The following is a 102569-nucleotide window of genomic DNA, read 5'->3' as shown; positions in this document are numbered from 1 at the left end:
TTCCTCATTGGCGAGCGCGGCGGCCTCCTTGACGGCGGCGAGGGCGTCAAGGAGGTGGGGGTAGGCGGAGATGGGAGTGCCGGTGATGGCGAAGTTCTCCGTGGCGCGGAGGGTGTGCACACCCCAGTAGGCATCAGCGGGAACATCACGATCACCGAGCAGATCGTGCTCGCGGCGAGTGACGGCGACGGCGGTCATGAGGTTCGGTTCCTCTTTCTGAGGGGGGTGCGGTGAGTTCTTTCAGGGCGCGGGGAACGGCGCGACCAGCCACAACCGGCCCGCAGCCGCAGAACGACAAATCCAGGCACATCCTTAGGCGCAAGCCGAAACCACAACCGGCTCGAGCGAACGAACCGGCCGAACCCGCCCGACCTCCCGACCGCCTCCCAGAAGAGCCTCACCCTGGAACTCGGCCAGCACAGACGGATCGACCCCGGCCCACGCCAACGCCGCCGCAGCAACAGGCACCCGCGCCCGATTCGCCCCGTCAGCGATCTTCACAGCAACAGAACGCCCGTCCGGAAGCGCAGCAACCTGCACGCCCTCGAACCCGTCCTTGGCCAACAGCCCCGGCACGGCCCGCATCAACGCGGCGACATCCCGCCCCGCCCCGGACGCCATCTCCGCATGCGCCCGCATCGCGTCGGCGACCCGAGCCTCGGGCGTACCCGGCGCCGCGGAGGTGATCCGCGCGGCAGCCCGGGCAAGCCCGTTCAAGGACAGGGAAAAGAGGGGCGCTCCACACCCGTCCACCGTCACCTGGGCGATCCGCTGTCCCGTGAGGTCCTCCACGATCTCGGCGATCGCCTGCTGAAGCGGATGACCTGGGTCCAGATAACCCTCGAGCGGCCAGTCGTTCAGCACGCACGTGTAGAGCATCGCCGCATGCTTCCCGGAACAGTTCTGGGCGAGCCGCGACGGCGGTCGGGACTCCCGCACCCACACATCCCGTACGACCGGGTCGTACGGCATGTCCGGTACGTTGCGCAGGGCGTCCTCGCCCACGCCCGCCAGCTCCAGGATCCGCCGGGTACCGGCGAGATGACGTTCCTCGCCGGAGTGGCTCGCCGCGGTCAGCGACAGCAGCTCACCGTCGAGCGGGAGCCCGGCCCGGACCATGGCGACGGCCTGCACCGGCTTCAGCGCCGAGCGCGGATAGAACGCCGCCTCGATGTCGCCGAGCTGGAACCGGACCTGCCCGTCCGCGCCGAGGACGACGACGGAACCGTAGTGGATGCCCTCCACGACCCCGCCGCGTATGAGGTGGGCGACGGGGGCGTGGAGGGGCTCGCGGATCAGGGGTGGGTCCGCGACGAGACTGCTGTACATCACTTCCTGCTTCTAAGGGTGCGCCACGCGGGTCACGCGTCGGCGGCGGTGGATTCGGTCTCGGTGGAGGTGCGGGCGACCCGGCCGCGGACGGCGTACCACCCGGCGACCAGGGCGCCGGCGATCAGCGGCAGGCACAGCACGGTGGTGCGTCCGACGCCGCCGTCGGCGTACATGAGGACCAGGACGGAGGCGAGGAACGCCATCGTCACGAGTTCGGTCCAGGGGGAGCCCGGCAGCCGGTAGCCGGGGCGGGTCAGTTCGCCCTTCTCCGTCTTCTGCCAGAAGAGCAGGTGACAGAGCATGATCATGCCCCAGGTCGACAGGATCCCGATCGCGGCGAAGTTGAGCACGATCTCGAAAGCGTCGGCGGGGACCACGAAGTTGAGGCCGACGCCGAGGACGCAGATGCCGCTGGTGAGCAGGATGCCGCCGTAGGGGATCTGGCTGCGGCTCATGACGCCGGTGAACTTGGGCGCGGAGCCGGACATCGCCATGGAGCGCAGGATGCGGCCGGTGGAGTAGAGGCCGGAGTTGAGCGAGGACATGGCCGCGGTGAGGACGACGAGGTTCATCACTCCGCCGGCGGCCGGGACGCCGATGTTGGAGAGCACGGTGACGAAGGGGCTCTGGCCGCCGGTGTACTTGTTCCACGGCAGCAGCATCGAGAGCAGGACGACCGAGCCGACGTAGAAGAGGCCGACGCGCCACATGATCGAGTTGATCGCCTTCGGCATGATCTTCTCGGGGTTCTCGGTCTCACCGGCCGCGACGCCCACCAGCTCCACCGAGGCGTAGGCGAAGACGACGCCCTGGAGGATCAGCAGCATGGGCAGCAGGCCGTTGGGGAAGACGCCGCCGTTGTCGGTGATCAGGGCCGGGCCGGGGGTGGTGTCGCCGACCTCGTGCTGGGTGACCAGCAGGAAGATGCCGATCAGCATGAACGCCACGAGCGCGCCCACCTTGATGATGGCGAACCAGAACTCCAGCTCGCCGAACATCTTCACCGAGATGAGGTTCACGGTGAGGACGACGGCGAGCGCGATGAGCGCGATCACCCACTGCGGTATGTCGGAGAACATGCCCCAGTAGTGGGTGTAGACGGCCACGGCGGTGATGTCGGCGATGCCGGTGGTGGCCCAGTTCAGGAAGTACATCCAGCCCGCGATGTAGGCGCCCTTCTCGCCCAGGAATTCCCGGGCGTAGGACACGAAGGCGCCGGAGGACGGGCGGTACAGGACGAGTTCGCCGAGGGCGCGGACCACGAGGAAGGCGAAGATTCCGCAGACCGCGTAGGCGATGAACAACGAAGGCCCGGCGTCGGCGAGGCGGCCGCCGGCTCCGAGGAAGAGGCCGGTGCCGATGGCGATCATGTTGACGTGCCGGGACTTCAGCGACTTGCTGTAGCCCTCGTCTCCGGCATCGACATGGCCGGAACGTTTCTGCACGCCGTCGTGCAGGCTTTGCTCGCTCACGCCTGGGGGTTGCCTTCCGTGGGGGTGTCCGTGCCCTTGCCAGGGGAACGCACGATGTCGGTGAGGGTGGTCTCGACGCGGTCGAGGTGGTGGGACATGGCCTCCACCGCGTCGAGCTCGGAACCGTCGATCAGCGCCTCGACGATCGCCCGGTGCTCCCGGTTGGACTGCTCCCGGCGGCCGCCCAGTTCGTTGAGGAAGGCCGACTGACGCGCCAGTGCGTCACGGATCTCCTCGATGACCCGGCGGAAGACCGGGTTCTGGGCGGCCTCGGCCACGGCGAGATGGAAGAGGGTGTCCATCGCGACCCACGCCGTGGTGTCCGTCTCCCGCTCCATGCGGTCCAGGAGATGGGCCAGGTGGTCGAGGTTCTCCGGGGTGCGGCGCACGGCCGCGTATCCGGCGACGGGGATCTCGACGTGGCGGCGCACTTCCAGCAGGTCGCTGGCCGCGTAGTCGCCGAAGGTGGGGTCCTCCACCGCGTTGGCGACGACGAAGGTGCCCTTGCCGGTCTTGGAGACGGTCAGGCCCATGGTCTGCAGGGCCCTGAGGGCCTCGCGCAGGACGGGCCGGCTGACCTCCAGGGTGCGGCAGAGCTCGGCCTCGGAGGGGAGCTTGTCGCCGATGGCGTACTCCCCGCGCTCGATGGCGCCACGCAGATACCCCAGCACCGCTTCCATGGCACTGACGCGTCGCGGGGGCTGTCCGGCTGTCCGGCTGTCTGACAGGTTCACGGGAGTGATACTCCGGGCCCGAGGAGGGTGCTGTCAAGGCGTGTGAATGGAGAATTTCATGGGGTGTGAGACGTGAAAGCCGTCTCACACCCGTCGGCGTCCGGTCAGCTGCTCAGCGCACCCGTCGCCAGCAGGCCGAACAGCAGCACGCCCACGACGATCCGGTAGACGACGAAGGCGTTGAAGGAGTGCTTGGCCACAAACTTCAGCAGCCAGGCGATGGAGGCGTAGGCGACGACGAAGGAGACGGCCGTGCCGACGGCCAGCGGGGCCGCCCCCGCGCCGGTGCCGAGCGCGTCCTTGAGCTCGTAGATCCCGGCTCCGGTCAGGGCGGGGATGCCCAGGAAGAACGACAGGCGGGTGGCGGCGACGCGGTCCAGGTCCAGCATGAGCGCGGTCGACATGGTGGCGCCCGAGCGGGAGAAGCCGGGGAAGAGCAGGGCGAGGATCTGGGAGCTGCCGACGAGCATCGCGTCCTTGAACGAGGTGTCGTCCTCCCCGCGCTTGTGCCGGCCCATCTGGTCCGCCGCCCACATCACCCCACTGCCGACGATCAGGGAGCCCGCGACGACCCACAGCGAGGCGAGCGGGCCCTGGATGAGCGGCTTGGCGGCGAGGCCCACGACGACGATCGGGACCGTGGCGTAGATGACCCACCAGGCGAACTTGTAGTCGTGGTGGTAGCGCTCCTCCTTGTTCCGCAGCCCACGGCCCCACGCGGAGACGATCCGCACGATGTCCTTGAAGAAGTACACGAGCACGGCTGCGATCGCGCCGACCTGGATGACGGCCGAGAACCCGACCACGGCGTCGTCGTCGACGGGGATGCTCATGAGCCCCTCGGCGATCTTCAGATGGCCGGTGGAGGAGACGGGCAGGAACTCGGTCACCCCCTCGACGGCTCCGAGGACGACAGCCTGACCGACGCTGATGGCGCTCATGGGTTCCAGTTCTTCCAGCGGGGAGGGGGTTCGGCGGGGACAGTCTTACTACACGCGGATGTGTCCCGAAGCCTTACGCCCAGACGGCGCGGGCGAGTTCCACGCCCACGAAAGCCGCCCCCAGACCGGCGACCAGGCTCCCACCCACGTTGGCGAGGGCGTACAGCCCCGCGCCCGTCTCGGTCAGCCGCAGGGTCTCGTACGAGAAGGTCGAGTACGTGGTCAGGGCGCCGCACAGGCCGGTGCCGAGCAGGAGTTGGAGGTGGTGGGACCCGGCGGCGCCGGTCAGCAGGCCGAGGATCAGGCAGCCCGTGACGTTGACGACGAAGGTGCCCCACGGGAAGACCGAGTCGTGGCGGGACTGGATCGCGCGGTCGGTGAGATAGCGGAGCGGGGCACCGACTGTGGCGCCCGCGACGACCAGCAGCCAGTTCACAACGACCTCTTACCGTTCGTGTCCGGTTCGCCGGATTCCTCACCCCGTCCGACGTACCTGATGACCTCGCAGTCGTCGAGGACGACCAGGCCTTCGGTGACGAGTTCGTCGAGCTGTGGCAGGAAGGCCCGTACGCGCTCCTCGGTGTCGACGATGACGATCGCGACCGGCAGGTCCTCGCTCAGGGACAGCAGCCGTGAGGTGTGGATCCGCGAGGAGGCGCCGAAGCCCTCGATGCCCCGGAAGACGCTGGCCCCCGCGAGACCCGCCGCGTGGGCGCGGTGCACGATCTCGCTGTAGAGGGGCTTGTGGTGCCAGGTGTCGTGCTCGCCGATGAGCACGGTCACCCGCAGGGCGTTACCGGTCAGCCTCGTCATGGCTGCCTCCGCTTCAGGACGCGACGGGTCGCCGTCGCGGCGAGCCACACCGCCGCGAGGGCCGCGAGCAGGGTCGCGGCGAGGTAGGCCAGGCCGGTGCCGGGGTGGCCTGAGTCGAGGAGTTTCTGCACGTCGACGGCGTACGTGGAGAAGGTGGTGAAGCCGCCGAGGACGCCGGTGCCGAAGAAGGGCCGGACCAGGCGGTGCGCGGCCCACACCTCGGTGATGACCACCATGAACACCCCGATCACGGCACAGCCGACGACGTTGGTCCAGAAGGTCGCCCAGGGGAATCCGCCCGGCTGCGGGGGCCACCACAGGGAGAGTGCGTACCGGGCCGTGGCCCCGAGGGCACCGCCGAGCGCGACCACGGCGACAACGGGGCCCTGGCCGCGCAGGACCGGCTGCCGGGGGGTGGGGACACGGAGAGTCTCGGTCTCCGGGGCTGTCATGGTCGTACGTCTCCTGCCTGGACGGCCTGATCACGGCCGCCAACAGGGTAACGCCGGGCTCACTTGGGCGCGGGCGGCTCGCACAGGGCCACGCCCCGCTCCCGGAGGCTGCCCAGGACCAGGTGGCCGGCCGCCTGGCAGACGCTGGTGACCATGCGGAAACCGGAGTGGCGGCGAGTGAGGTGGTGGACGGTCTCGCCGTGGTCGTCGACCGCGAGGACGCCGATCGTGCCCGTGGGGCGGAAGGGGGCGTGCACGGCCAGCCGGGCGGCGGTACGGCGGGCGGCCGGGCCGGCGCGGTGCAGCAGGTCCAGCGGGGGGACGCGAGGGCCGGCCAGGGACACCCAGATGGGTCCGTCGGGCCGGGCGCGCCAGATGTTGTCGGGCATGCCGGGGAGGTGCTCGACGAAGGGTTCGGAGCGGCCCGCGTTCGGGCCGGTGAGCCAGTGGCGGGTCAGACGGTACGCACCGGTCTCCGCGACCACCAGGAAGGACTCGTCGCCGCTCGGGGCGAGGCCGTTGGCGAACTGAAGCCCGTCCAGGAGGACTTCGGGTGTCTCGCTGCCGGGTGCGAGGCGCAGGAGCCGGCCCGTGCCGGTGTGTTCGACGAGGTCGCCGATCCACTGGTCGAGGGGGTAGCGGCGGCTGGAGACCGTGAAGTACACGGTGCCGTCGGAGAGGGCGACGGTGTTGCTGCAGAACCTCAGCCGCTCCCCCGCCACCGAGTCGGCGAGGATGCGCACGACGCCCGTGTTCAGGTCGACGCGCAGCAGCCCGAGTTCGGCGTCGCAGACCAACAGGGTGTCGTCCGCGAGGAGTTCGAGACCGAGGGGTCTGCCGCCGGTCTCGGCGAGTACCTCGACGCGGGTCGTGGCCGGGTCGGCGAGACCGTCGAGGCGGAGGATACGGCCGTCCTCCACACCGGTCAGCACACGGCCCCGGCTGTCGGCGACGACGTCCTCGGGGCCCCGTCCGCCGATCGCGACGTACCTGCGCGGGACCAGCACCTGTGCACGCTCCACGGACATCCGCCCTTCGTCGCCTCTGAGCCTTTGGGGGCCCGAGAGCCCTTCTTACCAGCCCTTCTCGAACATGCGCGCCACCTCGGCTATCCGCACCTCGTCCCGTCGGTAGTAGGTGCGCCGCCGGATCCGCCTGGCGCGCAACAGGCCGATGTCCGTGAGCAGTTCGAGGTGGGTGTCGGCGACCTGGCGACGCACCCCGAGCTTGGCGGCCACGGCATCCGCGGTGACGCCGTCCTCGGTCGGATCGCGGCGACGCTGCGACGGGAAGTGTGCGGCCGGATCCTTCAGCCATTCCAGAATGTCCAGCCGTCGCTCAGTGACGGGAGTCCTCAGCATGTCGTCCCCCTCCGGACCGGCCTCCTCGTACCGCGTGTTCCCACTGTCCCGCAGTCCAGGCCGCCGTGTACGGACTTCACACGGCTTGTCCGATACCGAATGGACTTGCGAGGAACGTCTGTGTACCTATGGGCGATCCGGTCGGTCGTTCGCCGGTCATCGACCGATTAACACGAAGGGGCCCGGCCGCACTGCTGTGGCCGGGCCCCCGTCAGGAAGGAACTACCGGTGGCTGAACCACGCCATCGCCGGCTGCGCCTTGTTGTCGTAGTCGAACAGCGCCTGGTTCTCCCAGCCGTTGCCGGATGTGGCGTCGGTCGGGTCCCAGCCGTTGCCGGTGACCGCGGTCCAGGTCGACTCCCAGTAGAAGACGCCGAGGCCGCGGCCGTTCGGAACGGCCTCCACGAGACTGGCGACGTCGTTCATCCACCGGGTCTGGCCGGCCGTCGTGGCCGGGTAGCCGGAGACCAGTTCGCTGGAGAGGTCGATGATGTTCTCGAAGGAGTCGTCGCTGTCCAGACGGAAGGGGTAGGCCGTCTCGGCGACGAAGACCGGCTTGCTGTAGCGGGCGGCCGCGTCGTCCAGGGTCGTCTGGAAGTCGGCGAGCGAACCGTGCCAGTAGCCGTAGTAGGACAGGCCGATGACGTCGAACTTCACACCGTTGGAGACCGCGTTGTCGAACCACCAGCGGGTGCCGGTCAGGTCACCGCCCTTGGCGAGGTGCAGCGCCACCTGGGTGGCGGAGCTGACGGCCTTGACCGCGTCGTAGCCGGAGTTGAGCAGACCCGCGAGCTGCGACCAGTTGGAGGTGGAGCCGACGTTCCACAGCATGCCGCCGTTGATCTCGTTGCCCACCTGGACCATGTCGGCCGTGGTGCCCTGCGCCTTCAGCGCGTTGAGGACGTCGTACGTGTGGTTGTAGACGTCCGTCTTCAGCTGGCTGTAGCTGTGTCCCGACCACGCGGACGGCACGGTCTGCGCACCCGGGTCGGCCCAGGTGTCCGAGTAGTGGAAGTCGACCAGCAGCTTCATGCCCTGCGCCTTGATGCGCTTGGCCAGCGCCAGCACCTGCGTCTTGGTGTTGTAGCCGTCCTTCGGGCTCACCCAGACCTTGACGCGGGCGTAGTTCTGCCCGGCGGACTTCAGGATCGCGAGCGCGTCACCGGTCGTGCCGGAACTGGTCCTGTACGTACCGCCGAGGGCCTCGCTCTTGGCGAGTGAGGAGACGTCCGAGCCCTTGATGGACGTGCCGGTCGAGCCCGACGTGAAGGTCAGGTCGTCGACGTTGATCCAGTTGCCCGCGTTGGCATCGGAGTTGATGCTGATCGTGCACTGGTTGTTCGTCACCGCGACGGAGGTGACGACACGTATCCAGCCGCCGGCGGAGACCGGCAGGTTGGTGCGCTGCTCGGAACTGCCGCAGTTCTTCAGCGAGATGTACGCGGAGTTCTGCCCGCCGCCGGAGCGGACCCAGGCGGTGAGGGTGTAGTTCCCGTTGGTCAGCCCGGACAGGTACTGGTACGTCTCCACCTTGTAGGCGGAGGACGAGTAGTGGCTGAGGCGGTAACTGCCGCCGTGGCCACCGGACTCGGAGTACGAGGCGGCGGTCGAGCCGTACTCGGACCAGCCGGTCGGGGCCGCCGAGCCCGCGCCGTCGGATTCGAAACCGCCGTTGGTGAGCGTACTGGCCGCCTGCGCGGTCTGCGCGGGCAGGGCGGTGAGGGCGAGCCCCGCGGTGAGCGGGAGGAGCAGGGCCCGGAGGGTGCGTCTGGGATGGAACATCTTCGTCCGTCGTCCCTTCGACAAATGGGGTTGGGGATGTCCCTCGCCGGGGGCCGGCGAAGGGCCCCTCCGCCCGCGGCACGAGCGGCTCGCACGGGCGGAGGGGAGTCGGTTCGGCCGGTGGGGCCGGCTCAGCCGTCGAGCCGTACGACCCGGACGGCACCCGCGGGGACCTCGAGGCGGCCCGCGGCACGTTCACCGGTCAGCAGCTCGGTGCCGGAGGCCTCCAGCGGCACCTTGGCGTCCGACGCGGTGTGGTTGACCGCGAAGAGATACGTCCCCGACTCGCCGGTGCGGCGCACGAGTTCGACGTCGCGGGGCAGGTCGACACGCGTCGCGACCTGCGCGTCCTCGATCGCCCAGCCGAGCAGCGCGTCGAGGCCCTCCGCGCCGAGGCGCGTGGAGACGTACCAGGCGGTGCCCTGGCCGAGGCGGTGGCGGGTGACCGCCGGCTGTCCCTCGGTGAGGCCTTCGGCGTACGTCCACACCGTCTCCGCGCCGCGCGGCACCACGAACTCGGTCCACACGTCGCCGCTGAGCTCGGAGCCGTCGGGTCCGGTGATGCGCACGTTCTCGCCCTGGAGCAGCGGTGAGAACTCCTCGACCGTCAGGCCGAGGACGTCCCGCAGCGCGCCGGGGTAGGCGCCCTCGTGCACGGCGTCGTGCTCGTCGACGATCCCGGAGAAGAAGGAGACGACGAGGGTGCCGCCGTTCTCCACGTACTCCTTGAGGTTGTTCCCGGCCGCCTCCGTCATCAGGTAGAGGGCGGGTACGACGACAAGGGGATACCTCGACAGGTCGGCTTCCGGGTGGGCGAAGTCGACGGTGAGGTGCCGGTCGTAGAGCGCCTCGTAGAAGGCGTCGGCGCGCTCGCGAGGGTCGTGGTCCTCGCTGGGGCGCCAGGCGAGGTTCTGCGCCCACCAGGAGTGCCAGTCCCACAGGACGGCCACGTCGGCCTGGGTGCGGGTGCCTTGCAGGGTGCTCAACGAGTCGAGGGACGCGCCGAGTTCGACGACCTCCCGCCACACGCGCGTGTCGGTGCCGCCGTGCGGGAGCATCGCCGAGTGGAACTTCTCGGCGCCGCGCCGGGACTGGCGCCACTGGAAGAACATGGCGCCCTCGGAACCGCGTGCCACGTGGGCGAGGGAGTTACGGGCCATCTGGCCGGGGGCCTTGGCGGGGTTGCGGGCCTGCCAGTTGATGCCCGAGGTGGAGTGCTCCAGGAGGATCCAGGGCGCTCCCCCGGCCACCGAGCGGGTGAGGTCGGCGGCCATCGCGAGGTTGACGTGGGTGCGGCGGCCGTCGGTGATCAGGTAGTGGTCGTTGGTGACGATGTCGACCTCACGGCCCCAGGCCCAGTAGTCGACGGAGTCGCACTGGCTGAGGGCGGTCATGAAGTTGGTCGTCACCGGGACGCCGGGCGCGAGGCGGTGCAGGATGTCCCGCTCCATGACGAAGTTCTCGCGCATGGTGGCGTCGGCGAAGCGCTTGTAGTCCAGCGCCTGGGCCGGGTTGCCGACGGTCGGGGCGAGGCGCGGCGGGTTGATGTCCCCGAAGTCCGCGTACCGCTGGCCCCAGAACGCGGTGCCCCAGGCCTCGTTGACGGCCTCCACCGTCTCGTACGTCGTCTCCAGCCAGCGGCGGAAGTGGGCCGCGCAGGAGTCGCAGTAACAGGCGGAGACGGGGACGCCGTACTCGTTGTGCACGTGCCACATCGCCAGTGCCGGGTGGTCGCCGTAGCGCTCGGCGAGCCGGGTGGTGATGTTCGCGGCGGCCGCGCGGTAGTCGGCGTTGCTGTGACAGATGGCGCCGCGCGAGCCGAACTCGTAGCGCACGCCCTCCTGCGACACCGGCAGGGCGTCGGGGTGGGCCCGGTAGAACCAGACCGGCGGCACCACGGTGGGTGTGGCGAGGTCTACGCGGATGCCGTTCTCGTGCAGCAGGTCGATCAGGCGGTCGAGCCAGCCGAAGTCGTACACCCCTCGTGAGGGCTCCAGGAGCGCCCAGGAGAAGATTCCGACACTCACCATGGTGACGCCGGCCTCGCGCATCAGACGGACGTCTTCCTGCCAGACGCTTTCCGGCCACTGCTCGGGGTTGTAGTCCCCACCGAAGGCGAGCCTGGTGAGGCCCCTGGGGGTGGCTTCCGGCATGGGCTTCTCCCGTTGTGGTCGATCTTTTGGGAACGTGCACACAGCTGATCAGCGGTGTGAGGCCAAGATAACCGCATGGAAACAACCATTGACAAGTGTCCGGGATGTTTCTCTACTGTGAACGCTCACAGACGCATGGCAGGCCTACCGCAGCAGGCGGGGGCCCTGGTCAGGGGAGAGATCCATGCCCATCACGAAGCGCAGCCGGCTCAGCAGAGTGGCAGCATCCGCCGTCGCCGTTGCCCTCGGCGCCACCGCACTCGCCGCCTGCGGCTCGTCCGACGGGGACAGCGAGGCCGACTCCGGTCCGGTCTCGCTCACGTACTGGACCTGGACGCCGGGCATGGACAAGGTCGTCGACCTCTGGAACAAGGGCCAGGGCAAGAAGGACCAGATCACCGTCACGGTGAAGAAGCAGGCATCCGGCGACACACTGATCACCAAGATCCTCACCGCGCACAAGGCCGGCAAGGCCCCCGACCTGGTCCAGGCCGAGTACCAGGCGCTGCCGACCCTGGTCAGCAATGACGCGCTCGCGGACATCTCGAAGAACGTCGGCGACGCGAAGAGCAAGTTCGCCGACGGTGTCTGGCAGCAGACCACGCTGGGCACGGACGCCGTCTACGCGGTCCCGCAGGACATCGGCCCGATGATGTTCTACTACCGCCAGGACCTCTTCAAGAAGTACGGCCTGACCGTCCCCACCACCTGGGACGAGTTCGCCGAGACCGCCCGCGCGCTGAAGAAGAAGTCCCCCGACACGGATCTCACCACCTTCTCCGCCAACGACTCCGGCCTCTTCGCGGGCCTGGCCCAGCAGGCCGGCGCCCAGTGGTGGACCACCGAGGGCGACAAGTGGAAGGTCGGCATCAACGACACGGCCACCAAGAAGGTCGCCGACTTCTGGGGCGGCCTCGTCAAGGAGGGCGCCATCGACAACCAGCCGATGTACACCCCGGCCTGGAACAAGGCGCTCAACACCGGCAAGCAGATCGCCTGGGTCTCCGCCGTGTGGGCGCCGGGCACCCTGACCACCGCCGCGCCCGACACCAAGGGCAAGTGGGCCATGGCCCCGCTCCCCCAGTGGGCCGCGGGTGAGAACAGGACCGGCAGCTGGGGCGGCTCCTCCACCGGCGTCACCACGGACTCCAAGCACCAGGAGGCCGCCGCCAAGTTCGCCGCCTGGCTGAACACCGACGACGACGCCCTGCAGGCCCTGGCCAAGGAGAGCGGCATCTACCCGGCCGCCACGAACGCCCAGACCAGCGGCGCCTTCACCACCCCGCCGGACTACTTCTCCCAGCAGGCGGACTTCTACGCCAAGGCCTCCGAGATCGCGAAGACCACGGCGCCCTCGGCCTGGGGTCCGAACGTGAACGTCGCGTACACGACCTTCAAGGACGCGTTCGGCGCCGCCGCCAAGAACAAGTCGGACTTCGGCGCCGCCCTGGACAAGATGCAGGACACCACCGTCGCCGACCTGAAGAAGCAGGGCTTCGGAGTCTCCGAGTGACGAGCGCACGCCGGAAGTCGTACGGGGTCAAGGGGGCCCCGTACGCCCACCCGTCTCCCACCACCACCCTCAAACGAGCGCGAAGCGCCCCCTATTTTTTCCTCATCCCCGCAACGATCCTCTTCGCGCTGTTCTTCGCGCTGCCCATCGGGTACGCGGTGTGGCTCAGCTTCCGCAAGGTGCACGTCTCCGGGCTCGGCCTGGGCAAGGGCGCCCGCACGGAGGTCTGGGCCGGCCTGGAGAACTACACGGACGCCCTCACCGACAGCGAGCTGCTGAACGGCGCGCTGCGCGTCCTCGGCTACGGCTGCATCGTCGTCCCGGTGATGCTCGGCCTCGCCCTGCTGTTCGCGCTGATGCTCGACTCCGACAAGGTGCGGTTCACCCCCTTCACCCGGCTCGCGATCTTCCTGCCGTACGCCATCCCCGGCGTCGTGGCGGCGCTGCTGTGGGGCTTCCTGTACCTGCCGGACGTCAGCCCCTTCTATTACGTGCTGGAGAAGCTGGGCCTGCCGCAGCCGGACCTGCTGGACGGCGGTCCGCTGTATCTCGCCCTGTCGAACATCGCGGTCTGGGGCGGCACCGGCTTCAACATGATCGTCATCTACACCTCCCTGCGGTCCATCCCGGCCGAGGTGTACGAGGCGGCGAGGCTGGACGGCGCCACCCCGACGCAGATCGCGCTGCGGATCAAGATCCCGATGGTGGCGCCCTCGCTGGTGCTGACCTTCTTCTTCTCGATCATCGCCACGCTCCAGGTGTTCAACGAACCGACCACGCTGAAGCCGCTCACCAACTCCGTGTCCACGACCTGGAGTCCGCTGATGAAGGTGTACCGGGACGCGTTCGGCACCGGTGACATCTACGCGGCGGCCGCCCAGGCCGTGATCATCGCGCTCGCCACGCTGCTGCTGTCCTTCGGGTTCCTGCGGGCCGCGAACCGTCGTCAGAAGCAGGAGGCAGCACGATGAGTTCTCTTGCCGTCCGCAAGACCGAACCGGCCGCAGGCACCACGCCGGGCGCGGCCCAGGGTCCGCCGCTGCGCCGCCGGATCTCGCTCGTCCCGACGGTGACGCTGCTGATCGGCGCCCTCTACACGCTGCTGCCGGTGGCGTGGGTGGTGATCGCGTCCACCAAGTCGGGCACGGAGCTGTTCTCCACGTTCACGTTCCTGCCGGGCTCGGGATTCGTCGACAACATCAAGGACCTGAGCGCCTACCGTGACGGCGTCTACTGGGAGTGGATGGCCAACTCCGCCTTCTACGCCGTTCTGGGCGCCCTCCTGTCGACGGTCGTGTCCGCGTTCAGCGGCTACGCGCTCGCGACCTACCGCTTCCGCGGCCGCGAGACAATGTTCAACGTCCTGCTCGCGGGCGTGCTGATGCCGCCGATCATCCTCGCCGTCCCGCAGTACCTGCTGATGGCCCAGGCGGACCTCACCGACTCGTACCTCTCGGTGCTGCTCCCGCAGGTCCTGTCGCCGTACGGCGTCTACCTCGCGCGCATCTACGCCGCCGCCGCGGTCCCCGCCGACGTGGTCGAGGCCGGGCGGATGGACGGCGCGAGCGAGTGGCGGATCTTCACCCGCGTCGCGCTGCCGATGATGATCCCCGGCATGGTGACCGTGTTCCTCTTCCAGTTCGTGGCGATCTGGAACAACTTCCTGCTGCCGTACATCATGCTGAGCGACGACGAGAAGTTCCCGATCACCCTCGGTCTGTACACGCTCCTTGAGCAGGGCGCCAACACCCCCGCCCTGTACACACTGGTGATCACCGGCGCGTTCCTCGCGATCATCCCGCTCGTCGCGCTCTTCCTGGTCATCCAGCGATTCTGGAGCCTCGATCTGCTCTCCGGAGCCGTAAAGTCATGACCATGAGCAACACGGGGGGCCGGCGCAGACCGCCGACGATCCACGACGTGGCCCGCGAGGCCGGAGTCTCACGAGGTACCGTCTCGCGCGTCCTCAACGGCGGGCACTACGTCAGCCCGGCCGCCCAGGAGGCGGTCAACGCCGCGATCCGCAAGACGGGTTACGTCGTCAACCGGCACGCCCGTTCACTGATCACCGGACGCTCGGACTCGGTCGGGTTCCTGCTGACCGAGCCCCAGGAGCGGTTCTTCGAGGACCCCAACTTCAATGTGCTGCTGCGGGCCTGCACCCAGGCGCTGGCCGCGCACGACATCCCGCTGCTGCTGATGCTGGCCGGCACCGAGGACGAACGGCGGCGCATAACGCGGTACATCACGGCGGGGCATGTCGACGGTGTGCTGCTGGTGTCCAGCCACTCCGCCGACCCGGTCGCCAAGGAACTGCACGAGGCGGGGGTACCCCTGGTCCAGTGCGGCAAGCCCATGGTTCCCGGCTCGAAGGTGAGTTACGTGGCCGCGGACGACCGGGACGGCGCCCGTGACATGGTGCGCCATCTGCTGTCGCTGGGCCGTCGCCGCATCGGTGTCGTGACCGGTCCACTGGACTCCCCGGGCGGCGTCGACCGCCTCGCCGGCTACAAGGAGGTGCTCGCCGAAGCGGGCATCGAGATCGACGAGCGGCTCGTGGCCTCCGGGGACTACAGCCGGGCCAGCGGCGAGGCGGGCGCCGAACAGCTGCTCGCCCAAGCCCCGGACATGGACGCGGTGTTCGTCGCGTCCGACCTGATGGCGCAGGGAGTGCTGGCAGCGCTGGAGCGGGCGGGACGGCGGGTGCCGGAGGACGTCTCGGTCGGCGGCTTCGACGACTCGGCGGCCGCCCTCGCCGCCCGTCCCCAGCTCACCACCATCCGCCAGCCCTATGACCGCATCAGCGCCGAGATGGTCCGGGTGCTGCTGGCCCAGATCGGCGGCGAGGACTCGGCCGCGGTCATACTGCCGACCGAGTTGGTCAAGCGCGACTCGACCTGACCGGTGCCGTCGCCGCCGCCACGAACATCGGTACGGCGACGAACAGGCGGTCCTTCTCCGCGCGGGCGCGCTGCTCGGCCATCCAGCCGGCGGCGCGCCCTTCGTCCGTGACACCTGCGAGGTCCGTGAGCACCGGGAGTGCCTGCGGCCCGGTGAGGACGAGGGCGCGGATCTCGATGTGCACGTCCTCGAACCCCGCGTCGAGCAGCAGATTGCGGTGGGCACGCGCGGCGCGTGGCGCGGTGACCCGGTCGGCGCGGGTGTGCACGAGCGCGCGGGTCAGCGCGGGGTCGTCGGAGTCGATGACCATCGTGTCCCAGTCCTGGCCGAGGAGGACGATCCGTCCGCCGGGCGCGAGGACCCTGCGGGCCTGGGCCAACGCCCGCTGCGGTTCGGCGAGTACGTGGAACACCTTGTCGGCCCGGTAACCGTGCACAGCATGGTCGGGCAGCGGCAGTCGGTACGCGTCCCCGGTGCGAAAGTCGGCCTGCGGCCATCGAGTTCGCGCGACGGCGAGCATCCGCTCGTCCGGATCCACGCCGACGGCTTCGATGCCACGCTCGGTGAGCTCGGCGACGGCCCTGCCCCCGCCGCAGCCGACATCCACGGCGGAATCGGCAGCGCCCAGCAAGTCGTAGGAGAGCAGGCGCAGTTCGTGTGCGCCCGGCATCCGCTCCACGCCGTCGAGCAGGGCGATCAGCCGGTCGGTTTCCTCCGGTGTCCTGGTCATGGGCACCAGGCTGCGACTTAATGTCGGCATGAGGTCAAGCGAGGAGACTCTGAGCATCGGCGCGCTCGCCCGGCGCTTCGGTCTGGAGCCGCATGTGCTGCGGCACTGGGAGTCGGTGGGACTGCTGGCCCCGGACCGGGACACGGCGGGCCGGCGCCGCTACGGTGCCGATGACCTGGTGCGGGTCGCCTTCGTGCTGTGCGGCAAGGAGGCGGGGCTGTCGTTGGAGGCGATCCGCCTGATGGTCACGGGCGACGCCGAGCGACGGCGTGCGATGCTGCGACGCGAGGCGGCGGATCTGCGGGCCCGGATCGCCGCGGCGCAGGCCGCCCTGGAGATGCTCGAGGGCGGGGCGAACTGTCCGCACGAGGATCTGCTCCAGTGCCCGACCTTCCGGCGTGGCCTCTCGCGGCAAGCGGTCAGGATCGGAGAAGCCGCGTCGCACTCCCCCGTCCTACGGTGAAACCACCGACGAAGGAACCCACGGAGGAGCATCCCGATGACCGCAGGACTGAACACCATCATCTACCCCGTCAAGGACATCGCCCGGGCGAAGGCCCTGTTCAGCGCGCTGCTGGAGACCGAGCCCTACGCCGACGAGCCCTACTACGTCGGTTTCAAGGACGCCGGCCAGGACGTGGGCCTCGACCCGAACGGTCACTCCCGGGGCATGACAGGGCCGGTCCCCTACTGGCACGTCACCGACATCCGGGCCCGTCTCGCCGCGCTGCTCGGCGCGGGCGCCGAACTGCTCCAGGACGTCACGGACGTCGGCGGCGGCAAGCTGATCGCCTCCGTGAAGGACTCGGACGGCAACCTGGTCGGGATCACCCAGGACAGCTGAGCGCGCACGCCCCGACCGGGTGTCGATGCACGCGCATTAACATTCGGTGTATGGCAGTGAACGCGGCCGGCTCCCGGCTCGAGGAACAGTGGCGGGACATCCTGGGGATGCACGCGCGCACGATGTGCGAGATCGACCGGGTGCTGCACCCGCACGGACTGGGTGCGAGCGACTTCGAGGTGCTCGACATCCTCGCGGCCGAGGCGCCCGCGGAGGGCGACCTGTGCCGGGTGCAGAACCTGGTCGGGCGGGTCCATCTCAGCCAGAGCGCGCTGTCCCGGCTCATCGGCCGGCTGGAGAAGGACGGCCTGGTGGAGCGTTCCGTGTGCCTGGAGGACCGGCGCGGCGTGTTCGTGACGCTGACCCGCAGGGGCCGCGATCTGCACGCCGAGGTGCTGCCGCTGCAGCGGGACGTGCTGGAGCGGATGCTGGGCGGCTGACGGCCCTCAGTCGCGGGCCCGGATACGGAACACGGGATGGTCGGCGGGGTCGGGGAGCGCGGTGAGCACGTCGGAGACCGTCGGCATCCCGCCGTACTTCTTGCGATAGGCCGCCATCAGCGCCGGACGCTCGGACTCGGGCACCTCCTGCGCCGTGATCTCCTCGGCACGGCCGCGCACCGCCAGCCGGCAGTCGGGCGCCGCCCGCAGATTGAGGGCCCAGTCGCTGAGGCCGCGATAGGAGACGAGGTACCGCTCCCCCTCGTGCTCCAGTACCGCCACGGGCACCGTGCGCCACTGCCCGCTGCGGCGCCCGCGCACGGACAGCCGGGACACGACGGACCTGCCGAAGATCGGCGCCAGGCGGTTGCCGATGTTCCGTTGCATCCAGGGTGGCTTGAGGTAGGTGCGGGACGTCATCGGCTCCTCACCTCTCCCGCCGTCCGGTCGTGGATCAGGTCGAGGACTGCTGTCTGTGCCGCCATGGATGACCCCCTGGTCATGGCCTGTCGGACGATCGCAGAATGCTAGGGTAGCTCTAATGTTAGGGTCACCCCAAACGGGAGGGGTCATTGAGTCTGCGGGAGCAGAAGAAGCGGCAGATGCGGGACCGGATCGCCGAGACCGCGTGGCGGCTGTTCACGGAGCGGGGCTTCGACCGGGTCACCGTCGTCGAGGTCGCCCGTGCCGCGCAGGTCTCCGAGGCCACGGTCTTCAACTACTTCCCGGCCAAGGAGGACCTCTTCTCCTCCCGCTTCGAGGCCTTCGGGGAGCGGCTCGTCGAGGCCGTCCGCACCCGCCCGTCCGGCGACTCCGCCCTCGCCGCCTTCCGGAAGCGGCTGCTGGACTCCGGGGGACTGCTGGCACGGGTCGCGGCGGGGGACGCCGACGCACTCGACCAACTCCGCACGGTCAACGGACTGATCGCGGACAGTCCGGCGCTTCGCTCCCGCGAGCAGCGCGCCCTCGCCGGCTGCGCCGACGCACTGGCCGAGACGCTGGGCGGCGACATCTCGGCCCGGGTGGTGGCGGATGCCCTGTTCGGCGTCCACCGCGCCCTGATCGAGCATGTGCGGGAGCGGGTCCTGGCGGACGACGACCCCGCCTCGCTCGCCGCCGACGTACGCCGGCTCGCCGCCCAGGCGTTCTCGCTGCTGGAGGGCGGGATGCGGGACTACGGCATCACGGGCGCAGCAGATCCCGTACGGCGTTGAAGGCGGCCTCCGCCGTCGCCGGGTCCGCGCCCGGGCGGGCCAGGGCGCTCATGGGGATCGGAGGGACGGGCGGTAGGCCGTTGTACGGGGTCAGGCCGTCGGGGGCGGGGCCGACCGCGGCGAGGAGGGCGACGCCCTGGCCGGTGCGGGCGATGTCGAGGACGCCCGCGAGATAGCCTGCGTCGCCGACGACCGAGGCGGGCACCCCGTGCGCGGCGAGGGTCGCGATGGCCCGGCGGCGGATCGCGCACGGGTCCTCGATCGCGACCAGCGGCACCGGTGAGGGCGCCGTCGGGCGCTCCCAGCCGGGGACCGCGTGCCAGGTGAGCGGGAGTCCGCCGACGGAGACGCCCTCGGTGGCGGCCGCCTCGGTGACGTACACCGCCACGTCGACGCTCCCCCGCTCCACGGCCTCGACGAGCCGGGCGGAGCGGTCGATGCGGAAACGGACCCGGCAGCCGGGGCGCACCGCCTGGACGGCGGCGGTCAGCCGGGGCAGGAACTGGTCGGCGGCGTGTTCGGTGGAGCCCACGGTGACGGTGTCGCCGTCCGAGCCGAGCAGGGTGCGTACGGCCTCGTCGTGGACGGCGAGGACGCGGCGCGCCTGTTCCAGCAGCAGCCGGCCCTCGGTCGTGAACCGGGTGCCACGCCCTTCCCGCTCGACGACCGGGCGGCCCAGTGTCTTCTCCAGCTTGCGGACATGCTGGCTGACCGCGGACTGGCTGAGCGAGAGCGCCTGCGCGGCACGGTGGAACCCACCGCAGTCGGCGACCGCGGTCAGACTGCGCAGGGCCACGATGTCGAGCACGGGTCGGGACATGCCGTGACAGTATCCGCTCACCGCGATCGATCGCGATCCCTGATCGGTTTCGATGCGGAATCATCGTTGGACGTGTTCGCTCGTCGGCGGTCATGATGGGCGCATGTTGCACGCGACCGCTACGGCTGCCCTTCTGACGCAGCGCCGAGTCATCGACTTCGGCGTGGCGTGCAGCGCGCGTTGTCGCTGACCCCTGCCGCTCATCGCCCCGGGGCGCCCGCGCCTGCACTCTGACGCTGCGCGCCTCTTCTCCGTCTGACACGTGACAGCCGCTCCGGCCTGCCCTTTCCCCTGACTTTTCCCCTGGCCTTTCCGCTGCCCTGAAACGGGAGTTATCACCTCATGTCCTCTTCCTTCTCCTGGGACGAACCCGAAGGTCTCGCCGCGCGCGGCACGCTGATCGTGCTGTCCGGACGGGGCGAGCACGGTGGTGTGTACGAGCGGTTCGGCCGCCGGCTCGCCTTCGACGCCTACCGGGTCCGCGCACTCGGCGACCCGGCCGCCGATCCGTCCGTGCTCGACGAGGCGGCCAAGTTGCTCGCCGACGAGTCGCTGCCGGGTCCGAAGGTGGTGGTCGGTTCGGACACCGGCGCCCACTACGCCGCCCAGCTGGCCGCGGACGCCGACGCGCTGATCCTCGTGGGCCTGCCCACCTCCCCCTGGACGTCCGGGAGTTGGGAGGCGGAGGTCGAGGCCCGCACGGCCTGCCCCACCCACCAGGGCCGCCTCGCCGCCGACCCGGACTTCCGGCGCGGGGCGCTCGCCGAGAACCCGCGGCTGCCCGCCCTGCGTCTCGACCGGGTGACCGTCCCGGTACTGGCCCTGCACGGTACCGACGACACGCTGAGCCCTCTGGAGACGGCACGGGAGGCCTACGCCGGCTCGGGCGTACGGCTGGTGACCTTCCACGGCGGCCGCCACGACGTCCTCAACGACGCGCTGCACCGCACGGCCGCCGCCACCGTCGTGCTCTTCCTGGAGCGGCTGCGCCTGTCCCCCGAGCTGCCCCCGATCGTGGAGGGACCGGCATGAGCGTCACGACCACAGTCAGCGAGCTGCGTGACCTGCTGGACTCCGATCACCCTCCGGTCGTCCTCGACGTCCGCTGGGCCCTGGGCGATCCGCACGGCCGCGACCACTACGCCGAGGGGCACATCCCCGGTGCGGTCTACGTCGACCTGGACGGCGAGTTGGCCGCGCCGCCCAGCCCGGAGGGCGGACGGCATCCGCTGCCGCCGATCGACGCTCTGCAGGCCGCCGCACGCAGGTGGGGCATCCGATCGGGCCGACCGGTCATCGTCCACGACGACTTGGGCAACACCGCCGCGGCTCGGGCCTGGTGGCTGCTGCGGCACGCGGGAGTCCCCCGGGTGACGCTGCTCGACGGGGCACTGGGCGCGTGGCGGGCGGCCGGGCTGCCGCTGGAGTCCGGGATCCCCGCCGAGCCGGAGCCCGGGGACGTCCTCCTGGAGCCGGGCGGACTGCCGGTCGCCGACGCGGACGGAGCCGCCGAACTCGCCGCCACCGGCCTGCTGTTGGACGCCCGCGCCGCCGAGCGCTATCGGGGCGAGGTGGAGCCCGTCGATCCCCGGGCGGGGCACATCCCGGGCGCGGTGTCCGCGCCGACCGGAGAGAACCTCGCGGCGGACGGCACGTTCCTTCCCGCCGACGAGCTGCGCAAGCGGTTCGAGGAGAAGGGCGTGGGGTCGGCCGCGCGGATCGGCGTGTACTGCGGCTCCGGTGTCACGGCCGCCCATCAGATCGCCGCGTTGGAGATCGCCGGTTTCGAGGCCGCTCTCTTCCCCGGCTCCTGGTCCGCGTGGTCCACGGATCCGTCCCGCCCGGCCGTGAAGGGGGACCAGCCGTGACGGCTTCACTGGACACGGTGGCCCCGGCCGCACAAGCACCCACCCGTGTCACCATCCGCGGCACCACCAAGACGCGCCGCGGCTTCTCCGTCCCGCGTTCCGTGCGCCGGGCCGCCGGCCCCGTGGGACTCGTGCTCCTGTGGTTCCTGACCTCGGCCACCGGTCTGCTCCCGGAATCCGTGCTGGCCTCCCCCGTCGACGTGATCAAACAGGCGGTCGAACTCACCCGGAACGGTGAACTCCCCAGCGCGATCGCCGCGTCGGGCCGCCGCGCCGCCATCGGCTTCCTGATCGGTGCGAGCGTGGCGCTCACCCTGTCCCTGCTGGCCGGCCTGTTCCGGCTCGGCGAGGACGTCATCGACTCCTCGATGGGCATGTTCCGGGCGATCCCCTGGGTGGGCCTGATCCCCCTGTTCATCGTCTGGTTCGGCATCGAGGAGACCCCGAAGATCGCGCTGGTCACCCTCGGTGTGACGTACCCGCTGTACTTCAACATCTACGGCGGCATCCGCTCCACGGACTCCCAACTCGTCGAGGCCGCACGGATGATGGGCCTTGGCCGGCTCGGGCTGATCAAGTACGTGATCCTGCCCAGCGCACTGCCCGGGGCACTCGTGGGGCTCCGGTACGCGCTGTCCACCGCATGGCTCGCGCTGGTCTTCGCCGAGCAGATCAACGCGGACGCGGGGCTCGGCTATCTGATGAGCAACGCCCAGCAGTACTTCCGCACGGACGTCATCGTGCTCTGCCTCGTCGTGTACGCGCTGCTCGGCCTGGCCTGCGACTTCGCCGTACGGATCCTGTCGCGCCGGCTGCTGACCTGGCGGGCTAACTTCGAGGGCGAGGCCTAGAGATGCCCAACAGCGTGGAGATACGGGGCCTTTCGCGGGCCTTCGACGGCAAGACCGTTCTGCACGAACTCGATCTCGACATCCGCGAGGGCGAGTTCGTGGCCCTCCTCGGTCACAGTGGCTGCGGCAAGTCGACGCTGCTGCGGATCCTCGCCGGGCTCGACGACGCGATCGGCGGCGAGGTGACCGTGCCCGCCCGGCGCAGTGCCGCGTTCCAGTCGCCGCGGCTGCTGCCGTGGCTGAAGGTGTGGCGCAACGTGGTCCTCGGACTGCCCGGCCGTCCCGACAGGGCCCTGGCGCTCAAGGCGCTCGACGAGGTCGGCATCTCGGACCGGGCCACCGTCTGGCCCAAGACGCTCTCCGGTGGCCAGGCCCAGCGCGTCTCGCTCGCCCGCGCCCTGGTGCGTGAGCCCGAACTCCTGCTCCTGGACGAGCCGTTCGGCGCCCTCGACGCCCTGACCCGGGGCAGGGTCCAGCAACTCGTCGCCGAACTCTGGCGTCGGCACGGCTGCGCGATCCTCCTGGTCACCCATGACGTGGAGGAGGCGCTGCTGCTCGCCGACCGGGTCCTGGTGATGGATGAGGGCCGTATCGCCCACGAGCTCACCGTCGACCTGCCCCGCCCCCGTGATCTGACCGCCCCCGAGTTCGTGAACCTGCGCGCCCGCCTCCTGAACTGGCTCGGCGTGACCCACACCCTGGAAGGAATCCCCTCGTGATCCGCAGAATCGCAGCCGCCGCACTCAGCATGACCTCCCTGCTGGCGCTGACCGCCTGCGGCGCGGACTCCTCGGCCGAGGCCTCGTCCTCGGGGCAGGTCACGCTCACCGTCGGCGACCAGGCCAAGACCCTCCAGACGATCGTCGCCGCGTCGGACGCCCTGAAGGGCGCCAAGTACCGGGTGAAGTGGGCCGAGTTCGAGGGCGCCGCCCCGCTGTACCAGGCCGTCCAGGCGGGCGCCGCCGACACCGGCTACTCGGCCGACCTGCCCGCGCTCCAGGCGCTCAGTGGCGGGGTGAAGGTCAAGAACGTCGCCGCGCTCAAGAACGACGGAACCCATGTCGGCATCGTCGTCCGCAAGGACTCCGGCATCAGCAGTGTGAAGGACCTGAAGGGCCAGAAGGTCGTGGTGTCCTCGGCCAAGGGCAGTGTCTCGGAGTATCTGCTGGCCAATGTGCTGAAGCAGAACGGGCTCAGCTACCAGGACGTCAAGGTCCAGTACCTGCTGCCGACGGACGCACAGGCCGCGTTCGCCTCCGGCAGGATCAAGGCCTGGGCGATCTTCGGCGTCTATCAGGCCGTCGCCCTGGAACAGGGCGGAAAGCTCCTCGTGGACGGCGGGGATGGCCGGGTGAGCGGTATCGGCTTCGTCAACGCCTCCGAGGAGACCCTCGCCGACGCGAGGAAGAAGGCCGCGCTCGCCGACTTCCTCAAGCGTCTCGGCAAGGGCCTGAAGTGGACCAGCACCCACCAGGACGCCTACGCCAAGGCCATCGAGGAGCGCAACGGCGCCGACACGTCGGTGGCGAAGACGCTCGCCTCGGCCGCGTACAACCAGGTGCTGCCGATCACCCCGGACATCGACACGACCGTCCAGGGCGTGGCCGACCTCATGAACGGCATCGGTGTGCTGGACCCGAACGTCGACGTCGCGAAGTCGTCCGACACGTCCCTTCTCAAGTAATCACGGGAGTCATTCATGCCTGTCGAGTTCATCAGCGCCGTCCACACCGACGCCGGGGCGTCCGGTCCCGCCGCCTCCAGCCGGACCGGCCTCGACACCGACCATCTGCGCAGGTACGCCCGCGCGTTGGACGACGGCGGCTTCGACCACACCCTGGTCGCCTACCACTCGGCCTCGCCGGACGCCTTCCAGATCGCCCAGTTCGTCGCCACGCACACCGAGCGCATCCGCCCGATCCTGGCGCACCGGCCGGGTGTCGTTTCCCCCACCCATGCGTCCCGTGCTCTCGCGACCCTCGACCAGATCAGCAACGGCCGGCTCACGCTGCACATCATCTCCGGCGGCAGCGACGAGGAGCAGCGCCGTGAGGGCGACTACCTCGGCAAGGCCGAGCGGTACGAGCGTTCGGACGAGTACATCCAGATCCTGCGCAAGGTGTGGCAGGCCGACGGGCCGGTCTCGCACGAGGGCAAGTACTTCCGGTTCGAGGGCTACTACTCGGACGTGAAGCCGGTGAACGGGCTCGTCCCGATCTCCGTCGGCGGCTCGTCGCAGGACGCGTACCGGGTCGGCGGTCAGCAGGGCGACATCTTCGGTCTGTGGGGCGAGCCGTTGAAGGAGACCGCCGAGCAGATCGCCGCCGTGAACGCGGTCGCCGACGCCGCCGGGCGCCCCCGCCCCCGTATCTGGGTGTCGTTCCGCCCGATCATCGCGCCGACCGAGGAACTGGCCTGGGAGAAGGCGCACCGCACCCTGGGCGTCCTCAAGGACCAGGTGCGCAACACCGAGTTGCTCCGCCACTACCGCACCGCCGGCCGTCCGGCCAACGTCGGCTCCCAGCGGCTGCTCGACATCGCCGAGCGCGGCGAGGTCCACGACCGCTGCCTGTGGACCGCGCCCGCCGTCGCCACCAACGCCGCCGGTGCCTCGACCGCGCTGGTGGGCACGCCCGAGACGGTCGCGAAGGCGCTGCTCGACTATGTCGACATCGGCTGCGACCTGCTGTCGATCCGCGGCTACGACCCGCTGAACGACGCCGTCGACTACGCCCGCCATGTCCTGCCGCTGGTCCGGCAGGAGCTCGCCCACCGCGCCACGACCACCACCCACGCCGCCTGATGGAGAGCCCGTGTTGTTCCGCCGTACCCTGCGCTCGTCCGCCGCCCTGCTCGCCCTGCTGCTCCCGTTCGCCGCGGCCTGCGGAGGCGACGCCCAGGCCGACTCACCCGCCGACGTCACCCTCAGAGTCGGTTCCACCGGCTGGAAGACCGAGGAGGCCGTGCTCAAGTACGCCGGCCTCGACGACACCCCCTACAACGTGAAGTGGAGCCTCTTCCAGGGCGGTGACCAGCAGCTCCAGGCCATCCGCGCCGGAGCCCTCGACCTCGCCTCCTCCAGCGAGATCCCCCCGGTCTTCGCCGCCGCCGACGGCACCCCGAACTTCAAGGTGGTCGCCGTGCAGCGCGGCGCCACCCTCAACCAGGAGGTCGTCGTCCCCAAGGGTTCGAAGGTGACCGGCATCGCCGGCCTCAAGGGCAGGAAGGTCGGCTACGTCCAGAACACCACCGCCCACTACTTCCTGTACGAGCTGCTGAAGCAGGCGGGCCTGAAGTGGTCAGACATCGATGCCAAGCCCTTGCTGCCCAACGACGGCCTGGCCGCCCTCAACGGCGGCAGCATCGACGCCTTCGCCTCCTACGGCACCTCGATCATCACCGCCCACCAGCAGGGCGCCACGACCGTCGGCTCGGGCAAGGACATCCTGTCGGGCAACTTCCTCTGGTCGGCCCGCGACAGCGTCCTGAAGAACCCGCAGGAGAAGGCGGCGGCCGCCGATCTGATCGCCCGGATCACCAAGGCGTACGCCTACGTCCGTGACGGGCACCTCGACGGTTTCGCCAAGGTCACCGCCGACGCCACCCACCAGCCGCTCGCCCAGGCGAGGAAGGACCTCGTCGCCGCACAGGCCCAGCGCCCGACCGAGGCCCGGACCGTCGGCGACGACACCATCGCCTCGCAGCAGAAGGTGGCCGACGTGTTCACCGAACTCGGAGCACTGAAGCCGAAGTTGGACGTGAGGTCGTTCTGGAGCACCGCTCTGAACGCCGAACTGAGGAAGGCCCTGTGACCGACCGCATCGCCGAACTCGCCGCCGAACACGACCGGTCGGGTACCTTTCCCGCCGAGTCCCTGCGCCTCGCGCACGAGGCCGGGCTGCTCACCGCCACCATCGGGGAGCGCTACGGCGGCCGGGGCGCGGGCGTGGAGGAGACCGCGCGGATCCTGCACCGGCTCGGGCAGGGCGATCCCTCCGTCGCCCTGATCGCGGCGATGACGCTCACCAACCACGCCCGGCAGGCCACGCAGCCGCACTGGCCCAAAGAGCTGTACGCGCGCGTGGTCAAGGAGTCGTTCGCACGTCCCGTTCTCGTCAACCACGCGCGCGTGGAGCCCGACCTGGGCTCCCCCGCGCGGGGCGGACTGCCCGTCACCCGGGCCCGGCGCACCGCCGACGGCTGGGCGGTCAGCGGCACCAAGCGGTTCGTGACCGGCGCGGAGGGGCTGGACTGGTTCCTGGTGTGGGCGACCACCGACGAACCCGAGCCGCGCGTGGGCACCTTCCTGGTGCCCGGCGGCTCACCCGGCATCGAGATCGCCGGGAACTGGGACCAGTTGGGGCTGCGGGCCAGCGGCAGCCACGACGTGACGTTCGACGAGGTGGAGATCCCGTACGAGCACGTCATCGGGCTCGGTCCGCACGGCCGGGCCGCCGAGCAGGACAACCGCGCGGGAGCGGCGCTCCATCTCCCGCTGGCCGCGCTCTACTTGGGTGTCGCCCGGGCCGCGCAGACGTTCTTCCACACGTTCGCCCACACGCGTGTGCCCGCCAACCTCGGTCATCCGGTGGCCCGTACGGAACGCTTCCGGCGGGCTGCCGGGGAGATCGAGGTGCTGTTGGCCGCCGCCGAGCAGCTGGTGTTCGACGGTGCCGCCAAGCTCGACGCCGGCGACACGTCGTACACCCCGGAGCAGGCCCTCGGCGCGCGTGTGCTGGCCGACCGGCACGGGGTGCGGGCGGTCGAGCTGGCGGTGCGGCTGCTGGGGAACCCGGGGCTGGCCCGGGGCAACCCCCTGGAGCGGCACTTCCGCGACATCCAGTGCGCCCCGGTGCACGCACCCCAGGCGGACATCTCCCTGCTCGCCGTCGGAACGAAAGCACTCGACCTGTGACCGCAGCCCCGCAAACCACCGTCTCCGCCCGGCTCCTCGGCCTGCTCGCCCGCGATCTGCCGCCCGACCGGCTCACCACCGACCCGGCCGTGCTCGCCGCGCACGCCACCGACCGCTCCGGTGCGAGGCCCGACGGTGAGCCGCTCGCCGTCGTGCACGCCCGGCGGACGCAGGACGTGACCGTCACCCTCCGGCACGCTCATGCCCTGCGGGTGCCGGTGGTGCCGCGCGGTGCGGGCACCGGTCTGTCGGGCGGGGCGACGGCGGGCGAGGGCTCCCTGGTCCTGGACCTGTCCGGGATGAACCGCATCCTGGAGCTCTCGGCGGACGACCAGCTCGCCGTCGTCGAACCCGGCGTGATCACCGCCGAGTTGGACCGGGCGGCCGGTGCGCACGGACTGCGGTACGCGCCCGATCCGGCGAGTGCGGCCCTCTCCACCATCGGCGGCAACATCGCGACCAACGCGGGCGGACTGCGGTGCGCCAAGTACGGGGTGACCCGGGACAGCGTGCTGGGCCTCGAGGCGGTGCTGGCCGACGGGACGGTGGTGCGCACGGGCCGCCGCACGGTCAAGGGCGTCACCGGCTACGACCTCACCGCGCTGCTCACCGGCTCGGAGGGCACCCTCGCGGTCATCACCTCGGCCACCCTTCGGCTGCGGCCCGTTCCGGTGGCCACCGCCACGCTCGCCGCCTACTTCGCCACCTTCGAGGCGGCGGCCGAGGCGTCGTACGCCATCGGCCGGTCCGGCGTCGAGCCCGCGCTCGCCGAGTTGGTCGACGGGCCCGTGCTGGAGGCCGTCGATCCGGTGCTGCGGGAGCGCGGGGCGGCGCTGCTGGTGGTGCAGTGCGACGGCGCGGGCGCCGCGGTCGAGGCGGCGACGGTCGCGCGGCTGCTCGCACCCCTGGCCATCACCGTCGAGACCACCGAGGACCCCGCCGAGGCCGAGGTGCTGCTGGCGGCCCGGCGCGGGGCTCTGCCCGCGCTGGAGCGGCTGGGCAGACCGCTGATCGAGGACATCGCGGTGCCGCGCTCCCGGCTGGCCGAGGCCGTGCGGGAGATCCGGGCGATCTCCGCGCGCCATGACGTGCCGGTGTTCACCATCGCACACGCGGCGGACGGCAATCTGCACCCGATCATCGTCGTGGACCCGTCCCTGGACCGGCTTCCGGAGGCGGCCTGGGAGGCGGCGGGTGAGATCTTCGCGCTGGCGCTGCGGCTCGGCGGGACGCTGACCGGCGAGCACGGGGTGGGGACACTGAAGCGGCAGTGGGTGGCCGACGAGTTGGGACCCGCCGTGCACGGACTGCAGCGGCGGCTGAAGGAGGTGTTCGATCCTCGCGGAATTCTCAATCCTGGGAAGAGCCTGTGAGGAACCGGAAGAGACCGAGGCATGACCCCTTCCGCGCATGGCCATGTTGAAGGTGAACACCCCGTGCAGGAGGGAGAGACCTCGCCGTGGCCGTTCAGCGGGACCGGACCGCAGAATTCAACAGCTACGCGACGCGTTCCCTGGAGGCGACGCACGACGCGCTCGCGGCGCACTACTACGACATGCGCCTGAGCCTCGTGGGACCCGCCGAGGACTTGTCGACCCGCCTGAGCGTGCTCGACCTCGGATCGCTGACCGTGGGCGAGGTCAGTTTCGGCACCGAGATCCGCACCGGCTTCGCCGCGCCGGGCGCCTACCACGTGACCGTGCCGGTGAGCGGCTGTTTCAGCGTCCAGCAGGGGCGCGAGGACGTCGTGTTCGCGACGACGGGCAACGCGGTGTTCTTCGATCCCGCCCAGTACATCCGTATCGACGCCTGGTCGCCCCAGTGCCGGGCCCTCACCGTGAAGATCGACAAGGGGGCCCTGCACCAGGCTCTGGAGGCCCTGCTCGACCGGCGGCTGTCCCGGCCGCCGGTCTTCGGGCCGTCCATCGACGTGCTGAGCGGGCCCGGCCGCAGCTGGGCGCAGCTCGCCCTGTGGGGTCTGCTGGAGAACGACACCTCACTCGGGCTGCTGCGCCGTCCGCTCATCCGCGGCCGCTTCGAGCAGATCCTGCTCGAGGGGTTGCTGCTGGCGGCCGAGCACACCTTCCGCCAGGAACTGGAGACCCCGGCGCCACCCATGCGGCCCGCCGCGGTCAAGCGGGTCATGGACGCCATACAGGAGCAGCCCGCCGAGACGTACGACGCCGCCCGGCTGGCCGGGATCGCGCAGGTGAGCCTGCGGACCCTGCAGGAGGCGTTCCGCAGTCATGTCGGCATGTCGCCGATGGCGTACGTGTACGACGTCCGCCTGCAGCGGGCGCACGACCAGCTGCGGGTCTCGGCGCCGGGGTCGACGACCGTGTCCGCCGTGGCGCACCGGTGGGGGTTCGTCCATCTGGGCCGGTTCGCGCGGCGCTACCGTGAGCGGTTCGGCGAGGCTCCCTCGCACACGCTGCGCGGCGCGTGACGCCATCCGCCCCGATCCGCCGCGTTTTGCGGACAGTTGCCGCGTATCACGGAGTGACGGGACCGCCGGTGCGGTCCTATCGTCGGGGCACGTCGATCGTGGGCGTCCGGGGAGGAACGGAGTCGGCGCCGCTCCTCCCCCCACCGCCCGTGCGTACCCGGCCGGAGTGCGGGAGCGGGAGACGGTCCGCACTCCTCCACCGGCCCGGCCGCTCCTCCTCCGGCACCGGTGGCCGGGCCCCTCCCGTGTCAGCCGTGCGACCGGCCCAGCAGCGTCCGCACCCCCTCCGAGGTGAGGGTGAGCGGGTGCTCGGAGGCGGCGTCGATGGTGAGCGCCAGATCGTCCGTCGGCCACTCCGAGGCGAGCGCGCCCAGCGGTACCAGCCGGTAGCGCGAGACGTAGGGCAGCAGCCCGGCCAGCTCGGACTCCGACGTGAACACGGGCACCACCGGCGCTCCGCCGGGCTGCTCGATCACGGGAAGCGCCACCGCCGTGGGATCGGCGGCGTCCTCGTCGCTGGCGTCGTCGGGTACGGGGACGAGGACGTCGCTGCTCGCGAGCCTGTCCAGCGCCACCGTGTCCTCGGTGTTCTCGGCGAGCGCGTCCAGCGCCCGCCGGGCCGGTGTGGTGGAGTTGTCGTTCGCGGGTGTCTGCATGGCGAATCCCCTGGTAGCGGCGGTCTTGCGGTCGGCCCGGGGCGTACTCGGCCCCGGAGCGGCCCTGCTCGCGTACCCGATCCGGACGCGAGCATTCCTTCGGGGATCCAGAGGATGCGGGGGACGCAGGGGATGAGCGCGATGTGTTTGCGAGGGAGCGGCGATCACGGTGCCTCCTGACGTGCGAGGACGTCCGTACGTGTCGCGACAGGGGTGCACCCGGAGGTTGCCCTTGCCCGGTGCCGACACGTGCCCTTGGTGCCACCGGTCCGCGTGACCTGGTACTTGGCGACGCCTTCGTTGTCGGTGGCGGCGTCCCAGCTCACCACGACCGAGGTGTTGGTGGCGCTCGCGGTGACCTTGGTGGGCGCGGTCGGGGCCTCGGCCGGCAAGTTCCTGAAAGTTCTTGCGGCTTCGCGGAAGCTACAGGGACATGACAGCCCCGTAAAGGGTTCTGTACAGAGAGGTCCCGGCGGAGGGCGAGGATCAGGAGGGCTGGAGTCGCCGTCCCTCGGGAGTGAAGGTGAAGCTCTCGCGGAACGGTCCGTCGCCGAAGCGCACAGCCCACAGAACCGGTTCCGGATACGCCCGGTTCCCCACGGGCGCGTCCTCGTCCAGGCTGCCGTTCCAGAGGTGGAAGAAGACGATCGGCCGGTCGGGGTCCTCGCTGACGTAGCCGAGCGTCTTACCGAAGCGCTGGTCGTCATCGCCGAGCAGCACCGAGGGCGCACCGAACTCGGCGAGGACATCCGCCCACACCCGGTCGTCCCCCGCCCACTGGCGGGCCCTGTCCAGAAGGGCCTGGTGCGCGCGGGCGTCGAGGACTCGGTCCGTCGCAAGCCAGCCACGCCGATGGGCGAACTCCGCGTGCACCGAGGCCATGCCTGACGAGTCGTCACCCCGGATCAGCTCGCGGTACGCACCCCTGGCCCCGACAGCGGTCCACGCACCGCTCTCCCGCAGCCGTTCCGAAGCCTCGCCCCAGGCGTCGGCCTGCCCTTCCGCGAACAGCAGGTGCTGGTGCAGCAGCACAAGCGCCAACTCGCCCCCGTACCCCTCGGGGTGTCGCAGGGCGCGGTTCAACTGCCCGACCAGATACGCGTGGATCTCATCGGCGGTCACGACCGGCCCGGAAGCGGTCACCCGTGTCTCACTCCAACCCTGCGAGAAGCTCCGCGACCGTGGTCACCTGGATCAGGGGCCGGTACAGGTCCATCACGTACAGAGCCTTGGCGTGGGATTCGTCGTCGGCGCCCGCGCACGCGTCGGCGACGACCACGACCTCCACTCCGGCGTCGGCGGCAGCGAGTGCCGTGGACAGCACACAGCAGTCGGTGCTGACGCCGGCGAGGACCAGACGGCCCTGCGGGCCCACGAGGGAGGCGAGTTCGGGGGTCCATTTGCCGAAGGTCGGGGCGTCCAGCACGTGGTGCGCCCGGTCGGCGAACTCGTCCGTCAGCCGCCACAGCGGCGCATCCGGGGGTCGCAGGGCGAAGGGCCACTGCTCGTAGTAGGCGCGCCAGGAGCCGGTGGGTTGGTCCGGGGCCAGGAAGCGGGTGAAGGTGACCCGGTCCTCGAAGGCCGGCAGCAGACGTCGTACACCTTGCGCGGCCTGCGCGAATCGCGGCGTGGCCCAGGGGCTGTCCGGGTCGGCGAAGACGTGCTGCATGTCGATGACGGTCAGACGACCAGTCGTCATACGGCGGGTACCTCCGCCGGGCTCGGGTCCCGCGCCTCCTGCTCCCGGACGTGGCCGCGGCGCAGGGCGAGGGTGCCGAGGAAGCCGAGTGCGAGGGCCACGAGGACGCCCAGGTTGGCGTACGCCCAGGAGCCGGACTTGCCGCCGAGGCCCAGCGGGTCCAGGAGGTAGCCCTGCCACTCCAGCCAGCTCGCGGCCGAGTTGGTGACCAGGCCCCAGCCGAGCGCGGTGGCGGCGAGGGTGAGGAGCAGCGGGGTGAGGGCGAGGTCGCCGTAGCGGCCGTGCGGACGGTAGAGGTCGCCCTCGTCGTAGTCGCGGCGGCGCAGCAGCAGGTCGGCCAGCATGATGCCGCACCAGGCGGCGATGGGGACGCCGAGGGTGGTCAGGAAGCCCATGAACTGGCCGAGGAAGTCGTCGGCGAAGAAGACGATGTAGATGGCTCCGGCGATCATCAGGACGCCGTCGAGGAGTGCGGCCAGGTAGCGGGGGATCCTGATGCCCGCCGACAGCAGGGCGAGTCCGGAGGAGTAGATGTCGAGGACCGCGCCGCCGACCAGGCCGAGTACGGCGACGACGGCGAACGGGACGAGGAACCAGGTGGGCAGGATCGTGGTCAGCGCGCCGATGGGGTCGGCGGCGACGGCCTCGTTGCGGGTGCTGGAGGACCCGGCGAGCAGCAGCCCGAAGACCAGCAGCAGGAGCGGGGCCACGGAGGCGCCGAAGGTGGTCCATCCGATCACGCCGCGGCTCGACGAGGTGCGGGGCAGATAGCGGGAGTAGTCCGCGGCGGCGTTGACCCAGCCGAGGCCGAAGCCGGTCATCATGAAGACCAGCGCGCCGATGAACTCCTGTGCGGAGCCCGCCGGGACGGCGCTGACGGTGCTCCAGTGGATGTGGTCCGCGACAAGGGCGATGTAGACGATCGTGAGCACTCCCGTGACCACGGTGATCACGGTCTGGAGCCGCATGATCAGGTCGAAGCCCATCACACCGCCGACGACGGTGAGCCCGGCGACCACGATCAGGGCGACCACTTGTGTCCCGGTGCCGCCGCCCCAGCCGAGCCGGCCGAAGACGGTCGCGGTGGCCATGGTGGCGAGGGCGCACAGCACGGTCTCCCAGCCGACGGTGAGCACCCAGGAGATCACCGAGGGGAGACGGTTGCCGCGCACCCCGTAGGCGGCGCGGCTGAGGACCATCGTCGGGGCCGAGCCGCGTTTGCCGGCGACGGCGACGAAGCCGCACAGCAGGAAGGAGAAGACGATGCCGATGACGCCGGCGACCAGCGCCTGCCAGAAGGAGATGCCGAAGCCGAGCACGAAGGCCCCGTAACTCAGCCCCAGCACGGAGACGTTGGCGCCGAACCAGGGCCAGAACAGCGTCCGCGGTGTGCCCTTGCGCTCGGCGTCGCCGATCACGTCGAGGCCGTGCGTCTCCACCTGGAGCTGTCTGGCTCTGTTGTCGAGGGAGTCCTGGGCGTCCGTCATCGTCGTCCTCCCTGTCCGTACATGTGTCGAGGTGACGCTAAGTGGGTGGCACCGGGGCGTCAAGCACCCCGGTGCCCCGCGTCACCTCGCCCAGAAGGGCAGCGGCGGGCAGCTGTTGGCGCAGGTGTAGCCGCCGGGCATCAGCAGGCCCGCGTCGTCCTCGTTGTTCTCGCCGCCCGCGAAGTAGACCTCGGGCACCCAGCCCCAGCGGCCGTTGTCCGCCAGGGTGCTGCCCCACCAGTGGTTCTCGGCGGATCCGTCACGGAAGGTCCCGCCCCGCATCTCGGTGACGAACCAGTTGGCGGCGCCGCCCTGTTCGAGGTGGCCGACGACGGTGGCGCCGGGCGAGCGGCTCGCGTACACCGGCACATGGCCGCGGGTGAGGTTGCAGAACCTGACCTGCGTGCGTGGCCAGAGGCGGCCGCTCAGGGGGTCGGTCAGGTCCCTGGTGGTGGGGCTGTGACAGGGGACGTTGTCGGTGGCGTGGGCGGCGGGGGCGAGAAGCCCCGCGAGTCCGGCGAACACCAGGGCGGCCGTGGTGAGTCCGCGCTTCATGTGGATCATGCAACCGGAACGACCGCCTCCTGGGGTTGGTCACGAGGTCAGACACCCCATGTCGTTTGACGTCAAGCGGCAGGGGTGTGGGCGTGGTGCGACCAGGCGGTCGCTTCGTCGTGGAGGGTTCGGGTCTTGAGGCATCCGTGGAGGATGCCGACGAGGCGGTTGCCGACCTGCCGCAGGGTTGGGTGGTAACCGGCCTCGCGTGCACGTTGCTTGTCGTAGTAGCGGCGGCTACGGCATCGAGTCTCGCCGACCCGACAGCTCCCATTGGGCGTCGGCCGCCTTCTTGATCGCCTCGCGGATGCGGGAGTACGTGCCGCAGCGGCAGACGTTCTCGATGCGGTCGATGTCGGCGTCGGTGGGCTGGGACGTCTTCTTCAACAGAGCGGCGGCGGCCATGATCTGGCCGGGCTGGCAGAAGCCGCACTGGGAGACGTCGCACTCCAGCCAGGCCTTCTGGACGGGGTGCAGGGTGTCGCCGTCGGCGAGGCCCTCGATGGTGGTGACGTTCCGCTCCGCGCAGTCGGCGACGGGCACGACACAGGGCTGTATCTCCTCACCGTCGAGGTGGCTGGTGCAGGCGCGGCAGACACCGACACCGCAGCCGTACTTGGGGCCGGTGACGTGCAGCAGATCGCGCAGTACCCACAGCAGGGGCATGTCGGCGGGGGCCTCGACGGTGACGGGCCTGCCGTTGAGGACGAAGGAGTGGGACGGCATCTGCACCTTCTCAGAAGTCGATCGGGAAGCGGCGGGGCTTGGTACCGGTCGCGCGGGCGTACGCGTTCGCGACGGCGCCGGCCGCCGCCGGGACACCGAGTTCGCCCGCCCCGCCCGGCTCCCCGCCCGTGGGCAGGATGTGCGCCTCGAAGTGGAGCGGGGCGTGCCGCTGACGGGCGTAGCGGAAGTCGGCGTAGCTGTCCTCGCGGACGGCGCCCTGGTCGATGTGGAGGCCGGCCCGCAGGACCGTGGAGATGCCGTCGATGGCCGTGCCCATGAGCTGTGCCTCCAGGCCGCGCGGGTTGACGGCCGTGCCGACGTCGGCGGCCATCACCACCTTGGTCACCCGGGGGTTCTTCGGATCGGCGGCGTCGATCTCGACCAGGCAGGCCACACAGGACCCGTACTCCTCGTGGACGGCCACCCCCTGGGCCTGCCCCGCGGGCATGGTGCGGCCCCAGTGTCCGGCCTTCGCGACCTTGTCGAGCACGGCCTTGACGGCCTTGCTCCTGAGTGTCGTACGACGGAAGGCGACCGGGTCCTCGGCCAGGCCCCGGGCGATTTCGTCGACGACGATCTCCTCGGCCGTCCGCACCGTCCCGGAGTCCACGGAACGCCAGGCGCCGAGGGGTATCGCGGCCAGCTCGACCGAGCCCGAATCCCCGGACAGCTTCCCGAAGTTGTAGAGGCCGCTGTCGCTGGGCAGTGGGGCGGCGGCGCGGAAGGAGGCGGTGGTGATCCCGCTGTACGACTCGCTCACCGAGGCTGTCGCGTGGGCGAAGGCCACGACTCTGCCCTGGGCGTGGCTGGCCCGGATACGGTGCTGGGAGGCCGGGCGCATCCGGCCGTGCCGGATGTCGTCGGCGCGGCTCCACATCAGCTTCACCGGGCGGCCCGCCGCCTTGGAGACGAGGGCCGCCTCGATCGCCGCGTCGTAGTTCAGCCGGCGTCCGAACGAGCCCCCTCCCCGGATCACATGGACCTTGACCGCGGACCCGGGCAACCCGACCGCCTCGGCGATGCTCTCGCGTGCCTCCATGGGCGTCTGGGAGGAGAACCAGATCTCGGCGCGGTGGGCCCGTACGTCGGCGACGGCGGTCAGCACCTCCATCGGGGCGTGGCTGACGAACGCGAACTCGAACCGGGCCTCGATCTGCGTCGATCCGCGCGGCGGACTGCCGAGCGCGGGGACGGCGGCCTTGAGCCGGGAGCGGATCTGGGTGTCGGACACCCCGGCGAGCGGCCCCGCCTTCCAGGTGATCTTCAGGGCGTCCCGGGCCTTGAAGGCGTGGTGGAAGGAGTCCGCGACGACGGCGACTCCCCCGGGAACTCCGACGACTTCGAGGACCCCGGGCAGGGCACGGGCCGCGCGGTCGTCGACCGAGACGATCTTCCCGCCGAGCGTGGGCGGCCGGGCCACCACGGTCGGCTTCGCCCCGGCGGCCGTCAGATCCCCGGTGTACCGGGCCCGGCCGGTGACGATGTCCCGCGCGTCGATCCGCGTCGTCGGCTTCCCGATCACCCGGTGCCGGGACGCCGGCTTGGGCTTGCTGGACACGCGCGGCCGGCGTATCCGTGCGGCGGTCTCGGTCAGCGATCCGAAGGTGGCCCTGCGTCCGTCCGGGGCGACGACCATGGTGTCCCGGGTACGCAGCACCCGCGGGGGCAGGCGCCAGCGCTGGGCCGCCGCGGTGATCAGGCGGGCGCGTGCCGTGGCGGCGAGGTTGCGGGCGGGGTCGTAGAGCGAACTCACCGAGCTGGAGCCGCCGGTGAACTGGTTGCCCCGGCTGCGGGCATCGGCGAGGGGGATGTCGACGTCGACGAGTCGGGCGTCGAGCTCCTCGGCGATCATCATGGCGACCGCGGTGGTGACGCCCTGGCCGACCTCGACGCGCGGCAGCCTTACGACGACCTTGTTCTCCCGCGTGACCTCCAGGACGAGCATCTCGTCGTCGGTGCCGGTCACGACGGTGTCGGAGCGCGGGCGCGTGGCTCCTTCCGCCTCCGAGGCGTCGCAGCCGAGAGGTGCGGCGACGGTGAGGGTGGACGCGGCGAGTGTGTAGACCATGAATCTGCGGCGGGACAGCTCTGCCAACGCGCACTCCTTGTGGACGGCCTGTGTGTGCCTGATAGGAGGGCGTGGAGGGGTGTGAGGTTGCGTGTGCCCGGCGGTCGGTCCTGGCCAAGTGGGCGGGGCGGTCCGCGGCTTGAGCGCCTACCGGCGACGCCAGGGCAGCACCGTCGGGTCCGTCTCCGCGGCCTCCGCCCGGTGCAAGGCGTCACTCACCGCTTCGCCGATCTCCGTGAGCTGACGCACCTGCTCAGGGGTGAGCGCGTCGAAGACGGCCCGGCGCACGGCCTCCACATGGCCGGGCGCGATCTCCTGAAGCAAGGCCTGTCCCCTGTCCGTCAGCACCGCGAGCTGTCCGCGCCCGTCGGCCGGATCCTCGCGCCGGTCCACGAGACCGGCCTCGCGCAGCCGGTTCACGGCATGGGTGAGCCGGCTGCGGGTGATCTTGAGACGCTGGGCGAGCTCGGACATGCCGAGGGCGTGGTCGGGTGCCAAGGAGAGCTGGGCCAGCAGGCTGTAGTCGGCGTGCGTCATGCCTGCGTCACGCCGCAGCTGGCGGTTCAGATGGTCGTTGAGCAGCGTGGAGAAGTCGATGTAGGCCAGCCAGGCCCGTCGTTCCTCGGCGTTGAGCCAGCGTGGCGTCGTGGACATGGTCACAGCCTAACGGGCTGCCGTTTGACCTTTCAAACACCACAGCGGGCACGCGGACTCGGCCGGGATGCGGCGGGCCGGTGAGCGGCCCGCGGCCTCCCTTCGCGAGCACCGCGCGCCAGGTCACGCCCGCCGCGCGACCGGGCGCCCGAGCCTCACCGTCACTCCGACGTCTCCGGCCTGCCCGCCGCCGCCCAGTGGGTGTGGAAGGTGCCGGGCCGGTCCGTGCGCCGGTAGGTGTGGGCGCCGAAGTAGTCCCGCTGACCCTGGAGCAGCGCGGCGGGGAGGCGGTCGGCGCGCAGGGTGTCGTAGTGGGCGAGGGCGGCGGAGATCGCGGGCACGGGAATGCCGCGGCGGGCCGCGGAGGCCACCGTCTCGCGCCAGGGCACCTGCGCGTCGGTGATCTCCATGGCGAACTCCATCTCGCCGAGCAGGCTCACCAGATCCTGGTCGGCGGCGTAGGCGGCACGGATGCGGTCGAGGAAGGAGGCGCGGATGATGCAGCCGCCGCGCCAGATCCGGGCGACCGAGCCCAGGTCGATCTTCCAGCCGTACTCGGCGGCCGCGTCCTGGATCATCGTCCAGCCCTGGTCGTAGGCGACGACCTTCGAGGCGTACAGCGCCTGCTCCACCTGTGAGGTGAAGCGCTCGGCCTCGGTGCGGCTGAGCGGGGGCGTGGTGCCGCCGGGCAGCCCCCGGTAGGCGGCGCGCAGTTCGCTCTGGCCGGAGGCGGCGCGGGCGAAGGTGGCCTGGGCGACGGCGGTGACCGGGGAGGCCAGGTCGAGGGCGGTCTGTACGGTCCAGCGGCCGGTGCCCTTCTGTCCGGCGGCGTCGGCGACGATGTCGACGAAGGGCGCGCCGGTGGCCGGGTCGGTGTGGGCGAGGACCTCGGCGGTGATCTCGATGAGGTAGGAGCCGAGCCGGCCCTCGTTCCACCGGCGGAAGACGCCCGCGATCTCGGCCGGGGTGTATCCGGCGACCTGGCGCAGCAGGTCGTAGGCCTCGGCGATGAGCTGCATGTCGGCGTACTCGATGCCGTTGTGGACCATCTTCACGAAGTGCCCGGCGCCGTCGGTGCCGATGTGGGCGGCGCACGGCTCGCCCTCGACCTTGGCACTGATGGTCTCGAACAGCGGGCCGAGCAGGCGGTACGACTCCTCCGAGCCGCCCACCATGATCGACGGGCCGTGCAGCGCGCCCTCCTCGCCCCCGGAGATGCCGGTACCGACGAAGTGGATGCCGCGTGCGCGCAGGGCGGCCTCGCGGCGCCGGGTGTCGGCGAAGTGGGCGTTGCCGCCGTCGACGATCATGTCGCCGGGCTCCAGGAGCGGGGCGAACTCCTCGACGACCGCGTCGGTGGCGGCCCCCGCCTGCACCATGATGATCAGCCGGCGCGGGCGTTCGAGCGCCGCGACGAACTCCTCGGGTGACTCGGCCGCGACGAACCTGCCCTCGTCGACGAACTCCTCGACGAGCGCGCGGGTGCGGCCTTCGGACCGGTTGTGGACGGCGACGGCGACCCCGTGGCGGGCAAAGTTCCGCGCCAGGTTGCGGCCCATCACGCCCAGTCCGGTGACGCCGATGGCTGCGCTTGCGTTCATGAGGTCCGTCCCTTGCATCGATGGCGTGGTCCCGGAGCGAGCGGCCCCTTGCCCGCAGATACGTGCGGGAGGCCGGGTCGTCTCGATAGCGGCTCGCGAGGCCCCGTGCCCCACCCCGTTCGAGGGACCAAACACCCATAGGGTTAGCATATGAGCGCCGCCTAGCTCGACTGAGAGATAGATCTGTGACTGTCAATGAGGACTCGTTCACCAATTGGAAGACTCGCGAGGAGATCGCGGAGTCGATGATCCCGATCATCGGGAAGCTGCACCGCGAGCGGGACGTCACCGTTCTGCTGCACAGCCGCTCCCTGGTGAACAAGTCGGTGGTCAGCATCCTCAAGACCCACCGCTTCGCCCGGCAGATCGCCGGCGAAGAGCTGTCGGTCACCGAGACGCTGCCCTTCCTGCAGGCACTCACCACCCTCGACCTGGGCCCGTCCCAGATCGACATCGGCATGCTCGCCGCGACCTACCGCGCCGACGACCGCGGTCTGTCGGTCGAGGCGTTCACCGCCGAGGCCGTCGCCGGCGCCACCGGCGCCAACAAGATCGAGCGCGGCGAGGGCCGTGACGTCGTCCTGTACGGCTTCGGCCGCATCGGCCGGCTCGTCGCCCGCCTGCTGATCGAGAAGTCGGGCTCCGGCAACGGACTGCGGCTGCGCGCCATCGTCGTCCGCGGGGGCGGCGGGCGGGCCTCCGAGGATCTCGTGAAGCGGGCCTCGCTGCTGCGCCGCGACTCGATCCACGGCCAGTTCCAGGGCACGATCACCGTCGACGAGGCCACCGACACGATCACCGCCAACGGCAACGCGATCAAGGTCATCTACGCGAACGACCCGTCCGAGGTCGACTACACGGCGCACGGCATCAAGAACGCCATCCTCATCGACAACACCGGCAAGTGGCGTGACCGCGAGGGCCTGTCCAAGCACCTGCGCCCCGGCATCGACAAGGTCGTCCTGACCGCGCCGGGCAAGGGCGACGTCCCGAACATCGTGCACGGCGTCAACCACGACAGCGTGAAGCCGGACGAGCAGATCCTGTCCTGCGCGTCCTGCACCACCAACGCGATCGTGCCACCGCTCAAGGCCATGGCCGACGAGTACGGTGTGCTGCGCGGCCACGTGGAGACGGTGCACTCGTTCACCAACGACCAGAACCTGCTGGACAATTACCACAAGGCCGACCGTCGCGGCCGCTCGGCGCCGCTCAACATGGTGATCACCGAGACGGGTGCCGCCTCGGCCGTCGCCAAGGCGCTGCCCGACCTGAAGGCGCCGATCACCGGCAGCTCGATCCGGGTGCCCGTGCCGGACGTGTCGATCGCGATCCTCAGCCTGCGCCTGGGCCGTGAGACCAGCCGCGAGGAGGTCCTCGACTACCTCCGGGACGTCTCCCTGAACTCGCCGCTGAAGCGCCAGATCGACTTCACCACGGCCCCCGACGCCGTCTCCATGGACTTCGTCGGCTCCCGCCACGCCTCGATCGTCGATGCCGGCGCCACCAAGGTCGACGGCGACAACGCGATCCTCTACCTCTGGTACGACAACGAGTTCGGCTACTCCTGCCAGGTCATCCGGGTCGTCCAGCACGTCTCCGGGGTGGAGTACCCGACCTTCCCGGCGACGGCGGTCTGATCCCGGCATCCCCGTCGGCGGCGCCCTCGCGGCGCTCCTGGCGGGTGCGGGCGGCCCCGTCGGGCCACACCACGTCGACGGGGACGCCCGCCGCCCGGGCCTCGAGCACCGTGTCGGCGGTGCCGCCGCCTCTGCCGGTGGGCGCAGTGCCGTCCCATACGGCGACGAGCCGGTCGGCGCGTTCGACGAGAACGCTGTTCGCCGCCTCGTAGGCCTGTCGGCCGGCGGTCTCGATCGGCAGGACGACGACGTCCTCGGCAGCCTCGACCAGGTGGTCGAACACGGGGGCGTGGTCGGGCCGCACCCGCGTGCGGCGGTAGTCCTGGGAGGGGATGACGACGGCGAGCCGTCCGCCGGCGGCGAGCACGGCCTCCGCGAACACGCAGTCGGCACCCCTGGCGAGACAGGAGACCCCGACCAGCTCTCCGTCGCCGGCGTGGCGCCGCAGGAGTTGGTCCAGGGCCGCGCGCACCAGGACGGAGGTCTCCGCCGTGAGGTCGATGTGCCCGGTCACCGCGATCGTCGCCATGGAGCACCCCTTTCAGCGGCCGGCGGGCTCCTGGAGCGTGTAGCCGTGTCGGAGGATCACCTTCACCGAGCCCATGGCGACCACCCGGTCCGCCTCCTGCTGCTCATGGGTCAGTTCGCGGTACGGGACCAGCAACGGGTGGGTCTTCCCGCGACGGCTCAGACGGCGGCCGTACCGCCAGCCCTCGGACAGACGCTGGCGGGCCCAGTTGTCGTGGGCCTCCTCCGCGAGGATCTCGATCAGGGCGTGCAGGCTGTCGGGAACCTTCACGTCCGCGGTGCCGGTGGGTGGGGGCGTCCAGGGCTGCCGCCCGGCCCGTCGCATCATCCTGCTCTCCTGGGCGGGCTGGGCCAGGCCAACCGGATCGCTTCCACGATCAGGGTGGCGGCGACGTCGGCCGCGTACTGCTTCCAGGGCTTCTCCTGTTCCGGGCGGGCCGAGTTGACGGAGATGCCGTCGGTCGCGGTTGCGGCCACCGCGCACACCATGGAGAACGACACCTGGGTCCGGCCCGCCCTGCGGGCCTGGGTGACGGCACGTGCCGCGTTCGCACCGCCGAGCTCGACGGCCGCGAGCCCGGGCCAGGCCACCAGCACCGGACGCAGGGCCGGGTCCCCGCTGCCGTCGACGGGGGCGTCGCCCGAGGCGACGGGGCCGACCACGACACGCGGGCTGTCGCTGCGGGGGCCGCCGGGCGGCCGCTCGAAGATCCTCTCGGTCCAGTACGTGTAGTTGAGGCGCATGCTGTCGCCGAGCGCGGCCACCCCCTCGTGCGCCAGGTGACTGCGGTCGGTCCGCGGCAGACAGGCCTGTTCCAGCTCGTCGTACGCGTAGCCGTGCAACCGGTTGGAGATCACCACGTCGCCCGGCACGAGGTCGGGCGCGATGCCGCAGCAGGCTCCGAGGAAGACGACCGTCTCGGGCTGGTGCTCCTCGATCGTGGCGGCGAGGGCGTTGGCGACCCCGTCCGGGCCGCCGCAGGGCTGTGCCACGACCACCTCGTAAGCGCTGCTGCGGCCCACCGCTTCGATGCTGGTACGGATCCACTCGCATCCGGTGCCGTGCCGCTCGGTCCCGGTGAGCGAGCCGGAGGTCTCCAGATGCCGGCGCAGTGCGTCGTGGGCCTCGGGCAGCAGCGTGACGATCGCGATGTCGCACCGGCGTCCGGGCGCGGCAGCCGACTCCCCCGGCGTGACGCCGCGTTCCTCCAGTCTGCGGCGCTCGACGAACTCGTTGTCCACGTCATCGCTGATGACCGCGACCTGTTCGTCCTGGGAGAGGTGACCGATGGCACGCCCCTGGAAGGTGACCTGCCGTGCCACGCCCGGCCCCAGGAAGTAGGGCAGAATGACCAACCGGCCGTCGGCGCGCAGCCGTTCGGCGATGTTGTACTCCTCCCGGCAGTATTCGCTTGCCCAGTAGTGCTGGCTGATGAGCGGCAGGAACAGCCGGCACGCGGCGACGTTCGCGTACAGCTGGCTGCGCCAGTCCGCGCCGAGTTCGATGGTGTTGCGGCGCAGGTAGTGGAAGTACGAGAGGTTGTGCAGTTCGAGGCTGCGGCCGACTCGTTGGGCGAGCGAGTCGTCGCCGCGGGCGTTGCTCAGGAAGACGCTGCCCTGTGCCCGCCCGAGGCTGTGGAAGTATCCGACACCTTCGTCGTAGGTCTCGAACTCCAGCCGTGGCTGGTAGAACCGGGCCACCAAGTCCCTTAACCGGTCCGCGAGTTCCTCCGGGTCACTCCAGTGGACGGCGATGCGGTCCGCCGGTTCGGCCGCCCTCAGGGCCTCTCCGCTCAGCAGTTTCGACGGCTGCGGTCGGTAGCGGCCGTCGGGAGGTTCGTGGATGAGCTTGAGCGTAGGCCTGAAGCGTCCACTGAGCTGGGGGAAGACCCAGGGCTCCGCGAACGGGGAGGCGACGTCGACCACGATGAAGTCGCATTCGTCGACGGCGAGCAGGAACTCGAACGAGTCCCGGAACTCCAGGCTGATCAGGCGAGCTCGGTATCCGACGTCCTCGACCGCCCGCCGTATGTGCGGTTCGGCGGCGCGGTAGGCGGAGTCGTCGGGCAGGATCAGTCCGACCGTGCCGAGGAGGCCTCGGGTGGCGTCATCGGCCGGCCCGCTCCGCCCGGCCAGGCGTCCGATGGCGGACTTCACCCTGTCCGCGTCCGGCAGTTGACGGCGGTTGAACGCCACGCGCTCCTCGTCGGCGGCCGGGAAGAAGCCCGCCGACACCCCTGACTCCATGAACACGAGCCTTGGCTTCCTGGCCTGTAGGGCCAAGTCGTGTTCGTACACCATGAAGGGCGAGGCGCGGTACCAGCGCTCTTCCTGACGATGCGTCACCACACCCACGAAGCAGGCACTCTGATCCATCATCAGTTCGAGATGGGTGGGAGACAGGGGGTTCGTCTTGGGGTCGACCGCGAAGGTGAAGCCCTCGTCCCAGAAGAGTTTCCAGAAGTGCTCGTTCAGCTCGCGGTCCTCGGCCCAGTAGCTGTGACTGAAGTAGGCCGGTATTCGGCTGACGCCCGCCATCACTTCTCCCCACCGTCGGCTCACCTATCCCCCCGCACGCCCCCGGCTACACCCCGAACGCCAAGAAATCCGGTGAAACCGAGCAGAACCGGTCGAGGAGAACAGCGGCCAACTGCCTAGACTGGTACATGACTTCGCCGCACTCCGCGCGTCCGCTCATAGCCGTCGTCGGCAGCACCGACCCCCACCGCTCCTTCACCCATCCCCTCAGGTCCGCCGATCTCGCTCCCGAGGCCTGCCGGCAGCTGGGCAGGGAACTCGCACGGGCCTGCTGCGATCTGGCCGTCTTCTCCAGCAGCCCCGAGTACATCGAGACGGACGTCGTGGCCGGATACGCGGACGCCTGCACCGAGGCGGAGCCAGGCCGGGTGGCGGCCTTCCCGCCACGCCACAGCGATGTCGACTTCGCTCTGCCGCCGGATGCCCACGTCCGTATGGAGATCCTCCGCGACAGCAGCGGCGAGTGGGAGGTGGCCTTCTACCACACCCTTCTGACCTGCGACGGTGTGCTGCTCATGGGCGGGGGCCAGTCCACCCGAGTGGCCGGGATCATCGCCCTGGCGCAGCGTCTGCCGCTGGTGTCGGTGGCGGCGTTCGGCGGCGGCGCCGGCCAGGTGTGGATCAACTTCGACAAGGTCCGCAACGACGCGGACGACTCGGACATCCGCCTTATGGGCGACAACTGGTCCTCGGTGTCCGCCGCGCGGCTGATCGCCTGTCTCCTGCGCCAGCGTGAGCGCAGGCTGCGGAACATCGCGGAGCGCGCGCAGGGCGAGCGTACGGCCGCTCGGCGTTCGGCCCGGGGGCTCACGGTGGCAGCCGTGTGCATGCTGGCCTCTCTCGCGGCGCTGGTGACGGCCGAGCAGTCACGGCAGGCGGGCGCCCTGGATCTGCTGGTCCTGGTGGGCGCACCGCTGGTGGCCTCCGCCGCGGGGGCCATCCTCCGCAACTCCTTCGAGAGCGATATGCGTTGGGGGCGGGCCGCGGTGCGGGGTCTGGGTGCCGGGCTGGTCTCCGTCCTTCTCTACTTCGCCTCCCAGCTGCTGACCGTCCCCGCTCTCCTCGACGACCTGGACGTACGCCGTCTGCTGTTCTTCACCATCCCGCTCGGTTTCACCGCGGGCTTCACCTTCGACCTCGTCTTCGAGCGGCTCCGCTCCGGTGCGGCCGGCCCGCCGGCCGTCCAACCCCCCGATCCCCTGGCGCCGGGAGCTTCCCGTCCCCCGAACAGCGACGGCCCCCGGAGCTGACGTCCCAACTGCTCCAACCCTCCCAGCCGTTGACCGGGACCTGAGGCGACAGCAGAATGAGCGCGCACTCCTGAGAGCGCTCTCAAACGCGTCCGCCCCTTCGATTCGAGGAGACCCATGACCGGCAGCCAAGGCCGCCCCGCGTTCAATCGCCGCGCACTCATCGGAACCGGACTCGGTGCCGCGGTCCTCCTCGCCGCCGGTTCGGGCACCGCGCGCGCGGCGGACAGGGCCACCGCCTCCGCCCGGAGCCGCGCCCAGGCCTTCCTCGCCGCCGCCATGGACGCCTACCCGGACCACGGCACGATCCGCCTCGCCCAGAGCTACACCGATCAGGCAGGCCTGTTCAGCACGGCGTTCACCTACGACAACGCGCTCGCGATCCTGGCGAACCTGGCCTGCGACACCGAGGGCGGCAGATCCCGCGCGACAGCGCTCGGCGACGCGCTTCTCTACGCACAGGCCAACGATCCCGACCACGACGACGGCCGACTCCGTCAGGCCTACAACGTGGGGCCGTACACCTTCTACGACGGCACCCTCCAGCCCGACGGGTTCGTGCGGACGGACGGGAAGGCCAACATGGGTTGGCAGTTCGGCTTCACGGGCACCGCCGTGGGCGACATGGCCTGGGCCGGCATCGCCCTCGCCGCGCTGGCCCGGCGGACCGGGGAGCGCCGCTTCCTCGCCGGTGCCGTGCGGATCGGCGAGTGGATCGAGCGCGTCGGGCGCACCGACGAACCGCTCGGCGGTTTCAAGTTCGGGGTCGACGGGGCGAACAAGAAGCTGCCGTTCACCTCGACCGAGCACAACACCGACCTCATCGGCCTGTTCGGCCAGCTCGCCCGGCTCACCGGGGACCGGGTGTGGCGGGAACGGCGTGCGGTCGCCGGGGCGTTCGTCAAGAAGATGTGGGAGCCGGGCGGGGGCTTCTTCTACACCGGCACCAACGACGGCGTGACGATCAACAGGTCGCCGATCCCCGAGGACACCCAGACCTGGACACACCTCGCCCTCAACTCCCGTGTGTACGGCCGCTCGTTGGACTGGGGCGCCACCGAACTGGCCGTTCTGGACACGCCCGAGCGCCCCAACAGCACGGTCCCCGCGGGCCAGTCGTACGAAGGCGTCACCTTCAGCTCCGCGAGCCTGCTGGCGAACGAGGGCGCCCCGATCGCCGACGGCCAGCCCAGGCCGGACCGCAACGGAGTGTGGTTCGAGGGCACGGCCCATCTGGCGCTCGCCCTGCGCCATCGCCAGGACTCCGGGGACGAGAAGCGCGCCCGGCGCCTGATCGCCTCCATCGAGCGGGCCCAGGATCTGCTGGGCGCCGACCAGACCTTCGGCGGCAGGGCAGTGGCCGCCAGGTCCGGGGTCGTGTCGGCGAGCAGCCCGCTCGACACCGGTTTCGGGTTCGGCTACTACCCGTACCGGCACACCGGCGCCACCGCCTGGTACCTGCTGGCCGCCGCGAGGTCCAACCCGCTCAAGGCCTAAGCGCTCCGCGGGAACCGTCGGCCGTCCGCGGCGCCGTCGTGGCTGGTCGCGCCCCGCGGCGGAGCCGCATAGTGATACGGCCCCGCGCCCCTTCAGGGCGCTGCCGAACCGTAGCGGACCTCACCCGACCCGCTTAGCCGTCAGCCGTCACCAGTCCCGCGATATGGGCGGTGACGGTGCCGAGGATGTCGGTCCAGGCCCCCTCGTCGCCGAGTACCAGGTAGTTGAGGGTGAGCCCGTCGGTCATGGCGGCCAGATAGCGGGCCAACGCGGGGACGGGCACCCGGAGTCGGAAGTCGATGGTCTGGCTCAGCTGCTCGATGAGCTCGGTGTAGAGCTCCCCGTACAGTTCGTACTGCCGCCGCGCCAGCTGCTCGAACCCCGGCTCGCGCAGGGCGTACTGGGTGAGTTCGTAGGTCAGCATGTGCTCGTCGGGGTGTGCGCGCACATGGTCCCAGTACGCCTGGAAGCCGGCCCGGACGGTCTCCTCGAGGGTGTCCCGGGGCTTGAGTGCCTCCTTCACGATGGTCACGTAGTGGTCGGTGATGGTGGTGATGACGGACTCGATCAGTTCCTGCTTGGAATCGAAGCAGTAGTGGAAGACGCTCAGGGAGACGCCCGCCTCGGCGGCGATGGACCGGGTCGTGGTCTTGGCCACGCCGTCCCGGGCCATCGCCCTGATCGCCGCTTCCGTCAGTTGCCGACGCCGTTCGGTCGACGGCATGCGTGCCATGTGCGGCTCCCCCGTGCTCGTCAGGCGCTGTTCACGCCGACCTCGTGGAGCGAGTATCCCCAGTCGGTGCCGCGGTCGAGGCCGTGGACACGGACGTAACGGGCCGGTGTGCCGGTGAACTTGGCCGTGTCCAGGCCGCCGTCGCCGGAGGTGGTGGACCAGGCGGTCTGCCAGTTGGTGCCGTCCGTGGAGAGTTCGATGCGATACGACTTCCCGTACGCGCGCTCCCAGTCGAGCGTGACGCGCGAGACCAGGTTGGTGGCGCCGAGGTCGACCTGCCACCACTGGTCGTCGCTCCAGTCACTGGCCCAGCGGCTGTCGCCGTCGCCGTCCACGGCCCGCCCCGGCTGGTAGCTGGTGAACGGGTTGGATTCGGACGAACTCGCCGTCGCGGTACGGCCCTTGGCCAGGTTGACGCCGGCCTGGTGCTGCTCGGAGGCGCCCCAGGTGTCGAGGTAGGACTCCGCACCGCGGAACAGGTCGTCGACGACGCCCTGGCCGCCGACGCGCCGGATGTCCTCGATCCAGTCCGGGATCAGACCGACGTTGGCGCCGCCGTCCGTGTTGAAGTCGAAGGTGCGCGAGCCGACGGTCTGCTTGTCGATGACGGAGCCGCCGTCGACACTCTTGAAGGGGTACGTCACCTTGTTCGTGGCGTCGGCGCCGCGCGGGGCGGGATGGTCGCCGATGCCGTTGAAGTCGGTGCCGTAGCCGTAGCCCACGTCGTACTTGGCACGCAGCGCGTCGGTCCGCTTCGCCTCCGTGCTGAAGCCCTCGGAGCCGTGCATGTACTGGGCGACGAAACCGCCGACGGAGTAGACCCGCTCGGTCCAGTTGAGGTCCATCCAGCTGTGCGAGGAGAGCACGCCGGGGTAGGAGGCGGCCTCGAACATGTCGAGGACCTGGCCGGTCGCCTTGACGCTCATGTGGTCGATCTCGAGCATCATCTTGCGTTTCATCATGCCCTGGACGGCGTACTCACCGAGGTCGGTGAGCCCGCGGACGTTGCACTGGGCGTTTTCGTCGTACTCCGGGACCTCGGTGCCCGCCGGCAGATCCGCCTCCGCCTCGGACGCGGCCGTTCCGATGGGGTTGTCGTGCTGGGGGCCCGTGCACTTCTCGGTCTTCCAGAAGGTGCCGGTCGACAGGAACTGGCCCACGTTGATGGCCGTTCCGAGGCCGCCCTCGTCGAAGCGGACGCCGCACAGGGCGTTGTCGAACTTGTGGCACAGGAACATGCTGCGCACACCGAGGTCGTAGAGCTCGTCGAGCCCCTTGTCGATGTCCGCCTTGCTGCATTGCGCGATGTCGAGGATCTGTTTGCAGCCGAACGGCTCGGAGGTCTCGACGCCCAGGACCACGGCGAGTTTGCCCTGCTGGATGACCTGGCGGGCCTGCGCGGTGTCGGTGACGATCCGGAACCAGCCCTTGCCCGGGCCTCCGTGCATCGCGTCGACGTAGTCCTGGAGCTGGTAGGTCAGCTTGGCCTGCAGCCTGATCGAGGTCATCTCGTCACAACTGCGGTCCTTGAACGGGTAGACGGAGCAGATCACGCCGTTGGTGACGAGGTCGTTGACGAGCACCCGCTGCCCGCCGCGCCAGGCGCGCTCGATCCAGGCGTAGTAGTTGGCCTGATGGGTCATCGAGTCATACGCCGGCCAGTCCTTGAACGTCGGCCAGCCGACCGGGTCGTGCTTGCCGTCGCCGCCGTGGGTGATGTAGTCGAAGATCGCGAGCGTGCCGTCCGGGTAGTGCTCGGGGCAGTCCTTGAGCGCGTCGGCGACGCCCGCGGTGGAGAAGACCTTGCCGCAGATCAGCCGGCCGCCGAAGGCCTCGTTGGAGAACAGGTGGTTGTGCGCGTCGACGAACCCGCGTACCTCGCCTGCGGAGTTGGTGCCGGTGAACGGCTCACCGGTGACGTTGATCTGGGAGTCCGGCGTGGGACGCGCGCTCGGGTTCCACCAGTCGCTCGCGGCCGCCGAACTCGGCGTGGGGCCGAGGGCGATGGCCAGGACGAAGAGGAGCAGCGACACGATGGTCACGTCTTTGCGTCTGCGATACGAACATCGAGTCATGGTCGATACCACGCCCCTCGGTCGGCGCCCCATGGTTTTGTCATGACCGGCGCAATCTGTTCGACGAGGATCGCTACTGGCGAGTTACGAGTCAATAGTCCGGGACGCTTGACCTGATGAGTGTTCGGCGTGCGCAGTGTCTTGACGTGTTCATTTTCGTCGATGAGCATGCCTTGAGCCTGATCGCTTCTGGTTGATTCTGTGCTTCTCCGTGCTTGTGCCTCTCCGTGCTCCGGAAGGGAGCTCCGTGTCCAGCCGACGCCGCATCGTCCGGGTCTTGACGCCGGCCATCCCCCTCACACTCGCCGCGGGACTCGTCACCGCCGTCCCCGCCACCGCCGCGGACACAGCTCCCCTCAGCTCGGTGACGGTACGGGTCGATCCGTCGTACCAGCAGCAGGAGTTCGAGGGCTGGGGGACGAGTCTCGTCTGGTTCGCCAACGCCACGGGCGGCTATCCGGAGCCGATCCGAAGACAGCTCGTCGACATGCTGTTCGGCGAGGACGGGCTGGCCCTCAACATCGCGCGCTACAACATCGGTGGCGGCAACGCCCCTGACGTCCGCAAGGACTACATGAAAGCGGGCGCGACCATGGAGGGCTTCTGGAAGGCGCCCGAGGGCACCACCCAGAAGGACATGGACTGGTGGGACCCGGACAACGCGGACCACTGGGACTGGAACGCCGACGCGAACCAGCGGTGGTGGGTGGACCAGGTCAAGGACAAGGTCACCAAGTGGGAGGCCTTCAGCAACTCGCCGCCCTGGTTCCAGACGGTCAGCGGGTACGTGTCCGGCGGCTTCGACTCCGGCGCCGACCAGATCCGCGCCGACCGCGTCGACGACTTCGCCGCCTACCTCGTCCGTGTGTCCGAGGAGATGGAGAAGGAACACGGCATCACCTTCGACACCATCGACCCGCTCAACGAACCCAACACCTCCTACTGGGGCACCCAGTTGGGCGCCGACGGCCGGCCCACAGGCGGCCGGCAGGAAGGCGCGCACGCCGGGCCCGCCCTCCAGCAGAAGGTGATCCTCGCCCTGGACAAGGCCCTCGATGGCGCCACGACCAAGGCCGAGGTCTCCGCCATGGACGAGACCAACCCCGGCATCTTCACGACGAACTGGAACGCCTACACCGCCGAGGCCCGGGCCGCCGTCGACCAGCTCAACGTGCACACCTACGGCACCGGCCAGCGCACCAGCGCCCGCGACATCGCCAAGGGCGCGGACAAGAAGCTGTGGATGAGCGAGGTCGAGGGCACCTGGGGCACCGGCACCGACTTCACCAGCATGGAGCCGGGCCTCGGCATCGCCACCCGCATGGTCGACGACATGCGTGAACTGGAGCCCTCCGCCTGGGTGTTCTGGCAGCCCATCGAGGACTCCCTCCCGCAGGCCGCCGCCGGCAAGAACTGGGGCAGCATCCATGTCCCGTTCAACTGCACGGCCGAGGACACCCTGGAGAGCTGCCCGATCCAGGCCAACTCGAAGTTCCACACCATCCGGAACTTCACCCACTACATCCGCCCCGGCGACCGCTTCGTGAAGGTCGACGACACCTCCAGCGTCGCCGCCGTCGCCAGGTCCGGTCGCTCCGCGACCGTGGTGCACGTCAACGGCGGCACGACCGCCCGTTCCGTGACCCTCGACCTGTCCCGCTTCGGCAAGGTCACCCGAGGCGCCACCGTCACCCCCGTGGTGACCAGCACGGACGGCGCCCTCGTCCAGGGCGCCCCGGTCCGCGTCACCGACCGGTCGGCCACCCTCACCGTCCCCGCGAAGTCGGTCACCAGCTTCCTCGTCAAGGGCGTCAGCGGCGTCGCGAAGGACGCCGCGCTCGTCCAGCCCGGCCATGTCTACCGGCTCAAGGGCACACAGAGCGGCAAGTCGCTCGCCCCCTCGGACGACGGCACCGGCGTCGTCATCCGCACGGACGACGCGAGCAACGCCCGACAGCTCTGGTCCGTACGCCGGTTGACGCCCGGGACCGACCATCGCGAGCGCTACGCCCTCACCAGTGCCACCAGCGGCAAGCAGCTCGCCGTACGCGAGAACCAGGCCGTCCTGGAGGATCCGTCGGACAGCGACGCCGCGCAGTGGATCCTGTCGACGACCGGCGACGACACGTGGACGTTCGTCAACGCCGCCACCGGCCGGCTGCTCGACGTCGGCGGACAGTCGTCGGCGGACGGCGCCAAGGTGTCGACGTACACCCCGACCTCGGCGGCGAACCAGCGCTGGACGGTGAGCGACGAGACCGTACTGCGCACCGAGAAGGCCGAGGTGTTCACCGTGCCCGGCCGGACACCGGCGCTCCCGGAGACGGTGACGCCGGTCTACCGAAACGGCGCCCGTGGCGCGCTGCCGGTCGTCTGGGACCCGCCGTCGCACGACGCGTGGGCCGGTCCGGGCACGGTACGGGTCAAGGGCACGGCGACCGATCCGCTCGGTCGGGAGATCCGCGCCAAGGCGGTCGTCACCGTCGACACCATCGCCTCGACGGTGCCCGGCCGCGCCAAGACCTACGTCGGCGGCAGTCCCGGCCTGCCGGACACGGTCGTCGGCGTCGGCGCGCACGGCGGCCGCACCGACCTTTCAGTGACCTGGGACGCGGCCCCCGAGGGCGCGTTCGCCGAGGCCGGCGTGGTGACACTGCGCGGCAGCGCACGAGTGGTGGACGGCAGCACGGTCGGCGCGTCGGTACGCGTGCAGGTCACCGAGGCGACGCAGAGCGACATCGCCTCCGACGCCGGCGTCTCGGTCGCGGCCACGTACACCGAGAGCGGCTACTCCGCCGAGCGCCTGCGCAACGGCGACACCTCCGACAAGGGCTGGTCCAACTGGCGGTCCGGCACCAAGAACCCGTCCGACACGATCACCTTCGCCCTCCCGACGACGCGCGACCTGGACCGGGTCGTGGCGCACTTCTACCGGGACGGGAGCAGCGTCTCCTTCCCGGCGAGCCTCAAGGCACAGGTGCGCCGCGCGACGGACGACACCTGGATCGACGCGAGCGAGGAGATCACGGTCGGGACCGAGGGCACGCCGGTGGTCGACGTGCCCATCGAGGCGGGCCCGGCGACCGGGGTGCGGCTGGTCATGACCGCCCGGTCCGGCGGCTACATCACGATGAGCGAGGTCGAGGTGTACGCCAAGGCCTCCGGCGTCTCCAAGGACGCGGCCGCCGCGTCGATCGAGGTGGCCGGCGTCCCGGTCGCGGACTTCGCCCCCGGCACGACCGACTACCGGGTCCGGACCGCCGATCCGCACCACGCCCTGGTCACGGCGACGGCCCGCGACCCCTACGCGACGGTCGACGTCGAGCGGAGCGGTGGGCGCGCGGTGGTCACCGTCACCAGCGAGGACCGGTCACGGACGACGACGTACCGCCTCACGCTCCTACGACGCTGAGTCCACGGTCGGCAACCACACTCGCATCGTCGAGGGTCCCCGGTTCGCCCAGGAGTGATAGGGGACCAGGACGATGCCCGTGCGGTCGCCGGCCGTCGGCGGGGCCTCGAACGGCGGGTACGGCCACGGTCGGTCCCCCGGAGCGCTGATCTCGCCCGCGACCACGACGGATCCGTCCGCCCTCCCCTCCGGCGGGGCGGACGGATCCACGCGCAGCGCGTCGACCTCGTGGCCGTGCGGCAGGTCCACGGACTCGGCGCAGTACACCAGCGGTCCGCGCTGGACGGCCGCGGTGCCGCGTATCGCGTCGACGCGCGGGTCGGCCCCGAGCCAGCGAGGTCGCAGGGGCAGTTCGAGGACTGTCTCGTCGCCGGGCCGGAAGACACGCGTCACCTCGGCCGTGCCCGGGGCGACCGCACGGCGGCCCCCGTCCGGGTCGACGAGCCATGCGGTGGCGCCCTGAGCCCATGCCGGGACGCGCAGCGACAGGGTCCACGGGTGGTCGGGCGACCGGGCGACGCGTACGGTCACGCGTCCGTCCGAGGGGTAGTCGGTACGGATCCGCAGCGCGATGCCGCCCGTGGTGATCTCGGCGTCGGCGTACTGGTGGAGCTGGAGGCCGAGGTCGTCGGTCGTCGCCAGGTATCCGGGCAGCAGGGCCAGGGTCCGTGCCACGTTGGGCGGGCAGCAGGACACCGCGAACCAGGGTGCGCGCAGGCTCGACTCGGCGCGCGGGATCTGGACGTCGGCCGCGGGCGCGGTGCCGCGGCGGCGCCGGTGCAGGGTGTTGGAGTAGAAGAAGGACCGGCCGTCCTCGGCCGGGCAGGTCGCGACCACGTTGAACAGGGTCCGCTCGGCCAGGTCGGCGAAGCGGGGCTCGCCGGTGGCGAGGAGAAGACGCCAGCTGAGCATGACGGAGGCGACGCCCGCACAGGTCTCGGAGTAGGCGCGGTCGGGCGGGAGGACGAAGTCGTCGCCGAAGGACTCGTCGCGGTGGTGCGAGCCCATGCCGCCGGTCAGATAGGTGCGCCGGGCGACCGCGGTCTCCCACTGCCGTACGACGGCGGCGAGCAGGTCCTCGTCCCCGGTCTCCACGGCCACGTCGACGGCACCGGCGGCGAGGTAGAGGGCGCGGACGGCATGGCCGCGCAGAACGGTCGCCTTCCGCACGGGCATGTCGTCCTGGTAGTAGGCGCGGCCGAACTCGCCGTCGCCGAGGGCACCTTGGCCCCTGCGGTCGATGAACAGCGCGGCCTGGTCGAGGTAGCGCTGCTCGCCGGTGAGCCGGGCCAGTTCGACCAGGGCCGTCTCGATCTCCGGATGCCCGCAGACACCCGGGGTGCCTTTGGCGTCGAAGAGGGCGCACACATGGTCGGCGGCGCGGCGGGCGATCTGCGTCAGCTCGCCCTCGCCGCGCGCCCGGGCCTGGGCCACGCCCGCCTGGATCAAGTGCCCGTAGCAGTACAGCTCGTGGCCCCATGCGAGGTCGCTGTAGCGGGGCTGCTGGCCGGGGCGGCCGAAGTTGGTGTTGAGATAACCGTCGGGTTCCTGGGCGGAGGCTATCGCCTCGGTGATCGTGTCGAACTCGGTGCCTGCCCAGCTCATGGCTTCGAGCAGCTTGTAGACCTCGGAGTCGGCGAACTCCCTTCCGCGCCGGGCCGTCACGGGGACGCGGAAGTTTGCGAGCCAACCGACGCGCTCCATCCAGTCGCGGCAGTGCTCGATGGTGGCGGTGGTGTTGACCTCCCGGCGCCGGGCCCAGAAGCCGCCGGTGATCTTGACCTCGTCGAGGCCGAGTGGCCGTAGACGACCACGGCTCGGTGCCACCGGTGCGACAGGATCTGTGCTCCTGTTCGACTTCAACGCATCATCCTTTCAGGGCACCCGACATGAATCCGCGCACGTAATGCCGTTGCAGCAGCAGGAAGACGAGGAGGCAGGGCACCGCGAGCACCACCACGCCCGCCTCGGTGGCGCCGTAGTCGACCGCGCCCATGCTCTGTTGCCGCAGATTGGCCACGACCAGCGGCAGGGGCGCCTTCTCACTGTCGGAGATGAGGATCAGGGGTGCGATGAAGTCGTTCCAGGCGGCGAGGAAGGCGAACAGTCCCACGGTGATCAGCCCCGGCCGCACCGCCGGGAGCAGGATCCGGCGCAGTGCGCCCGCCGGGCCGCAGCCGTCGACGAGGGCCGACTCCTCCAGTTCGCGCGGTACCGCCTCGAAGGAGATCCGCATCATGAAGGTGGCGAACGGCAGCTGGAACATGGCCAGTACCAGGCTCAGCCCGATCAGCGAGTTCTGCAGATGGAGCCTGCCGAGCAGCACGTAGAGCGGGATGAGGAGCGTGGCGTACGGGACCATGAGGATGGCCAGGGTCAGCAGGAACAGCAGGTTCTTGCCCGGGAACCGGAAGCGGGCGAAGGCGTAGCCGCCGAGCAGGGACACCCCGAGGGTCAGGGCCACGGTGAGCGCCGAGACGACGGTGCTGTTGAGGAGGTACTGCCACAGGCCGGCGTCGTAGTCGAGCAGGGTGCGGTAGTTGCCGAAGCCGTAGCCGGAGTCCTGTGCGGTGCCCGGCTGTTCACTGACCGAGGCCCAGCCGTTCCATACCAGGGGGAACAGGAAGATGACGGCCAGTCCTCCGGCGACGACGAAGTACGGCGTCCGGCCGAGGACTTGGGCGCGGTTGGGCATGGCGGGTCCCCCTTCCTACGACTCGTCGGCGCGGTGCAGGCCGCGGAACTGCAGGACGTTGAGCAGCACCAGTGCTCCCAACACGATGATCGACAGCGCCGCCGCGGTGCCGAGGTCGAGCCGCTGGAACGCCTCGCGGTAGATCAACTGCACGATGGTGACCGTGCTGTTGTCCGGGCCGCCCTTGGTGAGGACGAAGAACTGGTCGAAGGCGAGCAGCGATCCGGTCACACAGAGGAGGAGGGACAGGGCGAGCGACGGGCGCAGCAGCGGCAGGGTGATGCGGCGGAAGATCTGGCCGCGGCTCGCGCCGTCCATGCGGGCCGCCTCGTACAGCTCGTGAGGGATGCGTTGCAGACCCACGAGCAGGATCAGCATGTAGAACCCGGCGAACTTCCAGACCACCAGGAACACCGTCGACAGCAGGGCGTTGGTCGAGGTGCCGAGGAAGGACACCGGTTCGTCGACCAGGCCGAGGTGTTCGAGGGTGCTGCTGATCGGTCCGGTGGTCGGGCTGTACAGGCCCCAGAACAGCAGGGAGGCGGAGGCCAGTCCGAGGGCGCCGGGCAGGAAGTAGACGGTGCGGAAGAAGCCGGCGCCGGGGCGTGACTCCTGGACCAGGAGGGCCAGGAGGAGCGCGAGTCCGAGGAGGACGACCGTGACGATCACGGTGTACAGGAGGGTGAAGCGGACGGCGGGCCAGAACAGGGGGCTGTCGGTGATGTCGGTGTAGTTCTCGGGGGCGTTGCGGCCCTGGTCGCCCGCGAGGAGCGGCCAGTCGTTCAGGGACATCCGGCCGACCAGGAGCAGGGGCCACATGAAGAAGACGGCGACGAACACGGCCGTGGGAGCCGCGTATCCGAGTCCCTGGACCGTGCGGGAGCGCCACAGGGACTTGGCTGTACGGGGTCGGCGTGCCGGACGTGGGGGCCGGACCCGGTGTTCGGCCGCCGCTCGGTCGGGCGCCTTCACCTGCATGGCTCTCCTGTCGGTCGGCTCGGTGGGCTCAGTCCGCCAGTGAGGCGCTCACCTCGTCGTTGTCCTTGTCGACGGAACTCCCGTCGCCGAAGACGGCGTTGCGCATCATGGTCAGCCAGGGCCCGTTGGGGTCGTTGAAGGTCTGGCCGAACTTCAGCGCGTACGGGGTGTGGCCGTCCGCCACGAGCTCGTTGATGGTGACCAGGCGCGGGTCCGCGTCCGAGTACTTGTTGGACGCGAGGTCGGTGCGCGCCACCACGTCCTTGTGCGCGGCGACCACGTCGACCTGTGCCTTGTCGCCCACGGACCAGGCGAGGAAGTTCCAGGCCTGGTCGGCCGACTTGCTGGTGGCGGAGATACCGATGGCGTCACCGCCGACGAAGGTGGCCTTGCCGCCGTCGGGACCGGGGATGGGCGCGACCCCGAGGTCGAGGTTCTTCGGCATCAGGCCGAGGGTGGTCGACGGCATCGGCATCACGCCGATCTGTCCCTTCGGGAACAGTCCGGTCCAGGTGGCGCCCGTCTCGTCGCGGGCGCCGGGGGCCACGATGTCGTCGTCGACCCAGCCGCGGTAGGTGTCGTAGACCTTCTTCGCGGTGGCGGAGTCGAGCGTCGCCGCGGTGCCGTCCGCGTTCATCACCTCGTCCCCGGCGGCCCAGATGGACGGCCACCAGGTGAAGACACCGCAGCCGCCGCAATTGCCGCCGAAGAACGTGCCGTTGACGCCACCGCCGAGCTTGTCGACGGCGCGGGCCTGCTCGTCCCACTCCACCAGGGTGGTGGGCGGCTTCGCGGGGTCGAGCTTCGCCTTGCGGTAGAGGTCCTTGTTGTAGAAGAGCACCGACAGATCGAGGGTGTGCGGCACGACGTACTTCTTGTCCTCGTACGTGCCGGCCTTGATGTGCGACTGGGCCAGGTCGTCGGCGAAGGGCAGGGCGTCGATGCGGGCGGTGATGTCGGCGAAGAGCCGGCTGCTGGTGTAGTTGGGCACGAACACGACGTCCGAGGCGAACAGGTCCGGCAGGTCGCGGGAGCCGGCGGCGGCACCGACCTTGGCCTGGTAGTCGTCGGTGGGGATGACGGTGAGTTTGATCCGGTTCTTGTGGCTCGCGTTGTACGCCTTGACGAGGGCCTCGCTCTGCGGGCGGGTCGCCGCACGTGTCCACATCGTCAGCTCGGCGCCGTCGTCGACGCCGGTGGCGTTCGCGGCGACCCCTCCCCCGCCGTCTCCGTCGTCCGAATCGCCGTCGCCCGACCCGCATGCCGTGGCCAGTCCCAGGCTGGTGAGAAGGACCGCGGCCGTGACGAGGCGGCGGCCACGTCCGTGCGATCCGGTGGGGCTCCCCATGACGATCTCCCTCCGCGACGAACACCGGGAAGAAACAGGCCGAAAAGGCTTTCGCCAAGCTAGAGCCGAGCTGAAAGCCCGTCAATCCCTCGCGTACGAACGGAGTTTCAGGTGCATGCCGAAAGTTCTCGCGTACGGTTTACGGACGTGATGCGAGACAGGAGACACGCATGACACCAGCCCCCGGCCCCGCTCGTTCGCACACCACCACCCTCAGCGACGTCGCCCGGTTGGCGGGGGTGTCGGTCGCCACCGCCTCGAAGGCCCTCAACGGACGCAGCCAGGTGCGCGCCGAGACCCGGCAGCGGGTGATCGAGGCCGCGGAGCGACTGTCGTTCCGCCCCAACCAGCTGGCCCGCGGTCTGCTCGCCGGGCGGACGGGGACGGTGGGTCTGCTCACCAGCGATCTGGAGGGCCGGTTCAGCATCCCGATACTGATGGGCGCCGAGGACGCCTTCGGGGCGGGCGAGGTGGCGGTGTTCCTGTGCGACGCCCGGGGGGACGCGATCCGCGAGCAGCACCATGTCCGCGCGCTGCTCGGGCGTCGGGTGGACGGCCTCATCGTGGTGGGCAGCCGGACCGACCCCCGGCCCTCACTCGGCCGCGACCTGGCCGTTCCCGTCGTCTACGCGTATGCGCCGTCGGACGACCCGGCGGACCTGTCCATCGTCCCGGACAACGTCGACGCGGGCCGGATGGCGGTGCATCACCTGCTGGCCTGCGGCCGCACCAGGATCGCCCACATCACCGGGGATCCCGGCTACGCCGCCGCGCACGACCGGGTCGAGGGCGCGCGGGCCGCGCTCGCCGACGCCGGTGTCGTCCCGGTCGGCGAGCCACGGTTCGGGGCCTGGTCGGAGGGGTGGGGGCGGGCGGCCACGGCACTGTTGCTGGACCGGCATCCGGACGTGGACGCCGTGCTGTGCGGCAGCGATCAGATCGCCCGGGGCGTCATGGACGTGCTGCGCGAGCGTGGCCACCGGGTGCCGGACGACGTGGCGGTCATGGGCTTCGACAACTGGCAGGTCCTCACCTCCGGTTCCCGCCCGCTGCTCACCAGCGTCGACATGAACCTGGAGCAGGTCGGCCGGGCGGCGGCGCAGGCGTTGTTCGGCGCGATAGACGGTGCGACGCACTCCGGCATCGAGGCACTCCCCTGCCGGGTGGCGATCCGGGGCACCACAGCCCCACTGTCCTGAACCGCACGGACCGCCAACTCGGGCCTCTCCGAGCTCTCTTGACACTCCATCAGCCCGCTCCTACGTTGCGAAAACCTTTTAGGTCTTTTCAGCAAGGGGAGCATCCGATGCGAAGACGAACCGAGCCCGTCTTACAGCGCCTCCTGATCGTCCTGGCACTCCTCGTCTGTTCCGTCCTCACCGCCACCCCCGCTCGTGCCGCCCAGACCATCGGCTTCCCCACCTTCAGCGGCCCCGCGATCCCGGCCCCGCCCGTCGCCCACACGCCCGGCGACATGATGAAGGCGATCTACGACGCCGAGAGTTCGGGCACCGACTTCTGGATGGACCGTCTGCTGGCCCGCTCCGGCGACGACCCGGCCGGCCCCTGGCTGATGAGCCGGGGGCGTGCTCTGTTCATGAAGACGCACAACCCCGCGGTGCTCGGCTTCGGCGGCAACGTCGCCTACTGGGAGAGCGTCAACGACCAGAACGCCTACAGCGTCGCGATCAGCCCGGGCACCTTCACCGAGCAGGTCTCCCAGCGGTGGCAGGCGCCGAGCCACTGGAGGAGCGTGCACTCCAGCGGGTCGATCGCGGTCACCCAGACCAAGTTCATCACCGACAACAACGTCGCGGTGACGAACCTGTCGATCAAGAACAACGGCAGCGGCTCCACCACCCTTCAGTTGCGGGCGACTTCGCCGTACGCCACGACAGGCAGCGGCAGTGAGCTGACCGGCCAGGTCAACGCGTACAACAACCTGACCACGCTGCGCCCCCGGCTCACCGGCGACGGTTTCAGCGTCTCCAGCGGCGGCCTCAACCGCTCGGTGACCATCGCGGCCGGAGCCACGGCGACCGCGAAGGTCGTGATGGGCTTCGTCACCGACGAGATCCCGGCCTCGCTCACGGAGTACAACGCCTACGCCGGTTACTCCAACACCACCGCCTTCGCGACCCATGTCCGGGCCTACAACCAGTGGTGGGCGCAGAACGTGCCCTACATCGACGTGCCCGAACCGGCGATCAAGAAGAACATCTACTACCGCTGGTGGCTGATGCGCTTCAACAACCTCGACGCCGACATCCCCGGGCAGACCTTCCAGTTCCCGACCTCCACCGAGGGCGTCCTCGGCTACAACAACGCGATCGCGCTGACCCAGCCGATGCACATCGACGACCTCAAGTACCTGCGGGACCCGTCCTACGCGTACGGGGACTGGCTGAGCGTCGGCCAGGTCTCCAAGGGCGGCCGGTTCCTCGACAACCCGGGCGACCCGGAGAACTGGTCCAACAGCTACACCCAGTACATCGCCGAGGCGGCCTGGAAGAGCTACCAGATCCACGGCGGCCAGCCCGGCATCGCCGCCAACCTGGCCCGCTACGCCGAGGGCGACGTCAAGGGGCAGCTCGCCTACTACGACCACGACAACAACAAGCTGATCGAGTACGACTGGGGCGCCCTGACCGGCAACGACGCCGACGCCGTCTCCTTCCACTGGAAGCCCGGAAACATGGACCGCGCCGAATCCGCCTACCAGTACAGCGGCGCACTCGCAGCCGCCCAGGCCTATGAGGCGGTCGGCAACACGGCGAAGGCCACCGAGATGCGCACGCTCGCGACGCAGATCAAGGACGCGATCGTCAACGTGCTGTGGAACCCGAACCGGCAGTTGTTCGAGCACCGGTTGAAGTCGACGAACGAGTGGGTGCCCTGGAAGGAGATCAACAACTACTACCCGTTCTCGGTCGGCGCGGTGCCCAACACGGCCACCTACAAGCAGGCGTTGCGCCTGTACGACGATCCGGCCCAGTACCCGATCTTCCCCTTCTACACAGCCAACCAGGTCGACAAGCAGGCCGCGGCCGACGCCGGGAACCCGGGCTCCAACAACTTCTCCACCATCAACTCCACCGTCCAGTTCCGGCTCTACTCCTCGGTCCTGCGCAACTACCCCAACTCCTGGATGAACGCGACCGACTACAAGAAGCTCCTCTACTGGAACACCTGGGCGCAGTACGTCGGCGGCAACACCCAGTGGCCCGACGCCAACGAGTTCTGGGCGGACTGGAACGGCAGCTCGATCGACTACCGCTCCTGGATCCACCACAACATCCTGGGCAGCGGCAACTGGACCGTGATCGAGGACGTCGCCGGGCTGCGGCCCCGCAACGACGCCAAGGTCGAGCTCTCCCCCATCGACATCGGGTGGAGCCACTTCACCGTCAACAACCTCCGCTACCGGGGCGCCGATCTGTCGATCGTCTGGGACGACCCGGCCGACGGCGTGGTCCGCTACCCGGGCATCCCGGAGGGCTACTCGATCTACGTCAACGGCAGCCGGGCCGCCACGGTCAGCACCCTGGTGCCGTTCACCTGGGACCCGGCCACGGGCGACGTGACCACCAACGGCACGGTCACCCACCACACGGCCGTCTCCGGTCTCAAGGCCCCCAACCAGGTCGTGCAGAGCAGCCCCCGGATGGTCGACATGCTCGCCAAGGCAGGCATCGACCCCACCGCCGACCTGACCAACCTGGCCTCCGGCGCGACCGTGTCCGCCTCCCACACCGGGTCCGGCGCCAGCGCGTCCGGCGCGGTCGACGGCTACCCCACCAACGAACCCTTCTGGGGCGCCGGCGGCTCCCCCAACAGCCAGGACTGGTACGAGCTGAACTTCGGCACCGCCCGCACGCTCAACGAAGTACGCCTGTACTTCAAGGACAGCCGCCCGGCGAGCACGACCTACCGGGCGCCGTCGGCGTACACCATCCAGTACTACAACGGCAGTTCATGGGTGAACGTGCCGAGCCAGACCAAGAGTCCGGCCGCCCCGCGCGCCAACTACAACCTGGTGACGTTCCCGGCGCTCAGCGCCCAGCGCGTCCGGGTCCTGGCCACCAACGCCTCCGGCGCCAAGACGGGCCTCACCGAGGTGAAGGTGTTCAACCGGGGCGGGGCCCAACCACCCGTCAACCAGGCCGGATCCGCCACCGCGACCGCGTCGTACACCTCCCCCTGGGAGACCGTCACGGCGGTCAACGACGGGACCGACCCACCGTCCTCCAACGACACGGTGAACCCACGCTGGGGAACCTGGCCGGAGACCGGCCGGCAGTGGGCCGAGCTGACCTGGCCGTCCGCGAGGAACCTCGACAAGGCGGACGTCTACTTCTTCGACGACGACCAGGGCATCGACATGCCGTCCGCATGGAAGCTCCAGTACTGGAACGGCAGCGCCTACGTCGACGTCCCCGGCGCGAGCGCGTACACGCTGACCAAGAACCAGTACAACTCCGTCACGTTCACCGCGACGAGCACCACGCGACTACGGGTGCTGCTCACGAGCAACGGCACCAATTCCGTCGGCCTCCTCGAAGCAAAGGTGTACGGCCCGTGACCCGATCCCGATGTCTGTCCGCGCTCCTCGCCGCGCTCACCATGGCGGTCGCCTTCCTCGTGGCACCGCCCGCCTCCGCCGCCGTCGCCCTCACTTCGACGGCGGTGAACCAGAACGGGGGCAACTGCCTGGACCTGCCGGGCAGTTCGGCGACCGCCGGCGCTCAACTGCGCGCCTTCGCCTGCAACTCGGCCGCGAACCAGAACCTCGGCCTCACCCCTGTGTCGGGTGCGGCCGACGTCTACACGATCACCACCCAGTCCGGCCAGTGCGTCGACGTGTACGGCGCGTCCACGGCGGACAACGCGGCGATCATCCAGTGGCCCTGCCACAGCGGCACGAACCAGCAGTGGCGGCTCGTCCCGGTGACGGTCGCCGGTACCGACAAGACGTTCAACCTGGTCTCCGTCGGTTCCGGCAAGTGCGTCGCCCCGAGCGGCGGTTCGTCGGCCCCGAACACCAACCTGGTGCAGCTGCCGTGCTCCGCCGCCAACGGCAGGGTGTGGCGGCTGCCCGGCTTCTCCGGCGGCGGCACGACCCCCGGTACGTTCACCAACCCGCTCTCCCAGCACGGACCCGACCCCTGGCTGACGTACTACGACGGGTACTACTACCTCGCCACGACCACCTGGAACTCGACGGTCACCATGCGCAAGGCCGACACGCTCGCCGGTCTCGCCACCGCCACCGACCAGGTGATCTTCAACCTGACCAGGCCCAACGGGGCGGGCACGATGTGGGCGCCGGAGTTCCATCTGCTCGACGGGCCCAACGGCAAGCGCTGGTACTTCTACTACACGGCCGGGCGGGAGCCGTACGACCTGGGCACCCAGCGCATCCACGTCCTGGAGAGCGCCGGCCTCGACCCGATGGGGCCGTACAGCTTCAAGGCCGACCTGCTCGACCCGACCCAGGACAACACCTGGGAGCTGGACCCCGGCATCCTCCAACTCAACGGACAGCTCTATCTGTTGGGCACCTTCTACAACGGCTCGCAGCCCATGTTCATCCGGCCGCTGTCGAACCCGTGGACCGCGAGCGGCACCCGCCGGATCCTGTCCACCCCGACCTACAGCTGGGAGACGGTGGGCGGCGCCGTCAACGAGGGCGCGGAGGTCCTCCAGCGCAACGGGAAGACGTTCATCGTCTACTCCGCCAGTCACTGCTCCACACCCGACTACAAACTGGGCATGCTCACCTACAACGGCGGTGACCCGTTGAACTCCGCCTCCTGGGTCAAGTCCCCGAACCCGGTCTTCCAGCGGTCCAACGCCAACGGCGTGTACGGTCCCGGTCACAACGGCTTCTTCAAGTCGCCCGACGGCACCGAGGACTGGATCGTCTACCACGCCAACAACTCCACGAGCGGCGGCTGCGACATGAACCGGACCCCCCGGGCGCAGAAGTTCACCTGGAACGCGGACGGCACCCCCAACTTCGGCACCCCGGTGGCCCTCGGTGTCGCGCTGACCGCACCCTCCGGGGAGTAGATTGTCGGATTCTGACCATCGACAGTCGTGATCCGGCTCCGCCGCGTGCGCTTCCTCCCCCTACGTTGGGATTCGGCCGTTCCGCTTCGGCCGTCGGCCATGGCCATGAGGCCGGAACACCCAGCCGGAGGAGGAGGCCATGCGGGAGACGGACACGCTCCGTGCCGGGCGTGATCCGGCGCCGATGGAGAATCTCGTACGCCACACCCCCGGGGGCGTCTGGTGGGGGTCGGCCCCGTCCACCCGGACGTCCCCGCCGACCTCGGAGCCGTGCGCTGTCCCTGCCGTTCGGTGCGGACCGGCTCCTGAACGCACTGACCGTGTAAGGAAGTGATCTGGATCATGTCCGAGTCGACAGTGGTGGTCACCGGAGCCACGGGCCGCCTCGGCGGACGCGTCGCCCGCCGCCTGGCCGAGCGGGACGTGCCGCAGCGGCTGCTGGTGCGCAGCCCCGAGCGGGCGCCGCGGCTCCCCGGGGCGACACCCGTCCGTGCGAGCTACGACGACCACGAGGCCGTCGTACGGGGCCTGACCGGCACGGAGACCGTGCTCATGGTGTCCGCCTCCGAGAGCGCCGACCGGCTCGCCCAGCACCGCGCCTTCGTGGACGCCGCCGTCGAGGCCGGCGTACGGCACCTGGTGTACGTCTCCTTCTTCGGCGCGGCACCCGACGCCGTGTTCACCCTGGCCCGCGACCACTTCCACACCGAGGAACACATCCGCGCCACCGGGCTGGCGTACACGTTCCTGCGCGACAACATCTACGCCGAGTTCGTGCCCGATCTGGCCGGTGCGGACGGTGTCATCCGCGGCCCGGCCGGGCAGGGGCGGGCCGCGTTCGTCTCCCAGGACGACATCGCCGATGCGGCCGCCGCGATCCTGAACCGGCCGGCCGAGCACGCCGGTGCGGTCTACGACCTGACCGGACCGGAGTCCCTGTCGCTGGCCGAGGCCGCGGCCGTGCTGTCCGAGGTTCAGGGCCGTAAGGTCACCTATCACCCGGAGACGATCGAGGAGGCATACGCCTCCCGGGCCTCCTACGGTGCCCCGCAGTGGGAGCTCGACGCCTGGGTGTCCACGTACACGGCCATCGCGGCGGGTCAACTCGACGGCGTCAGCGACGCCGTTCCCCGTCTCACCGGGCATCCCGCCAGGAGCGTCGCCGACGTCGTGCGCGGTATGCCGCCCCGCTGACAAGGACTCCCGATGTTGCCGTACGGCTCGGGCTGCGAGACCTCGGGGATCCCGAGCCGACCGGTACCGCGAAGATCACCCGGGGCTCTCACCTGCCCGCTGCCCGGCGCGCCCCCGCACCGCGTCGCGGAAGTCGATCGGTGAATCGCCGACCCGGTGCGTGAAGTACTTGTTGAACTGCGAGGCGTTGGCGAAGCCGAGCCGGTCCGAGATCTGGGCAGCGGTGCGCTCGCTGTGCGCCAGCAGCCGCTTGGCCTCCAGCACGACCCGGCGGTCGACGAACTCCTTGGCGCTGACGCCGGCGGTGGCGAGCGTGGCCCGGGCGAGGGTACGGGCGGAGTACCCGAGCAGGTCGGCGTAGTCCTCCACCCGCCGGGTGCGCGTGAAGTTCCGCTCGACCGCGTCACGGAAGCGGAGGTACGTCTCGTCGGGAACGGGCGCGGGGGCGCCTTCCGGGACGGTGAGATGGGCCAGCCGCAGCACGAGGACGGCCAGGAGATGCCGCAGGGCCGCCATGTGCACCTCGAGGGGCAGCCGGCCGAGCGCGTCGAACTCACGGCTCAGGTGCTCCGCGGCCAGGTCGAGGGCCTCCGCGTCCTCGGCGACAGGGGTGCTGAGGACCGGCGCGTGCGGGTCGTCGAGGCGGGCGGCCGTCGCCGTGGCGGCGTCCAGGACCTCCTGCCGGAACAGGACCACCGTGCCCTCGGCCACGGTGAGGCCACCCCACTGCTGCACCTGCCCCGGGCGCACCCACAGCCAGGAGCCAGGCCGCAGGGTGTGCCCGGTGAAGTCCACGGTGTGGTGGAGCTCGCCCGAGGTGAGGGTCACCAGGTGGTGGAAGTCGGGGCGCTGCGGCCGGGCCAGGACGTCCTCAGGTGCCCGCCTTCGCAGTTCGGCCAACGACATGACCTCGACCCCGGCAGGAGTGCCGGCCGGGGCGGCGAAGGGGATCTCGGGAATCTCCTGTCGGCTTTTGACCATCATCGACTCCGAGTCTACGAGTGCGGGCGCCCCCGGGCCAGGTCAGCAGAACTCGGCCGAGACCACGTTCTTGCCGCCCTTGGCCGCCTCGAACAGGCCGAGGAAGCATGCATGGTCCTGCTCCAGGAGACCACCGCACGCGGCGACTCCTACGGGCGGGGCCTCACCGAGCACGAGCTCGGTCACGTCCTCAGCGCAATCGGCGACGAACGCACGGCCCGGCGCCGATGGCACAGCGCACTGTCCGCCCTGGAAGGAACGGACGCACAGGTACTCGCCGACCTGCGGGCTCTGACATCCGACGCGACGGTCTCCCGACCGATGACTTCCCTCGTAGGCTGAATCCCGCTCGTGACGGACGGGAGGCCCAGGCGGCCAGGAACAGGAGGCTGAGGTGACCGGGACGACGGTGGCCGAGGTGATGGCCGAGCTGGCCGGGCTCGAGGACCCGAAGGCACGTGAGGTCAACGAGAGACACGGTGACGATCACGGTGTCAACCTCGGCAAGCTGCGCGCGCTCGCGAGGCGGCTCAAGACACAGCAGGAACTCGCGCGCCGGCTCTGGGCGACCGACGACACCGCGGCGAAGCTGCTGGCGACCCTGATCTGCCGCCCGAAGGCGTTCGAGCGTGACGAGCTGGACAGCATGCTGCGCACGGCACGCACACCCAAGGTGCACGACTGGCTCGTGAACTACGTGGTGAAGAAGAGCCCGCACTCCGAAGAGCTGCGCCTGGCCTGGTTCGCCGATCCGGATCCCGTGGTCGCGAGCGCCGGCTGGGCACTGACCACCGAGCGGGTCACGAAGAGGCCCGAGGGCCTCGGTCTCGCGGGCTTGCTCGACGTCATCGAGGCCGACATGAAGGGCGCCCCGGACCGCCTGCAATGGGCGATGAACCACTGCCTCGCCCAGATCGGCATCGACCACCCCGAGCACCGCACCCGCGCCGTCGCCATCGGCGAGTACCTACAGGTCCTCAAGGACTACCCGACCTCCCCCGGCTGCACATCCCCGTTCGCCCCCGTCTGGATCTCCGAGATGGTGCGCCGACAGCACGCCGGGCCGGGGGTTTGAGGCGGCTCACCTTCGACCGGCAGTCCCTCAGCGTGATGCACAAGCGCGCAGCTTGACCGGGAAGCAGGCCAAACACCCTGCAACCAACGGAAACAAGGCCGGGATGTGTCGTTGTGAGGTCACGCCACGCGCACATCTGCGCAGGGATGACACACAGACTGCACACGCCCCTTCGAAAGCGTCGCTACCTTTGCTCGCGACTCGCTCCCCCGTGCGAAAAGTGAACACAGGAAGACCGCAGATGGACTACTGCTCCACATGCCGTCGGCATCTCAACGGCGCCCTGGTGTGCCCCGGGTGCGGCGCCTACGCCCCGGACATCGCGCCCCTCGCCGTCGGAACGACCGCACCGGCCCCCGACCCGGTCGCGGCAACGTGGCAATCCCCGAGCCACCTGTGGCACGACCAGGGTTCCGTTGCCGAGGAAGACGGCGAGGCACCGCAGGAGCACCCGTACGACAGCCCGGGCGCCCCGTCCCCCGCGCCGACGGGCCGCGCGGCACGCCGACGCCAGCGGGAACGCTGGAAGAAGACCCAGCGCAGGGCACTGGTGGCCACCGCCGTCGCCCTGGTCGGCGGCGGTCTGACCGTCACCTCGATGGACCGCCAGTCCACGGACCGCACTCAGGCGGCCTCCGCACCGGACAGGGAAGCCATGGGCGTCGCCGAGGAGCAGGCCACCGTGCCGGTTCCGGCCTCGGCGACGCCGGCCGACACGAACCGGTCCAAGGGCACCTCGTCCACGAACCGCTCGTCCACTGCGAACGCACCCCACGAGCAGACGGCCACCACGCCCCAGGCCACGCCCACCACCGAGGCGGTCCAGCAGAACAGCGTCACTGATTCGCTGACCACAGGCGTGTCCTCCGCCGGGTCACAGGCCGCTTCCACGGTGTCCGACACCACGGACACGGTCGCCCAGACGTCGGCCTCGCCCACTCCCTCCGCCACCGACAGCACCGACACGTCGAGCACGGACACATCGGCGGCGACTCCCCCGCCGTCCGAGTCCTCGTCGTCGTCCTCGCCCTCGGGGCTCTGCCTGCTCGGGCTGGTCTGCATCAGCTGATCCCCGTTCGCCTCGCGTCAACCTGCCAACCAACCCGCGGTTTCGGTCAGTTCGCCCTGTCCCGCGCAGAATGAGGCAGAGCGATCGACAGGGTGGGGCAGGATGCTGTTCTCGATCTCCGCATCGGGCTGCTGGTACATCTTCGCGGCGTCCGCGGGGATGTGCCTGATCGGCGTGCACGCGTTCGTACGCAAAGCGCAGAAGGCGCGGCGCTACGGCCAGGTGCCGCAACGGCTGGGACCGGCGTATCACGTGGCGAGCGTGATACCCCTGCTGCAGGTCGCCGACCTCGTGCTCCAGGCGGACGACGTGCCGGCCGCGCCCCTTCGCACGAGTGCGGTCCTGCTCGTGCTTCCCGTGGCCCTGTACCCGATCGCGGGCCGGGTGGCGGCCTCCTACGACGCGAAGGAGCGACGGATGGCCGACGGGATCAGGCCGGACCGGTTCACCGCGATCTGGGCGGGGACACTGGCTCTCCTGATCCTCCTGGTACTGACGTTCCCGCTCCTGTAGCCGCCTCGGGTGCTGGCACCCACCCGCCTGTGGAGGCCACCATCGAGTCGTACGACAACCCATTCGATCGGGGCTAGGACGCAATCTCCACGATTGCGGCCGACAAAGTCAGCACGGAACCAGCACCGGGAGAGAAGAAGCGGCGTGCCGACTCAATGCTGACTGACCTGCTTCTCAGCGCACTGCCGAGCCCATCCACGCCGGAGCGTAGTGACACAGCGTCGCGGACCCAACTTCCGCCACCAGGCTGTCCAACGTCGCGGATCCTTGCCTCTCGAAGGCAAGCGGCCCACCACCTGTCATCTCCCATCCACGAGCGGTCGGATGGGACGCCAGACAGCCTCGTCCGTGATCTCCGGAGAGGAGAGGAGAGGAGAGGAGAGGAGCAGACTCGACGAAGTCTCGTCCTCGTCCCGCCGAGCGCGGGGGGCAAGGAAGCCGACAAAGGGCAACGGCTGCCTCGAAGACGTCGGCGGCGGTGTTCGCGCCCAGGCAAGGTCGGCCGGCTCCGGCGGTCAGTCGGCTCGCTCCGAGTCCCTGATCGCCGTCGTCCCCGTGGTCACGCGTGCTTCGTCGGCCGGAGGCGACATGTCCCTGACGTCATCGTGCTCAGTGATACAGCCGTTCTCCGGGAAGTCGCTGTTCACTCCGCCACTCTCATACTTTTCGGAGATGTCGTCGTTGTCGCCCCTCTCCTTCTGCAGCCTCTTCAGGGCGAGTTCCCTGGCTGTCCTCTCGGAGTACAACCTCATCTCGGCCTCTGTCCGTTGCTCGTACATCGCTGCCTCCGTGTCAGTCAGTGGAACGCGGTGCAGGCAGAAAGGCCCGCTCGGCCAGTTCGTCCTCGTCGACCAAGGTCTCACCAGCCCTGACCCCACGCTCGGGCTCACCCTCAAGGTCGAGCTGAACGCCGGTCCCGTTCACTGAGTCCGTGCACGACACTGTGCTTCACCTCCATACGACCCACTCGGAACGGGCGAACTGTGACCGCCGCACATTCCTGGGCTCACACAACCGTTCGCAGATAATGACCGGACAGCCGGAGGTTCTGTGACGGTGTCACAACATTGGCATGTCGCGACCGCGTTCGTGTGGCGCCGGTCCTGATCCGTTCCGTGTCCACAGGCGAGCATCGCCCGCACATCTCGCGGCACTGGCGCCGGCGACCCGCCACTCGACCGGGTCGTCGTGACTGACACGTATCCCCGACGGCGAGCGCCACCCGCGAGGCATCTCGGCGATACGCCTGGACCCGCCATGACTCCAGCCGCCGGGAAACAGATCGACACGACAGCCGCGGTCGTGTCACGGACCGCCGAAGCCGCACAGGTCGAGGCCCGTGTCAGGGATGTGCGCCAGGAGATGGTGTACCTCGACGAGCGGATCGAAGCCGCTTCCGGCGCTCTGCTCGGACTGCCCGCACGACCGGCCCGGTCAACCGTATGGGGGCCCGGCGTGGCAGGATCGGCTGAGCTTCACCGACCTGGCCGTCCCGACCGAGAGGGACCTGATGTCTCCGACGATCCGCAGGGCCGTGATCCCCGCCGCCGGACTCGGCTCGCGTCTGCTGCCCCTGACGAAGGCGACACCGAAGGAAATGCTCCCGGTCGGCGACAAGCCGGTCATCGAGCACACCGTGCGCGAGCTGGTGGACTCCGGCATCACCGACATCACCATCGTGGTGTCCGACGGCAAGAGCCTCATCCAGGACCACTTCCGCCCCAATCCCGCCCTCGTCGAGCAACTCCGCGCCGACGGCAAGACTGCCTACGCGGACGCCGTGGAAGAGGTCGGCGAGCTCGCCCGCCGGGGCCACATCACCTACCTCGACCAGTACGGCCCGTACGGCAACGGCACCCCCGTGCTGAACGCCGCACGGGCTTTCGGCGACGAACCCGTGCTGGTGCTGTGGCCCGACGACGTCTTCGTCGCCGAGGTGCCCCGCGCCCAGCAGCTGATCCGCGCCTACGAGCAGACCGGCTGCCCGGTGCTGGCCCTCCTGCCGATGGACCCCACCGACTCCCAGCGGTACGGCGTGCCCCTCGTCAAGGAGGACCTCGGCGGCGGCCAACTACGCATCACCGGCCTCGTCGAGAAGCCCGAGCCCGCGGCCGCCCCGTCGTCGTACGCGGCCATCGGCGGCTACGTCATCACACCTGGCATCGTCGACGAACTCCGCGAGCAGACCCGCCGCTGGTACGAACACCGGACCGGCGAGATCTACCTCACCGACGCCATCAACGCGTACGCCGCCACCCGCGCGGTCTACGGCCAGGTCATCAAGGGCCGCTGGTACGACACCGGCAACCCGGCCGACTACCTGGTGGCCCAGATGGCACTTGCCCTGGCCCACCCCGAGTACGGCCCCCTCCTGCGCGGCATGGTCGGCGGCCTCGACGACGAGGGCACCGCCGCCGAGCGAGGCGGCGCCGGCGGCTGACCGCCCTCCGCGTCCGGTGTCACGGCCGCGGTTCGTCCGTCACCGCGGTCGCGCCGCAGTGGGCGCGGACGAGCGCGATCACGATGTCGGTGGTGTGGTCGAGGTAGCTGCGGCCGTCGGGCAGCAGGCCCTCCGGGCTGATGTAGCTGTGCGGCCCGAGGTGGGTGGCCGGGTCGAGCCGATGGACCGTGACCTTCCCGGAGCGAACGGCCCGGTTCCATCCACTGCGGCGGAACAGGCGCCAACGCTGCGGGAAGATCCACGTGCCGACCCGCTCGATCCGGTCGCCGGCGCTGGTGAGTTGATGCACATGCTCGGCGTGGGTGAGATCGTTGGCCCCGTTGTGGAACCCGCCGAGCGTGATCACCACGACCCGGGCCCGCAACTGGGCGTACAGTTCCTCGACCGCGCCGGTGGCGACCTGGGCGCCACCGCTGTAACTGAGCAGCACCACGGGGACGCCGCTGCCGGGCCGGTATCCGGCAAGCTGGAGCTGCGTGCCGATCTGGGATCCGACGGCCCGGTTGTACAGGGGGCGGTACCGGTGGTCGGCGGCGACGAAGACCTGCATGACGTTGTGCAGGAACAGCAGCAGCCCGATGCGCCGCCGCAGCCACGCCCACACCGGCCGGTCGGCCAGCGGGTCGGCCAGCGGTGAGTACGGCTGCACCTGGCCCAGCACCCGCAGTTCCGGCGCTCCGGCGAGTACCGCCTGGACCAGCTGGCCGCCGTCCCTGGTGTCGCGGACGCGACGCTTTCCGATGCCGTCCAGGTAGACCAAGTAGGCGTCCGGCGGGCGGTCGGGGTCGGCACCCCGGGCGTAGGGAACGCCCTCCGGGAGCTGGGTGAGGGGGGTGCGCAGACCGGCGCCGTAGACCAGCACCTCGTGACGGGACAGCAGGGCCTCGGCGATCAGGACGGGGCCGAGAACCAGGGCCCAGAGCAGGTAGGTGTTCATGCGATCGACTCCGTTGCCCGGGGCACGCTGATCCTCACGACCAGACGTCGAACGGTCTCCACGGCCAGGCCGAGCCCGACCCCGGCGACGGCCACACAACCGGCGGCACTCCACCAGCCGAGCCCCGTGGCCGTCGCCAGCGGGTCGGCGAGAGTGGCACCGACGCCCACGAAGAGCAGCAGATGGAGAAAGCGCCCGAGCATCGGGAACGCGAGGACGGCGGCGAGCAGCAGCGGGGCGGCCGGCTCGGCAGTCCACGGCAGGTTCTCTCCCGGCGGCGGGGAGGACACGACCAGCTCGGCGAGGTTCCACGCGGTCAGCGGCCACAGCGCGAAAACGGCGCCCTCGACAAGCCCGGCGGCCAGCAGCAGCCCCGCGACAAGGGTGCGTGGCATGCCGGGCCTGCGCGCCAGCAGGGGGACGATGCGCCCGACCGCCTCCGACACCCCCGCGAACAGCAGCAGGACCGCGACGAGGATCGACATCGCTCAGCCTCGCTGTGACGGATCGACGGGCACCGGCTCATGGACCGAGCCCGCGGCCCGCGTGTACTGCTCCAGTTCGTCGGCGGCCCGCCGGTATCCGCCCGCCCTGTGCTGAGCGGCCTTCAGGGTCGTCGCGGCCGACTTGAACCCCGGCTCGCGGAGCAGGCGTCGGGCGAGGACGCGTACGGAGTCCCTGGTGACGTCCTGGGTGCGCATCGTCAGGCCTGCACCGAGTTCGACGACGCGGCGGGCCACCATCGGCTGGTCGGCGCCCTGCGGGACCAGCAGCAGCGGAACCCCGGCGTGCATGGCCTCGTTGACACTGTTCATCCCGCCGTGGGTGATGAACAGCGCCGCGCGGGCCAGCACTTCCGGCTGCGGCACGAAGCGCCGGGCGAGCACGTTCGCGGGCAGCGGTCCCAGCTCGTCGGGATCGGTCTGTCCCGTCGACACGACGACAGTGCCGCCCAAGGCGGCGAGCCCGGTGGCGAAACTGCGCAGCAGCTGCGGGCCGGCGTTGAACACCGTGCCCAACGAGGCGTACGACACCGGGTCCTGGAGCCGGTCCACCGGGAACGCCGGGTCGACGGGGCGGGCGCCGATGCTCGGGCCGACGAAACGGTACGACCGGTCGAACTCCTCGACGGCGGGCTGGAACTCCCGCGATGTGTAGACGAGGTTGAGCGGCTGGCGGATGTTCGCCAGGTCGAGCAGTGGCAGCCCCGAGGTGTCGAAGCGTCGGTGCAGTTCCCGACGGGACCGCAGATAGCCCCGGAAGGTGCGCGGGCGGGCCCTCGCCTCGGCCAGCAGCTCCCAGGAGGCCCGCGTGGGGCTGGGGACATGGCTGTTGAAGGCGAAGGTGGTGAACGACGAGGCCGCCGGAACGCCGAGTTCACGAGCGGCGACCGCACCCCACGGACAGGCGCTGTCGTGGACGACCAGGTCGGGCCCTTCATGGCGGAGCTCGGTGAGCAGGGCGGGCAGCCGGCCGAGGGTGGTGACCGCCAGCGCCTCCATCCAGGCCAGCGGCGTCGGCTCGGCGGGGAAGGGCTGGTCGCCTCCGGGGTCGAGGCGCACCGTCGCGCCGGTGGCCTCGATCTCCTCACGGAAGGCAGGTGAGGTGTGGTAGACGACGGTGTGGCCGCGGCGCACGAGTTCGGCCACGACCGGCAGTGTCGGGTTGATGTGTCCGTGCATGCCGATGTTGAGGAACACGATGGTGCTCACAGTCCTGCCTCCACTGGCGAAGAAGTCGATGGGCCGCACGGGCCGGCGGATGTCGTGCAGGGGTCGGCGACGCGGTACAGCCCCGGTCCGCTGATGCGCAGTTCGTCGAGGAAGCGCCCCGCTGTCCGGCACGCGGTGCTGATCAGCCGCTGGGAGTGGCGGAAGTCCCAGGGCGCGGGCCAGGTGTCGATACCGGTGGGGAGCACGACGGTGGGGATGTGCCCGGACACCTCCTGCAAGTCACGCTCGATCTGGTGGTGCAGGAGCAGCAGGCCGGCCCGAGCGGCGATCGCCCCGGCACGTGGGCGCGGTTCGACGGGGCGCAACGGCGAGCTCTCCGGTCCCGCCGCCACCACCACGACACTGGCGGCCCCGGCCTGCAGGGCGGCCAGCACCGGGACGTAGGCGACCACTCCCCCGTCGACGAGAGTCCGGCCGTCCCGCTCCACCGGGGGCAGCATTCCGGGGATCGCCGCACTGGCAAGGAGCGCGGACTCGAGGTCTCCGCGGTCGAGCAGTACGGGAGCGCCTGTGGTGAGGTCCATGGCCACCGCGGTGAACGGGACCGCCAACTGCTCGATCCGCGACGGCAGTCGGGCCCGGGAGATCAGTCGCCGCAGGCCGCGGTCGGTGAAGACGCTGGCCCGCGAGGACGGATGGCCGAGCGAATACACCTCACGGCGGCGCAGCCGGGTCCATACATGGTCCAGCCATGGGGCGGCCTCCTCGGGATGCGCGGCAGCGATGGCCCCGTTGAGGGCTCCGACCGAGGTCCCGATGATCATGTCCGGAACGAATCCGCGCCGCTCCAGCGCGTATCCGATGCCCACATGCGCCGCGCCGAGCACACCACCGGCGCCGACCACCACGGCCACAGGACGGGGAAGCGCGCGCAGGCCCAACGGTTCCGGATTCTCCGGCCACGGCCGGACGTGGGGCATCTCGGTCATCGCTTTGCTCCTCGCGTCGGCATGGTTCATGCCTGCTCTCACCCCTTTATGACAGGGCACCCGCCCAAGGTGTGACATGCGCGGTGGAGCGGTGTGAGACAGTGTCGACCGGTGGTGTCAGCGGCCGTCGACGAAGGTGACCGTCTCGTCGAGAGGGGCCCGGTCGGTCCGGGTGACCGTCTCCGCGGCGTCCTCGAATCCGATCGACATGCCGCAGAAGAGGATGAGTTCGCTCGGGGGCGACAGGACTTCCGAGACGCTTCTGTGGTACTTCGCCCAGGCCATCTGCGGACAACTGTGCAGCCCTTCGGCGCGCAGCAGCAGCATGACGCTCTGCAGGTACATACCGACGTCCGACCACTGGGCCGGACCCATGTGGCGGTCGATGTAGCAGAACAGGGCGGCGGGCGCACCGAAGCACTGCCAGTTCGCGGAGGCCGCCCTCTGACGGGCCTCGACGTCCTCGCGCGGAATGCCGAGCGCTCCGTAGCGCTGCTCGCCGAAGGCGGATCGGCGCTCGCGGTAGGGGGACTTGAGGGCAGGTGGGTACTGCTGGTACTCCGCCTCGTCCCAGGGCTCGCCCGAGGCCAGTCGCTCGCCGGCGCGCCGCTTGAGCTCGGCCAGGGGACTTCCGGTGACCACATAGGCCCGCCATGGCTGGAGGTTCGACGCGGACGGCGTCCAGGCCGCGCTGGTCACCACGCGCTCCAGCGTCTCCCTCGGAACCTGCCGGTTGCTGAAGCGACGCACCGCACGCCGACTCCTCACGGCCTCATGGACATCCATGATCGCCTACCTCTTCCCTGACGCTCGACCCGTCGAATTCCGTTGCGATCGAGATGGTATCATTCAATACCTTCTCGATCGAGTCCAATGAATCGTCGAGAGCGGGTCCCTGCCTTCAGACACCACTACTTGGGAGAACGTCCATGGTCACGCTGTTGCACATCGATTCGTCCGTACTACCCGGCGAGGCGTCCTCGTCCCGCTCGGTCACGGCCGCCTTCGTCAAGGCATGGGAGGAGCAGCACCCGCAGGGCACGGTGATCCACCGTGATCTCGCGACCGACCCCGTCCCGCACATCACGGCCGCCGCGTGGACCGCGGGTTACATCGCGCCGTCAGAACGCACGCCGGAGCAGTCCGCCGCGTTCGCCGCACGTCTGGCGCTCATAGAGGAACTGGAGCAGGCGGACGCGATCCTGATCGGCGCGCCCATGCACAACTTCTCGATCCCGTCGACTCTCAAGACGTGGCTCGACAGTGTGCTTCTGCTCGGCCGCACCGCAGGCGAGAACCCCTCCGCCCAGGGCACCCCGGCCGTCGTCGTCGCCAGCCGAGGCGGTTCGTACGCGCCGGGCACACCGCGCGAGGGTTTCGAGTTCGTACAGAACTACCTGGAGGCCGTCCTCAGGGACACCCTCGGTCTGGACCTCGACTTCATCGTCCCGGAGCTCACACTGGCGCCGCAGAATCCGGCCATGAGCGACTTGGTCCCCCTGTACGAGACCTCCCGCGAACGCGCCTTCAAGGAAGCGACCGCCAAGGCCGAACAACTCACGGAGCGACTGCGGGGCGTGCGCGGCGTCGCCTAGTCGTCGGTGTCGGCGGGATAGGCGAACCGGGTCAGTAGGTCCATCAGCCGCTCGGGCTCGCCGGGTGCCAGTCCGACGACGAGGCGCTCGGCCAGCGGCTCCGCCGCCACATGGGCGGAGTCGTAGAGCTCGACACCCTCGGCGGTGATCTCCACCGCCCGGGCCCGCCGGTCCCCCGGGACGGCCTTGCGCAGGGCAAGTCCCTTGCGCTCCAGGTCGTCCACGACACGCATGACGCCGGCCTTGTCCGACCCCGTCGCCGCCACCAGGTCGCGCTGCAACGTGGGCCCGCGGTCGACGAGCACGATGAGGACGGCGAAATGCCGGAGCTCGATGCCGAGCGGCCTCAGAGCCTCCTCCATCACCGCGGCCGCCCGCCAGTGCGCTCGGCGCAGCAGCAGGCCGAGCGCGAAGGGCGACGCGTCCCCGGGGCGGTCGGTCACACGCGCGGGGACCGCGTCGGAAGAGGCTTCGCTTGACATGAGGCCAGTTTACCGCCATTGACTCGTTCGATACGGTCTCGTATGAAACGGATGTGACTGACAGACGCGACCGCGCGGATCAGGCCGATGTGGCCTCGCCCTCGAGCTGGATGGCGCGGATCTCCCGGCGGGAAGAGACCCCGAGCTTCGAGAACACCTTGCGCAGGTGCCACTCGACGGTGTGCCGGCTGATGAACAACTGGGCGCCGATCTCGGGGTTGGTCAGCCCTTTCCCCACGAGCCGGGCGATCTGCGCCTCCTGAGGGGTGAGAGCCGTGGGCGTCGCGACCGTGTGGTTGCGGACCTTCGCCCCCGTGGCATGCAACTCGCCTCGCGCGCGTTCGGCGAACGCCTCTGCCCCGAACCGGCTGAACATCTCGTGCGCGACGTCCAGTTGGGCACGGGCGTCGACGCGGCGGTTCTCGCGGCGCAACCACTCCCCGTACACCAGGTGCGCACGGGCGAGGTCCATACGGACCCGGGTCCGCTCGAGCCGCTCGATCGCCTCGCGGTAGAGCCGCTCCGCTGTGTCGGCCTCGCTGAGCAGCGCCCGCGAGCGCGCTTCCACGCCCAGCGCCCAGTCGGTGCCGCTGGCTCGCGTCGCCTCCGAGAGTCGCTCCAGCGCGTCAGTGGCCGACTCCGGTGAACCGCTCCGTACGGCCGCCTCGATCAGCTCGGTCAGGGCCCACCGCGGCGAGGCGAACTCCCGCTGCTCGGCCGCTGCCTCCCGGGCCGCGGCCAGCGCTTGCGCGTACTGACCGAGCCCGTTGCAGAGCACCGCCTCGTACCAGCGTGTGACGGTGACACTGGCCCCCTGACCCCGCGGCAGCGCCGCGGCCAGGGCCGCGGCGATCAACGCACGGGCCTCGTCCTCGCGACCGCGCCAGACAGCCAGGCCGAGGGGGCCAAGGCGTGCCGAGTTGCTGTTGCCGGTTGCCGCGCAGACCACCGCGGTCTCCTCGATCAGCGACTCGGCAGCCGCCAGTTCCCCTGCGATGAGGTGCACGAACACACGGGAGTCGAGTGCGTCGGGCAGGGCGTTGAGCGCTCCGGCCTCGCGGGTGACCGTCACATGACGCGTCGCGGCCGTGTGCCAGTGCTCGTCGTCCCACAGGTCCGAGGCGATGAACGAGGCGAACCAGAGCCGACGCAGCTGCACCGGTACGGGGAGCCGCTCGTCGCAGAGCGCTTCGAGTGCTCGCGCCATCATCGACGCCGAGGCCGGGTAGCCATCGGTGAGACGCACCACGAGGGCGTCCAGCACCATGTCGGACACCTGTGGCTGCCGGGCCGGCGGTGCCTCACGGGCGGCCTCGCCCACCTCCAGCAGTCCTGGGCCGCGCGCCAGGCGGCCGACGAAAATCGCCGCCTCGACGGCGTCCAGGTAGGTCTCACGAGCGAGTGTGACATCGCCGAGCCGACCGAACCGGCGAGCGGCGACGAGGAGCGGCAGCGGGGCCTCGCCGCCACGGTTCTGTGCGAAGGCGATCCCCGCGCGCAGCACCTCGATCCGCGCGCGGCCCAGTTCGTCGAGGGGGCCGGCCTCCGCCGTGGCGAGGAGAGCGGCAGCCGGCTCGAACGCCCCGGCGTGGAGTTTCGCCTGCGCTGCGGCCACCGCGCGCTGTGCGCGTCGCGCGGGGTTCTGGGTCAGCGTGGTCGCGCGCTGGAGGAACGCGGCGGCCGCGACGATGCCGCCGCGTGCGAGGGCCCGGCCCGCGGAGCGCTCCAGTTCGGCGGCCACCGTCTCGTCGGGCCCCGAGGCGGCGTCGGCCAGGTGCCAGGCCCGGCGGTCGGGGTCGAGCCCGGCGTCGGTGGCGTCGGCCAGCGCCTTGTGTATTTCGCGACGTTCGAGCGGTCCCGCCGCACGATAGGCCGCCGAGCGCACCAGCGGATGCCGGAACCGCACCCGGTTGCCGAGCGTGATCAGGTCCATCACGCCTTCGTGCGACACGGCCGTGTCGGGGTCGATTCCGAGGCGCCCGGCGGCACACCTCAGCAGTGTCACATCGCCCAGCGGTTCCGCGGCGGCGAGCAACAGCAGGCGTCGGGTCTCGGCCGGCAGCGCCTGGACCCGGCGGAGGAACCCCTGCTCGATCTGGCTCGACAGCGGCCAGGCGTCCGGACGCTCGAAGCCTCCGGCCATCTCCGCCGCGTTCAACCCGCGCGGCAGCTCCAGCAGGGCCAAGGGGTTGCCGCGTGACTCGGCGACTATGCGGTCGCGCACCCGTTCATCGAGCGGACCGGTGACGACCGAATCGAGCAGTGTCCGGGAATCCCGCTCGGTCAGTCCCGTGATGGACAGCTCGGGAAGGCTGCCAAGGGCGTGGCCGGCACTGGGTTCACGGACGGCGAAGACGAGCACAACCGATTCTGCAAGCAGGCGGCGAGCCACGAACTCCAAGGTCAGGGCGGATGCCTTGTCCAGCCACTGCGCGTCGTCGACCAGGCAGACCAGCGGCTGCTCGCCTCCGGCGTCCGCGATGAGACTCAGCGCGGCCAGACCCACGAGGAACCGGTCGGGCGCGGGGCCGCCGCGGAGCCCGAAGGCCGTACCGAGCGCATCACGCTGCGGCTCGGGCAGCTGGTCGAGACCGCTGAGCAGAGGGGCGCAGAGCTGGTGCAGGCCGGCGTAGGAGAGTTCCATCTCGGACTGGACGCCGGCCGCCCTGATGGTGCGGCATCCGGTGGCACGACCGAGGAGATGTCTCAACAGCTCGGTCTTGCCGATCCCGGGCTCACCGCGCAGGACCAGGACACCGCTGCGCCCGGCTCTGGCGCCTGCCAGGAGATCGTCGAGAGCCTTGCATTCGTTCTCCCTGCCGAGGAGCCCGGCCCGTGAACCGCGCCTCGCCATGGCAGCTCCCTTGTCATGAATCTTCGCTGAGTATGGTAATCCGTCTGCTGATCGCCGCGCCCGTGATCGACTGGGAGGAGCAGCCTCTTTCGGCAGCCCCACCGCACAACAGAGGGGCCGGTCACGCGGGTGACCTCGTGTCGTCAGCCGGCGTCCGCGCCCGATGATTCGCTCGCCGGATGTCCGTCCTGGAGTGCGGCGAGCGCACCGGCGAGCTTGCCCCGGCCGGTGATGCCGAGGCGGGGATAGATGCGGTACAGATGCGCTCCGACGGTGCGGTGCGAGATGAACAGGCGCTGGCCGATCTCCCGGTTGCTCAGACCCTGCGACGCGAGCACCGCGATCTGCATCTCCTGCGCCGACAGCCGGTCGCTGGTGTTCGCGTGCCGCCGTCCACTCGACTCCCCGGCGGCACGCAACTGCTCGCGAGCCGTCTCCGCCCAGGGCCGCGCCCCCATCCGGTCGAACTCGTCGCGGGCACGGCGCAGCGGGTTCCGGGCATCGACGTAGTGCCGTCGCTGACGCAGTCTGCGGCCGTGGTGGAGGTGCAGCCGGGCCCGGGCCAGGGCCCATCCGGCGGGCAACGCGGCCAGCGCCGCGATGTAGTGCTCCTCCGACGTGTCGTCCGGGGCCAGCACCGCCTCGGTGTAGACGTGGGCCACCACCATCATCTCGGAGGGCATTCGGGTGGCCAACTCGGGGAGCCCCGCCAGTAGTTCCCGGGCCTGCCGCACGGTACCCGCGGCCACTGCGGCATCCGCCAGGTCCGGTGCGAGCAGCCAGCGGCTGACCGAGTGGTAGTGCGGGTCCGCGGGATCGAACGCGCGCGCGAGTGCGTCGTACGCCTCTACCGCGCGTCCGTCGAAGAGCGCGAGCAGGCCCTCGACCTGCTGCGCCATGACGGCGGCGAACGGCATGCCGGGGAACAGCCGATGGGCGCGCAGTTCGCCGAGCATCCGCGCCGCGTCCTCGGTCTGCCCGCGCAGGGCAGCCACCAGACTCCCCGTCGCCTTCACCCCCAGCCAGACGATCCATTCCCCGGTCTCCTCCGCCAGGGCGAGTCCCTCACCGGACTCCTCGCGGGCCCGATCGAGCTGACCGAGGTACACCCGCGGCCAACTGCCCGCGAGCGACCTGGCGAGCAGCCCGAGCCTGCCCTGGGACCGCCATGCGGTGGCCGCCAGGGACAGGTACCGGGCGGCGAGGGTGGCTTCGCCCAGGACCATCGCACCGCTGCCGAGGAAATGCATGATCCGGCCGTCCTGGCGGTCCGGCCGGAGGCTGCCGAGCCGTGCGAGCACCTCAGCGCCGTACCGATACGGTTCGGTGTACGCGCGTACCGTCAGGACGACGGGAGCCTCCGGATCGGGCTTCCATCGGTCCAGCTCGGCCGCGGCCAGCGTGCGCACCCGTGCGTCGCCGTCCTGGAAGAAGCACCGGGCGGCGGCCCGCCACAGCAGGTTCTCGGCGACCCGCACGTCCCCCGTGTCGAAGGCGCCCGCCGCCGTGGTCACCATGTCCTCGATCCGGCGCTGCGGCTCGTCGGGTTCGAACGCCGCCTTGTCGGACACGACCATGAGGCGGGCCCGCTCCAGCGGGCCGAGTTCGCTCATGTCGGCCCGGTCCAGCAACAGCTGGGTGTGCACCCGGTCGTTGATCTCGCTGGCGGACTCGACGGCCCGGACCAGAATTTCGGTCCTGCGGCGCGGGTCCTGGACGAGTTCGGCCGCCTGGCGCAGGGCCGGTACGGCCGAGGCCACCTTGCCTCGGGCCAGGGCCGTGTCGGCGAAACGTTCCAGCTGGGCGGCGAGTTCCTCGTCCGGGCCAAGTGTCGCGGTGGCCAGGTGCAGGAGCCTGCGCTCGGGGGTGTCGGCCATGGCCGCGGCGATGGCGCGGTGGGTGGCCAGCCGGTCGGCGACCGTGGCGCGGGTGTAGATCGCCGAGCGCATCAGCGGATGCTGGAACTCGAGATTACGGCCGACCAGACCGACCAGGCCCGCGTCGATCGCCTCCTGCACCGCGGCCACGGAAACCTTCGTGCCTGTCAGACGGCTCGACACCTCCAGCAGCCGGCTCAGTGGCGCGTTGGGCTCGGCGGCCAGGGCCAGCAGGATCGTTCGACACTCGGGGCCGGCCGAGTCCGTACGCGCGGCGAACGCGTCCTCCAGCCGCTGGGTCAGCGGGAGATCGTCCAGCTGCGGCGCGATGTCCTGGACCGTCTTGGGCAGCTCGACCAGAGCCAGCGGATTGCCCGCGGCGCGCTCCAGGATGAGGGCCCTGAGCGGCGCCGACAGGTCCGGCGCACCCGCGTCGAGCAGTTCGGCGGCGGCGGACCGGCCGAGCGGTTGCAGCTGGAGGTCGGGCTGTGCGCTCGGGGCGTAGGTGTCGGGAGCGTGGAGCCGGGACGCCGTCACCATCAGCACGGGAAGATCGCGGATGCGCCGGGCGACGAAGGCGAGGACGTCCCGGCTAGGCGCATCGACCCACTGCAGATCGTCGACGAGCAGCAGGAGCGGTTGCCGGTCGGCCTCGTCGGCAAGGAGTTCGAGCACGGCCAGCGCGACACGGAAGATGTGGGGCTCGGTCTGCGTGGCGCTGAACGCGTCGACGAGCGCGGTGCGGTGCGGGGACGCCAGCTTCGCGATGCCGTCGGCCGCCGGTTGCAGCAGCAGTTGCAGCGCCGCGAACGGCAGCCACAGCTCGGTCTCCACACCGGCCGCGCTCAGCACCTTGAAACCGCCCTCGGTGCACTCGGCGCCGACCGAGCGCAGCAGGGCCGACTTGCCGACGCCGGCAGTGCCGTGGATCAACAGCGCACCGCCGCGTCCGTCCGCCGCGTCCGCCAGCAGCCCGCGCAGTACTCGCAGCTCCTGGTCCCGGCCGATCATCGCGCGGGGGCCCGGTTCGGCCTCGGGAGGGCCACGGCTGCTGGGCTGTGCATGTGCGGCTTCCTCCGTGCGGGGAGTCACGTCGCACCGCATCCTAGCCCCGGCCTGTTACACCCTGGGGGCGATCACATCATCGGTAGAACGACTTAAGTCCTGTCTGTACGGCGGACGGCGGCCCGATGCGGATGAGCGTTTCTCGGGTCTCCTCGGTCAGCCCTCCCCAGATCCCGTGCCGCTCGCGGTGGTCGAGCGCGTACCGGCGACACGGGATGCGCACCGGGCACTCCTCGCAGATCATCAGCGCCCGTCGGACGGCCGCCAGGTCGCCCGGAGGGGGAAAGAAGGTCTCGATGTCGGCGCCTCGGCAGGAGGCGGTACGTTGCGCTGTCATCCCATCTCCTCCAGCTTCCTGCCGTTGGTCTCCCGCACACGGACGGCGACGAAGACGAACGAGAGCACGGCGAAGCCCGCGTAGATCGCGTAGGTGGACGACAGGTTCCAGTCCGACATGCGGGGGAAGCTCTCGGTGACGGCCCAGTTGGCGATCCAGTTCGCGGCGGTCGCCACCGACATCGCGGCGGCGCGGATCCGCAGGGGGAACATCTCGCCGACCATCACCCAGAGCACCACACCCCAGGAGACCGCGAAGAAGAACACGAAGGCGTGGGCGGCGACCAGCGCCACGGTGCCCTGCGCGTCGGGGATGGACAGACTGCCGCCGCTGCCCGTCTTGTACGAGAACGCCCAGGACGCGAGGGCGAGCGACACGGCCATGCCGGCCGAACCGGTCAGCGCGAGCGGCTTGCGTCCGACCCGGTCGATCAGCAGCATCGCCACGACGGTTCCGACGATGTTGACGATCGACGTGGACAGGCTGATCAGAAGGGAGTCGGCCTGGTCGATGCCCACCGACTGCCACAGCAGCGACGAGTAGTAGAAAATGACGTTGATGCCGACGAGCTGCTGGAAGACGGCCAGCCCGATGCCGACCCACACGATCGGCAGCAGCCCGAAGCGGCCGTCGAGCAGATCGCGTACCCGCGGCTTGTGGTCGGTCTTGAGAGCGTGCTGGATCTCGGCGATCCGTTCCTCCGAGCCCGCGTACGTGCCCTGCAGGTCACGCACCACGGCGAGGGCCTGGACCTCACGGCCCCTCGCGACGAGGAAGTGCGGCGACTCCGGGATGCGCAGCGTGAGGAACAGGTAGGCGAGCGCGGGTACGACGGCGGCCATGAGCATCCACTGCCAGGCATGCAGGGCACCCAGCGGGTTCTCGCTCCTGCCGTCCGCCCCTTGGGCGATGCCCCAGTTGACGAGCTGTGAGGCGGTGATGCCGAGCACGATGGCCGCCTGCTGGAACGAGGCCAGCCGCCCGCGGTGGTCGGGCGGCGCGACCTCGGCGATGTACGTGGGCCCGATCAGCGAGGCGAGGCCGATCGCCATACCGCCGACGACGCGCCAGGCGCCCAGGTCCCAGACGGAGAAGGGCATGGACGAGCCGAGCGCGCTGATCGCGAAGAGAACCGCGGCGAGGTGCATCACACGTCGACGGCCGACACGGTCGGCGAGACGCCCGGCGACGGCCGCTCCGAAGGCGGACCCGAGCAGGGCGGAGGCGACGATGGTGCCCGTCTGGCTGGAGGTGACATCGAATCGGTGCTGGATTCCGGTGACGGCTCCGTTGATGACGGCGCTGTCATAGCCGAACAGGAAGCCGCCGATCGACGCGGCCGCCGAGATGGAGGTGACGCGCCGCAGGTTGGTCGGGCGGACAGCAGGCCCTGAGTGGGCCCGGCCCGCGGAAGAGGCGTTCGTGGTCATGGACAAGGACTCCTTCACAGGATGGAGAGCACGTGGATCGGGTGGACGACTGCGCTGATGACCGGGCGGCACCGGTTGTCGTGCCCTTCGGTGAGCGCGCCACCACCGCTCAGACGCCGGCCGCCGGGGCCGAGAGAAGTTCGTGGAGGCGGGCGAGGTTCGCCGCGCCGACGATGCCGGCGTCCGATCCGACGGTGGCGGTGCGGACGTCGGCGTAGACGCGGTGCTCGCCGCCGCCGAGGGCCCGGCGGTAGGAGACCTCGGCCGGACGCCTGATCAGCTCGCCGGTGTCGCCGAGTCCGCCGCCGATGACGAGGACGGACGGGTCGAGGATGGAGGCGAGGTCGGCGAGGGCCTGGCCCAGCCAGCGGCCCGACTGCGCGAACACATCGAGGGAGAACGGGTCCCCGTCGAGGGCGGCCTCGGTCAGGTGGTGCCCGTCAAGGCCGTCGGGGGTGCCGTCGCCCAGCGCGAGCACCGCCGCGGCCCGCGCCGGATCGGCCGCCGCCATCTCGCGGGCGCGGCGGGTGTGAGCCGCTCCGCTGGCGTACTGCTCCATGCAGCCGTACTGCCCGCAGGGGCAGCCGAGCCCGTCGGGAACCGCCCGGTAGTGGCCGATCTCGCCCGCCATGCCGAAGCGACCACGGAAGAGCCGGCCCCTGCTGATGATGCCGCCGCCCAGGCCGGTGCCCGCCACGACCATCAGCATGTCGTCGTGTCCGGCACCGGCTCCGTGGATGAACTCGCCCCACGCGGCGGCGTTCGCGTCGTTCTCGACAACTACCGGAAGCCCGGTGGCCTCCTGGACGATGTCCCGGATCTCCTTGTCGTGCCAGCCCAGGTTGGGCGCGAAGCGCACCGTCGAGCGGTCCGCGTCCACGTATCCGGCGGCTCCGACGCCGACCGCCCGGACGTCGTCCCAGCCCTTGCGGACCTGCTGGACCGCCTCGGCGACCGCCCCGGCGATCAGGTCCGGGTCGCGTGGGGTGGGGACGCGCACCCGGGAGACGACTCCCCCGCCGGGGTCGACCGTCCCGGCGGCGATCTTCGTGCCGCCGAGATCGACGCCGACGGTCAGACAGCTGTTCTGTTCGTTCATGCGACACCGCCCACGCCGTCGAACCGCCGCGGGCTGAAGGGACCGTGAGACATGGTGTGGTTCCTAACGTTGTGATTCCGTGTGTCGCAGGGGTGGCTCGCGACCTCCGGCTCAGCTTCCGCAATCCGGCGGCGAGTTGCATGAGTCATTCGACTGCGTCCCGCCTTTGTCGCTCGCTGTGTCACACATCCCGGCCGTGCGTTGTCTGTTAAGCGGACCAAGTCGGATCGACCGGAGGTGTGACACGTGTTGGACAAGGAATCGATGGGTGGAACGGACGGGACCGGGCCCAGGATGCTGGCGGACGTCAAGCCGCCCTTCGTGCCGGAGGGCGCTTCGGCGATGACCGTGGTGGTCGAGTGGCCTCCGGGACACCCCGGGACGCCGCCGCACCGGCACTCGGGGCCGTGTTTCGGCTACGTCACCGAAGGCGCCGTCCGGTGGGAACTCGAAGGCGAACCCGAGCGGGTCATCAAGGCCGGTGAGACGTTCTGGGAGCCGGGCGGTGACGTGATCCACTACCAGAACGGCAACGCCTCTTCGGACACGCCGGCCAAGTACGTCGTCATCATGCTGTGCGCGCCCGGCCGGCCGATGCTCACGCTGGTCGAAGAGGAAGAGCTGGCGAAGCGGGCCCACCTGCGCGCCCCACGGCCTTCCGCCGACTGAGCCACTGCCCGGGGCGAGGAGTCCGCCGCATCAGTTCTCGAAGGGGGCCACCGTGGCCGGTGACAGGTCGATGCCGCACGGCACGACCGAGGGGCTGGTAGGACGCGACCGGGAGCTGGAGCTGCTTCGGTCGTACGTCGACCAGGTGCTCGGACGCGGTGGGGTGCTGGTGCTGTCCGGGGAGCCGGGTGTCGGCAAGTCCGTGCTGCTGGATGCCGCAGCGAGTGCGGCGACCGCGGCCGGCGCGCTGGTCCTGCGCTCCGACGGGGTCGAGTTCCTCGCGGATCTGAGCTTCGCCGGACTGAACCACGTACTCGAACCGTTGCTGCACGAGTACGACGGGCTCGACCCGGTGCACCGCGAGGCCCTGACCGTGGCACTGGGCGCGGGTGACGGTGCCCCGGTGGATCGGCTGGTCCTCTACGGGGCCGTACTGGCGCTGCTCCGCCGGGCGGCGAGCAGTCGTCCCCTTCTGCTGGTCGTCGACGATCTGCAATGGGTCGACCGGGCGAGCGCCGCGGCGCTCGCCTTCGTCGCCCGGCGGCTGACCGGGAGCCGAGTGGGCCTTCTCGCCGCCTCGCGGCCCGGGTTCGAGAGCTTCTTCGAGCGCGCGGGGCTTCCCGAGCTCACCGTGTCCCCACTGGACGACAGGGCGGCAGCCGGCCTGGTCGGCACCCGCTTCCCGCTGCTCGCCGGGCAGGCGCTGCGGCGGGTCCTCGCGCAGGCCCGGGGCAACCCGCTGGCACTGCTGGAACTGCCGGTCGCGCTCGGCGACTCCCGAGGCAGCGCGGGAGTGCTGCTGACCGAGGTGCTCCCGCTCAGCCGTCGGCTGCAGGACCTGTACGGCTCCCGGGTCGCGGCGATGCCGGCTCCCACCCGCCGGCTGCTGCTCCTGGCCGCGCTGGAGGGCGGCGGCGACCTGTCGGTCCTGCGGGCCGCCGTCCCGAGCGAGGACGTACTGGCCCTGCTCGCTCCCGCGGAGCGGGCGCAGCTGCTGCGGATCGAGCACCGAGGACTGGGGCGGTTGTCCTTCCACCATCCGCTGATCCGCGCGACCGTCGTGTCCGGCTCGACCAGCGGTCAGCGTCTGGACGCCCACCACGCTCTGGCCAAAGCGCTGGCCGGTCAGCCCGATCGCCGGGCCTGGCACCTGGCCGAGGCCACACTCGATCCTGACGAGCACGTCGCCGCCCTCCTGGAGGACACCGCGCACCAGGCCCGCCGACGCGGCGACGCCGTCGGCGCCTTCAACGCGCTGGTACGGTCCGCCGACCTCACTCCCGGCCCCGCGGACCGCGGCAGAAGGCTCGCCGAAGCCGCCTTCGTGGGCGCGGACGTCACCGGCGAGTTGCGCACCGCGGCCGAGCTGCTCGTGGAGGCCCGACGTGCCGACCCGGAACTCAGGGGATCACTGCGGGCGGCGGCCGCGGCCTCCCAGGTACTGCTCAACCGCGACGGCGATGTGAACACCGCGCACCGGCTGCTGGTCGGTGCGATCACGACCCGCGACGGCAGGTCCGACGGCGACGACGAGGCGCTCTTCGAGGCGCTGTGCACCCTGCGCAGGGTGTGTCTGTGCGCGGGCAGACCCGAGTTCTGGAACGCGTACCAGGCCGCCATGGCTCAGCTGACCGTGCCGATGCCTCCCCTCCAGGAACTGCTCGGCGATGTCTACGGCGATCCGGCACGCTCCTCCGCGACAGCCCTCGCCCTGCTCGACGCGGTGATCCACGACCTGCACCGGGAGACGGACCCGAGCCGGATCGAGCGGGTCGCGATGGCGGCGCTGTTCGTGGACCGGGCGACAGGGTGCCGTGCGGCGCTCTGGCCCGTCGTCGAGGACGGGCGCGAAGGCGGCGCGGTCACCTCGGCGCTCATCGCGCTGGTGGTGCTGTGCCTGGACGACTTCATGACGGGTCGCTGGGACGAGTGCGGCCGTCTCGCCACGGAAGGGCTTGCGCTGTGCAAGACCCACGGCTATCAGACGCTGGCCCAGCAGTTTCGAAGGGCCCAGGGTCTGCTGGCCGCGGCGCGGGGAGACGACGGCACGGTGCGAGGGCTGGCACAGGGGATCACGGAGTGGGCGGTGCCCCGCGGCGCCCGGACCGTCGAGCACTTCGCGCGGCACATGTCGGCCCTGGCCGCCCTGGGACGCGGTGACCACGAACAGGCGTACGTCGACGCGTCGGCGATCAGCCCTGCAGGTGTGTTGGCCGCCCATGCCCCGCTGGCTCTGTGGGTCCCCATGGACCTCGTGGAAGCCGCCGTGCGCAGCGGGCGGCGAACCGAGGCACTCGCCCATGTCGCCGTGATGCGACAGACGGGCCTGCCCGGCATCTCCGGCCGGCTGGCACTCATCACCGCCGGCTCGGCCGCGCTCGCCGCCCCCCAGGACCGGGCCGCCGACGCCTTCGAGGAGGCGCTCGCCGTGCCCGGCACCGAACGCTGGCCCTTCGACCTCGCCCGGGTCCGCCTGGCCTACGGGCAGCACCTGCGTCGCGCACGGGCCGTCCCGGAGGCCCGGACGCACCTCGCCGCCGCCCTCAAGACCTTCCACCGTCTCGGGGCCGCCCCCTGGGCCGCGCGGGCGGCCGAGGAACTGCGAGCCACCGGCCGTACCGCCACCTGGGGAGCCCACCAGGACCTGGAGGTCGGCACGCTCACGGAGCAGGAACACGCGATCGCCAGCCTCGCCGCATCGGGACTGACCAACAAACAGATCGGCGAACGGCTGTTCCTCTCCCACCGGACCGTCGCCGCCCACCTGCACCGGATCTACCCGAAGCTCGGAATCACCTCGCGTGTCACCCTCGGCGCGGCTCTCGCCGCGCGGGAAGGGACGTGAGCGCGTCCCTGAGTGCCGCGCGTGAGGCGATTCCGAGTTTCGGGAACAGCTGGTAGAGGTGCGAACCCACGGTTCGGGGCGAGAGGTGGAGACGTTCGCCGATCTGCTTGTTGGTCATTCCGGAAGCGGCGAGTGCGGCGATCTCCCGTTCTTGTGCGGTGAGGATCACGGATCCGTGCTTCGCTCCGGTCCGGGACCGCCGCGTGGCGCGGAGTTCACCCGTGGCCCGGTCGGCCCACGGCCGGGCGCCCAGGCTCTCGAACACCTCGGCCGCCTCGTCCAGTTGAACTCGGGCCTCGGTGACGAAGCGCATGCGCCGCAGACGCTCCCCGTAGGCCAGCCGGATCCGCGCCAGATCGAAAGGCCAGTCCTGCGCTCCCGGGACGGCCAGCGCCTGTTCGAAGCTGCCGACCGCGCCGTCATCCGGTGCGACCAGCGCGGCCGAGCCCGCCACCAGCAGCGCCAGTCGCGGAGAGAGAGCCGCGACACCGGCCTCCCGCAGCGCACGCACGTGTGCCTCTGCTTCAGCGGTACGCCGGGTGTGCACCGCCGCTTCCACGAGGTCCATGCAGGTCCACAACATGTTCGGAGCGAGCCGGCCCGCGGGACTGATCGCGACGGCATGGCGGAACGCGCACTCGTAGTCGCCGGCACCGAGTCCGGCGAGGACCCGCGCATGGTCGGCGAAGGCCGCCGCGGCCAGCACTCCATGGGGCATGGCCCACTGCGCAATCCGGTCGGCCGTACTTCGACTCTCTTCGAAGCGCCCGTGGACGGCGGCCAGCAGTGCCTGGTGGTATTCGAAATACCAGGAGAAGAACGGGTATTGGCGCCCTGCGCAGATCCTCAGGCCCTCGGCGGCCAGGGTTTCGGTCTCCTCCCACCGGCCGGCCGGGAAATCCTGCAGGCACAGGTGCATGAGCGCGTCGATGTGCCGGCGCACGTGGCCTCCCCCGCGTCCCCGACGGACCGCACGCCAGGAGACGTCCCGTGGCTCCGTGAGCCGGTCGGGGCGGGCGCGGAGCAGCGGCGGAGCAGTCGGCTTCAGGCGGTCGATGGCCGCGTGGAAGGGTGCCCACAGTGCGTCGCGACCACCGGACCAGCACACCAGTCGCAGGACGTGCAGTGTCTCGATGAGGGCGTCGTCCTCTGCGTCGTATCCGTGACTGCCCGTTTCGATGGCCTCCACCAGGAGACGGTGAGCCATGTCGATGTCGCCGTCACCGCCGTTGAGCAGGAGGAGAGCCGCCGTCGCGGCGGTCAACGGAGAGCCGGTGAGGTCCGGGTCCGCGCACCGGGCGCGGACGTGGAGCTCCGACGCCGCGCGCAGCTCACCGGTCCCGTCGGCCCCCAGATAGGCGGCCCACGTCAGCCGGCGTGCGCGGTCCGCGGGGCGGGGACTCAGTTCGGCGGCCCTGGTGAAGGTGGCGACCGCTGCCGTGGCGTCACCTCGCCGACCGGCGCGCTGCCCGGCCTCCTCCAGCAGGGCGGCGACCCGCTCGTCGGGAACGAGGGTTGCCCGGCCCAGGTGCCAGGCCCGCCGCTCGGGTGCCTCCGCGCGGATCTCGGCCAGCGTGCGATGGGCTTGGCAGCGCTCGGTCAGGGTGCTGGTCCCTACGACCGCGACCCTCATCAGCGGATGCCGGAAGACGAACCGTCGGTTCGTGTCGTCGAAGGTGATCAGACGGTCCGATTCCGCCGCTGACAGCGCCGTAAGGGCCTTCGGGTCGCCCGATGCGGCACGCAGGACGCCCGGATCTCCGGTGCCGTCGAGGGCGAGCAGCAGGAGGAGCCGGCGCGACTCGGCCGGAAGGCGGGCCACGCGCGAAGCGTGGCGGTTGCGAAGTTGCAGCGAGAGGGGCAGTACGTCGTGCAGATCGGCCGACGCGTCGCGTTGCGCGGCGGGCAGCTCCACGAGCGCCAGCGGGTTGCCCTGCGCCTGCGCCAGGACGTGGTCCCGCGCCGGTCCGGCCAGCCCCGGAAAGCGGACTCCGAGCAGCTCCTCGGCCGCGTCGCGATCCAGCGGCGGCAGCTCGTACTCGGTGAGCCCGGCTCGGTCGGAGCAGGTCTCGACTCCCGATCTGCAGGCGGCGAGGAATCCGATACGGCTGCCCACCGACCGTCGGGCAACGAAGCCCAGCACCGCCGAACTGGCCCGGTCGAAACAGCCGAGGTCATCAACGACGATGAACACAGGCCGCTCGGTGGCCAGTTGGCGCAGCAGGAAGATGACCGAGTCGGCGACGTGACGACCGTCGGGCACCGGATCGCCCCAGCCCAGCGCACCGCGCAGAACCCTCCGATGAGCATCTTCCAAGCGCTCGATCCGGTCGTTCAGCGGCAACAGCAACTGGTGGAGTCCGGCGTAGGCGAGCTCGGCCTCGGACCGGACGCCGACGGCCGACAGCACCCGGGCACCCGCCCCGGCCATGACCCGGGCGACCTCCCCGAGCAGCACGCTCTTGCCCACCCCCGGCTCCCCGGAGAGCAACAGTGCACGGCCGGCGACCGAGCCCTGCCCGAGCAGCGCCGTGATCTCCCGGAGTTGCCGCGCACGCCCCACCATCTCAGGGAGCTGACCGGCGTCCGCGGCAGGAGTATGGGGCAACCGTTCGACGCGCGAGCCGAGTGACATGGGTACTCCGTACGTTGGCGCTGTCCTCCCCCTGCACGGCGGGAAGGCTTGGGCTCACCGTGCAACGGCCCGCGAGGACAAACATCAGTCACGTGACTGCGCGGCGACTTGCGGGTCATTTGACTGATGGTGCGAACCCACGGGGGCGTCGCAGAATCGTCATGTCCAAGAATCACACGAGTGTCGCAAGACACATCACACCGTGTGCCCTCGGAACCTCCCTTGATCCCACAGATCTACCGAGCGGTGATGTGATGAGAGAACCCGACAGCTGTACGCAGGTGGCGTACCGGATGCTGGTCCGCCTGGTCGTCGCCGAAGGAGTGGACCGGCCCGTGCTGCTGGACCTGTCCTACGACAGCGCCGATCCCTACGCGGTTTCCCTGACGTTCCACATGTGCACCGACACGACCGTGCGCTGGGTGGTCGGTCGCGAACTCCTCCTGGACGGGCTGGAGAAGCTCACCGGCGTCGGCGACGTCCAGGTCTGGCCCTGCCGGGACCCGGCGGCGGACAAGGTGCACATCGCGCTGTGCCCGTGTCCGAAGCAGGAGGCGGTCGTCGTGACCGCCCCGGCACAGACCCTGGGTGCCTTCCTTCGACGAACCCTCGCGGTGGTGCCCACGGGCAGCGAGGATCGTCACCTGGACATGGACGGAGCCGTCCACCAACTCCTGAGCGGTCCAGGTGAGTCGCTTCGATAGGGGCCGCCTGAGCCGGCACCCTGCCTACCTCGAGGTGCAGAAGGAGCGCGCTGAGGACGTCCAGTTGCGGATCGCCGACTGGATCACCCGGTTCGCCGGATCGATGTGGTTCGTCTACATCCACGTGGTCGTGTTCGCGGTGTGGATGGTCTGGGCGGAGAAGAGCCCGTGGCCGACGCTCACGCTGATCGTGTCGCTCGAAGCCATCTTCCTGTCCACGTTCGTGATGATCGGCCAGAACCGACAGGCCGAGTTCACCCGCAAGAAGGCCGACCACGACTACGAGGCGCAGGAGCTCGAACTGCGACACAACACGCAACTCACGGAACTCGTCCACACGCTCACCGTCGAGATCCACCGAGCGGTGAACGCCGTGGCCGCGGGTGAGACGGACACCGGCGAGAACGCCGAGCAGGTGCCCCCACCGGCACAGTCTGAGTCGCCGATGGATGTCACACCGGCCGGGCCTGCGCGGTCTACATGGTGACGGACAACAAGCAGAGGCAGTCATGCGAGAGATTCTGATCGTCGGCGGCGGCTACGCGGGCTTCTACACCGCCTGGGGCCTGCAGAAGAAGCTGCGACCGGGCGAGGCTCGGGTCACGGTCGTCGACCCGCGCCCGTACATGACCTATCAGCCCTTCCTGCCCGAGGTGGCGGCCGGTTCGGTGGAGGCACGACACGCCGTCGTGTCACTGCGGCGGCACCTGCACGACACCCGGTTGATCTCGGGCACCGTGACGGGGATCAGCAACGCGGACCGTACAGTGACCGTCCGCCCGGTACGCGGGGACACCTACGAGCTGCGCTACGACATCCTCGTGGTCACCGCCGGCGCGGTGACCCGTACGTTCCCCATTCCCGGGCTCGCACAGCAGGCCATCGGTCTCAAGCACGTGGAGGAGGCCGTGGCGATACGTGACCGGCTGATGACCGCGTTCGACCAGGCCGCGTCGCTGCCGCCCGGCCCCGAGCGGCGAAAGCTGCTCACCGTCACGTTCGTGGGAGGCGGGTTCTCCGGCGTCGAGGGCTTCGGTGAACTGCTGTCGCTGGCGGCCGCGATGCTCAGGTCGTATCCGGAACTGGGCACCGACGACCTCTCCTTCCACCTGGTGGAGGCCCGGGGCCGCATCCTGCCCGAGGTGAGCGACAAGCCGGGTGCCTGGGTGGTGCGCCACCTGGAACGCCGCGGCGCGCAGGTCCATCTGAACACGCAGCTGCTGTCCGCCGAAGACGGCCACGTCGTCCTCTCCGACGGAACGGAGTACGACGGCGAGCTGATCGTCTGGGCCGCCGGCAACGCCGCCAACCCGGTCGTGCACAACCACTCGGACCTGCCGCTCGACGCACGCGGCCTGCTGCTGGCCCGCGCCGATCTGCGCGTGGGCACCGAGGCCCGACCCGTACCGGACGTGTGGGCCGCCGGCGACGACGCGTCCATCCCCGACCTGGCCTCGCCGGTGCCGGGGGCGCGCACGGTGCCGAACGCCCAGCACGCCGTGCGACAGGGCAGACGTCTCGCCAGGAACCTCGTGGCCGACCTGCGCGGGCGGCGAGTGCGGAACTACCGCCACGACAGCCTGGGCGTGGTGGCGACGCTGGGGCTGGGGCGGGGCATCTTCCAGTACAAGGGCATCGTCATCAAGGGGTTCCCGGCGTGGCTGATGCACCGGGGCTACCACGTGCTCGCGGTGCCCAGCTGGGAACGGAAGATCCGCGTTCTGGCGGTCTGGCTGACCGCGGCCCTGACAGGCCGGGATCTCGTGTCCCTCGCCTCCGTCCAGCACCCGCGGGACGCGTTCGTGGCGGGTGAGCGGACGCAGGACCCGAGTGCCGGCCGCGCGAAGGAAGGCAGCACAGCATGAGCATGTGGGGTTCTCGTTTCCCTAGGGGGTACGGCATGACCGCGCGTGAGGAGGCCGCCCGCGGCCTGCCCGACATCGAGGACTTCCTGTACCGGGAGGCCCACATGGGAGCGACGCACCGCCGTGTGGCGGCTTTCACCGCGCGCGTGGTGGGACTCACTCCCGAGCAGAAGCGGGACATCGAGCAGTGGTACGTGGAAGAGCAGAAGCACGTCGCCCGCATGGTGACCGACCACATCACCGACCGCGTCGACGCGATGGAAGCGCAACACCACGTCAGGATCAGGCAATGGCTGCGGGGAACACTCACCGGGATGGCGCTGATCACGCTGGCGATGATCGCGTGCGTCGTGGTGATCCTTGGATCGTCGCGGTGACCGCCGTGTTCTAGGAGGGGCCCGTGCGGTACAGGCCCCTGCCGGCGCGCTGGATGCGGGAGGCGGCGACAAGGCGATCGAGTGTGCTGCGGACCGCGTTGATGCTTCCACTGTCGGCGTCACGGCCGAGCGCCGCCGCGACCTCACGGGCTCGTACCTCGGCGTCACCGACCTGGGCGAAGTACGCCATGATCTGCTCGGTGAGCCTTCCGTACTGCTCCTCCGCCTGAGGAGCGGCGGCCGGAGTGACCAGCGCGCTCTCGAGAGCGCCAAGGGCCCGCTGTACCGAGCCGAGATGGGCCACGACCGCCGCCAACTCCCTTTCCAGCGCCTGCTTCTGGAACTGCAGCCGGGCCAGTTCCTCCTGAAGCCCCTCGGCGGTGACCTCGATGCTGTCTGCCGTACGGCCCGCGGAGACCATGAGTACTCCTCTCCTCAACCCCTGTCGACATCATAGGCAGTGCTTTCAGTGTCAGACAGGGCATCTCAGTGTCTCGAACAGTGGGATTTGGCAGGCACGTCGAAAAGCATCGTCCCTTTCTGTCACAAGCGCCCGTCGATCGCGGTCCATGCAGCGGATGAACCGGAGCAACGGAGGCCAGTGGATCATGTACGTCGAACCGTCCCTCAGCACACCTGACGACCTCGAGGACGCTGTCGCCGTCTTCGTGCACCACCGCAGGCGGCTCTTCGGGATCGCCTACCGCATACTCGGCAGCGCCGTCGAGGCCGAGGACGTGGTCCAGGAGGTATGGCTGCGCTGGCAGAAGACGGACCGCTCGGTGGTGCTGAGTCCTGCGGCTTTCCTGTCGAGCGCCACAACCCGCCTGGCCATCAACGTCGCGCAGTCGGCACGCGTGCGTAGAGAGACGTACGTCGGACCGTGGCTGCCGGAACCCGTCGACACCAGTGCGGATCCCGCGGTCGGTGCCGAGCACGCGGAGGCGGTGGAGCTGGCGCTGCTGCTGGTGCTGGAGAAACTGACTCCCGTCGAGCGCGCCGCCTATGTACTGCGCGAGGCGTTCGACTACGCCTACGCCGAGATCGCCGACATGCTCGAACTCAGCCTCGTCAATGTGCGGAAGATCGTCAGCCGTGCTCGCCGGCACCTGCTGGACGAGCGCCGGGAGACCGTGGACGCGGCTGAGCACCGACGCCTCCTGGACACCTTCGTCTCAGCGGCCAGAACGGGAGACGTGGCGTCACTGGAAGCCCTGCTCGCGCCCGATGTCGTCAGCCTCTCCGACGGCAACGGCATGCGGGGCTGTGCCCGGGTGCCTGTGCGGGGCCGCGCCCGGGTGGCCAGACTCTCGACGTATCGGCAGTTGTGGCAGGAGGCGGTGCCCGAGCTGGTCGATGCCAACGGCGCCACGGGAGTCCTGGTCCACCGCGACGGCCGGACGGTCGCCTTCATGACTGCGGCCGCCTCCAAGCACGGCATTCACCAGGTGCTGTGGGTGTTCGCGCCGAGCAAGATCGCCGCCTTCGTCGCATCGCGTTCCCGCTTCGCAGCCACCCCTGATCTCACGTAGGACGGTGGTTCCAGGACCGCAGTTTGTCGGGGTTGAGCATGACCCAGACCTGGGCGACACGGTCGTCGGAGACGTCGAGGCTGATGACAGCGGCGACCTGGCGGCCGTAGCGAGCGACGAGGCCGGTCCGGCCGTTGACGGAATGGGCGGTCAGGATGGTGTGCGGGCTTCGGGCCAGGAGTGTCAAGAGGCTGTCGGCGACCGGCCGACAGCCGTGAACCGGCCCGGTCAACGCCCGTACCTTGCCGCCACCGTCGAAGAACGCCGTCGCGTCCGGGCACAACAACGACGTGAGCAGCTCGCCGTCCTCGGTGACGCATGCCCGGCACACGGCGCGGGCGACGGCGTCGTGCTGCCGCGGTGTCGTGGAGCGGGTGCGTCGTGCCCGCAGCCACTGCCTGGCCCGTTCGGCGAGTTCGGAGAGTTCCGGCTCCGTACGGCCCACGATGTCGACGACCGTGCCCGGCGCCATCCCGAAGGCACGGAACACGAACGCCGCGCGCTCGGCGGTCGACAGCGACGCCAGCGCGTTCAGCACGACCCGGCCGGCCTCCTCCTCCACCTCCGAGAGGCGTGCCCCGTGCCCTCCCCCGTGGCCGGCCGTGTCCCGGCCGGGCCGTGCGAGGCGGTCCAGGCAGATCCCGCCCACGGTCTTCGCCAGCCAGGACCGGGGGACGGTGACCTGTCGACGTGCCGCGTCGGACAGCTCGTACCACCGGTGATACGTCTCGTCCACGACGCTTTCCGCCGCGCCCGGGTCGCCCAGCATCCAGTGGGCGACATCGAGCAGGAACCGGCGCTCCTCCCACAGCTCACCGATCGGCACCGCATCGCTCTGATCCATAGGGCATACCTCGCTCTCGCTTGCGCTGCCCGCACGTGGCAGGGGGCGTCGGCTCAACCCGTAAGACCGGGAACTCCCGGATCGTGTGACACGGGCTCGTCGCGGCCGTGTCACACATGCGGCGGCTGTCCGGTCTTACAGGACAGCTACACACTTCTTTTCCCTTGACTGCCGAACGAGGTGACCATGCCGTGCATTGGCGTGAACGGGCAGCCTGCCTGCGCGTAGATCCCGATCTTTTCTTCCCCGTATCCAGCAGCGGTCCCACCCTTCGGCAGATCGACGAGGCGAAGGCCGTCTGCGGCCGATGTCCCGTGGCGGAGCAGTGCCTCGACTGGGCCGTGCGGGTGGGACGGGTGGACGGCATCTGGGGCGGAACGACGGAAAGCGAACGCCGAGCGATGCGAGTGATCGAGACCCGGGTGGCAGTGAAATGAACACGGGCGAAAGGGTGGCCGACTGGGCCGAGGGACGCTTGGGCGTCCGCCGGCTGGTCAGAGGTAAAGCACGGCGAGTGTTTCCGGACCACTGGTCCTTCGTGCTCGGGGAGATCTGTCTCTACAGCTTCGTCGTTCTCGTCGTCACGGGTGTGTATCTGACCTTCTACTTCCATCCGTCGATGAAGGAGGTGCAGTACAACGGAAGTTACGCACCGCTACGCGGCCAGATGGTGTCGGAGGCCTTCGACTCGACCATGCACATCTCTTTCGACGTCCGCGGCGGTCTGCTGATCCGGCAGGCCCATCACTGGGCGGCGCTGGTCTTCGTCGCCGCCGTACTCGCCCACATGTTGCGGGTGTTCTTCACGGGCGCCTTCCGCAGGCCGCGCGAACTCACCTGGCTGATCGGCTTTCTGCTGCTGATCCTGGCCATGTTCGCCGGGCTGACGGGATACGACCTGCCGGACGACCTGCTGTCCGGGACCGGCCTCGCCGTGGTGAACGGAACGATCCTGTCCATTCCCATCGTCGGAACCTACTTGTCGATGTTCCTTTTCGGAGGCGAGTTCCCCGGCGACGACCTGATAGCGCGCTTCAACACCATCCACGTGCTGGTCATCCCCGGCCTCATGGTGGGACTGCTGACCGCTCATCTGGCCCTCATCCTCTACCACGGGCACACCCAGTACCCGGGCCGGGGACGCACCAACAACAATGTCGTGGGCGTGCCGACCAAGGTACGCGTGGTCAAGTCCTCCGGGTATTTCCTGCTGGTGAGCGGTGCCATCCTCGTCATGGCCGCGGTCGCACAGATCAACCCCGTCTGGCAGTACGGGCCTTACCGTGCCGACCAGGTTTCGGCCGGCTCGCAGCCCGACTGGTACATGGGCGTGGCGGACGGACTGCTCAGGGTGATGCCGGGCTGGGAAGTCGACTTCTGGGGTCACACTCTGGCACTCGACAACCTCATTCCGTTGACCGTGGGTGTCGGTCTCTTCCTCGCCCTGGGCGCATATCCGTTCATCGAATCCTGGGCGACCGGTGACACACGCGAGCAGAACCTTCTGGACCGGCCACGGAACCGTCCCGTGCGAACGGCACTCGGCGTCGCATGGCTCAGTTTCTACCTGGTGTCCTTGATCGGCGCCGCGAACGACATCATCGCCGTCCGTTTCCACGTCCCGGTCGAATCGGTGACGTGGGCGGTCCGAATCGGCCTCTTCGTCGTCCCTGTCGCGGCTTACGCTGTGGCCAAACGCATGGCCCTCGGCCTCCAGCGCAGCGACCGCGACAAAGTACTGCACGGACGCGAGACCGGCATCATCAAGCGCATGCCCAACGGCGAATTCGTCGAGGTGCACGAGCCGCTGAGCCAGGAACAACTCCACACCCTCACCCAGCACAAGCAGTACAAGCCGATCGGCCCCGGCGACCGCCCGTCCCAGCAACTGCGTTCCCGGATCAGCGAGACCCTTTACGGAGAAGGTACGCAGATCGCCAAGCCGACCGCGCAGGAATACCAGGCGCTGCACAAGGGACGCACCGACGATCACGCCTAAGCCGATGCCGCCTCGCCTGCGAGGCGTATGCTGCGGATCTCCTTGCGGGAGGTGATGCCGAGTTTCGAGAACACCTTGCGCAGATGCCATTCCACGGTGTGGGGGCTGATGAACAACTGGGCGCCGATCTCGGGATTCGTGAGACCGTCCCGGACCAGGCGGGCAATCTGCTCCTCCTGGGGTGTGAGGACCACCTCCGTCGCGGCGGAGTGATTGCGGACCCTCGCCCCCGTCGCCTGGAGTTCGCGGCGCGCGCGTTCGGCGAATGCCCCGGCTCCGATGTGGCTCAGCATGTCGTGCGCGATGCCCAGTTGAGCACGGGCGTCGGCTCGGCGGTTCTCACGGCGCAGCCATTCCCCGTACAGCAGGTGGGTCCGGGCGAGGTCCATCCGCACCCCCGTGCCACCGAGCCGCTCGATCGCCTCCCGGTACAGGGCATCGGCGGCCTGCCCCTCGCTCACCAGGGCACGGACGCAGGACACGGTGCCGAGAGCCCACTCGGTACCGGCGGCCTGCGCCATATCGCTGATTCTGCGCACCGCCGCGGCCGCGTCCGCGGGCCTGCCCAGTCGTACGGACGCCTCGACCAGCTCGACCGTTGACTGGAGGGAGAGACCGAGTTCCTGCGGATTCTCGCAGCCCCGCAGAGCGGCCGTATACGCCTGCGCGTACCTGCCGAGGCCGTTGTAGAGCACCGCCGCAGCCCACTGCGTGGCGGTCTCCACCTTGCCCTCACCGCGCAGGAGGAGATCCTGGGTGACCGCGTCGATCGCCTGCTGGGTCGCGGCCTCCCTGCCCCTCCAGGGCTCGACGACCAGCGCACTGTAGTGCGCGAAGAAACTGCTGCCGGTCGCCTCACCGATCGCCGTCGCCTCCGCGACCAGAGAGCCGGCACCGGCCAGATCGCCCGCGAAGACCCGGTTGGACAGGCGAAGCAGGAGCGCCGACGGCAGCACCGACAGGGCTCCCGTCTCGCGTGCGAGGTCGACCAGCCGCTCCGAGAGCACGGACCAGCTCTCGAAGTCCCAGGTGCTGTGGGCCAGGCGGCAGGCGAGCGGGAGCCAGCCGAGCCCCTCCTTCGGCGAGATCCCGCCGACGCGGAACGCGGCCAGCGCCCTCAGCAGCATCGGAGCGCCCGCGGCGTAGCCCTGCGTGGTCAGCAGCGCCTGGCCGTCCAGAAGGAGATCGTCGCGTGTCGGTTCGGCGGGCGTGGGCGTCGCGAGAATGGCCCGGGCCACCTCGAGGATCCCCTCACCGTGCGGCAGGCGGCCTGCGGTGAGGGCCGCGTAGATCGCGTCCCGGTACGTCTCACGGGCGAGTCCGGCGTCGAGCGGCTCCAGGCGTCTGGCCGCTTCGAGCAGCAGCGGCAGGCCGGCGCCGGCGCTGTTGGAGGCGGTCATGATCCGACCGCGCAACAGGGTCGACCGAGCGGCTCCGAGGGCGTCGAGGGGGCCCAGTTCGGCCGCGCCCGCCAGTTCCCGCGCGGCGTCGAAGGCGCCGGCCTGGTATTTGGCGTGTGCCGCCGCCAGTGCCCTGGTTCCACGGCGCGTGGGGTCGGGCGTCAGCTGGGCGGACCGGTCGAGGAAGGCCGCCGCCGCGGCCACTCCGCCCCGTGCCTGCGCCCGCTCCGCCGAACGCTCCAGCTCGGCGGCCACCGCCTCGTCGGGTCCCACCGTCGCACGCGCCAGATGCCACGCCCGACGGTCCGGGTCGAGCCCGGCGTCGGTCACGTCGGCCAGGGCTCTGTGCACCTCGCGCAGGGCGTCCGGGCCCCCCGCGCGATAGGCCGCAGAACGCACCAGTGGGTGACGGAAGCGTGCCCAGGCGCCGAAGGTGATCAATCCCGACGCCTCGGCGTCCGTCGCGGCCGTGTCCACGACGATTCCCAGCCGCTCGGCCGCCCGCCTGAGCAGTGTCGCGTCGCCGACCGGCTCGGCGGCGGCGATGCACAGCAGGCGTTGCGTCTCGGCCGGCAGAGCCTGGACGCGGCGGAGGAAGTCCTGCTCCAGCCGGTTCGCCACAGGCCCCGCGCTGGGATGCCCGAAGCCGCCGGCCGGGTCCAACACGGTGAGTGTGTGCGGCAGTTCGAGCAGGGCAAGTGGGTTGCCGCGGGTCTCCGCGACGATGCGGTCACGCACCCTGCGGTCGAGCGGGGCGGTGACGACCGAGGCGAGAAGTTTTCGGGAGTCGTCCTCGAACAGCCCGGTCACGGGCAGTTCGGGGAGCCCGGTGAACATCTCACCGGTGGTCGGCTCACGCACGGCGACGACGAGCACGACCGATTCCGCGAGCAGCCTGCGGGCGACGAACTCCAGGGTCTGCGCGGAGACCCGGTCCAGCCACTGCGCGTCGTCGATGACGCAGACCAGCGGCTCGCCCCCGCCGGCGTCCGAGAGGAGGCTCAGCGTGGCCAGGCCGACCAGGAACCGGTCGGGCGCGGCCCCGCCGTGCAGTCCGAACGCCGTGCGCAGCGCGTCGCGTTGAGGCTCCGGGAGGTTGTCGAGTCCCGACAGCAGTGGCGCGCAGAGCTGGTGCAGGCCGGCGTAGGAGAGCTCCATCTCGGACTGGACGCCGACTGCGCTGACGGTACGGAATCCGGTGGCCCGCCCCAGCAGGTACTTCAGCAGCTCGGACTTCCCGATCCCCGCCTCACCGCGCAGGACCAGGACGCCGCTGCGCCCGTCCCTTGCGCCCGCCAGCAGGTCGTCGAGGGCCCGACGCTCGTTCCGTCTGTCCAGGAGACCCACTCCGGAACCACGGCTCGTCATGGCAGCCTCCCACCTCAAGATCCTCCCGGCGGGGCGTCGGCCGGTGCGTTGGATCACTGCGGCCGTGGGGCGGCCGAGGCGAGCCGGATCCATCGTAAACGGCTGCGAAAGCGGAGAACTTCCGACTTCGAGCGACCGTGAGGGATCGAGCACTGCCCGCGACGACGATCCGGACGCGTCGGCCACGGACCTCCCACGGACGACCACGCAGTGCCCTACGGCCTTCCAAGGGCGCGCGGGGCTGCCCTCGGGCGCGACATTGGTGCCGGCCGCCCGTCGAGCTGCTGCCCCATGGAAGCGGAGGAGCCGGACATGGAAACGCATCTGACCGAAACCGTGCCGAGCCACGAGACGGCGGGCGCGTCCGTCATCACGCTGGACGCGGCGACCTGGGTGTTCGTGCAGGCCAGGCCCGGACTGCTCACTCTCGCCAGGCAGATCGTCGGGAACGCGCACGAGGCCGAGGACGTCATCCAGGAGACGTGGCTGCGGTGGCAGGGCGCCGACCGCACGGCTGTCTCCAACCCGTCGGCACTGCTCAGGAAGACCACGGTCCGGCTGGCCATCAACGTGGTCCAGTCCGCCTGGAAGCGCCGGGAGTCCTGTGCTAGCCCTTCGCTCCCGGACCGGATGGACCCTTACGCGGGCCCCGAAGAGGTGGCCGAGCGCCAGGACGCCGTCGAGCGAGCGGTTCTCCTGCTGATGGAGACCCTGACTGCGAGGCAACGTGCCGCGTACGTCCTGAGGGAGGGGTTCGGCTACCCGTACGACCGGATCGCCGAGATCCTGCACCTCAGCGTCGTGAACACCAGGCAGCAGGTCGCACGCGCCCATCGGCGTCTCACCGAGGACCACCACAGGCAGCCGGTCGACTCCGTCGCACACCGGCGCCTCGTACAGGCGTTC

Annotated in this window: 92 protein-coding genes and 2 pseudogenes; 41 read left to right on the top strand and 53 right to left on the bottom strand. The window is 70.2% G+C overall.

Annotated elements, in window-relative coordinates:
* From TN53_RS48535 to TN53_RS31005, 12 genes and pseudogenes are all read right to left on the bottom strand, one after another.
* A pseudogene (locus tag TN53_RS48535) lies at positions 1–198 on the bottom strand (lyase family protein); the annotation flags it as partial.
* A 114-nt stretch (positions 199–312) separates the two neighbouring features.
* On the bottom strand, positions 313–1329 hold the full coding sequence (locus TN53_RS31055; protein ID WP_046262050.1) for an asparaginase: 1017 nt from the start codon (positions 1327–1329) through the stop codon (positions 313–315).
* 32 nt (positions 1330–1361) lie between these two features.
* A complete protein-coding gene (locus tag TN53_RS31050) occupies positions 1362–2804 on the bottom strand; it encodes an amino acid permease (RefSeq protein ID WP_046262049.1) in 1443 nt (480 codons plus the stop codon).
* The gene (locus TN53_RS31045; protein WP_046262048.1) at positions 2801–3484 is read right to left on the bottom strand and encodes a FadR/GntR family transcriptional regulator; all 684 of its coding nucleotides are present in this window, start codon (positions 3482–3484) and stop codon (positions 2801–2803) included. Before TN53_RS31045 ends, TN53_RS31050 begins: the two co-directional genes overlap by 4 nt.
* A 158-nt stretch (positions 3485–3642) precedes the next feature.
* Positions 3643–4479 (bottom strand): undecaprenyl-diphosphate phosphatase, encoded by an 837-nt coding sequence (locus TN53_RS31040; RefSeq protein ID WP_046262047.1) that lies wholly within the window; start codon positions 4477–4479, stop codon positions 3643–3645.
* A 73-nt stretch (positions 4480–4552) separates the two neighbouring features.
* A complete protein-coding gene (gene crcB / locus TN53_RS31035; protein WP_046262046.1) occupies positions 4553–4915 on the bottom strand; it encodes a fluoride efflux transporter CrcB in 363 nt (120 codons plus the stop codon).
* A complete protein-coding gene (locus TN53_RS31030) occupies positions 4912–5292 on the bottom strand; it encodes a DUF190 domain-containing protein (RefSeq protein WP_046262045.1) in 381 nt (126 codons plus the stop codon). The genes crcB (TN53_RS31035) and TN53_RS31030 overlap by 4 nt, the downstream gene beginning before the upstream one ends.
* Complete coding sequence (gene crcB, locus TN53_RS31025; protein ID WP_046262044.1) at positions 5289–5744, bottom strand: fluoride efflux transporter CrcB; 456 nt, start codon at positions 5742–5744, stop codon at positions 5289–5291. Before crcB (TN53_RS31025) ends, TN53_RS31030 begins: the two co-directional genes overlap by 4 nt.
* A 59-nt stretch (positions 5745–5803) precedes the next feature.
* Entirely contained in the window at positions 5804–6772 is a 969-nt protein-coding gene (locus TN53_RS31020) for an SMP-30/gluconolactonase/LRE family protein (RefSeq protein WP_420719142.1), read from the bottom strand.
* A 45-nt stretch (positions 6773–6817) separates the two neighbouring features.
* Entirely contained in the window at positions 6818–7105 is a 288-nt protein-coding gene (locus TN53_RS31015; protein ID WP_046262043.1) for a helix-turn-helix domain-containing protein, read from the bottom strand.
* A 222-nt stretch (positions 7106–7327) separates the two neighbouring features.
* On the bottom strand, positions 7328–8887 hold the full coding sequence (locus tag TN53_RS31010; RefSeq protein ID WP_046262042.1) for a glycosyl hydrolase 53 family protein: 1560 nt from the start codon (positions 8885–8887) through the stop codon (positions 7328–7330).
* 131 nt (positions 8888–9018) lie between these two features.
* Positions 9019–11040, bottom strand: coding sequence for a beta-galactosidase (locus TN53_RS31005; RefSeq protein ID WP_046262041.1), 2022 nt, complete (start codon positions 11038–11040; stop codon positions 9019–9021).
* 184 nt (positions 11041–11224) lie between these two features.
* Here TN53_RS31005 and TN53_RS31000 point away from each other — a divergent pair, with 184 nt between their 5' ends.
* Genes TN53_RS31000 through TN53_RS30985 form a run of 4 tightly spaced genes read left to right on the top strand, consistent with a single transcriptional unit; the run spans position 11225 to position 15454 of the window.
* The gene (locus TN53_RS31000; protein WP_046262040.1) at positions 11225–12553 is read left to right on the top strand and encodes an ABC transporter substrate-binding protein; all 1329 of its coding nucleotides are present in this window, start codon (positions 11225–11227) and stop codon (positions 12551–12553) included.
* On the top strand, positions 12550–13524 hold the full coding sequence (locus TN53_RS30995; protein ID WP_095046824.1) for a carbohydrate ABC transporter permease: 975 nt from the start codon (positions 12550–12552) through the stop codon (positions 13522–13524). Before TN53_RS31000 ends, TN53_RS30995 begins: the two co-directional genes overlap by 4 nt.
* Positions 13521–14426, top strand: a complete 906-nt coding sequence (locus tag TN53_RS30990) for a carbohydrate ABC transporter permease (RefSeq protein WP_046262039.1) — start codon at positions 13521–13523, stop codon at positions 14424–14426. Before TN53_RS30995 ends, TN53_RS30990 begins: the two co-directional genes overlap by 4 nt.
* Positions 14423–15454: a LacI family DNA-binding transcriptional regulator gene (locus TN53_RS30985; RefSeq protein ID WP_046262038.1), complete on the top strand. Its 1032-nt coding sequence runs from the start codon at positions 14423–14425 to the stop codon at positions 15452–15454. Before TN53_RS30990 ends, TN53_RS30985 begins: the two co-directional genes overlap by 4 nt.
* Here the strand turns inward: TN53_RS30985 and TN53_RS30980 are convergent.
* Positions 15435–16184: a methyltransferase domain-containing protein gene (locus TN53_RS30980; protein WP_046262037.1), complete on the bottom strand. Its 750-nt coding sequence runs from the start codon at positions 16182–16184 to the stop codon at positions 15435–15437. The two genes, TN53_RS30985 and TN53_RS30980, sit on opposite strands and share 20 nt — an antisense overlap.
* Positions 16185–16212: 28 nt before the next feature.
* Here TN53_RS30980 and TN53_RS30975 point away from each other — a divergent pair, with 28 nt between their 5' ends.
* Genes TN53_RS30975 through TN53_RS30965 form a run of 3 tightly spaced genes read left to right on the top strand, consistent with a single transcriptional unit; the run spans position 16213 to position 17468 of the window.
* Positions 16213–16647, top strand: a complete 435-nt coding sequence (locus tag TN53_RS30975) for a MerR family transcriptional regulator (RefSeq protein ID WP_046262036.1) — start codon at positions 16213–16215, stop codon at positions 16645–16647.
* Between the two features lie 36 nt (positions 16648–16683).
* Positions 16684–17028 (top strand): VOC family protein, encoded by a 345-nt coding sequence (locus TN53_RS30970; protein ID WP_046262035.1) that lies wholly within the window; start codon positions 16684–16686, stop codon positions 17026–17028.
* A gap of 50 nt (positions 17029–17078) precedes the next feature.
* Positions 17079–17468, top strand: a complete 390-nt coding sequence (locus tag TN53_RS30965; RefSeq protein WP_046262034.1) for a MarR family winged helix-turn-helix transcriptional regulator — start codon at positions 17079–17081, stop codon at positions 17466–17468.
* Between the two features lie 6 nt (positions 17469–17474).
* Here TN53_RS30965 and TN53_RS30960 read toward each other — a convergent pair whose 3' ends face one another.
* Complete coding sequence (locus TN53_RS30960; RefSeq protein WP_046262033.1) at positions 17475–17888, bottom strand: nitroreductase family deazaflavin-dependent oxidoreductase; 414 nt, start codon at positions 17886–17888, stop codon at positions 17475–17477.
* Between the two features lie 152 nt (positions 17889–18040).
* Between TN53_RS30960 and TN53_RS30955 the strand changes: the two genes are divergently transcribed.
* On the top strand, positions 18041–18682 hold the full coding sequence (locus TN53_RS30955; protein WP_234441739.1) for a TetR family transcriptional regulator: 642 nt from the start codon (positions 18041–18043) through the stop codon (positions 18680–18682).
* Here TN53_RS30955 and TN53_RS30950 read toward each other — a convergent pair.
* On the bottom strand, positions 18651–19502 hold the full coding sequence (locus TN53_RS30950; protein WP_046262032.1) for a LysR family transcriptional regulator: 852 nt from the start codon (positions 19500–19502) through the stop codon (positions 18651–18653). The genes TN53_RS30955 and TN53_RS30950 overlap by 32 nt on opposite strands.
* Positions 19503–19844: 342 nt before the next feature.
* On the opposite strand from TN53_RS30950, the gene TN53_RS30945 reads away from it, so the two are divergent.
* From TN53_RS30945 to TN53_RS30900, 10 genes are all read left to right on the top strand, one after another.
* Positions 19845–20534, top strand: coding sequence for an alpha/beta hydrolase (locus TN53_RS30945; RefSeq protein WP_046262031.1), 690 nt, complete (start codon positions 19845–19847; stop codon positions 20532–20534).
* Positions 20531–21370 (top strand): sulfurtransferase, encoded by an 840-nt coding sequence (locus TN53_RS30940; protein ID WP_046262030.1) that lies wholly within the window; start codon positions 20531–20533, stop codon positions 21368–21370. The genes TN53_RS30945 and TN53_RS30940 overlap by 4 nt, the downstream gene beginning before the upstream one ends.
* Positions 21367–22221, top strand: coding sequence for an ABC transporter permease (locus TN53_RS30935; RefSeq protein ID WP_046262029.1), 855 nt, complete (start codon positions 21367–21369; stop codon positions 22219–22221). Before TN53_RS30940 ends, TN53_RS30935 begins: the two co-directional genes overlap by 4 nt.
* Positions 22222–22223: 2 nt before the next feature.
* Positions 22224–22940, top strand: coding sequence for an ABC transporter ATP-binding protein (locus tag TN53_RS30930; protein WP_046262028.1), 717 nt, complete (start codon positions 22224–22226; stop codon positions 22938–22940).
* Positions 22937–23905 carry an ABC transporter substrate-binding protein gene (locus TN53_RS30925; protein WP_052745338.1) on the top strand — a complete coding sequence of 323 codons (969 nt, stop codon included), beginning with the start codon at positions 22937–22939 and terminating at the stop codon, positions 23903–23905. The genes TN53_RS30930 and TN53_RS30925 overlap by 4 nt, the downstream gene beginning before the upstream one ends.
* Positions 23906–23920: 15 nt before the next feature.
* A complete protein-coding gene (locus TN53_RS30920; protein ID WP_046262027.1) occupies positions 23921–25024 on the top strand; it encodes an LLM class flavin-dependent oxidoreductase in 1104 nt (367 codons plus the stop codon).
* A gap of 10 nt (positions 25025–25034) precedes the next feature.
* Positions 25035–26033, top strand: a complete 999-nt coding sequence (locus tag TN53_RS30915; protein ID WP_046262026.1) for an ABC transporter substrate-binding protein — start codon at positions 25035–25037, stop codon at positions 26031–26033.
* Positions 26030–27136 carry an acyl-CoA dehydrogenase family protein gene (locus tag TN53_RS30910; protein WP_046262025.1) on the top strand — a complete coding sequence of 369 codons (1107 nt, stop codon included), beginning with the start codon at positions 26030–26032 and terminating at the stop codon, positions 27134–27136. The genes TN53_RS30915 and TN53_RS30910 overlap by 4 nt, the downstream gene beginning before the upstream one ends.
* Positions 27133–28509, top strand: coding sequence for an FAD-binding oxidoreductase (locus TN53_RS30905; RefSeq protein ID WP_095046823.1), 1377 nt, complete (start codon positions 27133–27135; stop codon positions 28507–28509). Before TN53_RS30910 ends, TN53_RS30905 begins: the two co-directional genes overlap by 4 nt.
* 86 nt (positions 28510–28595) lie before the next feature.
* On the top strand, positions 28596–29582 hold the full coding sequence (locus TN53_RS30900) for an AraC family transcriptional regulator (protein WP_046262024.1): 987 nt from the start codon (positions 28596–28598) through the stop codon (positions 29580–29582).
* A 248-nt stretch (positions 29583–29830) separates the two neighbouring features.
* Here the strand turns inward: TN53_RS30900 and TN53_RS30895 are convergent, their stop codons facing one another.
* The 10 genes from TN53_RS30895 to gndA form a co-directional block, all read right to left on the bottom strand.
* On the bottom strand, positions 29831–30238 hold the full coding sequence (locus TN53_RS30895; protein WP_046262023.1) for an SseB family protein: 408 nt from the start codon (positions 30236–30238) through the stop codon (positions 29831–29833).
* A 164-nt stretch (positions 30239–30402) separates the two neighbouring features.
* Positions 30403–30630, bottom strand: a complete 228-nt coding sequence (locus tag TN53_RS30890; protein ID WP_046262022.1) for a hypothetical protein — start codon at positions 30628–30630, stop codon at positions 30403–30405.
* Between the two features lie 94 nt (positions 30631–30724).
* The gene (locus tag TN53_RS30885) at positions 30725–31381 is read right to left on the bottom strand and encodes a hypothetical protein (protein ID WP_046262021.1); all 657 of its coding nucleotides are present in this window, start codon (positions 31379–31381) and stop codon (positions 30725–30727) included.
* A gap of 7 nt (positions 31382–31388) precedes the next feature.
* Complete coding sequence (locus TN53_RS30880; protein WP_046262020.1) at positions 31389–31937, bottom strand: cysteine hydrolase family protein; 549 nt, start codon at positions 31935–31937, stop codon at positions 31389–31391.
* Positions 31934–33424: a purine-cytosine permease family protein gene (locus TN53_RS30875; protein WP_046262019.1), complete on the bottom strand. Its 1491-nt coding sequence runs from the start codon at positions 33422–33424 to the stop codon at positions 31934–31936. Before TN53_RS30875 ends, TN53_RS30880 begins: the two co-directional genes overlap by 4 nt.
* Before the next feature lie 81 nt (positions 33425–33505).
* Entirely contained in the window at positions 33506–33979 is a 474-nt protein-coding gene (locus TN53_RS30870; protein ID WP_159038220.1) for a hypothetical protein, read from the bottom strand.
* 237 nt (positions 33980–34216) lie between these two features.
* Positions 34217–34705, bottom strand: coding sequence for a (2Fe-2S)-binding protein (locus TN53_RS30865; RefSeq protein ID WP_046262017.1), 489 nt, complete (start codon positions 34703–34705; stop codon positions 34217–34219).
* A 10-nt stretch (positions 34706–34715) separates the two neighbouring features.
* A complete protein-coding gene (locus tag TN53_RS30860; RefSeq protein ID WP_046262016.1) occupies positions 34716–36773 on the bottom strand; it encodes a xanthine dehydrogenase family protein molybdopterin-binding subunit in 2058 nt (685 codons plus the stop codon).
* Positions 36774–36920: 147 nt separating this feature from the next.
* Positions 36921–37427, bottom strand: a complete 507-nt coding sequence (locus TN53_RS30855) for a MarR family winged helix-turn-helix transcriptional regulator (protein WP_046262062.1) — start codon at positions 37425–37427, stop codon at positions 36921–36923.
* A gap of 161 nt (positions 37428–37588) precedes the next feature.
* On the bottom strand, positions 37589–39028 hold the full coding sequence (gene gndA / locus TN53_RS30850) for an NADP-dependent phosphogluconate dehydrogenase (RefSeq protein ID WP_046262015.1): 1440 nt from the start codon (positions 39026–39028) through the stop codon (positions 37589–37591).
* Positions 39029–39213: 185 nt separating this feature from the next.
* Between gndA and TN53_RS30845 the strand changes: the two genes are divergently transcribed.
* The gene (locus TN53_RS30845) at positions 39214–40668 is read left to right on the top strand and encodes a glyceraldehyde-3-phosphate dehydrogenase (RefSeq protein ID WP_046262014.1); all 1455 of its coding nucleotides are present in this window, start codon (positions 39214–39216) and stop codon (positions 40666–40668) included.
* Between the two features lie 46 nt (positions 40669–40714).
* Here TN53_RS30845 and TN53_RS30840 read toward each other — a convergent pair.
* The 3 genes and pseudogenes from TN53_RS30840 to TN53_RS30830 all read right to left on the bottom strand — a co-directional run.
* Positions 40715–41197 (bottom strand): annotated as a pseudogene (locus tag TN53_RS30840) (hypothetical protein); the annotation flags it as partial.
* Positions 41198–41209: 12 nt separating this feature from the next.
* On the bottom strand, positions 41210–41524 hold the full coding sequence (locus tag TN53_RS30835; protein WP_052745337.1) for a RyR domain-containing protein: 315 nt from the start codon (positions 41522–41524) through the stop codon (positions 41210–41212).
* A complete protein-coding gene (locus TN53_RS30830; RefSeq protein ID WP_046262013.1) occupies positions 41521–43734 on the bottom strand; it encodes a TIR domain-containing protein in 2214 nt (737 codons plus the stop codon). The genes TN53_RS30835 and TN53_RS30830 overlap by 4 nt, the downstream gene beginning before the upstream one ends.
* A gap of 128 nt (positions 43735–43862) precedes the next feature.
* Between TN53_RS30830 and TN53_RS30825 the strand changes: the two genes are divergently transcribed.
* Together TN53_RS30825 and TN53_RS30820 are read left to right on the top strand one after the other, a co-directional pair.
* Entirely contained in the window at positions 43863–44984 is a 1122-nt protein-coding gene (locus TN53_RS30825; protein WP_046262012.1) for a hypothetical protein, read from the top strand.
* Between the two features lie 117 nt (positions 44985–45101).
* Positions 45102–46481 carry a hypothetical protein gene (locus tag TN53_RS30820; RefSeq protein WP_046262011.1) on the top strand — a complete coding sequence of 460 codons (1380 nt, stop codon included), beginning with the start codon at positions 45102–45104 and terminating at the stop codon, positions 46479–46481.
* Between the two features lie 133 nt (positions 46482–46614).
* Here the strand turns inward: TN53_RS30820 and TN53_RS30815 are convergent, their stop codons facing one another.
* Genes TN53_RS30815 through TN53_RS47495 form a run of 3 tightly spaced genes read right to left on the bottom strand, consistent with a single transcriptional unit; the run spans position 46615 to position 49459 of the window.
* Positions 46615–47214, bottom strand: a complete 600-nt coding sequence (locus TN53_RS30815; protein WP_046262010.1) for a TetR/AcrR family transcriptional regulator — start codon at positions 47212–47214, stop codon at positions 46615–46617.
* A 20-nt stretch (positions 47215–47234) separates the two neighbouring features.
* Positions 47235–49289, bottom strand: coding sequence for a discoidin domain-containing protein (locus TN53_RS30810; protein ID WP_046262009.1), 2055 nt, complete (start codon positions 49287–49289; stop codon positions 47235–47237).
* Entirely contained in the window at positions 49286–49459 is a 174-nt protein-coding gene (locus TN53_RS47495) for a hypothetical protein (protein ID WP_159038219.1), read from the bottom strand. The genes TN53_RS30810 and TN53_RS47495 overlap by 4 nt, the downstream gene beginning before the upstream one ends.
* A gap of 107 nt (positions 49460–49566) precedes the next feature.
* On the opposite strand from TN53_RS47495, the gene TN53_RS30805 reads away from it, so the two are divergent.
* Entirely contained in the window at positions 49567–52701 is a 3135-nt protein-coding gene (locus TN53_RS30805) for a glycoside hydrolase (protein WP_234441738.1), read from the top strand.
* Here TN53_RS30805 and TN53_RS30800 read toward each other — a convergent pair.
* The 4 genes from TN53_RS30800 to TN53_RS30785 are packed head-to-tail and all read right to left on the bottom strand — an operon-like array spanning position 52690 to position 57722.
* Entirely contained in the window at positions 52690–54528 is a 1839-nt protein-coding gene (locus tag TN53_RS30800; RefSeq protein ID WP_234441737.1) for a glycoside hydrolase family 127 protein, read from the bottom strand. The genes TN53_RS30805 and TN53_RS30800 overlap by 12 nt on opposite strands.
* Before the next feature lie 40 nt (positions 54529–54568).
* Positions 54569–55396 carry a carbohydrate ABC transporter permease gene (locus TN53_RS30795; RefSeq protein ID WP_046262007.1) on the bottom strand — a complete coding sequence of 276 codons (828 nt, stop codon included), beginning with the start codon at positions 55394–55396 and terminating at the stop codon, positions 54569–54571.
* Positions 55397–55411: 15 nt separating this feature from the next.
* Positions 55412–56374, bottom strand: coding sequence for a carbohydrate ABC transporter permease (locus TN53_RS30790; protein ID WP_046262006.1), 963 nt, complete (start codon positions 56372–56374; stop codon positions 55412–55414).
* 28 nt (positions 56375–56402) lie between these two features.
* Positions 56403–57722 carry an ABC transporter substrate-binding protein gene (locus TN53_RS30785; RefSeq protein ID WP_046262005.1) on the bottom strand — a complete coding sequence of 440 codons (1320 nt, stop codon included), beginning with the start codon at positions 57720–57722 and terminating at the stop codon, positions 56403–56405.
* Between the two features lie 170 nt (positions 57723–57892).
* Between TN53_RS30785 and TN53_RS30780 the strand changes: the two genes are divergently transcribed.
* The 4 genes from TN53_RS30780 (at position 57893) to TN53_RS30765 (ending at position 64988) form a co-directional block, all read left to right on the top strand.
* On the top strand, positions 57893–58921 hold the full coding sequence (locus tag TN53_RS30780) for a LacI family DNA-binding transcriptional regulator (protein WP_046262004.1): 1029 nt from the start codon (positions 57893–57895) through the stop codon (positions 58919–58921).
* Positions 58922–59028: 107 nt separating this feature from the next.
* On the top strand, positions 59029–62304 hold the full coding sequence (locus TN53_RS30775) for a discoidin domain-containing protein (protein WP_046262003.1): 3276 nt from the start codon (positions 59029–59031) through the stop codon (positions 62302–62304).
* Positions 62301–63794 carry a family 43 glycosylhydrolase gene (locus TN53_RS30770; RefSeq protein ID WP_046262002.1) on the top strand — a complete coding sequence of 498 codons (1494 nt, stop codon included), beginning with the start codon at positions 62301–62303 and terminating at the stop codon, positions 63792–63794. Before TN53_RS30775 ends, TN53_RS30770 begins: the two co-directional genes overlap by 4 nt.
* 342 nt (positions 63795–64136) lie before the next feature.
* Positions 64137–64988, top strand: coding sequence for an SDR family oxidoreductase (locus TN53_RS30765; RefSeq protein WP_046262058.1), 852 nt, complete (start codon positions 64137–64139; stop codon positions 64986–64988).
* A gap of 75 nt (positions 64989–65063) precedes the next feature.
* On the opposite strand, the gene TN53_RS30760 is transcribed toward TN53_RS30765, so the two are convergent.
* Together TN53_RS30760 and TN53_RS47490 are read right to left on the bottom strand one after the other, a co-directional pair.
* Complete coding sequence (locus TN53_RS30760) at positions 65064–65972, bottom strand: helix-turn-helix domain-containing protein (RefSeq protein ID WP_199924673.1); 909 nt, start codon at positions 65970–65972, stop codon at positions 65064–65066.
* Between the two features lie 39 nt (positions 65973–66011).
* Entirely contained in the window at positions 66012–66155 is a 144-nt protein-coding gene (locus tag TN53_RS47490; RefSeq protein ID WP_159038218.1) for a hypothetical protein, read from the bottom strand.
* Between the two features lie 235 nt (positions 66156–66390).
* On the opposite strand from TN53_RS47490, the gene TN53_RS30750 reads away from it, so the two are divergent.
* From TN53_RS30750 to TN53_RS30740, 3 genes are all read left to right on the top strand, one after another.
* Entirely contained in the window at positions 66391–67044 is a 654-nt protein-coding gene (locus TN53_RS30750) for a DNA alkylation repair protein (RefSeq protein WP_046262057.1), read from the top strand.
* A gap of 241 nt (positions 67045–67285) precedes the next feature.
* Positions 67286–68113: an SCO2400 family protein gene (locus TN53_RS30745; RefSeq protein WP_046261999.1), complete on the top strand. Its 828-nt coding sequence runs from the start codon at positions 67286–67288 to the stop codon at positions 68111–68113.
* A 102-nt stretch (positions 68114–68215) separates the two neighbouring features.
* Positions 68216–68626 (top strand): hypothetical protein, encoded by a 411-nt coding sequence (locus TN53_RS30740; RefSeq protein ID WP_046261998.1) that lies wholly within the window; start codon positions 68216–68218, stop codon positions 68624–68626.
* Between the two features lie 515 nt (positions 68627–69141).
* On the opposite strand, the gene TN53_RS30735 is transcribed toward TN53_RS30740, so the two are convergent.
* A complete protein-coding gene (locus TN53_RS30735; RefSeq protein WP_046261997.1) occupies positions 69142–69405 on the bottom strand; it encodes a hypothetical protein in 264 nt (87 codons plus the stop codon).
* A gap of 731 nt (positions 69406–70136) precedes the next feature.
* Between TN53_RS30735 and TN53_RS30730 the strand changes: the two genes are divergently transcribed.
* The gene (locus TN53_RS30730) at positions 70137–71066 is read left to right on the top strand and encodes a UTP--glucose-1-phosphate uridylyltransferase (RefSeq protein WP_046261996.1); all 930 of its coding nucleotides are present in this window, start codon (positions 70137–70139) and stop codon (positions 71064–71066) included.
* 19 nt (positions 71067–71085) lie between these two features.
* On the opposite strand, the gene TN53_RS30725 is transcribed toward TN53_RS30730, so the two are convergent.
* The 5 genes from TN53_RS30725 to TN53_RS30705 all read right to left on the bottom strand — a co-directional run bounded on the left by TN53_RS30725 (position 71086) and on the right by TN53_RS30705 (position 75472).
* Positions 71086–72024, bottom strand: coding sequence for a hypothetical protein (locus TN53_RS30725; protein ID WP_046261995.1), 939 nt, complete (start codon positions 72022–72024; stop codon positions 71086–71088).
* Complete coding sequence (locus TN53_RS30720) at positions 72021–72509, bottom strand: hypothetical protein (RefSeq protein WP_046261994.1); 489 nt, start codon at positions 72507–72509, stop codon at positions 72021–72023. The genes TN53_RS30725 and TN53_RS30720 overlap by 4 nt, the downstream gene beginning before the upstream one ends.
* A 3-nt stretch (positions 72510–72512) precedes the next feature.
* A complete protein-coding gene (locus TN53_RS30715; protein ID WP_046261993.1) occupies positions 72513–73736 on the bottom strand; it encodes a macrolide family glycosyltransferase in 1224 nt (407 codons plus the stop codon).
* The gene (locus TN53_RS30710) at positions 73733–74686 is read right to left on the bottom strand and encodes a patatin-like phospholipase family protein (RefSeq protein ID WP_046261992.1); all 954 of its coding nucleotides are present in this window, start codon (positions 74684–74686) and stop codon (positions 73733–73735) included. Before TN53_RS30710 ends, TN53_RS30715 begins: the two co-directional genes overlap by 4 nt.
* 117 nt (positions 74687–74803) lie before the next feature.
* Positions 74804–75472 carry a nitroreductase gene (locus tag TN53_RS30705; protein ID WP_046261991.1) on the bottom strand — a complete coding sequence of 223 codons (669 nt, stop codon included), beginning with the start codon at positions 75470–75472 and terminating at the stop codon, positions 74804–74806.
* A gap of 143 nt (positions 75473–75615) precedes the next feature.
* Here TN53_RS30705 and TN53_RS30700 point away from each other — a divergent pair, with 143 nt between their 5' ends.
* Positions 75616–76281, top strand: a complete 666-nt coding sequence (locus TN53_RS30700) for an FMN-dependent NADH-azoreductase (RefSeq protein ID WP_046261990.1) — start codon at positions 75616–75618, stop codon at positions 76279–76281.
* On the opposite strand, the gene TN53_RS30695 is transcribed toward TN53_RS30700, so the two are convergent.
* From TN53_RS30695 to TN53_RS30670, 6 genes are all read right to left on the bottom strand, one after another.
* Positions 76278–76763 carry a MarR family winged helix-turn-helix transcriptional regulator gene (locus TN53_RS30695; RefSeq protein WP_046261989.1) on the bottom strand — a complete coding sequence of 162 codons (486 nt, stop codon included), beginning with the start codon at positions 76761–76763 and terminating at the stop codon, positions 76278–76280. The two genes, TN53_RS30700 and TN53_RS30695, sit on opposite strands and share 4 nt — an antisense overlap.
* 79 nt (positions 76764–76842) lie before the next feature.
* Positions 76843–79617, bottom strand: coding sequence for a helix-turn-helix transcriptional regulator (locus TN53_RS30690; protein WP_046261988.1), 2775 nt, complete (start codon positions 79615–79617; stop codon positions 76843–76845).
* Positions 79618–79760: 143 nt separating this feature from the next.
* A complete protein-coding gene (locus TN53_RS30685) occupies positions 79761–82586 on the bottom strand; it encodes an ATP-binding protein (RefSeq protein WP_234441734.1) in 2826 nt (941 codons plus the stop codon).
* 49 nt (positions 82587–82635) lie between these two features.
* Positions 82636–82896 carry a WhiB family transcriptional regulator gene (locus TN53_RS30680; RefSeq protein ID WP_046261986.1) on the bottom strand — a complete coding sequence of 87 codons (261 nt, stop codon included), beginning with the start codon at positions 82894–82896 and terminating at the stop codon, positions 82636–82638.
* Complete coding sequence (locus TN53_RS30675) at positions 82893–84326, bottom strand: sugar porter family MFS transporter (protein WP_046261985.1); 1434 nt, start codon at positions 84324–84326, stop codon at positions 82893–82895. The genes TN53_RS30680 and TN53_RS30675 overlap by 4 nt, the downstream gene beginning before the upstream one ends.
* 109 nt (positions 84327–84435) lie before the next feature.
* A complete protein-coding gene (locus TN53_RS30670; RefSeq protein ID WP_046261984.1) occupies positions 84436–85425 on the bottom strand; it encodes an ROK family glucokinase in 990 nt (329 codons plus the stop codon).
* 264 nt (positions 85426–85689) lie between these two features.
* On the opposite strand from TN53_RS30670, the gene TN53_RS30665 reads away from it, so the two are divergent.
* Together TN53_RS30665 and TN53_RS30660 are read left to right on the top strand one after the other, a co-directional pair.
* Positions 85690–86094, top strand: coding sequence for a cupin domain-containing protein (locus TN53_RS30665; protein ID WP_046261983.1), 405 nt, complete (start codon positions 85690–85692; stop codon positions 86092–86094).
* A gap of 52 nt (positions 86095–86146) precedes the next feature.
* Positions 86147–88939 (top strand): LuxR family transcriptional regulator, encoded by a 2793-nt coding sequence (locus TN53_RS30660; RefSeq protein ID WP_324609635.1) that lies wholly within the window; start codon positions 86147–86149, stop codon positions 88937–88939.
* On the opposite strand, the gene TN53_RS30655 is transcribed toward TN53_RS30660, so the two are convergent.
* Positions 88899–91574: an ATP-binding protein gene (locus TN53_RS30655; RefSeq protein WP_095046821.1), complete on the bottom strand. Its 2676-nt coding sequence runs from the start codon at positions 91572–91574 to the stop codon at positions 88899–88901. The two genes, TN53_RS30660 and TN53_RS30655, sit on opposite strands and share 41 nt — an antisense overlap.
* 254 nt (positions 91575–91828) lie before the next feature.
* Here TN53_RS30655 and TN53_RS30650 point away from each other — a divergent pair, with 254 nt between their 5' ends.
* Genes TN53_RS30650 through TN53_RS30635 form a run of 4 tightly spaced genes read left to right on the top strand, consistent with a single transcriptional unit; the run spans position 91829 to position 94520 of the window.
* On the top strand, positions 91829–92278 hold the full coding sequence (locus TN53_RS30650) for an SsgA family sporulation/cell division regulator (RefSeq protein ID WP_046261981.1): 450 nt from the start codon (positions 91829–91831) through the stop codon (positions 92276–92278).
* Between the two features lie 34 nt (positions 92279–92312).
* Entirely contained in the window at positions 92313–92765 is a 453-nt protein-coding gene (locus tag TN53_RS30645) for a DUF1003 domain-containing protein (protein WP_063776280.1), read from the top strand.
* Between the two features lie 22 nt (positions 92766–92787).
* The gene (locus TN53_RS30640; protein ID WP_046261980.1) at positions 92788–94143 is read left to right on the top strand and encodes an NAD(P)/FAD-dependent oxidoreductase; all 1356 of its coding nucleotides are present in this window, start codon (positions 92788–92790) and stop codon (positions 94141–94143) included.
* Between the two features lie 35 nt (positions 94144–94178).
* Positions 94179–94520 carry a hypothetical protein gene (locus TN53_RS30635; protein WP_046262054.1) on the top strand — a complete coding sequence of 114 codons (342 nt, stop codon included), beginning with the start codon at positions 94179–94181 and terminating at the stop codon, positions 94518–94520.
* 10 nt (positions 94521–94530) lie between these two features.
* On the opposite strand, the gene TN53_RS30630 is transcribed toward TN53_RS30635, so the two are convergent.
* Positions 94531–94941: a hypothetical protein gene (locus tag TN53_RS30630; RefSeq protein ID WP_046261979.1), complete on the bottom strand. Its 411-nt coding sequence runs from the start codon at positions 94939–94941 to the stop codon at positions 94531–94533.
* 187 nt (positions 94942–95128) lie between these two features.
* Between TN53_RS30630 and TN53_RS30625 the strand changes: the two genes are divergently transcribed.
* Entirely contained in the window at positions 95129–96052 is a 924-nt protein-coding gene (locus TN53_RS30625) for a sigma-70 family RNA polymerase sigma factor (protein WP_046262053.1), read from the top strand.
* Here TN53_RS30625 and TN53_RS30620 read toward each other — a convergent pair.
* Entirely contained in the window at positions 96045–96896 is an 852-nt protein-coding gene (locus tag TN53_RS30620) for a sigma factor (protein ID WP_046261978.1), read from the bottom strand. The genes TN53_RS30625 and TN53_RS30620 overlap by 8 nt on opposite strands.
* 191 nt (positions 96897–97087) lie before the next feature.
* Here TN53_RS30620 and TN53_RS45745 point away from each other — a divergent pair, with 191 nt between their 5' ends.
* A complete protein-coding gene (locus TN53_RS45745; protein ID WP_046261977.1) occupies positions 97088–97333 on the top strand; it encodes a WhiB family transcriptional regulator in 246 nt (81 codons plus the stop codon).
* Positions 97330–98895 carry a cytochrome b gene (locus TN53_RS30610; RefSeq protein WP_046261976.1) on the top strand — a complete coding sequence of 522 codons (1566 nt, stop codon included), beginning with the start codon at positions 97330–97332 and terminating at the stop codon, positions 98893–98895. The genes TN53_RS45745 and TN53_RS30610 overlap by 4 nt, the downstream gene beginning before the upstream one ends.
* On the opposite strand, the gene TN53_RS30605 is transcribed toward TN53_RS30610, so the two are convergent.
* Positions 98892–101663 (bottom strand): helix-turn-helix transcriptional regulator, encoded by a 2772-nt coding sequence (locus tag TN53_RS30605; protein ID WP_046261975.1) that lies wholly within the window; start codon positions 101661–101663, stop codon positions 98892–98894. The two genes, TN53_RS30610 and TN53_RS30605, sit on opposite strands and share 4 nt — an antisense overlap.
* A 312-nt stretch (positions 101664–101975) precedes the next feature.
* Here TN53_RS30605 and TN53_RS30600 point away from each other — a divergent pair.
* Positions 101976–102569, top strand: a 594-nt coding sequence (locus TN53_RS30600; protein ID WP_046261974.1) for a sigma-70 family RNA polymerase sigma factor, incomplete at its 3' end; no start/stop codon positions are given.

The organism is Streptomyces sp. WM6386 (assembly GCF_000972385.1).
In the GTDB taxonomy this organism is placed as follows: Bacteria; Actinomycetota; Actinomycetes; order Streptomycetales; family Streptomycetaceae; genus Streptomyces.
This window is presented reverse-complemented; position numbering and strand designations above follow the sequence as displayed.

What these genes read in the sequence shown, in the direction of transcription:
- TN53_RS30790 (WP_046262006.1), bottom strand. Translation starts at nt 56,374, where the DNA reads ATGCAGGTGAAGGCGCCCGACCGAGCGGCGGCCGAACACCGGGTCCGG.
- TN53_RS30835 (WP_052745337.1), bottom strand. Translation starts at nt 41,524, where the DNA reads ATGATGCGACGGGCCGGGCGGCAGCCCTGGACGCCCCCACCCACCGGC.
- TN53_RS30690 (WP_046261988.1), bottom strand. Translation starts at nt 79,617, where the DNA reads ATGGCGAGGCGCGGTTCACGGGCCGGGCTCCTCGGCAGGGAGAACGAA.
- TN53_RS30860 (WP_046262016.1), bottom strand. Translation starts at nt 36,773, where the DNA reads ATGGTCTACACACTCGCCGCGTCCACCCTCACCGTCGCCGCACCTCTC.
- TN53_RS31015 (WP_046262043.1), bottom strand. Translation starts at nt 7,105, where the DNA reads ATGCTGAGGACTCCCGTCACTGAGCGACGGCTGGACATTCTGGAATGG.
- TN53_RS30630 (WP_046261979.1), bottom strand. Translation starts at nt 94,941, where the DNA reads ATGGTCTCCGCGGGCCGTACGGCAGACAGCATCGAGGTCACCGCCGAG.
- TN53_RS30640 (WP_046261980.1), top strand. Translation starts at nt 92,788, where the DNA reads ATGCGAGAGATTCTGATCGTCGGCGGCGGCTACGCGGGCTTCTACACC.
- TN53_RS30930 (WP_046262028.1), top strand. Translation starts at nt 22,224, where the DNA reads ATGCCCAACAGCGTGGAGATACGGGGCCTTTCGCGGGCCTTCGACGGC.
- TN53_RS30870 (WP_159038220.1), bottom strand. Translation starts at nt 33,979, where the DNA reads ATGAAGCGCGGACTCACCACGGCCGCCCTGGTGTTCGCCGGACTCGCG.
- TN53_RS30655 (WP_095046821.1), bottom strand. Translation starts at nt 91,574, where the DNA reads ATGTCACTCGGCTCGCGCGTCGAACGGTTGCCCCATACTCCTGCCGCG.
- TN53_RS31005 (WP_046262041.1), bottom strand. Translation starts at nt 11,040, where the DNA reads ATGCCGGAAGCCACCCCCAGGGGCCTCACCAGGCTCGCCTTCGGTGGG.
- crcB (WP_046262044.1), bottom strand. Translation starts at nt 5,744, where the DNA reads ATGACAGCCCCGGAGACCGAGACTCTCCGTGTCCCCACCCCCCGGCAG.
- TN53_RS30695 (WP_046261989.1), bottom strand. Translation starts at nt 76,763, where the DNA reads ATGTCAAGCGAAGCCTCTTCCGACGCGGTCCCCGCGCGTGTGACCGAC.
- TN53_RS30960 (WP_046262033.1), bottom strand. Translation starts at nt 17,888, where the DNA reads ATGACGTCCCGCACCTACCTCAAGCCACCCTGGATGCAACGGAACATC.
- TN53_RS30970 (WP_046262035.1), top strand. Translation starts at nt 16,684, where the DNA reads ATGACCGCAGGACTGAACACCATCATCTACCCCGTCAAGGACATCGCC.
- TN53_RS30740 (WP_046261998.1), top strand. Translation starts at nt 68,216, where the DNA reads ATGCTGTTCTCGATCTCCGCATCGGGCTGCTGGTACATCTTCGCGGCG.
- TN53_RS30730 (WP_046261996.1), top strand. Translation starts at nt 70,137, where the DNA reads ATGTCTCCGACGATCCGCAGGGCCGTGATCCCCGCCGCCGGACTCGGC.
- TN53_RS30795 (WP_046262007.1), bottom strand. Translation starts at nt 55,396, where the DNA reads ATGCCCAACCGCGCCCAAGTCCTCGGCCGGACGCCGTACTTCGTCGTC.
- TN53_RS30940 (WP_046262030.1), top strand. Translation starts at nt 20,531, where the DNA reads ATGAGCGTCACGACCACAGTCAGCGAGCTGCGTGACCTGCTGGACTCC.
- TN53_RS30750 (WP_046262057.1), top strand. Translation starts at nt 66,391, where the DNA reads ATGGCCGAGCTGGCCGGGCTCGAGGACCCGAAGGCACGTGAGGTCAAC.
- TN53_RS30880 (WP_046262020.1), bottom strand. Translation starts at nt 31,937, where the DNA reads ATGACGACTGGTCGTCTGACCGTCATCGACATGCAGCACGTCTTCGCC.
- TN53_RS30680 (WP_046261986.1), bottom strand. Translation starts at nt 82,896, where the DNA reads ATGACAGCGCAACGTACCGCCTCCTGCCGAGGCGCCGACATCGAGACC.
- TN53_RS31020 (WP_420719142.1), bottom strand. Translation starts at nt 6,772, where the DNA reads ATGTCCGTGGAGCGTGCACAGGTGCTGGTCCCGCGCAGGTACGTCGCG.
- TN53_RS30670 (WP_046261984.1), bottom strand. Translation starts at nt 85,425, where the DNA reads ATGAACGAACAGAACAGCTGTCTGACCGTCGGCGTCGATCTCGGCGGC.
- TN53_RS30765 (WP_046262058.1), top strand. Translation starts at nt 64,137, where the DNA reads ATGTCCGAGTCGACAGTGGTGGTCACCGGAGCCACGGGCCGCCTCGGC.
- TN53_RS30610 (WP_046261976.1), top strand. Translation starts at nt 97,330, where the DNA reads ATGAACACGGGCGAAAGGGTGGCCGACTGGGCCGAGGGACGCTTGGGC.
- gndA (WP_046262015.1), bottom strand. Translation starts at nt 39,028, where the DNA reads ATGAACGCAAGCGCAGCCATCGGCGTCACCGGACTGGGCGTGATGGGC.
- TN53_RS30650 (WP_046261981.1), top strand. Translation starts at nt 91,829, where the DNA reads ATGAGAGAACCCGACAGCTGTACGCAGGTGGCGTACCGGATGCTGGTC.
- TN53_RS30785 (WP_046262005.1), bottom strand. Translation starts at nt 57,722, where the DNA reads ATGGGGAGCCCCACCGGATCGCACGGACGTGGCCGCCGCCTCGTCACG.
- TN53_RS30895 (WP_046262023.1), bottom strand. Translation starts at nt 30,238, where the DNA reads ATGCAGACACCCGCGAACGACAACTCCACCACACCGGCCCGGCGGGCG.
- TN53_RS30710 (WP_046261992.1), bottom strand. Translation starts at nt 74,686, where the DNA reads ATGACCGAGATGCCCCACGTCCGGCCGTGGCCGGAGAATCCGGAACCG.
- TN53_RS30675 (WP_046261985.1), bottom strand. Translation starts at nt 84,326, where the DNA reads ATGACCACGAACGCCTCTTCCGCGGGCCGGGCCCACTCAGGGCCTGCT.
- TN53_RS31055 (WP_046262050.1), bottom strand. Translation starts at nt 1,329, where the DNA reads ATGTACAGCAGTCTCGTCGCGGACCCACCCCTGATCCGCGAGCCCCTC.
- TN53_RS30950 (WP_046262032.1), bottom strand. Translation starts at nt 19,502, where the DNA reads ATGTCCCGACCCGTGCTCGACATCGTGGCCCTGCGCAGTCTGACCGCG.
- TN53_RS31010 (WP_046262042.1), bottom strand. Translation starts at nt 8,887, where the DNA reads ATGTTCCATCCCAGACGCACCCTCCGGGCCCTGCTCCTCCCGCTCACC.
- TN53_RS30745 (WP_046261999.1), top strand. Translation starts at nt 67,286, where the DNA reads ATGGACTACTGCTCCACATGCCGTCGGCATCTCAACGGCGCCCTGGTG.
- TN53_RS30945 (WP_046262031.1), top strand. Translation starts at nt 19,845, where the DNA reads ATGTCCTCTTCCTTCTCCTGGGACGAACCCGAAGGTCTCGCCGCGCGC.
- TN53_RS31040 (WP_046262047.1), bottom strand. Translation starts at nt 4,479, where the DNA reads ATGAGCGCCATCAGCGTCGGTCAGGCTGTCGTCCTCGGAGCCGTCGAG.
- TN53_RS30705 (WP_046261991.1), bottom strand. Translation starts at nt 75,472, where the DNA reads ATGGATGTCCATGAGGCCGTGAGGAGTCGGCGTGCGGTGCGTCGCTTC.
- TN53_RS30720 (WP_046261994.1), bottom strand. Translation starts at nt 72,509, where the DNA reads ATGTCGATCCTCGTCGCGGTCCTGCTGCTGTTCGCGGGGGTGTCGGAG.
- TN53_RS30760 (WP_199924673.1), bottom strand. Translation starts at nt 65,972, where the DNA reads ATGATGGTCAAAAGCCGACAGGAGATTCCCGAGATCCCCTTCGCCGCC.
- TN53_RS30875 (WP_046262019.1), bottom strand. Translation starts at nt 33,424, where the DNA reads ATGACGGACGCCCAGGACTCCCTCGACAACAGAGCCAGACAGCTCCAG.
- TN53_RS47495 (WP_159038219.1), bottom strand. Translation starts at nt 49,459, where the DNA reads ATGCTCATCGACGAAAATGAACACGTCAAGACACTGCGCACGCCGAAC.
- TN53_RS30820 (WP_046262011.1), top strand. Translation starts at nt 45,102, where the DNA reads ATGACCGGCAGCCAAGGCCGCCCCGCGTTCAATCGCCGCGCACTCATC.
- TN53_RS30975 (WP_046262036.1), top strand. Translation starts at nt 16,213, where the DNA reads ATGAGGTCAAGCGAGGAGACTCTGAGCATCGGCGCGCTCGCCCGGCGC.
- TN53_RS30725 (WP_046261995.1), bottom strand. Translation starts at nt 72,024, where the DNA reads ATGAACACCTACCTGCTCTGGGCCCTGGTTCTCGGCCCCGTCCTGATC.
- TN53_RS30605 (WP_046261975.1), bottom strand. Translation starts at nt 101,663, where the DNA reads ATGACGAGCCGTGGTTCCGGAGTGGGTCTCCTGGACAGACGGAACGAG.
- TN53_RS30700 (WP_046261990.1), top strand. Translation starts at nt 75,616, where the DNA reads ATGGTCACGCTGTTGCACATCGATTCGTCCGTACTACCCGGCGAGGCG.
- TN53_RS30735 (WP_046261997.1), bottom strand. Translation starts at nt 69,405, where the DNA reads ATGTACGAGCAACGGACAGAGGCCGAGATGAGGTTGTACTCCGAGAGG.
- TN53_RS30920 (WP_046262027.1), top strand. Translation starts at nt 23,921, where the DNA reads ATGCCTGTCGAGTTCATCAGCGCCGTCCACACCGACGCCGGGGCGTCC.
- TN53_RS30665 (WP_046261983.1), top strand. Translation starts at nt 85,690, where the DNA reads ATGGGTGGAACGGACGGGACCGGGCCCAGGATGCTGGCGGACGTCAAG.
- TN53_RS30625 (WP_046262053.1), top strand. Translation starts at nt 95,129, where the DNA reads ATGTACGTCGAACCGTCCCTCAGCACACCTGACGACCTCGAGGACGCT.
- TN53_RS30855 (WP_046262062.1), bottom strand. Translation starts at nt 37,427, where the DNA reads ATGTCCACGACGCCACGCTGGCTCAACGCCGAGGAACGACGGGCCTGG.
- TN53_RS30985 (WP_046262038.1), top strand. Translation starts at nt 14,423, where the DNA reads ATGACCATGAGCAACACGGGGGGCCGGCGCAGACCGCCGACGATCCAC.
- TN53_RS30865 (WP_046262017.1), bottom strand. Translation starts at nt 34,705, where the DNA reads ATGCCGTCCCACTCCTTCGTCCTCAACGGCAGGCCCGTCACCGTCGAG.
- TN53_RS30965 (WP_046262034.1), top strand. Translation starts at nt 17,079, where the DNA reads ATGGCAGTGAACGCGGCCGGCTCCCGGCTCGAGGAACAGTGGCGGGAC.
- TN53_RS30780 (WP_046262004.1), top strand. Translation starts at nt 57,893, where the DNA reads ATGACACCAGCCCCCGGCCCCGCTCGTTCGCACACCACCACCCTCAGC.
- TN53_RS31045 (WP_046262048.1), bottom strand. Translation starts at nt 3,484, where the DNA reads ATGGAAGCGGTGCTGGGGTATCTGCGTGGCGCCATCGAGCGCGGGGAG.
- TN53_RS30980 (WP_046262037.1), bottom strand. Translation starts at nt 16,184, where the DNA reads ATGACCAGGACACCGGAGGAAACCGACCGGCTGATCGCCCTGCTCGAC.
- TN53_RS30810 (WP_046262009.1), bottom strand. Translation starts at nt 49,289, where the DNA reads ATGACTCGATGTTCGTATCGCAGACGCAAAGACGTGACCATCGTGTCG.
- TN53_RS31030 (WP_046262045.1), bottom strand. Translation starts at nt 5,292, where the DNA reads ATGACGAGGCTGACCGGTAACGCCCTGCGGGTGACCGTGCTCATCGGC.
- TN53_RS31000 (WP_046262040.1), top strand. Translation starts at nt 11,225, where the DNA reads ATGCCCATCACGAAGCGCAGCCGGCTCAGCAGAGTGGCAGCATCCGCC.
- TN53_RS30815 (WP_046262010.1), bottom strand. Translation starts at nt 47,214, where the DNA reads ATGGCACGCATGCCGTCGACCGAACGGCGTCGGCAACTGACGGAAGCG.
- TN53_RS30775 (WP_046262003.1), top strand. Translation starts at nt 59,029, where the DNA reads ATGCGAAGACGAACCGAGCCCGTCTTACAGCGCCTCCTGATCGTCCTG.
- TN53_RS30825 (WP_046262012.1), top strand. Translation starts at nt 43,863, where the DNA reads ATGACTTCGCCGCACTCCGCGCGTCCGCTCATAGCCGTCGTCGGCAGC.
- TN53_RS30635 (WP_046262054.1), top strand. Translation starts at nt 94,179, where the DNA reads ATGACCGCGCGTGAGGAGGCCGCCCGCGGCCTGCCCGACATCGAGGAC.
- TN53_RS30620 (WP_046261978.1), bottom strand. Translation starts at nt 96,896, where the DNA reads ATGGATCAGAGCGATGCGGTGCCGATCGGTGAGCTGTGGGAGGAGCGC.
- TN53_RS30990 (WP_046262039.1), top strand. Translation starts at nt 13,521, where the DNA reads ATGAGTTCTCTTGCCGTCCGCAAGACCGAACCGGCCGCAGGCACCACG.
- TN53_RS30830 (WP_046262013.1), bottom strand. Translation starts at nt 43,734, where the DNA reads ATGGCGGGCGTCAGCCGAATACCGGCCTACTTCAGTCACAGCTACTGG.